The sequence below is a fragment of the Mycolicibacillus trivialis genome, assembly GCF_002102395.1.
GTDB classification, from domain to species: domain Bacteria; phylum Actinomycetota; class Actinomycetes; order Mycobacteriales; family Mycobacteriaceae; genus Mycobacterium; species Mycobacterium triviale.
This window is the reverse complement of the sequence record NZ_LQPZ01000044.1, coordinates 1-113089: the sequence shown is the minus strand read 5'-3', so window position 1 is coordinate 113089 and position 113089 is coordinate 1. Positions and strand designations below refer to the sequence as shown.

At 70.7% G+C, this 113089-nt stretch carries 106 protein-coding genes and 1 pseudogene (1 of these 107 cut by a window edge); 56 read left to right on the top strand and 51 right to left on the bottom strand.

Going from position 1 to position 113089, the window contains the following annotated elements; all coding sequences use genetic code 11:
- The 3 genes from AWC30_RS15705 to AWC30_RS15695 all read left to right on the top strand — a co-directional run.
- Nucleotides 1-2302 carry the 3' portion of an alpha-(1->3)-arabinofuranosyltransferase gene (locus tag AWC30_RS15705; protein WP_085111225.1) on the top strand. The gene continues 1892 nt to the left of window position 1, outside the view, so 2302 of the gene's 4194 nt are visible here — the last part of the coding sequence; its start codon lies off the left edge, out of view; it ends in the stop codon at nucleotides 2300-2302.
- 61 nt (nucleotides 2303-2363) lie between these two features.
- Nucleotides 2364-3794, top strand: a complete 1431-nt coding sequence (locus AWC30_RS15700; RefSeq protein ID WP_085111162.1) for a lipase maturation factor family protein — start codon at nucleotides 2364-2366, stop codon at nucleotides 3792-3794.
- Nucleotides 3795-3818: 24 nt separating this feature from the next.
- Nucleotides 3819-5192: an NADP-dependent succinic semialdehyde dehydrogenase gene (locus AWC30_RS15695; RefSeq protein WP_085111161.1), complete on the top strand. Its 1374-nt coding sequence runs from the start codon at nucleotides 3819-3821 to the stop codon at nucleotides 5190-5192.
- Between the two features lie 8 nt (nucleotides 5193-5200).
- On the opposite strand, the gene AWC30_RS15690 is transcribed toward AWC30_RS15695, so the two are convergent.
- The 5 genes from AWC30_RS15690 to AWC30_RS15670 all read right to left on the bottom strand — a co-directional run bounded on the left by AWC30_RS15690 (nucleotide 5201) and on the right by AWC30_RS15670 (nucleotide 10474).
- Entirely contained in the window at nucleotides 5201-6142 is a 942-nt protein-coding gene (locus AWC30_RS15690) for a R2-like ligand-binding oxidase (RefSeq protein ID WP_085111160.1), read from the bottom strand.
- Nucleotides 6143-6179: 37 nt separating this feature from the next.
- A complete protein-coding gene (locus tag AWC30_RS15685) occupies nucleotides 6180-7169 on the bottom strand; it encodes a pirin family protein (protein WP_085111159.1) in 990 nt (329 codons plus the stop codon).
- Entirely contained in the window at nucleotides 7166-7849 is a 684-nt protein-coding gene (locus AWC30_RS15680) for a TetR/AcrR family transcriptional regulator (protein WP_085111158.1), read from the bottom strand. Before AWC30_RS15680 ends, AWC30_RS15685 begins: the two co-directional genes overlap by 4 nt.
- Nucleotides 7850-7943: 94 nt before the next feature.
- Nucleotides 7944-9230: an acetyl-CoA C-acyltransferase gene (locus AWC30_RS15675; protein ID WP_085111157.1), complete on the bottom strand. Its 1287-nt coding sequence runs from the start codon at nucleotides 9228-9230 to the stop codon at nucleotides 7944-7946.
- Nucleotides 9227-10474 (bottom strand): acyltransferase family protein, encoded by a 1248-nt coding sequence (locus tag AWC30_RS15670; protein WP_085111224.1) that lies wholly within the window; start codon nucleotides 10472-10474, stop codon nucleotides 9227-9229. The genes AWC30_RS15675 and AWC30_RS15670 overlap by 4 nt, the downstream gene beginning before the upstream one ends.
- A 219-nt stretch (nucleotides 10475-10693) precedes the next feature.
- Between AWC30_RS15670 and pgfA the strand changes: the two genes are divergently transcribed.
- The 3 genes from pgfA to AWC30_RS15655 are packed head-to-tail and all read left to right on the top strand — an operon-like array spanning nucleotide 10694 to nucleotide 14016.
- Complete coding sequence (gene pgfA, locus AWC30_RS15665; RefSeq protein WP_165756494.1) at nucleotides 10694-11941, top strand: cell envelope lipid trafficking protein PgfA; 1248 nt, start codon at nucleotides 10694-10696, stop codon at nucleotides 11939-11941.
- Between the two features lie 7 nt (nucleotides 11942-11948).
- Nucleotides 11949-13643: an MmpA family trehalose lipid delivery protein gene (locus AWC30_RS15660; RefSeq protein WP_085111155.1), complete on the top strand. Its 1695-nt coding sequence runs from the start codon at nucleotides 11949-11951 to the stop codon at nucleotides 13641-13643.
- A gap of 4 nt (nucleotides 13644-13647) precedes the next feature.
- The gene (locus AWC30_RS15655; protein WP_133053708.1) at nucleotides 13648-14016 is read left to right on the top strand and encodes a hypothetical protein; all 369 of its coding nucleotides are present in this window, start codon (nucleotides 13648-13650) and stop codon (nucleotides 14014-14016) included.
- A gap of 3 nt (nucleotides 14017-14019) precedes the next feature.
- Here the strand turns inward: AWC30_RS15655 and AWC30_RS15650 are convergent, their stop codons facing one another.
- The gene (locus AWC30_RS15650) at nucleotides 14020-15156 is read right to left on the bottom strand and encodes a glycosyltransferase family 4 protein (RefSeq protein WP_372507272.1); all 1137 of its coding nucleotides are present in this window, start codon (nucleotides 15154-15156) and stop codon (nucleotides 14020-14022) included.
- A gap of 104 nt (nucleotides 15157-15260) precedes the next feature.
- Here AWC30_RS15650 and AWC30_RS15645 point away from each other — a divergent pair, with 104 nt between their 5' ends.
- The 3 genes from AWC30_RS15645 (at nucleotide 15261) to AWC30_RS15635 (ending at nucleotide 18027) form a co-directional block, all read left to right on the top strand.
- Nucleotides 15261-16037 carry a class I SAM-dependent methyltransferase gene (locus tag AWC30_RS15645; protein WP_085111152.1) on the top strand — a complete coding sequence of 259 codons (777 nt, stop codon included), beginning with the start codon at nucleotides 15261-15263 and terminating at the stop codon, nucleotides 16035-16037.
- 98 nt (nucleotides 16038-16135) lie between these two features.
- Complete coding sequence (locus AWC30_RS15640; protein WP_085111151.1) at nucleotides 16136-17605, top strand: aldehyde dehydrogenase; 1470 nt, start codon at nucleotides 16136-16138, stop codon at nucleotides 17603-17605.
- A 41-nt stretch (nucleotides 17606-17646) separates the two neighbouring features.
- Entirely contained in the window at nucleotides 17647-18027 is a 381-nt protein-coding gene (locus AWC30_RS15635) for a ferritin family protein (RefSeq protein ID WP_207568460.1), read from the top strand.
- A 21-nt stretch (nucleotides 18028-18048) separates the two neighbouring features.
- Here AWC30_RS15635 and AWC30_RS15630 read toward each other — a convergent pair whose 3' ends face one another.
- Both AWC30_RS15630 and AWC30_RS15625 read right to left on the bottom strand, forming a co-directional pair.
- A complete protein-coding gene (locus tag AWC30_RS15630) occupies nucleotides 18049-19887 on the bottom strand; it encodes an acyl-CoA dehydrogenase (RefSeq protein WP_085111150.1) in 1839 nt (612 codons plus the stop codon).
- Nucleotides 19888-20338: 451 nt separating this feature from the next.
- Nucleotides 20339-21100: a DUF2249 domain-containing protein gene (locus AWC30_RS15625; protein WP_085111149.1), complete on the bottom strand. Its 762-nt coding sequence runs from the start codon at nucleotides 21098-21100 to the stop codon at nucleotides 20339-20341.
- Nucleotides 21101-21238: 138 nt separating this feature from the next.
- Here AWC30_RS15625 and AWC30_RS15620 point away from each other — a divergent pair, with 138 nt between their 5' ends.
- Complete coding sequence (locus AWC30_RS15620) at nucleotides 21239-21865, top strand: helix-turn-helix transcriptional regulator (RefSeq protein ID WP_234808123.1); 627 nt, start codon at nucleotides 21239-21241, stop codon at nucleotides 21863-21865.
- A 34-nt stretch (nucleotides 21866-21899) separates the two neighbouring features.
- On the top strand, nucleotides 21900-22565 hold the full coding sequence (locus tag AWC30_RS15615) for a class I SAM-dependent methyltransferase (RefSeq protein WP_085111147.1): 666 nt from the start codon (nucleotides 21900-21902) through the stop codon (nucleotides 22563-22565).
- Nucleotides 22566-22678: 113 nt separating this feature from the next.
- Here the strand turns inward: AWC30_RS15615 and AWC30_RS15610 are convergent, their stop codons facing one another.
- Complete coding sequence (locus AWC30_RS15610; RefSeq protein ID WP_085111146.1) at nucleotides 22679-23323, bottom strand: TetR/AcrR family transcriptional regulator; 645 nt, start codon at nucleotides 23321-23323, stop codon at nucleotides 22679-22681.
- A gap of 92 nt (nucleotides 23324-23415) precedes the next feature.
- Here AWC30_RS15610 and AWC30_RS15605 point away from each other — a divergent pair, with 92 nt between their 5' ends.
- A complete protein-coding gene (locus AWC30_RS15605; RefSeq protein ID WP_085111145.1) occupies nucleotides 23416-24864 on the top strand; it encodes an FAD-dependent monooxygenase in 1449 nt (482 codons plus the stop codon).
- Between the two features lie 4 nt (nucleotides 24865-24868).
- On the opposite strand, the gene AWC30_RS15600 is transcribed toward AWC30_RS15605, so the two are convergent.
- Complete coding sequence (locus AWC30_RS15600; RefSeq protein WP_085111223.1) at nucleotides 24869-25726, bottom strand: arylamine N-acetyltransferase family protein; 858 nt, start codon at nucleotides 25724-25726, stop codon at nucleotides 24869-24871.
- Between the two features lie 38 nt (nucleotides 25727-25764).
- Between AWC30_RS15600 and AWC30_RS15595 the strand changes: the two genes are divergently transcribed.
- Nucleotides 25765-26571 (top strand): 1-acyl-sn-glycerol-3-phosphate acyltransferase, encoded by an 807-nt coding sequence (locus tag AWC30_RS15595; RefSeq protein WP_085111144.1) that lies wholly within the window; start codon nucleotides 25765-25767, stop codon nucleotides 26569-26571.
- 13 nt (nucleotides 26572-26584) lie between these two features.
- On the opposite strand, the gene AWC30_RS15590 is transcribed toward AWC30_RS15595, so the two are convergent.
- Nucleotides 26585-28000 (bottom strand): WS/DGAT/MGAT family O-acyltransferase, encoded by a 1416-nt coding sequence (locus AWC30_RS15590; RefSeq protein WP_085111143.1) that lies wholly within the window; start codon nucleotides 27998-28000, stop codon nucleotides 26585-26587.
- Between the two features lie 50 nt (nucleotides 28001-28050).
- The gene (locus AWC30_RS15585; protein WP_085111142.1) at nucleotides 28051-29256 is read right to left on the bottom strand and encodes an alpha/beta hydrolase; all 1206 of its coding nucleotides are present in this window, start codon (nucleotides 29254-29256) and stop codon (nucleotides 28051-28053) included.
- A 158-nt stretch (nucleotides 29257-29414) separates the two neighbouring features.
- Here AWC30_RS15585 and AWC30_RS15580 point away from each other — a divergent pair, with 158 nt between their 5' ends.
- From AWC30_RS15580 to AWC30_RS15560, 6 genes are all read left to right on the top strand, one after another.
- Nucleotides 29415-30353: a hypothetical protein gene (locus AWC30_RS15580; protein WP_165756492.1), complete on the top strand. Its 939-nt coding sequence runs from the start codon at nucleotides 29415-29417 to the stop codon at nucleotides 30351-30353.
- A 272-nt stretch (nucleotides 30354-30625) separates the two neighbouring features.
- The gene (locus AWC30_RS15575) at nucleotides 30626-31558 is read left to right on the top strand and encodes a hypothetical protein (RefSeq protein ID WP_085111140.1); all 933 of its coding nucleotides are present in this window, start codon (nucleotides 30626-30628) and stop codon (nucleotides 31556-31558) included.
- Between the two features lie 54 nt (nucleotides 31559-31612).
- On the top strand, nucleotides 31613-32482 hold the full coding sequence (locus AWC30_RS18135; RefSeq protein WP_234808121.1) for a hypothetical protein: 870 nt from the start codon (nucleotides 31613-31615) through the stop codon (nucleotides 32480-32482).
- Nucleotides 32479-33360, top strand: a complete 882-nt coding sequence (locus tag AWC30_RS15570) for an alpha/beta hydrolase fold domain-containing protein (protein ID WP_234808120.1) — start codon at nucleotides 32479-32481, stop codon at nucleotides 33358-33360. The genes AWC30_RS18135 and AWC30_RS15570 overlap by 4 nt, the downstream gene beginning before the upstream one ends.
- Before the next feature lie 4 nt (nucleotides 33361-33364).
- Entirely contained in the window at nucleotides 33365-34462 is a 1098-nt protein-coding gene (locus tag AWC30_RS15565) for an acyl-CoA dehydrogenase family protein (RefSeq protein ID WP_085111139.1), read from the top strand.
- Nucleotide 34463: 1 nt separating this feature from the next.
- Nucleotides 34464-35624, top strand: coding sequence for an acyl-CoA dehydrogenase family protein (locus AWC30_RS15560; protein WP_085111138.1), 1161 nt, complete (start codon nucleotides 34464-34466; stop codon nucleotides 35622-35624).
- Between the two features lie 3 nt (nucleotides 35625-35627).
- On the opposite strand, the gene AWC30_RS15555 is transcribed toward AWC30_RS15560, so the two are convergent.
- Nucleotides 35628-36608, bottom strand: coding sequence for a MaoC family dehydratase (locus AWC30_RS15555; protein WP_085111137.1), 981 nt, complete (start codon nucleotides 36606-36608; stop codon nucleotides 35628-35630).
- Nucleotides 36609-36667: 59 nt separating this feature from the next.
- On the opposite strand from AWC30_RS15555, the gene AWC30_RS15550 reads away from it, so the two are divergent.
- Nucleotides 36668-37828: an acyl-CoA dehydrogenase family protein gene (locus AWC30_RS15550; protein WP_085111136.1), complete on the top strand. Its 1161-nt coding sequence runs from the start codon at nucleotides 36668-36670 to the stop codon at nucleotides 37826-37828.
- A gap of 23 nt (nucleotides 37829-37851) precedes the next feature.
- Here AWC30_RS15550 and AWC30_RS15545 read toward each other — a convergent pair whose 3' ends face one another.
- Both AWC30_RS15545 and AWC30_RS15540 read right to left on the bottom strand, forming a co-directional pair.
- The gene (locus AWC30_RS15545; protein WP_085111135.1) at nucleotides 37852-39687 is read right to left on the bottom strand and encodes a phosphoenolpyruvate carboxykinase (GTP); all 1836 of its coding nucleotides are present in this window, start codon (nucleotides 39685-39687) and stop codon (nucleotides 37852-37854) included.
- 118 nt (nucleotides 39688-39805) lie between these two features.
- Nucleotides 39806-40375 (bottom strand): hypothetical protein, encoded by a 570-nt coding sequence (locus AWC30_RS15540; RefSeq protein WP_085111134.1) that lies wholly within the window; start codon nucleotides 40373-40375, stop codon nucleotides 39806-39808.
- Nucleotides 40376-40565: 190 nt separating this feature from the next.
- Between AWC30_RS15540 and trmB the strand changes: the two genes are divergently transcribed.
- From trmB to mmpL3, 3 genes are all read left to right on the top strand, one after another.
- Nucleotides 40566-41261: a tRNA (guanosine(46)-N7)-methyltransferase TrmB gene (gene trmB, locus AWC30_RS15535; RefSeq protein WP_372507140.1), complete on the top strand. Its 696-nt coding sequence runs from the start codon at nucleotides 40566-40568 to the stop codon at nucleotides 41259-41261.
- Nucleotides 41240-41896 (top strand): NYN domain-containing protein, encoded by a 657-nt coding sequence (locus AWC30_RS15530; RefSeq protein WP_085111221.1) that lies wholly within the window; start codon nucleotides 41240-41242, stop codon nucleotides 41894-41896. The genes trmB and AWC30_RS15530 overlap by 22 nt, the downstream gene beginning before the upstream one ends.
- Nucleotides 41897-41964: 68 nt before the next feature.
- Complete coding sequence (mmpL3, locus tag AWC30_RS15525) at nucleotides 41965-44883, top strand: trehalose monomycolate exporter MmpL3 (RefSeq protein WP_109562098.1); 2919 nt, start codon at nucleotides 41965-41967, stop codon at nucleotides 44881-44883.
- A gap of 39 nt (nucleotides 44884-44922) precedes the next feature.
- On the opposite strand, the gene AWC30_RS15520 is transcribed toward mmpL3, so the two are convergent.
- Nucleotides 44923-46059 carry an AI-2E family transporter gene (locus tag AWC30_RS15520; RefSeq protein WP_085111132.1) on the bottom strand — a complete coding sequence of 379 codons (1137 nt, stop codon included), beginning with the start codon at nucleotides 46057-46059 and terminating at the stop codon, nucleotides 44923-44925.
- A 110-nt stretch (nucleotides 46060-46169) separates the two neighbouring features.
- On the opposite strand from AWC30_RS15520, the gene AWC30_RS15515 reads away from it, so the two are divergent.
- Complete coding sequence (locus AWC30_RS15515) at nucleotides 46170-46556, top strand: DUF3054 domain-containing protein (protein ID WP_085111131.1); 387 nt, start codon at nucleotides 46170-46172, stop codon at nucleotides 46554-46556.
- On the opposite strand, the gene AWC30_RS15510 is transcribed toward AWC30_RS15515, so the two are convergent.
- A complete protein-coding gene (locus AWC30_RS15510; RefSeq protein WP_085111130.1) occupies nucleotides 46553-47098 on the bottom strand; it encodes a hemophore in 546 nt (181 codons plus the stop codon). The two genes, AWC30_RS15515 and AWC30_RS15510, sit on opposite strands and share 4 nt — an antisense overlap.
- Before the next feature lie 369 nt (nucleotides 47099-47467).
- Between AWC30_RS15510 and AWC30_RS15505 the strand changes: the two genes are divergently transcribed.
- The 3 genes from AWC30_RS15505 to AWC30_RS15495 are packed head-to-tail and all read left to right on the top strand — an operon-like array spanning nucleotide 47468 to nucleotide 51329.
- Nucleotides 47468-50410 carry an MMPL family transporter gene (locus tag AWC30_RS15505; protein WP_085111129.1) on the top strand — a complete coding sequence of 981 codons (2943 nt, stop codon included), beginning with the start codon at nucleotides 47468-47470 and terminating at the stop codon, nucleotides 50408-50410.
- A 2-nt stretch (nucleotides 50411-50412) separates the two neighbouring features.
- Nucleotides 50413-50907, top strand: coding sequence for a transcriptional regulator (locus AWC30_RS15500; RefSeq protein ID WP_085111128.1), 495 nt, complete (start codon nucleotides 50413-50415; stop codon nucleotides 50905-50907).
- Between the two features lie 8 nt (nucleotides 50908-50915).
- Nucleotides 50916-51329 (top strand): CoA-binding protein, encoded by a 414-nt coding sequence (locus AWC30_RS15495; RefSeq protein ID WP_085111127.1) that lies wholly within the window; start codon nucleotides 50916-50918, stop codon nucleotides 51327-51329.
- 27 nt (nucleotides 51330-51356) lie between these two features.
- Here the strand turns inward: AWC30_RS15495 and AWC30_RS15490 are convergent, their stop codons facing one another.
- Nucleotides 51357-52040, bottom strand: a complete 684-nt coding sequence (locus AWC30_RS15490; RefSeq protein WP_085111126.1) for a hypothetical protein — start codon at nucleotides 52038-52040, stop codon at nucleotides 51357-51359.
- 2 nt (nucleotides 52041-52042) lie between these two features.
- Entirely contained in the window at nucleotides 52043-52681 is a 639-nt protein-coding gene (locus AWC30_RS15485) for a hypothetical protein (RefSeq protein WP_085111125.1), read from the bottom strand.
- A gap of 38 nt (nucleotides 52682-52719) precedes the next feature.
- Here AWC30_RS15485 and AWC30_RS15480 point away from each other — a divergent pair, with 38 nt between their 5' ends.
- Nucleotides 52720-54705 carry a M13 family metallopeptidase gene (locus AWC30_RS15480; protein ID WP_085111124.1) on the top strand — a complete coding sequence of 662 codons (1986 nt, stop codon included), beginning with the start codon at nucleotides 52720-52722 and terminating at the stop codon, nucleotides 54703-54705.
- On the opposite strand, the gene AWC30_RS15475 is transcribed toward AWC30_RS15480, so the two are convergent.
- From AWC30_RS15475 to AWC30_RS15460, 4 genes are all read right to left on the bottom strand, one after another.
- Complete coding sequence (locus AWC30_RS15475) at nucleotides 54702-55631, bottom strand: L,D-transpeptidase (RefSeq protein WP_109562095.1); 930 nt, start codon at nucleotides 55629-55631, stop codon at nucleotides 54702-54704. The two genes, AWC30_RS15480 and AWC30_RS15475, sit on opposite strands and share 4 nt — an antisense overlap.
- 137 nt (nucleotides 55632-55768) lie before the next feature.
- Nucleotides 55769-57007 (bottom strand): MFS transporter, encoded by a 1239-nt coding sequence (locus tag AWC30_RS15470; RefSeq protein ID WP_085111122.1) that lies wholly within the window; start codon nucleotides 57005-57007, stop codon nucleotides 55769-55771.
- Nucleotides 57008-57071: 64 nt separating this feature from the next.
- On the bottom strand, nucleotides 57072-57362 hold the full coding sequence (ricR, locus tag AWC30_RS15465; protein WP_085111121.1) for a copper-sensing transcriptional repressor RicR: 291 nt from the start codon (nucleotides 57360-57362) through the stop codon (nucleotides 57072-57074).
- The gene (locus AWC30_RS15460) at nucleotides 57363-57968 is read right to left on the bottom strand and encodes a DUF305 domain-containing protein (RefSeq protein WP_207568459.1); all 606 of its coding nucleotides are present in this window, start codon (nucleotides 57966-57968) and stop codon (nucleotides 57363-57365) included.
- 80 nt (nucleotides 57969-58048) lie between these two features.
- Here AWC30_RS15460 and ilvD point away from each other — a divergent pair, with 80 nt between their 5' ends.
- Both ilvD and AWC30_RS15450 read left to right on the top strand, forming a co-directional pair.
- A complete protein-coding gene (gene ilvD / locus AWC30_RS15455; RefSeq protein ID WP_085111119.1) occupies nucleotides 58049-59755 on the top strand; it encodes a dihydroxy-acid dehydratase in 1707 nt (568 codons plus the stop codon).
- Between the two features lie 29 nt (nucleotides 59756-59784).
- On the top strand, nucleotides 59785-60792 hold the full coding sequence (locus AWC30_RS15450; RefSeq protein WP_085111118.1) for an NAD(P)H-dependent flavin oxidoreductase: 1008 nt from the start codon (nucleotides 59785-59787) through the stop codon (nucleotides 60790-60792).
- Here AWC30_RS15450 and AWC30_RS15445 read toward each other — a convergent pair.
- Nucleotides 60789-61436, bottom strand: coding sequence for an O-methyltransferase (locus AWC30_RS15445; protein ID WP_234808119.1), 648 nt, complete (start codon nucleotides 61434-61436; stop codon nucleotides 60789-60791). The genes AWC30_RS15450 and AWC30_RS15445 overlap by 4 nt on opposite strands.
- 108 nt (nucleotides 61437-61544) lie before the next feature.
- On the opposite strand from AWC30_RS15445, the gene mymT reads away from it, so the two are divergent.
- Entirely contained in the window at nucleotides 61545-61694 is a 150-nt protein-coding gene (mymT, locus tag AWC30_RS15440) for a copper-binding metallothionein MymT (protein ID WP_085111218.1), read from the top strand.
- A 31-nt stretch (nucleotides 61695-61725) separates the two neighbouring features.
- Here mymT and AWC30_RS15435 read toward each other — a convergent pair whose 3' ends face one another.
- The 3 genes from AWC30_RS15435 to AWC30_RS15425 all read right to left on the bottom strand — a co-directional run bounded on the left by AWC30_RS15435 (nucleotide 61726) and on the right by AWC30_RS15425 (nucleotide 63904).
- Entirely contained in the window at nucleotides 61726-62223 is a 498-nt protein-coding gene (locus tag AWC30_RS15435; RefSeq protein WP_085111117.1) for a TIGR04338 family metallohydrolase, read from the bottom strand.
- On the bottom strand, nucleotides 62220-62969 hold the full coding sequence (locus AWC30_RS15430) for a DUF2786 domain-containing protein (RefSeq protein WP_085111116.1): 750 nt from the start codon (nucleotides 62967-62969) through the stop codon (nucleotides 62220-62222). The genes AWC30_RS15435 and AWC30_RS15430 overlap by 4 nt, the downstream gene beginning before the upstream one ends.
- Nucleotides 62970-63052: 83 nt before the next feature.
- Nucleotides 63053-63904 (bottom strand): alpha/beta hydrolase, encoded by an 852-nt coding sequence (locus AWC30_RS15425; protein ID WP_085111115.1) that lies wholly within the window; start codon nucleotides 63902-63904, stop codon nucleotides 63053-63055.
- Between the two features lie 167 nt (nucleotides 63905-64071).
- Here AWC30_RS15425 and AWC30_RS15420 point away from each other — a divergent pair, with 167 nt between their 5' ends.
- The 5 genes from AWC30_RS15420 to AWC30_RS15400 all read left to right on the top strand — a co-directional run bounded on the left by AWC30_RS15420 (nucleotide 64072) and on the right by AWC30_RS15400 (nucleotide 69983).
- Entirely contained in the window at nucleotides 64072-65196 is a 1125-nt protein-coding gene (locus AWC30_RS15420; RefSeq protein WP_085111114.1) for an NDMA-dependent alcohol dehydrogenase, read from the top strand.
- A 43-nt stretch (nucleotides 65197-65239) separates the two neighbouring features.
- The gene (locus tag AWC30_RS15415) at nucleotides 65240-65965 is read left to right on the top strand and encodes a pirin family protein (RefSeq protein WP_085111113.1); all 726 of its coding nucleotides are present in this window, start codon (nucleotides 65240-65242) and stop codon (nucleotides 65963-65965) included.
- A gap of 104 nt (nucleotides 65966-66069) precedes the next feature.
- On the top strand, nucleotides 66070-66726 hold the full coding sequence (locus AWC30_RS15410; protein WP_085111217.1) for an ATP-binding cassette domain-containing protein: 657 nt from the start codon (nucleotides 66070-66072) through the stop codon (nucleotides 66724-66726).
- A gap of 2 nt (nucleotides 66727-66728) precedes the next feature.
- Nucleotides 66729-68735 carry a YhgE/Pip domain-containing protein gene (locus AWC30_RS15405; protein WP_085111112.1) on the top strand — a complete coding sequence of 669 codons (2007 nt, stop codon included), beginning with the start codon at nucleotides 66729-66731 and terminating at the stop codon, nucleotides 68733-68735.
- 138 nt (nucleotides 68736-68873) lie between these two features.
- Entirely contained in the window at nucleotides 68874-69983 is a 1110-nt protein-coding gene (locus AWC30_RS15400) for a phosphodiester glycosidase family protein (RefSeq protein ID WP_109562102.1), read from the top strand.
- Here AWC30_RS15400 and AWC30_RS15395 read toward each other — a convergent pair.
- From AWC30_RS15395 to AWC30_RS15385, 3 genes are all read right to left on the bottom strand, one after another.
- Complete coding sequence (locus tag AWC30_RS15395) at nucleotides 69976-70695, bottom strand: YoaK family protein (RefSeq protein ID WP_085111111.1); 720 nt, start codon at nucleotides 70693-70695, stop codon at nucleotides 69976-69978. The two genes, AWC30_RS15400 and AWC30_RS15395, sit on opposite strands and share 8 nt — an antisense overlap.
- A 24-nt stretch (nucleotides 70696-70719) precedes the next feature.
- On the bottom strand, nucleotides 70720-71457 hold the full coding sequence (locus AWC30_RS15390) for an Rv1363c family protein (protein WP_109562094.1): 738 nt from the start codon (nucleotides 71455-71457) through the stop codon (nucleotides 70720-70722).
- Nucleotides 71458-71611: 154 nt separating this feature from the next.
- The gene (locus AWC30_RS15385) at nucleotides 71612-72208 is read right to left on the bottom strand and encodes a hypothetical protein (RefSeq protein WP_085111110.1); all 597 of its coding nucleotides are present in this window, start codon (nucleotides 72206-72208) and stop codon (nucleotides 71612-71614) included.
- A gap of 341 nt (nucleotides 72209-72549) precedes the next feature.
- On the opposite strand from AWC30_RS15385, the gene AWC30_RS15380 reads away from it, so the two are divergent.
- The 10 genes from AWC30_RS15380 to AWC30_RS15335 all read left to right on the top strand — a co-directional run bounded on the left by AWC30_RS15380 (nucleotide 72550) and on the right by AWC30_RS15335 (nucleotide 83204).
- Nucleotides 72550-73413: an MlaE family ABC transporter permease gene (locus AWC30_RS15380; protein ID WP_085111109.1), complete on the top strand. Its 864-nt coding sequence runs from the start codon at nucleotides 72550-72552 to the stop codon at nucleotides 73411-73413.
- A 98-nt stretch (nucleotides 73414-73511) separates the two neighbouring features.
- The gene (locus tag AWC30_RS15375) at nucleotides 73512-74279 is read left to right on the top strand and encodes an ABC transporter permease (protein WP_085111108.1); all 768 of its coding nucleotides are present in this window, start codon (nucleotides 73512-73514) and stop codon (nucleotides 74277-74279) included.
- 13 nt (nucleotides 74280-74292) lie between these two features.
- The gene (locus AWC30_RS15370) at nucleotides 74293-75936 is read left to right on the top strand and encodes an MlaD family protein (protein ID WP_085111215.1); all 1644 of its coding nucleotides are present in this window, start codon (nucleotides 74293-74295) and stop codon (nucleotides 75934-75936) included.
- Entirely contained in the window at nucleotides 75933-77012 is a 1080-nt protein-coding gene (locus AWC30_RS15365; RefSeq protein WP_085111107.1) for an MlaD family protein, read from the top strand. Before AWC30_RS15370 ends, AWC30_RS15365 begins: the two co-directional genes overlap by 4 nt.
- On the top strand, nucleotides 77005-78090 hold the full coding sequence (locus tag AWC30_RS15360) for an MCE family protein (protein WP_085111106.1): 1086 nt from the start codon (nucleotides 77005-77007) through the stop codon (nucleotides 78088-78090). The genes AWC30_RS15365 and AWC30_RS15360 overlap by 8 nt, the downstream gene beginning before the upstream one ends.
- A complete protein-coding gene (locus AWC30_RS15355) occupies nucleotides 78087-79202 on the top strand; it encodes an MCE family protein (protein ID WP_085111105.1) in 1116 nt (371 codons plus the stop codon). Before AWC30_RS15360 ends, AWC30_RS15355 begins: the two co-directional genes overlap by 4 nt.
- A 23-nt stretch (nucleotides 79203-79225) precedes the next feature.
- Entirely contained in the window at nucleotides 79226-80440 is a 1215-nt protein-coding gene (locus tag AWC30_RS15350; RefSeq protein ID WP_207568463.1) for an MlaD family protein, read from the top strand.
- A gap of 9 nt (nucleotides 80441-80449) precedes the next feature.
- Complete coding sequence (locus AWC30_RS15345) at nucleotides 80450-81703, top strand: MlaD family protein (protein WP_085111104.1); 1254 nt, start codon at nucleotides 80450-80452, stop codon at nucleotides 81701-81703.
- A gap of 23 nt (nucleotides 81704-81726) precedes the next feature.
- On the top strand, nucleotides 81727-82407 hold the full coding sequence (locus AWC30_RS18130) for an Rv1363c family protein (protein ID WP_234808116.1): 681 nt from the start codon (nucleotides 81727-81729) through the stop codon (nucleotides 82405-82407).
- A gap of 11 nt (nucleotides 82408-82418) precedes the next feature.
- A complete protein-coding gene (locus AWC30_RS15335) occupies nucleotides 82419-83204 on the top strand; it encodes a DUF3298 domain-containing protein (RefSeq protein WP_085111102.1) in 786 nt (261 codons plus the stop codon).
- Between the two features lie 14 nt (nucleotides 83205-83218).
- Here AWC30_RS15335 and AWC30_RS15330 read toward each other — a convergent pair whose 3' ends face one another.
- The 15 genes from AWC30_RS15330 to AWC30_RS15260 form a co-directional block, all read right to left on the bottom strand.
- On the bottom strand, nucleotides 83219-83893 hold the full coding sequence (locus tag AWC30_RS15330) for a hypothetical protein (protein ID WP_109562093.1): 675 nt from the start codon (nucleotides 83891-83893) through the stop codon (nucleotides 83219-83221).
- Nucleotides 83890-84465, bottom strand: a complete 576-nt coding sequence (locus AWC30_RS15325; RefSeq protein ID WP_133053707.1) for an Rv1363c family protein — start codon at nucleotides 84463-84465, stop codon at nucleotides 83890-83892. The genes AWC30_RS15330 and AWC30_RS15325 overlap by 4 nt, the downstream gene beginning before the upstream one ends.
- Complete coding sequence (locus AWC30_RS15320) at nucleotides 84462-85394, bottom strand: RDD family protein (protein ID WP_165756493.1); 933 nt, start codon at nucleotides 85392-85394, stop codon at nucleotides 84462-84464. The genes AWC30_RS15325 and AWC30_RS15320 overlap by 4 nt, the downstream gene beginning before the upstream one ends.
- Nucleotides 85391-86041, bottom strand: coding sequence for an Rv1363c family protein (locus tag AWC30_RS15315; protein ID WP_085111098.1), 651 nt, complete (start codon nucleotides 86039-86041; stop codon nucleotides 85391-85393). The genes AWC30_RS15320 and AWC30_RS15315 overlap by 4 nt, the downstream gene beginning before the upstream one ends.
- The gene (locus tag AWC30_RS15310) at nucleotides 86011-87576 is read right to left on the bottom strand and encodes an MCE family protein (protein ID WP_085111213.1); all 1566 of its coding nucleotides are present in this window, start codon (nucleotides 87574-87576) and stop codon (nucleotides 86011-86013) included. Before AWC30_RS15310 ends, AWC30_RS15315 begins: the two co-directional genes overlap by 31 nt.
- A 5-nt stretch (nucleotides 87577-87581) precedes the next feature.
- On the bottom strand, nucleotides 87582-88727 hold the full coding sequence (locus AWC30_RS15305) for an MCE family protein (RefSeq protein ID WP_085111097.1): 1146 nt from the start codon (nucleotides 88725-88727) through the stop codon (nucleotides 87582-87584).
- An 11-nt stretch (nucleotides 88728-88738) separates the two neighbouring features.
- Nucleotides 88739-90322, bottom strand: a complete 1584-nt coding sequence (locus tag AWC30_RS15300; protein ID WP_234808115.1) for a virulence factor Mce family protein — start codon at nucleotides 90320-90322, stop codon at nucleotides 88739-88741.
- Nucleotides 90323-90330: 8 nt separating this feature from the next.
- On the bottom strand, nucleotides 90331-91875 hold the full coding sequence (locus AWC30_RS15295) for a virulence factor Mce family protein (protein ID WP_085111095.1): 1545 nt from the start codon (nucleotides 91873-91875) through the stop codon (nucleotides 90331-90333).
- Entirely contained in the window at nucleotides 91872-92912 is a 1041-nt protein-coding gene (locus AWC30_RS15290) for a virulence factor Mce family protein (protein ID WP_085111094.1), read from the bottom strand. The genes AWC30_RS15295 and AWC30_RS15290 overlap by 4 nt, the downstream gene beginning before the upstream one ends.
- Nucleotides 92909-94138, bottom strand: coding sequence for an MCE family protein (locus tag AWC30_RS15285; protein ID WP_085111093.1), 1230 nt, complete (start codon nucleotides 94136-94138; stop codon nucleotides 92909-92911). The genes AWC30_RS15290 and AWC30_RS15285 overlap by 4 nt, the downstream gene beginning before the upstream one ends.
- A 4-nt stretch (nucleotides 94139-94142) precedes the next feature.
- Nucleotides 94143-95015, bottom strand: a complete 873-nt coding sequence (locus AWC30_RS15280; protein ID WP_085111092.1) for an ABC transporter permease — start codon at nucleotides 95013-95015, stop codon at nucleotides 94143-94145.
- A gap of 1 nt (nucleotide 95016) precedes the next feature.
- A complete protein-coding gene (locus AWC30_RS15275; protein ID WP_085111212.1) occupies nucleotides 95017-95793 on the bottom strand; it encodes an MlaE family ABC transporter permease in 777 nt (258 codons plus the stop codon).
- Nucleotides 95794-96043: 250 nt separating this feature from the next.
- A complete protein-coding gene (gene fadD5, locus AWC30_RS15270) occupies nucleotides 96044-97666 on the bottom strand; it encodes a fatty-acid--CoA ligase FadD5 (protein ID WP_272937754.1) in 1623 nt (540 codons plus the stop codon).
- A gap of 16 nt (nucleotides 97667-97682) precedes the next feature.
- Nucleotides 97683-98123: an SRPBCC family protein gene (locus AWC30_RS15265; RefSeq protein ID WP_085111091.1), complete on the bottom strand. Its 441-nt coding sequence runs from the start codon at nucleotides 98121-98123 to the stop codon at nucleotides 97683-97685.
- 30 nt (nucleotides 98124-98153) lie between these two features.
- On the bottom strand, nucleotides 98154-98624 hold the full coding sequence (locus AWC30_RS15260) for an acyl-CoA thioesterase (RefSeq protein WP_085111090.1): 471 nt from the start codon (nucleotides 98622-98624) through the stop codon (nucleotides 98154-98156).
- Between the two features lie 14 nt (nucleotides 98625-98638).
- Between AWC30_RS15260 and AWC30_RS15255 the strand changes: the two genes are divergently transcribed.
- Genes AWC30_RS15255 through AWC30_RS15245 form a run of 3 tightly spaced genes read left to right on the top strand, consistent with a single transcriptional unit; the run spans nucleotide 98639 to nucleotide 101635 of the window.
- Nucleotides 98639-99751, top strand: a complete 1113-nt coding sequence (locus tag AWC30_RS15255) for an alcohol dehydrogenase catalytic domain-containing protein (RefSeq protein ID WP_085111210.1) — start codon at nucleotides 98639-98641, stop codon at nucleotides 99749-99751.
- A gap of 54 nt (nucleotides 99752-99805) precedes the next feature.
- The gene (locus tag AWC30_RS15250) at nucleotides 99806-100711 is read left to right on the top strand and encodes an alpha/beta hydrolase (protein ID WP_085111089.1); all 906 of its coding nucleotides are present in this window, start codon (nucleotides 99806-99808) and stop codon (nucleotides 100709-100711) included.
- Between the two features lie 36 nt (nucleotides 100712-100747).
- Entirely contained in the window at nucleotides 100748-101635 is an 888-nt protein-coding gene (locus AWC30_RS15245; protein WP_085111088.1) for an alpha/beta hydrolase, read from the top strand.
- Here the strand turns inward: AWC30_RS15245 and AWC30_RS15240 are convergent.
- Both AWC30_RS15240 and AWC30_RS15235 read right to left on the bottom strand, forming a co-directional pair.
- Nucleotides 101632-102405 carry an SDR family oxidoreductase gene (locus AWC30_RS15240; protein ID WP_085111087.1) on the bottom strand — a complete coding sequence of 258 codons (774 nt, stop codon included), beginning with the start codon at nucleotides 102403-102405 and terminating at the stop codon, nucleotides 101632-101634. The two genes, AWC30_RS15245 and AWC30_RS15240, sit on opposite strands and share 4 nt — an antisense overlap.
- Entirely contained in the window at nucleotides 102402-103061 is a 660-nt protein-coding gene (locus AWC30_RS15235) for a TetR/AcrR family transcriptional regulator (RefSeq protein ID WP_085111086.1), read from the bottom strand. Before AWC30_RS15235 ends, AWC30_RS15240 begins: the two co-directional genes overlap by 4 nt.
- A gap of 143 nt (nucleotides 103062-103204) precedes the next feature.
- On the opposite strand from AWC30_RS15235, the gene AWC30_RS18125 reads away from it, so the two are divergent.
- Nucleotides 103205-103333, top strand: coding sequence for a hypothetical protein (locus tag AWC30_RS18125; RefSeq protein WP_109562092.1), 129 nt, complete (start codon nucleotides 103205-103207; stop codon nucleotides 103331-103333).
- Nucleotides 103334-103372: 39 nt separating this feature from the next.
- Here AWC30_RS18125 and AWC30_RS15230 read toward each other — a convergent pair whose 3' ends face one another.
- From AWC30_RS15230 to AWC30_RS15220, 3 genes are read right to left on the bottom strand one after another with little or no spacing between them, the layout of a single operon-like run.
- Nucleotides 103373-104785 carry an NAD(P)(+) transhydrogenase (Re/Si-specific) subunit beta gene (locus AWC30_RS15230; protein ID WP_085111085.1) on the bottom strand — a complete coding sequence of 471 codons (1413 nt, stop codon included), beginning with the start codon at nucleotides 104783-104785 and terminating at the stop codon, nucleotides 103373-103375.
- Nucleotides 104782-105111, bottom strand: a complete 330-nt coding sequence (locus AWC30_RS15225; protein ID WP_085111084.1) for an NAD(P) transhydrogenase subunit alpha part 2 — start codon at nucleotides 105109-105111, stop codon at nucleotides 104782-104784. Before AWC30_RS15225 ends, AWC30_RS15230 begins: the two co-directional genes overlap by 4 nt.
- Entirely contained in the window at nucleotides 105112-106209 is a 1098-nt protein-coding gene (locus AWC30_RS15220) for a Re/Si-specific NAD(P)(+) transhydrogenase subunit alpha (RefSeq protein WP_085111083.1), read from the bottom strand.
- Between the two features lie 124 nt (nucleotides 106210-106333).
- On the opposite strand from AWC30_RS15220, the gene AWC30_RS15215 reads away from it, so the two are divergent.
- The 4 genes from AWC30_RS15215 (at nucleotide 106334) to AWC30_RS15200 (ending at nucleotide 111228) form a co-directional block, all read left to right on the top strand.
- Nucleotides 106334-107476, top strand: coding sequence for an acyl-CoA dehydrogenase family protein (locus AWC30_RS15215; protein WP_085111082.1), 1143 nt, complete (start codon nucleotides 106334-106336; stop codon nucleotides 107474-107476).
- A gap of 39 nt (nucleotides 107477-107515) precedes the next feature.
- Nucleotides 107516-108745: an acyl-CoA dehydrogenase family protein gene (locus tag AWC30_RS15210; RefSeq protein WP_085111081.1), complete on the top strand. Its 1230-nt coding sequence runs from the start codon at nucleotides 107516-107518 to the stop codon at nucleotides 108743-108745.
- A 1-nt stretch (nucleotide 108746) separates the two neighbouring features.
- On the top strand, nucleotides 108747-109562 hold the full coding sequence (locus tag AWC30_RS15205; protein ID WP_085111080.1) for a tyrosine-protein phosphatase: 816 nt from the start codon (nucleotides 108747-108749) through the stop codon (nucleotides 109560-109562).
- 127 nt (nucleotides 109563-109689) lie between these two features.
- Nucleotides 109690-111228, top strand: a complete 1539-nt coding sequence (locus AWC30_RS15200; RefSeq protein ID WP_109562091.1) for a PE-PPE domain-containing protein — start codon at nucleotides 109690-109692, stop codon at nucleotides 111226-111228.
- Between the two features lie 167 nt (nucleotides 111229-111395).
- Here AWC30_RS15200 and AWC30_RS15195 read toward each other — a convergent pair whose 3' ends face one another.
- A complete protein-coding gene (locus AWC30_RS15195) occupies nucleotides 111396-112256 on the bottom strand; it encodes an SDR family oxidoreductase (RefSeq protein ID WP_085111079.1) in 861 nt (286 codons plus the stop codon).
- A 263-nt stretch (nucleotides 112257-112519) separates the two neighbouring features.
- Here AWC30_RS15195 and AWC30_RS18335 point away from each other — a divergent pair, with 263 nt between their 5' ends.
- Nucleotides 112520-112675, top strand: a complete 156-nt coding sequence (locus tag AWC30_RS18335) for a globin domain-containing protein (protein WP_085111078.1) — start codon at nucleotides 112520-112522, stop codon at nucleotides 112673-112675.
- 59 nt (nucleotides 112676-112734) lie between these two features.
- Nucleotides 112735-113089: pseudogene (locus tag AWC30_RS15185) on the top strand (IS1380 family transposase); the annotation flags it as partial.

Genomic DNA, 113089 nt, shown 5'->3' with positions numbered 1-113089 from the left:
GCGCGGTGACCCGCCGTTGGGTCCGGCCCTGCTGACCGCCGACGCCCGCCGCGCCGGGCTGGGCGCGCCGCTGGTGACGGTGACCGACACCCCGGTCGCCCGGGAGACCGACTACGGCCGCGTCGACCACCATTCGTCGGCGGCGCGCGCCCTCGACGACATCCGCCACACCCATAACCGGGTGCCCGACTATCCGGTGCCCGACACTCGCCGGGTGGTCAGCGCCTGGACCGGCGGGCGGATCACCGCGTCAAGTTCGGCCGCCGACGCCACCGCCCTGCCCGACGTGAACCCGTCGACCTCCCCGGCCGCCGCGGTCGACGGCGACTCCGGGACCTCCTGGGTGTCCAACTCGCTGCAGGCGGCGGTCGGGCAGTGGCTGCAGATCGACTTCGACCATCCGCTGACCAGCGGCACCATCACGGTCACCCCCAGCGCGACCGCGGTGGGCGCCCAGGTGCGCCGCATCCGGGTGGAGACCCCCAACGGCACCACGTCGCTGCAGTTCGACGAGGCCGGCCACCCGCTCAGCGCGGCGCTGCCCTACGGCGAGACGCCGTGGGTGCGGCTGACCGCGGTCGGCACCGACGACGGCTCCTCGGGCGTGCAGTTCGCGGTCACCGACCTGGCCGTGACCGCCTACGACGCGTCCGGGTTCGCGCACCCGGTCGAGCTGCGCCACACCCTGCAACTGCCCGGCCCGCCGCCCGGCTCGGCGGTGGCGGCCTGGGATCTGGGGTCGGAGCTGCTGGGCCGGGCGGGCTGCGCGGACAGCCCCCGCGGGCTGCGCTGCGCGGCGCCGATGAGCCTGTCTCCCGAGGAGGAGGAGGTGTTCAGCCGCACGCTCACGGTGCGCAGGCCGGTGTCGGTGACGCCGACGGTGTGGCTGCGGCCGCGGCAGGGCCCGCCGCTGGCCGATCTGATCGCCCAGCCCGGCGCCGCCCGCGCCGTCGGCGACTCCGACCTCATCGACGTGCTCGGGTCGGCCTACGCCGCCGCCGACGGTGACCCGGACACCGCCTGGACCGCCGCGCAGCGGGTGGTGCAGCACAAGAGCCCGCCGACGGTGACGCTGCGGCTGCCCGAGCCGGTTGCGGTGAGCGGGGTGCGGTTGACCCCGGCGCGCTCCGAGGTGCCGACCCGCCCCACGATGGTGGCGGTCAACCTCGGCGACGGGCCGCAGGTGCGGCCGCTGGCCGGCGGCGACCGGCCGCAGACCCTGCGGCTGGCGCCGCACGTCACCGACACCGTCAGCGTCAGCCTGCTGGACTGGGACGACGTCATCGACCGCACCGCGCTCGGCTTCGACCAACTCAAACCGCCGGGGCTGGCCGAGGTGACCGCGCTGGGCCCCGACCACGAGCCGGTGGCCGCCGCCGACCCGACGGTCAACCGGGACCGGACGGTGACGATCGGCTGCGGGCAGGGCCCGGTGGTGGCGGTGGCGGGCCGGTTCGTGCCCACCACGGTCACCACCACCGTCGGTGCGCTGCTCGACGGGCAGCCGATCGCCGCCCGCCCCTGCGACCCCTCCCCGATCGCGTTGCCGCTGGGCCATCAGGAACTGCTGGTCAGCCCCGGCCCGGCGTTCGTGGTCGACGGCGCCCGGCTGACCGGGTCGCAGGACCCCCCGCCCGCCGCGGTCGCCACCGAGACCGCCGAGACCGGCCACTGGGGCGCCGACCGCCGCGAGGTGCGGCTGGACCCGGCGCAGCAGGACCGGGTGCTGGTGGTGCCGGAGAGCGTCAACCCCGGCTGGGTGGCGCACACCGAATCCGGGCAGCCGTTGACCGCGGTGACCGTCAACGGCTGGCAGCAGGGCTGGGTGGTGCCTGCGGGTACCGCGGGCACCGTCACGCTGAGCTTCCCGTCGAACGGCTGGTACCGCGCCGGGCTGGCCGGTGGTCTGGCGCTGCTGCCGCTGCTGGCGCTGCTGGCGTGGTGGCGCCGCGGCCGCCGCGACGACGACGCGGGGCCGCCGGCCCGGCCGTGGGCGCCCGGCCCGGTGGCCGCCGCGCTGGCCGCCGTCGGCGCGGCCGCACTGGTCGCCGGACCGGCCGGGGCGGCGGTGGTCGCGGCGCTGGTGGGGCTGCGCCGGCTGCTGCGGGCCGACCGGTTCGGCACCCTGTTGCTCGGGCTCGGCGCCGGCGGGCTGACCGGCGCCGGGGCGGTGCTGGCCCGCTATCCGTGGCGGTCGGTGGACGGCTACATCGGGCATGCCGCCGGGGTGCAACTGCTGGCGCTGCTGTCGGTGGCGGCGGTGGCCGTGGCGGCGCTGCCGCGCGGCCGGCGCCCGGATTGATGCCGGCGTCGGCGCCCGCCCCTACCCTGGGAGGCGAGACCCGCCCGAGGAGCTGACGGCGATGGACTGGTTCAGCGCACCGCAGTACTGGCTGGGGCGGTTGCTGCTGGAACGCGGCATCGCCGCGATCTATCTGGTGGCCTTCCTGTCCGCGGCCCTGCAGTTCCGGGCGCTGCTCGGCACCCACGGCATGCTGCCGATTCCGCGGTTTCTGGCCCGGCGGTCCTTCCGCCAGGCGCCGAGCATCTTCCACTGGCACTACTCCGACCGGTTCTTCGCCGCGGTCTGTTGGGCGGGGGCGCTGCTGGCCACCGCGATCGTCGCCGGCGGCACCGACCTGGTACCGCTGTGGGCGACGATGCTGGCCTGGCTGGCGATGTGGGTGGGCTACCTGTCGATCGTCAACGTCGGGCAGCAGTGGTACGCGTTCGGCTGGGAGTCGCTGCTGCTGGAGGCCGGTTTCCTGGCGGTCTTCCTCGGCAACGCCGAGACCGCACCGTCGGTGCTGGTGCTGTGGCTGTTCCGCTGGTTGCTGTTCCGGGTGGAGTTCGGCGCCGGGTTGATCAAGCTGCGCGGGGACTCCTGTTGGCGGGACCTGAGCTGCCTGGACTACCACCACGAGACCCAGCCCATGCCGGGTCCGCTGAGCTGGTTCTTCCACCACCTGCCCAAACCCCTGCACCGGGTGGAGGTGGCCGGCAACCATGTCGCGCAACTGGTGGTGCCGTTCGGCTTGTTCGCACCGCAACCGATCGCCGCTGCGGCGGCGGCGATCATCATCGTCACCCAGCTGTGGCTGGTGGCGTCGGGCAACTTCGCCTGGCTGAACTGGCTGACGATCGTGTTGGCCGGCGGCGTGCTGGTGTGGCCGACCGCGGCGCAGGCGCCGCCGGCACCGCCGGTCTGGTTCGTGGTGGTCGTGGTGGCGGTCACCGCGCTGATCGTGGTGCTCAGCTACTGGCCGGTGCGCAACCTCGTCTCGTCGGGCCAGCGGATGAACGCGTCGTTCAACCCGTACCGCCTGGTCAACACCTACGGGGCGTTCGGCAGCGTCGGCCGAAGCCGCTACGAGGTGGTCATCGAGGGCACCGACGCGACCGAGCTCACCGAGACCGCGGTGTGGCGCGAGTACGGGTTCAAGGGCAAGCCCGGCGACCCGCGCCGGCTGCCGCGCCAGTGGGCGCCGTATCACCTGCGGCTGGACTGGTTGATGTGGTTCGCGGCGATCTCCCCGTCCTACGCCGAGGGCTGGCTGGAGCCGTTCCTGCTGCGGCTGCTGCACAACGACCCGCCGACACTGCGGCTGCTGGCCCGCAACCCGTTCCCGCAGCAGCCGCCCCGCTACGTCCGGGCCCAGCTCTACCGGTACCGATACACCACCCCGAGCGAACTGCGTCGCGATCGGGCCTGGTGGCATCGGACCCCGATCGGCCCGTATGTGAGACCGGTTACGCTCCGGGGTGAGGCACATCCGCCCGCCGCGAGCGCCTGACCGCGCGCCTACCAAGGAGGTTCCGTGTCCATCGCCACCACCAACCCCGCCACCGGCGAGGTCGTCAAGACCTTCACCCCGGCGACCGACGAGGAGATCGAGGCGGCGGTGACGCGGGCTTACGCCCGGTTCGGCGACTACCGCCACACCGGGTTCGCCCAGCGCGCGGAGTGGATGCACGCGACCGCCGATCTGCTCGAGGCCGAGGCCGACGAGGTGGCGGCGATGATGACCCTGGAGATGGGCAAGACCCTGGCTTCGGCGAAGGCCGAGGCGCTCAAGTCGGCGAAGGGATTCCGGTTCTACGCCGACAACGCCGAGGCGCTGTTGGCCGACGTGCCCGCCGACGCCGAGGCGGTCGGTGCGGCCCGCGCCTTCACCCGCCACCTGCCGCTGGGAGTGGTGCTCGCGGTGATGCCGTGGAACTTCCCGTTGTGGCAGGCGGTGCGGTTCGCCGCGCCCGCACTGATGGCGGGCAACGTCGGCCTGCTCAAGCACGCCTCCAACGTGCCGCAGACCGCGCTGTATCTGGCCGATGTGCTCAGCCGCGGCGGCTTCCCCGACGGCTGCTTCCAGACCCTGCTGATCGGGTCGGGCAAAGTGGAAGGCGTGCTGCGGGACCCGCGGGTCGCGGCCGCGACGCTGACCGGCAGCGAGCCCGCCGGGCGGGCCGTCGCGGCCGTCGCCGGTGACGAGATCAAGCCGACCGTGCTCGAACTCGGCGGCAGCGACCCGTTCATCGTGATGCCGTCGGCCGACCTGGACGCCGCCGCCCGCACCGCGGTCACCGCGCGGGTGCAGAACAACGGCCAGTCCTGCATCGCGGCGAAGCGGTTCATCGTGCACACCGACGTCTATGACGAGTTCGCCGCGAAGTTCGTCGCCGGCATGGAGGCGCTCACGGTCGGGGATCCCACCGACCCGGACACCGATGTGGGCCCGCTGGCCACCGAGTCCGGCCGCGACGAGGTGGCCCAGCAGGTCGAGGATGCGGTGTCCGCCGGCGCCACGATCGCCTGCGGCGGTACCCGGCCCGACGGTGCCGGGTGGTACTACCCGCCCACCGTGGTCACCGGCATCACCCCGGAGATGGCGCTGTACACCGAGGAGGTGTTCGGGCCGGTGGCCGGGCTCTACCGGGTGGACGGCATCGAGGAGGCCCTGCAGGTCGCCAACGCCACCCCGTTCGGGTTGGGCTCCAACGCCTGGACCGCCGACGAGGACGAGCAACAGCAGTTCATCGACGGGATCGAGGCCGGCCAGGTGTTCATCAACGGGATGACGGTGTCCTACCCGGAGTTGCCGTTCGGCGGCATCAAGCGCTCCGGGTACGGCCGGGAACTGGCCGGCAACGGCATCCTGGCGTTCTGCAACACCAAAACCGTGTGGGTGGGCTGAGCGTCCGGTCAGCCCAGCGCGGCCAGCACCTTGCGGTCCTCGTCGGCGAAGGTGTCCTCCAGTTGCAGCGGCGAGTAGTCCAGGTCGATCTCCTCCAGCGGCCGACCGCGGGCACTGGAGATGGTGCCGAACCGGCGCATGCCCTTGTCGCTGGCGTAGTTGGTGAACTCCTCGACGGTCATGCCGAACGGGATGTCGTCGCCGTAGATGTCGAAGACGCCCTCGGTGACCTGCAGAGCCAGCGGGATCAGCTCGTTCATCCGCGTCTCGAACACCGCCCAGTTCGCGTCGTCGGCGGCAACGTGCCGCCGGCAGGTGAACGTGCCCCAGGCCATGTGGCGGCGCTCGTCGTCGCCGATCCGGCGGACCAGCTCCTGCATGCCCGGCAGGATGTCCCGCTCGGTGCAGATCCGCTGCCAGGCGTGGTAGCCGGTGAGCGCCAGCGTGCCCTCCACGATGTGGTTGTAGGTCACCGACGCTCGGATCTGCGCGGCCGGTGACGGGTCGGTGCTCAGCGCGTTGAGCGCCTCGGGCAGCTCCTCGTTGAACATCCGCCGGTAGGCGGGCAGGTCATCGAGGTAGCCGTTCAGGTCATCGTCGATGCCGACGGCGTCCAGCCAGAGCCGGAACACCTGGACGTGTTTGGCCTCCTCGAAGGCGAACTGGGTCAGATACATCTCGTCGCCCAGCCGGCCTTCGGCCCGCATCGCGGCCATGAACGGCTGGATGTCGGTGGTGACGGCTTCCTCCCCGGCGATGAACTGCGCGCACAGCCGGGTGGCGATGTCGCGTTCGGCGTCGGTGAGGCTCTCCCAGTCCGCTCGGTCCCGGGAGAAGTCGATGTCGGTGGGATCCCAGAACTTCGCGTTGCCGCCGGCGAACAGTTTCAACGGCATGCTCGCCCAGTTCAGGCCGGTCAGCGAACCGTAATGGTTGCGGGTAGTAGACATGTGCGCACCTCCACCCGCCACCCTACTGTGACACCGGTCATGGTGCAGAGGGATTGCCGCGCGGCCGGAGCCGGGCGTTCGGCAGCGGCGGTGCGGGCAGCCGCGCGCCGGGATAGCCGGCCACCCGGCCGAACCGGTCGGCCTCGGCGGCCCAGTCCCGGCGGTAGCCGAGGATCTCCTGGTGGCTGCGGCCGACGAAGTTCCACCACATCACGATCGGCTCGCCGAACGGCGCACCGCCGAGCAGCAGCGCCCGCGACGGGTCCGCGGTCGGGTTGGCCAGGGTCAGCGTCGTCGCGCCGGCCCCGACGTAGCCCAGGTCGCCTCGGTCCAGCGGCGTGTCGCCCAGGTGTAGGGCTGCGGTGTCGACCAGCACGCCGTGCTCGAAGGTCGCGTCGACCGGTACCCGGAGTCGGGCGCCGGGCGCGACGGTGAGTTCGGCGCCCAGCAACGGGGTGAAGGTGGCCACCGGGGAGCGCCGGCCGCCGAGGTCGCCGAGGAACACCTTGGCGGTGCCGCCGTCGAGTTCGGCGGCCGGCGGGGCGTAGTGCTGGAAGTCCCGGTCGGCGTCGCGGGAGCCGTCGGGCAGCGCCACCCACAGCTGCGCGCCGTGCAGGGTGGTGGTGGCCGCGGTGGAGACCTCCGAGTGGCAGATGCCGTGACCGCCGGTCATCAGGTTCAGTTCGCCGGGCCGGACGTGGGCGTGCACGCCGCCGCTGTCGCGGTGCTCGATCTCACCCTCGAACAGCCAGCTGACGGTCTGCAGGCCGGTGTGCGGGTGCGGTGGGACGTCCATGCCGCCGGTGGCGGCGACGTCGTCCGGACCGTAGTGGTCGACGAAGCACCAGGCGCCGATCAGGGAGCGTTGCCGTTGCGGCAGGGTGCGCCGGACCGTCATCGCCCGCGGCCCGCCCAGCGGCACCGCACGCGAGGTGAGCACCTCGACCAGCGGGTGGCCGGCCTCGTCGCGCGGGCAGGGCCCGGCCCGTCCGTGCAGTTCGTCCGGGTCGGTCTCGGTGTTGCTCATGATCGTGACCCTGCCTTTCGCTGCGACGCCGATGGCGCCCAGTCTGCCGCGCCCGGCTCCATGGCACCGGTGATACCGGCGACGACCGCGTCGACGGTGCGGGCCGCCAACCGGTCGAGGTCGGCGCGGGGCGCGGTGCGCAACGGGCCGTGCAACGCCAGTTCGGCGAAGCCGTGCACGGCGGCGAAACACGGCCATTCGGCGCCGTCGCGGCGCTCCGGTGCGAGCGCGCCCGCGGCCACCAACGCGTCGAGGGCCTCCATCAGCCGCAGGTAGGGCGGCGCTACCCGAACAGGGGGGCCCGCATCGGCGCCGTCGGGTTCGCCGAAGAACGCCACGCTGAACCAGCCGGGCTCATCGAGGGCGAACCCGATATAGCCCAGGCCGACCGCCCGCAACCGGGCCACCGCCGCGGCGGCCGGCGACCCGGGCGCCGGCCCGTCGTCGGCCATCCGGTCGGCCATCCGGTCCCGGATGGCGTCGGCGACCGCCGCCACCAACGCCTGCCGGTCGGCGAAGTGCCGGTAGGCGGCGTTGGGGGTCACCCCGACCCGGCGGGTGACCTCCCGGATGCCCAGCCCGGCCGGGCCGGCGGTGCGGGTGGCGGCCAGGCCGGCCTCCACCAGTGCCGCCGCCAGGTTGCCGTGGTGATAGCGGTTGTCCCCGCGTGTTGCCGCCATGGCCTCAAGCCGCCTCCCATCGGTGTGTACAGCGTACACATTAATCGGCCGCCGGGCAGCAGGCCGCGCGTGACGTCGACCGGCCCGGGACCGCTCAGACCCGTTCCAGCACCGCCGACGCGCCGATCCCACCGGCGGCGCAGATCCCCAGCAGCGCGGTCTCGGCGTCGGTGCGGGCCAATTCGTTGACCATCGTGGTGACCATCCGGGCCCCGGTCGCACCGAACGGGTGGCCCAACGCCACCGAGCCGCCGTGCACGTTGAGCCGGTCCGGGTCGACGCTGCCGACCGCCTCGTCGCGGTCGAGGCGCTCGCGGGCCCACTGCCGGCTCGCCAACGCCCGCAGCACCGAGAGGGTCTGCGCGGCGAACGCCTCGTGGATGTCGACCCGGTCGGCGTCGGCCAGTTTCATCCCGGCCTTGGCCAGCGCCCTCGGCATCGAGATCGCCGGCCCGATCAACACCTGGTCGTTGGGGTCGACGCTGACATAACTCCACGACCGGAACGCCGCCAGCGGCAAAAGCCCCAGCGCGCGGGCCTTGGCCTCGCTCATCAGCAGCACCGCCGACGCGCCGTCGGTCAGCGGGCTGGCGTTGCCCGCGGTGACGGTGCCGTCGGCGGCGAAAACCGGTTTGAGGCGAGCCAGTTTGGCCACGCTGGTGTCGCCGCGCACCTGGCCGTCGACGCCGACCGTCACCCCCTTGTCGGTGGTGACCGGGACGACTTCGTCGTCGAAGCGGCCCGCGGCGATCGCGGCGGCGGCGCGGTGGTGGGAGCGGGCGGCGAATTCGTCCTGCTCGGCGCGGGTGACGCCGTGGATGCGGGCCATCTTCTCCGCCGATTCGCCCATCACCTCGCCGGTGGTGCGCTCGGCGATCTTGGGCTGGCGGGGCAGGATGTCGGTGAACGGCGCCAACTCGGCGATCACCTGCAGGTAGTCCCGCCAGCCGGGTTTGCCCAAGGCGACCGGTGCGGCCGCGTGCACCACCTTCTGCGGCATTTTGATCTCGGCGTTGGAGGTGGAGTCGCTGCCGCCGGCGATCATCACGTCGTATTCGCCGCGTTCGATGGCGGCGGCCGCCGAGGTGATCGCCTGCAGTCCGGACGCGCAGGCCCGGGTGACGGTGTAGCCCTCGCAGCCGGGGTCGAAGGCGAGGTCCAGCGCGATCTCCCGCGCCACGTTGGGGGCGCCGGAAGGCAGGATGACCCCGCCCCACACCATCGCCTCGACCTCGCCTTTGGCCAGCCCCACCCGCTGCAGCAGGCCGGTGACCGCGGCCGCGCCCAACGCGATCGTGTCGAGCTTGGTGAAGTCGGTGAAGGCCCGCCGGAACGGCGTGCGCGCCCCGGCGACGATCACGGCGCGGTTGGAGGTGGTCATCTGCGGCTCCCTGGTGTCGATGCGGTGTGGACGGGGGTCGGTTGCGACGGTGTGGCGCCGACGACCGGGTCGGCGGGGAACTCGATGGCCGGCTCGTCGCTGATGGCGCTGGCCAGCGGGGCCACCCGGTGCGTGCGCCGGTACTCCCAGCGTCGCAGCGCCAGCCGGCACGGCTCCTCCACCAGCGCGAAACTCACCGCGGCCATCGCGAAGCCGAACAGCAGGGTCAGGGCCAGCACCACCGGCATGTCCCCGGCGAAGGCGAACTTGCCGATCATCGGGAAGGCCATGGTCAGCGCGGCCAGGTGCCAGATGAACAGTCCGTAGGACCAGCGGCCGAGCGTGACCATCAGTGGGCTGGCCAGGATCCGGTGGCTGGTGTCGGGCCGGTCGAGCACCAGCGGTGCCAGCAGCGCCCCGGCCAGGATCGCGCCCAGCCCGGTGCGCACCACGAATTGCCCGACGGTCGCCGGGGTCATGCCCTCCGGGCCGGCGATCGGCGACGCCGACAGCAGGTAGGTGATCACCACGATGACCGCCATCACGATCCGGCGCCGCGCCAGCCGGTGCACCCAGCCGGGCGGGCTGACGGTGAGTTCGGCAAGCAGCATGCCCGCCCCGAACCAGCTGCCGTAGGCCGGCGGCCAGTTCAGCGGGTTGAGTCCCTCCGCGGCGTGGATCGGCAGGTAGCCCCAGCCCAGGCTGGCCACCGACATGGCCAGGATCGCCGGGATGCGGGCGCGCACCGGCAACTGCCGGGCCGCCAGCGCCAGCAACGGCAACACCAGATAGAAGGTGACCTCCACCGACAGGCTCCACATCTGGGTGAGCCCGGGGGTCAGGGTCAGCGGCACGTACACCTGGGTGAGGGTCAGGTTGGCCAGCCAGACGGTGCGGCTGGCGCCGACCGCGTCGGGCAGCAGGGCCAGGATCACCACCACCGCGACCAGGTAGGCGGGCATGATCCGCACGATGCGGGACCGCAGATAGTGGCCGGTGGCCGGCCGGTGCCGCAGCCCGCGCGCCGCGGCGGCGTGCCCGCGCCACAGCAGGAATCCCGACAGCGCGAAGAACAGCGCCACCGCCAGGTCGAATCGGCCCCACAGCCGCCCGCTGATGCCGCTGGAGTGCCCGGTCTGGAACGCCACGTGGGTGATCACGACACCCATGGCGGCGCAGGCCCGCATGCCCTCCACGGCCGGCAGGAAACTGCGGGTGCCGCCCACCTGCGCGTCAACGGTCATGGCTGACAGTCTGCCGGTGTGCGCGGGCGCGGGGTCGGCGACGGCCGGATTCACCGCCCGGAAACGGCCCCGGGGACCGTTAGGAGGCGCTTAAATTCTGCTGTTAGGGTCGGGAGAGTTTGCCTGGCTGCTCTCCCTGCGCGGGGGGTACCCACAGGTCGGACGCTCTGGGGTCGCGGAGACCCGGGAGGCCTCGGATCAGAAGGAGGGCACGGCAACGTGAGCAGAGCAGTCATGTTGCGGATCACGGTGTACGGCGCGCTGGGGCTCGGTGCCGCGCTGCTGATCGCCGCCCTGCTGCTGCCGACCTACACGGTCAGCCAGATCACCAAGATCCCGCTCGACATCGACACCACCCTGGTCAGCGAGGGCCGCGGCACCGCGCTGGACCCCGCGTCGCTGGCCGGCGAGCACTTCGTCATCGACGAAGACGTGCCGCTGGTGTCGCAGAAGCAGATCAGCGTGGAGTCCCCGGCGAACGCCGATGTGGTCACCCTGCAGGTCGGTTCCACGGTGCGCCGCACCGACAAGCAGAAAGACAGCGGGCTGCTGTTGGCGATGGTCGACACGGTCACCGTGAACCGGGAGACCGCCGAGGCCGTCTCCGACGACAACCACCCCGGCGGCACGGTGCAGCAGCCGCGCAGCATCGAGGACGACAACCCGCCCAAGCCGCTGCCGCTGGCCCATGAGGGGCTGGCCTACCGTTTCCCGTTCCACACCGAGAAGAAGAGCTACCCGTACTTCGACCCGATCGCGCAGGAGGCGTTCGACGCCAACTACGAGGGTGAGGACGACGTCAACGGGCTCACCGCATTCCGGTTCACCCAGAACGTCGGCTACAACTCCGAGGGCAAGTTGGTCAAGCCGATCAAGTACCCGTCGCTCTACAGCGACAACGAGGACGGCGAGGTCACCACGACCGCTGCGCAGTGGGGCGTCGAGGGCGAGCCCGACGAGGAGATCACCATGACCCGCTACTACGCGGCGCAGCGCACGCTGTGGGTGGATCCGGTGTCGGGCACGATCGTCAAGGCCAAGGAGCGCGCCCAGCACTACTACGCCCGCGACCCGCTGAAGCCGGAGGCGACGCTGGCCGACTACACCGTCACCTCCACCGAGCAGACCATCGAGGAGCAGGTCGGTATCGCCCGCGATCAGCGCGACTGGCTGGCGCTGTGGTCACGGATCCTGCCGATCACGCTGGCCGCGTCGGGGCTGATCGCGCTGGTCGGCGGGGTGTTGCTGGCCACCTTCGCGGTGCGCAGCGAGGCCGCGCTGGTCGACCCGGGCCTGGACACCACCGAGCAGGGTTTCTTCGAGGGCCTGTTCGACAGCCTGCTGAACCGGCGCGCCAAGGCCGAGGAACCGATGCCGGCGGCCGAAGCGGCCACCGAGAAGCTGCCCACCCGCCCGCCGGACCCGCCGGCCGCACCGGGCTCAGCGGAACCGCCGCCGCGCGGCTAGCCGCCGGGTGACCCGGGCGCGCCGCTGGGCCGGGCCGGTCTATGCCCTGGCGTTGACCCTGCTGGTGACCGCGCCGCTGCTGCGGCCCGGGTATCTGCTGCTGCGCGACGCGGTGTCGACCCCGCGGGCGTATCTGTCCGATGCGGCGCTGGGGCTGGCCGGGTCCGCCCCGCGCGCGGTTCCCCAGGACGTCGCGGTGGCGCTGGCCTCCCGCCTCCTGGACGGCGGGCTGGTGGTCCGGGCGCTGCTGATCGGCGGGGTGCTGCTGGGCGGGCTGGGCGCCGGGCGCCTGGTGCGGGTGGTGCTGCCGCAGTCGGGTCTGCCCGGGGTGGCGGTGGGCACCACGGTGGCGGTGTGGAACCCGTTCGTGGCCGAGCGGTTGCTGCAGGGGCAGTGGAGTCTGCTGGTCGGGTACGGCTGTCTGCCGTGGCTGGCCGCGGCGGTGCTGCGGCTGCGCGGCCGGCCTCGCACCCGGTGGCGTGACGTCGCGGCACCGGTGTTCTGGCTGGCCGCGGCCGGGCTGACCCCGACCGGGCTGCTGCTGGCGGCGACGGTCGCGCTGGCCGCCGCGGCGGCCGCCGGGCCGGGACTGTCGCGGCGGCGCTGCGCGGCGCTGACCACCGGGGCGGCGCTGGTGGCGGCGGCGCCGTGGCTGGTGGCCGCGGCACTGGGGCCGCCGATGACCGGTGGCACCGGTGTGAGCGCGTTCGCCGCGCGGGCCGAGCCGGGGCTGGGAACCCTGGGCAGTCTGGCCGGTCTGGCCGGGATCTGGAACGCCGAGGCGGTGCCCGGGTCCCGCACCGGGCTGTTCGCGCTGGTGGCGACCGGCGTGCTGCTGGCGGTCGTCGGTGCCGGGTTGCCGGTCACGGCGCGGCGGCCGGCTGCGGTGCCGCTGTTGGCGCTGGCCGGGGTCGCCGTCGTGGTGCCCGCGTTGGCGGCCACCGGCGCGGGGCTTGCGGTGCTGCACGCCGCGGTCGACGCGGTGCCCGGGCTGGGGGTGCTGCGGGAGGGGCAGAAGTGGGTGGCGCTGGCGATGCCCGGCTACACCCTGGCCGCCGCGGGCGCGGTGGTCGCGCTACGCCGCTGGTTGCGGCCCGCGGTCGCGGCGGCGCTGTGCTGTGCGGCGCTGATCGCGGTGCTGCCGGACCTGGCGTGGGGGGTGGGCGGACGGGTGACGTCGGTGTCCTATCCGGCCGGCTGGGCGACGGTGGCCGCGGCGATCAATGCCGATCCGCGGCCGGTGGCCGTGCTGCCCGCCGGGCCGATGCGCCGGTTCGACTGGGCCGGCCCGGTGCTCGATCCGCTGCCGCGCTGGGTACGCGCCGAGGTGCTCTCCTCGGGTGACCTGAGCGTCTCCGGGACCACGGTGCGCGGCGAAGGAGACCACGCCCGGTCGGTACAGGCGATGTTGCTGCGCGGGGCTCCCCCGGCGGACCTGGTCGACGCCGGGGTGGGCTGGGTGGTCGTCGAGGCCGACAGCACAGGCGAATTCGGCGCTGCGGCACAGACATTGGACCGGCTTCCGGTGGCGGTGCGGGAGGGCGGACTGACGCTCTACCGGGTCGGAGGCCACGCCGAGGGCGCGTCGGCGCCGCGGCGGGCGGTGGTGCTCGCCGCGCACGGCCTGTGGCTGGCGCTGCTGGTGGGTGCCGCGGTGCTGGGCCGGCCCCGACGCCCGGACCGGTCCGGCGTGGTTGACTGACCCGATGAGCGACGCGCCCCCCGACCCCGCCGCGCGACGCAGACAACGGCACTGGGTGTGGCTGGTGGCGGTGATCGCAGTGTTGACGCTGGCGGGCAGCGCGGTGGCGCTGGTGCTGATGTTGCCGCTGGCGATGGCCACCGATCCCTGTCACGGCGACGACACCGAGTGGGTCTGCCAACTGTCGGCGCGCGGGCAGAACCTGCTGGTGTTGCTGCCGTGGCTGGCCGTCGGCGGCGGTCTGGCCGGCGCGACGGCGGGCGCGGCGCTGGCCGCGTGGCGGCGCTGGACGCCGCTGATCGGGATTCCGCTGGCGGTGCTGGGCTATCTGGTGGTGGTGCCGATCGGTTACGAGTTGACGCTGCGGGTGTAGTCGCTACACCACGCCGCTGATCGGCCGGCCCGCGGCGACGGCTTCCAGCACGGTGCGCATCGATTCGGCGCTCTGGCGCCAGGAGAACTCCGCGCTGCGCGCCTGGGCCTTGCCGCCGAGTTGGTCGCGCAGCACCGGGTCGTCCAGCAGTTGCCGCAGCTCCGTCACGAGTTGGTCGCGGTCGTCGACCAGCACCCCGGTGACCCCGTCGACGATCGAGTCGCACAGCCCGCCGGAGGAGCGGTAGCCGATGGTCGGCACCGCGTGCTGGGCGGCCTCGATCACCGCCAGCCCCCAGCCTTCCTTGCGGGAGGGCAGTAACTGCACCCAGGACCGTTGCAGCAGAGCATGTTTGGTGTCCTCGTCGACGTGACCGTGGAAGGTGACGGCGTCGCGGATGCCCAGCCGGTCGGCGTGTTCGACCAGCCGGTGGCGCCACCAGCCGTCGCCGATCACGTCCAGGTGCACGTCGGGCACCTGTGGGCGCAGCGCCGCCACGGTGTCCAGCGCGTCCTCGATCTGCTTGTGCGGCACCAGCCGGGACAGCACCACCACGCGCGGCCGCGAGGAGCGGTCGGCGGTCAGCGATTTCGGCGGGGCGCGGTCAAGACCGTTGCGCACCACCGCGATCCGGTCCGGGTGCACCCCGAGTTCCACCAGGTCGCGCACCGAGGGCAGGGAGACGGTCAGGTACTGGTTGCGCCGGTGTACCCGCGGGGAGAGCCGCGATTCGACGTACCAGCCGACCCGTCCCATCAGCTTCCCGGCCATCGGCCACTGAGCGCGGTGGCAGTGGTGCACCAGCACCACCACCCGGCGGCCGTAGAGCAACCGCGCCAGAAACGGCACCCCGTTCTGGGTGTCGACCACCACGTCCGGGCGCACCCCGCGCAGCGGGCCGATCCGCAGCCGGGCGCCGGCCATCGCCGCCAGCGCACGCAGGTAGACCGTGTAGCGCCCGCCGGCCCGTTCGATGCGGACCCCGTCGACCACGTCGCGGCGCGCCACCCCGGGGTAGCGGGCCGTGCGCAGGGTGACGGTCATGCCGGCGGCCGCCAGCTCCGCGCCGATCCGCTGCAGATAGGTCTCGCTGCCCCCGCCCTGCGGGTGGCCGGTGTCGCGCCAGCACAGCAGCAGCACCGAGCCGACTCGGCCGGGGGTCGAGCGCGGCGGCTCGGCTCCCGGCGGCTCAACGGCGGTGGGCATCGCCGTCCAGCCTAATGGTCGTTCTAGGCTGGCCTGCGATGGCCGGTTCCTCGTCGACCGCCCGCTTCGCGGGTCGTGCCACGCTGCGCCGCTCACTGCGGCTGCTCGGCGCGTTCCGCTACGAGCAGACCGCCCCGGACCGCTTCTACGGGCCGCTGGCCGCCGACACCGCCGTCATGGTCGCGGACCTGTGGCGCGGGCTGCACGGCGGCCCGCCGGACGGGCGCACCGTGCTCGACGTGGGCGGCGGGCCCGGCTATTTCGCCGCCGCGTTCGCCGACGCCGGCCTGCGCTACATCGGGGTGGAACCGGACCCGGCGGAGATGCACGCCGGGGGGCCGGCGGGCCCGTCGGCGGCGACGTTCGTCCGGGCGTCGGGCATGGCGTTGCCGTTCGCCGACGACAGCGTGGACATCTGCCTGTCCTCCAATGTCGCCGAGCATGTGCCGCACCCGTGGCGGCTCGGCGCCGAGATGCTGCGGGTCACCCGCCCCGGCGGGCTGGTGGTGCTGTCCTACACGGTGTGGCTGGGGCCGTTCGGCGGGCATGAGATGGGCCTGACCCACTATCTGGGTGGGGCGCGGGCGGCGGCCCGCTACACCCGCAAACACGGCCATCCGCCGAAGAACAACTACGGCTCGTCACTGTTCGCGGTGTCGGCGGCCGCCGGGCTGGACTGGGCCCGCCACAGCGGGGCGCTGGTGGCCGCTTTCCCCCGCTACCACCCGCGATGGGCGTGGTGGCTGACCCGGGTTCCGGTGCTGCGGGAGTTCGCGGTGAGCAACCTGGTGCTGGTGCTGCAACCCCGTGACTGAAACAGGTTCTAATCCTGCCGCGGGCTGAGTTAGGGTGTGATCTACGCCGCCGAGAGCGAGCCCGGTGGCGACCCACACCGACCAAGGAGCAGCACCCCATGCCCGAGAGCACGCCCACCGAGTACGACAAGCTTTTCATCGGCGGAACCTGGGTCGAACCGTCCACCGATGAGGTGATCGAGGTGCACTCCCCGGCCACCGGCGCCTACGTCGGCAAGGTGCCGCTGGCGGCCAAGGCCGACGTCGACACCGCGGTGGCCACCGCCCGCGCCGCCTTCGACAACGGCCGCTGGCCGGCCACCCCGCCCGCCGAGCGGGCCGCGGTGATCGCCAAGGCGGTCACGCTGATGGAAGAGCGCAAGGAACTGTTCACCACACTGCTGGCCGACGAGACCGGGCAGCCGCCGGCGATCATCGAGACGATGCACTGGCTGGGCTCGCTGGGGGCGCTGACCTACTTCGCCGGGGCTGCCGACGACGTCACCTGGCGCGAGACCCGCAACGGCTCCTACGGGCAGACGTTGGTGACCCGCGAACCGCTCGGCGTGGTCGCCGCGATCGTGGCGTGGAACGTGCCACTGTTCCTGGCCGTGAACAAGCTGGGCCCGGCGCTGTTGGCCGGCTGCACGGTGGTGCTCAAGCCCGCCGCGGAGACCCCGCTGACCGCCAACGCCCTGGCGGAGGTGTTCGCCGACGCCGGCCTGCCCGACGGGGTGCTGTCGGTGGTGCCCGGCGGTGTGGAGACCGGGCAGGCACTGACCGCCAACCCCGACGTGGACTGCTTCAGCTTCACCGGCAGTTCCGCGGTGGGCAAGGAGATCGGCAAGCGCGCCGCCGACCTGCTCAAGCCGTGCACGCTGGAGTTGGGCGGCAAGTCCGCGGCGATCGTCCTCGAGGATGTGGACCTGGCCACCGCGGTGCCGATGATGGTGTTCTCCGGGGTGATGAACGCCGGCCAGGGCTGCGTGAACCAGACCCGGATCCTGGCGCCCCGGACCCGCTACGACGAGGTCGTCGACGCGGTCAAGGGCGTCGTCGAGGCGTTGCCGGTCGGGCTGCCCGACAATCCGGCCGCCCAGATCGGGCCGCTGATCAACGAGAAGCAGCGCGCCCGGGTGGAGGGCTACATCGCCAAGGGCATCGAAGAGGGTGCCAGGCTGGTCTGCGGCGGCGGGCGCCCGGAGGGCCTCGACGGCGGGCACTTCGTGCAGCCGACGGTCTTCGCCGACGTGGACAACAAGATGACCATCGCCCAGGAGGAGATCTTCGGGCCGGTGCTCTGCGTCATCCCCTACGACAGCGTCGACGACGCGGTGGCGATCGCCAACGACTCCGACTACGGCCTGGCCGGCAGCGTCTGGACCACCGACGTGCCCCGTGGCATCGAAATCTCCCAGCGGGTGCGCACCGGCACCTACGGCATCAACTGGTACGCCTTCGACCCGGGTTCGCCGTTCGGCGGGTTCAAGAACTCCGGTATCGGCCGGGAGAACGGCCCGGAGGGCGTGGAGCACTTCACTCAACACAAGAGTGTGCTGATGCCGATGGGCTACACGATGGAGGGCTGAGCCCGCCCCGGCACCGCGCCGATCCGTGGTTCACTGGAGCCATGGGCTTCGACCAGTACCACGAACCGGCAGCCGAACTCTCCGCGGAGACCCGCACCTTCGCCCGGATGTGCGCCAACCTCACCGAGGAGGCCGAGGCGATCAGCTGGTACAGCCAGCGCATGTCGATCGAGCCGGACGCCGAGTCGCGGGCGATCATGGCCAACGCGCTGGGCGAGGAGTACAAGCACTTCTGCATGGACCTGGAGTTCCTGCTGCGCAAGACACCGCAGTGGCGGGCGATCGCCCAGGGGATCCTGTTCCGCGACGGCGACATCGTCGAGAACGGAGAGAACGCCGAAGCCGCCGCCGAGGGTGAGGACGCCGGCTCGGGCGCGGGCGGCACCCTGGACGTGGGCAGCCTGAAGGGCCAGCAGCAGTAGCCCGACTCGGCGGGCCGGCGGTTAGAAAGCCTCCTCGGCCAGGTCCATCACGGCCAGATCGACGTTCTCGGCGGTCGCGCGCTCGTCGGTCAGCCGGGGCAGCACGTTCTTGGCGAAGAAGTTGGCCACCGCGACCTTGCCTGCGTAGAAGTCGCGGTCGGCGTCATCGGCCCCGCCCGCGTTCGCGGCCTCCAGCGCCACCTCGGCCTGCCACAGCAGCAGCCAGCCGATCAGCAGGTCGCCGCAGGCCAGCAGGAACGGCACCGACTTCAGTGCCAGCCGGTAGAGCTGGCGGGAGTCCTCCTGAGCGCCCATCAGGTAACCGGTGAGCGAGGCGGTCATCGCCTGCACGTCGTCGACGGCGGTCGCCAGCCGGGTGCGGGCCTCGGCCAGCTCGGGCCGGGCCCCCTCGGCGTCGAGGAACCCGCGGATCTGCTCGACAACGTGGGTCAGCGCGACCCCCCGGTCGCGCGCGATCTTGCGGAAGAAGAAGTCCTGGGCCTGAATCGCGGTGGTGCCCTCGTAGAGCGAGTCGATCTTGGCGTCGCGGATGTACTGCTCGATCGGGTAGTCCTGCAGATAGCCGGAGCCGCCGAACGTCTGCAGCGACTCGGTCAGATACTGGTAGGCGCGTTCGGAGCCGACACCTTTGACGATCGGCAGCAGCAGGTCATTGACGCGCGCCGCCAGCTCGGCGTCCGCGCCGGAGACGATCTCGGCGACCTGCGGGTCGTGGTAGGCGGCGGTGAACAGATACAGCGCCCGCAGGCCCTCCGCGTAGGCCTTCTGCATCATCAGCGCCCGGCGCACGTCAGGGTGGTGGATGATCGTCACCCGCGGCGAGGTCTTGTCGGTCATCTGGGTCAGGTCGGCGCCCTGCACCCGGGTCTTGGCGTACTCCAGCGCGTTGAGGTACCCGGTCGACAGCGCCGAGATCGCTTTGGTGCCCACCATCATCCGCGCGTACTCGATCACCTGGAACATCTGGGCGATGCCGCTGTGGGTGTCGCCGACCAGCCAGCCGGTGGCGGGTACCCCGTGTTGCCCGAAGGTCAGTTCACAGGTGGCCGAGGCCTTCAGCCCCATCTTGTGCTCCAGGCCGGTGACGAACACCCCGTTGCGTTCGCCGGGTTCGCCGGTCTCGGGGTCGGGCAGGAACTTGGGGACCAGGAACAGGCTCAGGCCCTTGGTGCCCGGTCCGGCACCCTCGGGCCGGGCCAGCACCAGGTGCATGATGTTCTCGAACAGGTCGTCGGTGTCGCCGTTGGTGATGAACCTTTTGACCCCGTCGATGTGCCAGGTGCCGTCGGGTTGCTCGACGGCCTTGGTGCGCCCGGCACCGACGTCGGAGCCGGCGTCGGGTTCGGTGAGCACCATGGTGGCGCCCCAGTTGCGTTCGATCGCCAGGGTGGCCCAGTGCTTCTGCTGCTCGTTGCCCAGTGAGTAGAGGATGTCGGCGAACAGCGGACCGGCCAGGTACATGAAGACGGCCGGGTTGGCGCCGAGCGCGAACTCGCTGATCGCCCAGCCGACCATGGCCGGCGCGGGCACGCCGCCGACGTTCTCCGACAGCCCGATGCGGAACCACTCGCCGGCCTGCCAGGCCCGCAGCGATTCCTTGAACGACTCGGGCAGGTGGACGGTGTGCTCGTCGGGGTCGAAGGTGGGCGGGTTGTGGTCGGCGTCGGCGTAGGACTCCGCGGTGGGTCCTTCGGCGAGCCGGGCCGCCTCGGCGAGCATCTCGCGGACGGTGTCGGCGTCCAACTCCTCGAACTCACCGGAGCCCAGCACCTTCTCCAGGGTGAACAGTTCGAAGAGGTTGAACTCCAGATCGCGCACGTTGCTCTTGTAGTGGCCCATGACGACACCTTTCGGGTTCGACTGATGCCGAGCGTAGCCGTTTCGGAGGGCCCCGGCCCGGGCGTTGCGGGGAAAGCCGAGCCGGACCGACCCGCCGTCGAGACGTGTGGGCGGCCGGCGCGTCGGTGAGGCAACACACAGCGCGCCGAGTGGCCCCGAACTTAAGAGAACTCTATGATTAGGCGTGCTAGTTGGGTCGGCGACGGCCCGGATAGGAGGCGCGACGATGTGGACGATTGAGCTCAACGTCGCAGGTCACCGGTTCACCAACCGGGCCGCCGAATGCACCCCCCGCCGCCCGGGACCGTCCCGGCGCAAGCGTCGGGTTGCCCAGCGCCGCGGGATGCGGCAGCGCCTGACCCGGAGCTGACCCGCACCGGGTGACCGGCTGAATCATCGAAACGGCCCCCGCGAACCACCGGTTCGCGGGGGCCGTTTCAGCCGTCTCGGGTCAGCGGCGGCCCAGCATCAGCCGCCACACCTCCGGCCCGCGCTCGATGTAGCTGACCACCAGCCCGCCACCGGATCGCTGCTCCAGCTGGTGCAGCAGCGGGATCGGGTCGTGGTGGGCGATGAGCTCCATCGCCGCGCCCGGCGGGACCGCGTCGAAGGCGCCGAAGACGGTGGCGTGCCGGATGGCGTGCGGGATCTGCCGCACGTCGAGCACCGGGACCTCCGACTCGTTCTCCGCGCAGGTGCAGTTGTGCCCGCCGTGGTCGTCGCCGCCGTGGCCGACCAGCTCGGTCATTCCGGCGGTGAGGTCGGCGACCGAGACCTCGCGGTCGGCGGCCAGGGCCGGCAGCACGCGCTCGGCCTCGTCGCCCAGTTGCGTCTCGAGCAGCACCCGCAACGCGTGGGCGTCGGCGGCGGCCCGCGCCGGCGAGCGCTCGGTGCGGACCCGCTCGACCAGGATGCCGATCCCGCGCTTACGGGCGATCAGCGACTCGAGCAGCGGCCGGACCCGGTCGGTGCGCGCCGCGGCCGGGTACAGCCGCTCCTCGGCGGCCGCCAGCTGCGGCAGTAGTTCGTTGGTGGCGAAGCCGAGCAGGGCGGTGCGGGCGCCCTCGACGTCGCCGCCGCGCTCGACGGCGGACAGGATCGTGTCGGTGAGCATCGCCATCCGTCCGACGGTCTCCGCGTGGTGGTTCTTCACCGCCTCGACCGCTTCGGCGTCGGCCGCCGTGGACGCGACAATCACCTCGTTGGCAGACATGATGTCGGCCTCCTCTCGCTGTGGGGATCTAGCTCGGTGGGTGCGGCTCACCCAGTGTGGCCGAACACTCCCGAATTTACTACAGTTATTTCCGTGGAAAACCCCGGGTTGTTGGGGCCGGCCCCGACGCCGGCCCCGGTGACACAGACCCCGCTGTCCGCGCAGCGGTGGGCGGTGCTGGAGCAGGTCCGCACCCGAGCGCCGGTGCGGGTGGCCGAGATCGCCACCGAATTGGGTTTGCACGCCAACACCATCCGCGAGCACCTCGATGCGCTGGTCGACCTGGAACTGGTGGAGCGCACCACGACGCCGACCGGCGGACGGGGGCGCCCGGCGGCCCGGTATCGGCCCACGACCGCCGACCCCGCCGTTCAAAGCGAGGCGTTCGCCGCCCTGGCCACCGTGCTCGCCGGCCAGTTGGCCCGGGTCAGCCAGCAACCGGAACAAGACGCCGAGTCCGCCGGGGCGGACTGGGGCCGCACCCTGGTCGAGGCACGCGACGGCGCCGAACCCCGGCGCGTCGTGCTGGATGCGTTGGCCCGCCTGGGATTCGGCCCCGACGAATCGGCCGGTGACTCGCGTGGTGTGGCATTGCGCCGCTGCCCGCTGCTCAGCGCGGCGCGCCGCCACCCCGAGATCGTCTGCCGGGTCCATCAGGGCATCGCGGTGGGGATGCTGGAGGAGTTGGGCGCACCGGCCGACGCCGACCTGGTCGCCTTCGCCGAGCCGGGCGCCTGCCGGTTGATGCTGCCGGCCGCGCTCTGAGCGGCCGCACTCCGATCGGCCGTAGAGTGACCGTATGAGTTCCCAGCGCACCCGGTGGGGGCAACAAACCCTGTTCGACCGGGCCAACGTGGCCGCCTACAGCTTCGGTGTGGAGAACGCCTGGATCGCCCGGCCGTTCGGCCGGCTGGTCTGGGGCACCGACGTCACCGTGTTCTATGACGCCATCTCCGCCCTCGGCGATTTGCCCGACGACACCGCGGTGCTCGACATCCCCTGCGGCAGCGGGGTGGCGCTGCGCGGTCTGCGTTCCACGCAGCGGCTGCGCTATGTGGCGGCCGACATCTCGCCGGACATGCTGACCCGCACCCGTCGGCGTGCGGCCGAACTCGGCCGCACCGACGTCGAACTCGCGACCGCCGACATCGCCGCGCTGCCGTTCGGCGACGGCGAGTTCGACGTGGTGGTGTCCTTCAACGGTCTGCACTGCCTACCGGACCCGGCGACCGCGATCGCCGAACTCGCCCGCTGCCTCAAGCCGGGCGGCCGGCTGGTCGCCCTGTCCGTGGTGCGCGGCGCGGGGTGGCGCCACGACCTGGCGATCGAGGCGCTACGCCGATCCGGGGTGTTCGGTCCCGGCGGCACCACCGCGGAGCTTCGGGGATGGTTCACCGACGCCGGACTTTCCGTCGAGTCGCTGCAGCGCTCCGGGGCGCTGGCGCACGTGACCGCCCGGCGCTGAGCGCCGGGCCGCCGCTCACCGCTCGCCGCGCCGCCAACGGGCGTACCCGGGCTCCCTCGTTGACGTGCCCGCGCCGACGAACTGGGCTGCTACCACTGCCCCGCCGACGGTCGTCAGCCCGATTGCCGAGGTGGCCGTACCAGCCCGGTGAGAATCATGTCGAGGCCGGAGTCGAATCGTTGGTCGCGGTCCCCAGTCAGGATGGCGATGAGATCCTCGTTATCGGTTGGCCGGCGTTGCCCTGCCTCGGCGATCTGCGCCACTAGACCGTCCCACTCGCCATTCGCGCTCAGCTCCAGATAGGCCTGCTCATCGATGACGAATCCTATTGTGTAGGAACGTAGTAGCACCGCGAGTTGACCAGCGCTTCGCCCTGGAACTGTGACCGATTCCAGGAGCGTGTACAGCGTCGTCGACAAGGCTAGTGTTGCAGCCAGAGGAGCATAGGAGCCGGCGATGATGCGTCCACCATCGCGAAACGTCAGCATCGCCCGGCGCATTCGTCGGCAGCAGTCTTTGACGTTCTCAACCGACGGTCGTGCGCCGTCGAAGTCGGCGAGGTCGATCGTCGCGTAGATCGCGTCGGCCATCGCGCGCTGCAGGTCGTCGCGATCCCGAAAATGTTTGTAGAGCGCTCCGGGTGTGACGCCGGCGGCACCGGCTAGGCGGCGCATGGTGAGCGCATCAAGACCGTTGTCGGCGACGCACCGGTGGGCGAGTGCGACCAGGGTTTCCCGAGTCAAGCCACGTTTGACCATCGCCGACCAGCGTAGAGACACCCGTGTTGACACCACCGTCGCATCACCTTTACCGTCCTTTTGGTGAACATTGTTTACCAAAAGGAGGCGAGATGCCCGAACATCCGGTGCTCATCGTCGGCGGCGGCCCGACCGGGCTGATGCTGGCCGGTGAACTCGCCTTGGCCGGGGTCGACGTGGCCGTGTTGGAGCGACGGGTTGATCGCGCTCTGGTGGGTTCGCGCGCTGCCGGAATGAACTCCCGAACTCTTGAGGTACTCGACCAACGCGGCATCGCCGATCGTTTCCTGTCCCAAGGCGAAATCGGCCAAAACGGCCACTACTCGGGGCTCTTCTTCGACGCGTCCGACCTACCCACCCGACACAACTACAGCCTGACCCTGCTGCAGTATCGGATCGAAAAGATCTTGGCCCAATGGGTCACCGAAAACGGTGGCGCGATCCATTACGGCTGCGAGGTCTCTGATTTCAACCAGGACACCACCGGCGTCACCGTCACGTCGGTGGACGGCACCCGCTGGCGGGGCGCTTACCTCGTCGGCTGTGACGGCGGCCGGAGCCTGATCCGCAAAGCATCCGGTATCGCCTTCCCCGGATGGGCCGCCTCGACCAGCTGCTTGGTGGCCGACGCCGAACTGACCACCGAGCCGCCCTGGGGTATGCACCGCGAGGGACGCTTTCACGCGTTCTTCCGGTTCCCCGGTGAAGACACCGCCCGGGTGATGGCGACCGAGGCCCACGTCACGAACACTGCCGAACCGACCGTGGCCGACCTGCGTGCAGCCCTCATCGACTGCCGCGGAACCGATTACGGACTACGTGATGCCGCATGGGTTTCCCGCTTCAACGACACGACCAGGCAGGCAGCGTGTTACCGCGATCGTCGTGTTCTTCTCGCAGGGGACGCCGCCCACGTGCACTTCCCGATCGGCGGGCAGGGCCTCAACACCGGAATCCAAGATGCGGTGAACCTCGGCTGGAAGCTCGGTCAGGTCGTCAACCGAACATCGAGCGCTACCCTCTTGGACACCTACCACGCCGAACGTCATCCGGTGGCCGCTCGGGTGTTGCACAACACGATGGCGCAGACCGCACTCAACGGCGTCGGGGAACGCACCGCCGCGCTCCGCGACACCATGGCTGAGCTGCTGTCCATGCGTGAACCTCACGAGCGGATCGCAGCGATGATGTGCGGGTTGGACATCCACTACGACTTCGGCGCCGGGCATCCGATGCTCGGCCTGCGCATGCCCGACCTCGCCCTGGACACCGCCGACGGCCCCACCCGACTGTTCACGCTGCTGCACAACGCCCGCGGCGTGGTCGTGACCTTCGGTCGGCATCTGGCTCAGGACCTGTCCCGCTGGGCGCAGCGCGTCTCGGTGGTCGACGCGCACCCGCCCTCGGCCTGGCGCCTACCCGTGCTCGGCGAGGTGCCGGCCCCCGGCGCCGTGCTGATCCGGCCCGACGGCTACGTCGCTTGGGCGGGCGACCACGGCGCCGGCGGCCTGGCCGTCGCTCTCGACGAGTGGTTCGCCTGACCCCTCAGCTGTCCAGCATCTCCGCGACCCGCGCCGCCAACCCGGCGATCCCCGACACCGGCAAACCGAACCGCTCGGCGAGCACCTCGAGCACCTGCTCGGCGGAGTCCAGCCGGGTCCGCTCGGTGCGGCCGTCGCGGTGGTGCATGACCAGGTGCCTACCGCGCAGGTTCCAGCGGGCGTCGGCGGTGGTGATCGCGGCGCTGAGCCCGGTGACGAACTTCGACTCCGGATACGTCGAGACGTACCAGCTGCCCACCTGCAGGTCGATCAGCGGGCGCGGCTCGGTGGTGAAGGTGTACAGCGGCGTCCACCCGTTCGGCAACCGGGTCTCCAGCAGGTGGGCGCGGCCGTGCTCGCGGATCCGGTAGTCCTCGTGGCGGGTCTGCTGGACCACGTCGGGACGCAACCGGATCGGCGAGGTCAGGGTCTGCCCGCCGAACCCGACGTCGACCAGCAGCGGATCGTCACCGGCGTCGTCGCCGGGCAGCCGCACCGCCAGCGCCTGATGGGTCTCGGCGTGCGGGGGGCCGTCCAGTCCCTCCGGGTTTCCCCACACCACCCGGGCACCCAGCGCATCGACGCCGAATCCCAACTGCTCCAACACATATCGCAGCAAGGTGTTGTGTTCGTAGCAGTAGCCGCCGCGGCGGTCGGTGACCAGCTTCGCGGACAGCGCGGCCGGGCCGAGGTCGATCACCGGGACACCGCACAGCGGATCGAGGTTTTCGAACGGGATGTGCGAGGTGTGTCCGATCACCAGCGCGGCCAGGGTGTCGGCGGTGGGTTCGGTGGCCCCGTCGTAGCCGATACGGTCCAGGTAGGCCGCCAGGTCGACGCCGCTCTCACTCACCTCGCCGATGGTATCGGCAGTCGCGGCTGGGTAGGATTGGCGCCCTGATGAGTGCACGTGAGAGCGATCGTTCCGAAACCGCCAAGTGGGACCCCGGCTTCACCGAACGGGTGATGGGCTGGCTGCGTCCGGTGGTGAAGGGCTATCACCGCGCCGAGACCCGCGGGTTGGAGTCCTTCCCGCCCGGCGGCGCCCTGGTGGTCGCCAACCACTCCGGCGGACTGTTCGCCATGGACGTGCCAGTGTTCGCGACCGGATTCTACGAGAAGTTCGGCTACGACCGGCCGGTCTACACGCTCAGCCACGACATGCTGCTCACCGGCGCCACCGCCGATTTCTTCATCCGGATCGGCTTCATCCACGCCAACCACGAAAACGCCGAGGCCGCACTGCGCTCGGGTGGGGTGGTGGTGGTCTTCCCCGGCGGTGACTACGACGTCTACCGGCCGACACTGTCGGAGAACACGATCGACTTCGGTGGCCGCACCGGGTACGTGCGCGCGGCGCTGAACGCCGGTGTGCCGATTGTCCCGTCGGTATCGATCGGCGGTCAGCAGAGCCAACTTTTCCTGTCCCGCGGTGAGTGGCTGGCCAAAGCGCTGCGACTGGACAAGCTGTTCCGGGCGAAGATCCTGCCGGTGTCGTTCGGTTTCCCGTTCGGGCTGTCGGCGGTGGTGCCGCCGAACCTTCCGCTGCCGACCAAGATCGTCACCCAGGTGCTGGACCCGATCGACATCGTCGCGGAGTTCGGCGAGGACCCGGACATCGAAGCCGTTGACGCGCACGTTCGTTCAGTGATGCAGGATGCGCTCGACGAACTGGCCGCCGAGCGCCGTTTCCCGGTGATCGGCTGAGCCGAACCGTATCTCAGGCCGGCGCCATCGCGGCCTGGATGACCGTCAACTCCTCGGGCAGTCCGGCGGCCCGGCGGATGGCGCTGAACTCGGTGACCATCGCCGCGGTGATCTCGTGCGGATCCTCAATGGTCACCGCGTCGGTCAGCACCGAGATGTTGAGTTGGTCGACGTAGCTCCAGACGGTGATGTTGACCCCGGCGCCCGCTGTCAGCGGACCCACCGAGTAGATCTCGGTGACCAGCGCTCCGCCGACCCGGCCGTGCTCGCGCGGTCCGGGCACGTTCGAGACGTTGAGGTTGAGGGTCTTGTTCTGCCCCTCCGACAGCGACATCCGACGGAACAGGGCCTCCATCGCCGCCGGTGGGAAGTAGGCCGCCCACTGGGTGATCAGTTCGGGGCCGATCAGCTGGTTGGTCTCCTTGGCCTCGGTGGCTGCCTCGTTCACCCGCCGCACCCGTTCCAGCGCGTCGTCGGCGTCCACCGGTAGCGGGACCAGCACACCGCTGAACCGGTTACCGGAGATCCGTTCCGGGGAGAAGTCGTAGCCCATCGGCACCGACGCCAGCAGCGGGTGGTCGGCGTGGCCGTCGTAGCGCACCAGCAGCGTGCGCAGGGCGCCGGCCGCGACCGACAGCACCATGTCGTTGATCGTGACACCCAGTGCCTTGCCGGTCTCCTTGACGTCCGCCAGAGCCAGGGTGGCGGTGGCGAACCGCCGGCCCGGGGTGAGCACGTGGTTCATGAAACTCGGCGGCGGGGTGAACGGCCGGGTCAGTTCCGGGGAGAGTCGCCGGCCGCTGCGGCGTACCCGTCCCAGCCCGGCCCCGGTGTAGCGCACGGTGGCCGGGATCCGGCCGACCTGGCGCAGATGGTCGCGGAAAGCCGACCGGACCAGTTCGCCGCGGGTCGGCGGCGGATCGGTGGGGTAGTCGCGCGCCACGTCCCGTCCGCGCTGCAGGTCCATGCCCTGTGCCATGAGGTTGGCCGAGGCGACCCCGTCGGCGAGCGCGTGGTGGATCTTGCCGACCACCGCGATCCGGTTGTCGGCCAGGCCCTCGATGAAGTACATCTCCCACAGCGGCCTGCTGCGGTCCAGTGCGGTGCTGGCGATCTCGCCGATGGCCTCATCGAGTTCACGGCGACCGCCCGGGGCGGGCAACCGCCATGGGCGCACGTGGTAGTCGAGGTCGACTTCGCAGTTCTCCCGCCACATCGGGTGGTGGAACTTGAACGGGATGTCGACCAGTTGGTAGCGAAACGGCTCCAGCTTGTACAGCCGGCCACGCAGCACCGCCCGGAACTGCTCGACGTTGAAGCCGCGATGCTCGGCGTCCAACTCGATCACCGCCACCTTGAGCGTGTGCATGTGGACGTTGGGTGTCTCGCTGTACAGCAAGACCGCATCCCAGCCACTCAACCGTTTCACGCGGTACCTCCCTGAGGAGGGACAATACCGTCGGGCGGCACTCCGCCGGGCTACATCGCCGCTTTAACGCCGACTTTCGCGCTGCTGCGGTGAATCTGGTTGAGGAACAGTCCGATTGCGGTGACCGCGGTCCCGGTTCGGGCCCCGTCCGTCATGTCGAAACCGTGCCCGGCGCCGGGCAACTCCAGGTAGCCGACCTCGGCGCTCGACACCCGGCGCAACCGATCGACGAACGCGCGCGCCTGCTCCACCGGGATGACGGTGTCGCGGCTGCCGTGCACCGCCAGCAGCGGCGGCGCCTGCGGGTGGACCCGTTCGATCGGGGAGGCGTCGCGGAACACCTCGGGCGACCGGCGGATCGAGTTCTGCACCACGATCCGCTGTAGGAAGTCGACGAACTGCTCCCGCTCCGGGGTGGAGCGGTCCTGCCAGTCGTAGCGGCCGTAGATCGGCACGACCGCGTCGACGGAGGTGTCCGCCCCCTCGGGCAGGTCGGCGGCCAGGGCCGGGTCGCCCGCGGTGAGCCCGGCCAGCGCGGCCAGATGCCCGCCGGCCGAGCAGCCTGCGACGGCCACGAAGTTGCGGTCCCCGCCGAACTTGTCGACGTTGGCGCGGGCCCAGGCGATCGCGGTCTTGACGTCGATCAAATGGTTGGGCCACGGGTTGTGCGGCGCCACCCGGTACTCGACCGACAGGCAGACCCAGCCCTGCTGGGCCAGGTGCGACATCAGGGCGTAGCCCTGCAGGGTGCGGCTGCCGTGCACCCAGGCGCCGCCGGGGAGGAAGACCAGCACCGGCGCCTTTCCGGCGGGCAGGTCGCGGCGGCGCCACACGTCCAGGAGTTGGGTCGGCTCGCTGCCGTAGCGCACCGCGGCGCGGTGCAGGTAGCGGCGGTGCTGCAGCGCGCGCAGGGCCGGCGGGGTCCGGTCCGGCTCGGGCCAGTCGGCGGCAAGCAGGTCGGCAGGCACCAGGTCGCGCAGCGCATCGCGGGCGGCCGGACGGGTCTGGTCCCGCTCCCGGCGCCGCACTTCACCGCTGCCCGGCGCCAGCCAGGTGCGCGCCGTGGTGGACAGGAAATCCGGCAGGTGGCGGGTGCCCCACACACTCATCGCGGTCATTCCGCCGAGCGGTTCGAGGTGTCTGCCGATCACCGGGAGCGACGCGGAGGCCTGGCTCAGCGCCAGCATGTAGTCGCTCGGGCGGGCCCGCAGCAGCCGTTGCGCACGGTCCACCAAACTGGTTTCCGGCTTAGCCATGTGCCGCAGCCTACCCCCGGAGGGCTCTCGGATCGGCGGGTTGGGGGTTTGCCGCGGCCCGGCGGGGCGTTCGCCCCGGCCCGACGCGGCCGCTCCGGGACTTGTTTAGGCTGGCTGACGACCTGGCCGCACACGACGGACGAGCGGGAGCCTTGCCGATGCGTTTCAACCCACCCCCGAACTGGCCGCCCACCCCGCCGGGGTGGGCTCCGGATCCGCAGTGGCAGCCGGACCCGGCGTGGGGCCCGGCCCCACCGGGCTGGCAGTTCTGGGTCGACGACGCCGCCCCGCTGGGCGCGCCGCCGTATCCGCCCGGCTACCCGGCCCCGTACCCGCCCGGGGGTCCGCAAAAGTCGCGAGCCAAGCTGTGGCTCGGGCTGGCCGCGCTGGTCGCCGTCGTGGTCCTGGCGGCCGGTGCCCTGGTGATCGTCGCCGCCCGCAGCGGCGGCGGCCAGAAGCCGTCGGCGAAATCCGACCTGACCACGCTGAGCAAGGACCTCCTGGTCGACCGGTCGGTGTTCCCCGACGTCGCCGACGGCGAGTGGCGCGACTACCTCAACGACGGCGACGACGACGAGGACGAGACGATGCCCGGCGACATCACGGTCAGCCCGCAGGAGTGCGCCGACCTGCTCGGCGGCCCGGCGACCGCCACCCAGCGCGCGGCGGCGCGACTGTCCAGTCGCGGTTCGCAGGGAATGCGCTCGGTGGGGGTGAACCTGGTCCTCGGCGGCGGGCAGCGTGACGTGCACGACTACCTGGACAAGTGCCACAGCTTCACGATCAGCACCAGCCTGCCCGGGCTGGACAAGTCGATGGACATGGACGGCGAGGTCACCCCACTCGACGTGTCGGGTATCCCGTCGTGGGCGGTGGGCTACCGCACCACCACCAGTTCGTCGGTGCCGGGGATCCCGTTCTCCACCGCGATGGACGCCTCGGCGATCAGCGGCTACTACCGCGGCGTGCTGGTCGAGGCGTCGTCGGAGCAGATCGTGTCCGGTAAGTCGGATTCGACCACCGCCGAACCCGCCCAGCTCGACGATCTGGTGCGGCTGTTCAACGCCCAGGTCGACAAGCTCGAGGCCGCGCCCTGACCCGGCCGTCCCTATGCCGGCCCGCACCGCGCTGTGCCCGCGCCCAACGTGCGCCCTACCCCCGCCGAACGTGCGCCCTACCCCCGCCGAACGTGCGCCCTGCCCCCGCCGAACGTGCGCCCAGGTTCACGCTCGAGCCCGAACGTGAGCAGGTGTTCACGCTCGGCCGGCGGCGGGTCCGACGCGGGGCCGGGAGCTAGGCTTCGGGTCACCAGGCACACGGAACACCAGGCACACGGTCACCAGGACTTCTGAGAGCAGGAACCCAGCTCATGCGTTTCAACCCGCCGCCGAACTGGCCACCCGCGCCGCCCGGCTGGGTGCCCGACGCCGGCTGGCAACCCGATCCCGCCTGGGGCCCGCCACCGCCGGGCTGGCAGCTCTGGGTTCCCGACGACCGGCCCGGCGACCTCGCGGCCGCGGTGGACTATCCGTCGGGGCCGTTCTACCCGTCGGGGCCGTTCCCCCCGCCGCAGGCGCCGCGCTCCCGCACGCCGCTGTGGCTGGGGCTCGGTGCGCTGGTGGTGGCGGTGATCGTCGCCGCGGGCGCGCTCATCGCGGTGACGTCGCGGGACTCGGCGCCGTCCTCGGCGTCGGCCAAACCCGACATCACCGCGCTCAACACCGACCTGCTCATCGACAAGTCCCGGTTCCCCACCATCGGTGACGACGACGTCTTCACCGACTGGCACGAGGACGACCCGGACTCGTTCGGCCCGCCGGAGGACCTCACCGTCGAGCCCGCCGACTGCGCCGACCTACCCGATGCGCCGCGGTCGGCCACCGACTCGGTGGGCGCGAAGGTCAGCGCATTCAGCCTCGATCACCGGCTCGCCTACGCGGTGCAGCTGAGCATCGGCGACGAGCAGGTGCCGCTGGCCCGCCTCGTCGACGCCTGCCGGACCTTCACGATCGCCGACGCCGGCGACGAAAAGCTGTCCGCGACCGTGCAACCCGAGGCCATCGACGGCCTGCCGCGCTGGGCGGTCGCCTACACCATCGGGTTCGGCGGCCCGGACTCCGACGGCGGATCCGGCATGGCCATGCAGATCCTGTCCGGTTACTACCGAGGCCTGCTGGTCCAGGCGATCGGTGCCGACGACGTCGACGACCCGACGGACCTGGACTCGTTCCGCAGCACCACCTCCGAGCCGCTGTTGACCCTGTTCACCGCGCAGATCGACGAATTGGAGGCCGCGCCCTAACCCGTCTCCCACCACCCCCGTCGTCGCCGACGATCCGAAAGCAGGCCCCGCCGAATGCGTTTCAACCCGCCACCGAATTGGCCTCCCGCGCCGCCGGGTTGGGTGCCCGACCCGTCGTGGCAGCCGGACCCGGCATGGGGGCCGGTGCCGCCCGGCTGGCCGCTATGGGTGGCCGACGAGCCGGTCCACAGCCCACAGCGGTCACGGAAGGCGTTGTGGCTGAGCCTGGCCGGGCTTGCGGCGGTGGTCGTCATCGCCGCCGGGGTGATCGTGGCCGTGGGGCGTGGCGGCGATTCGGCAACGAAGCCCTCGGCCAAGCCCGACATCACCGCCCTGGCCGAGGAGATGCTCGTCGACCGCGCGGTCTTCCCCGACCTCGGTGACGACGCCACCTGGATCACCTCGCTGGACACCTCCGAGACCAAGACGTTCGGCCCGCCGCACGACATGAGCTTCAGCCCCACCGAATGCTCGGATCTGCTCGGCGAACCGGCCGGCTCCGAGCAGGTCGCCGACGCGGTGTTGTCGCACTACACCGCCGACACCATGCAGGCCTTCGAGGTGATGCTCAGCGTGGCGGCCCAACCGATTCCGCTGGCCGACTACCTCGAACGCTGCCGGGAGTTCACCATCGTCAACCAGCCCACCGGCCAACGGCAGGAGGGCCGCGCGACCGTGCAGCCGCTGCACATCGACGGCGCACCGGGCTGGGCCCTGGGCTACACCGTGCAGGTGATCGCACCGTCGGCCTCCACCGGCGGCACCAACCACTTGACCGCGCGGGTCCTCGCCGGTTACTACCGCGGGGTACTCGTCGAGGCGATGGATCGCAGCCAGAGCGGCACCGACAGCGAGACCGAGGCCGACGACCGGGTGCTCGACCTGTTCACCGCGCAGATCGACAAGCTGGAGGCGGCACCGTGAACGTTGTCCACAGCGATCTGGTCGGCCTCGCCCGCCTGATCCCGCGCGCCTCGCTGGGACCGCGGAACCTGCGTGTCCTGCGCGCCGCGGCGCGGCTGGCCCCGCCGGCCCGCGGCGTCGAGGTGCTGACCCTGTCCAGCGGCGCGCGGTTGCGGCTGCATCATCCGCCCGGCACATCGGGCGCCACACCCGCGCTGCTGTGGCTGCACGGCGGCTACGTGCTGGGCACCGCGCGTCAGGACGACCGGCTGTGCCGGCGGATCGCCGCGATGCTCGGCGCCACCGTCGCCGCCCTCGACTACCGGTTGGCGCCCCGACACCCCTACCCCGCCGCCCTCGACGACGGCGCCGCCGCCCTGTCCCGGCTCGCGTCGATGCCCACCGTGAACGCGGCGCGGATCGCGGTCGGCGGGGCCAGCGCCGGCGGCGGGTTGGCGGCCGCCTTGGCGTTGCGGGCCCGCGACGAGGCGGGGTTGCCCGACCCGGTGTTGCAGGTGTTGTCGTATCCGATGCTCGACGACCGCAGCGGGTCGCTGCCGCCGGACCGCCGCTACCGGTTGTGGTCTCCGGCCGCCAACCGGTTCGGCTGGGCATGTTATCTCGGCGACGCCGACCCCGCCGTCGCGGTGCCGGGCCGCCGCGAGGATCTGGGCGGGCTGGCGCCGGCCTGGATCGGCGTGGGCACCCACGATCTGTTCCACGGCGAGTGCCTGGCCTACGCCGGCCGGCTGATCAGCGCGGGGGTGGCGTGCCACCTCGAGGTGGTCCCGGGCGCCTTCCACGGCTTCGACCTACTGGCACCGTGGAAAACGGTGTCGCAGAATTATTTCGCCAGCCAATGCCGTGCCATGCACGCCGCCTTTTCCACCGGGAGCTGATCGAATGCCCGAGCACAGCGAGTTGCGCAGCGCAGTCGCGGACCTGATGGCCAAACACAGCACCGAGGCCGCCGTCCGGGAACTGATGGCCGGCGAAGCCGGGTTCGACCCGCAGGTGTGGTCGCAGCTGGCGGCGATGGGTCTACTCGGCCTGACCATCCCGGAAGCGCACGGCGGGTCCGGTGCCGGCCCGGTCGAACTGGCCGTGGTCGCCGAGGAGATGGGCCGGGCCCTTCTGGTCGCCCCCTTCCTGTCCACCGCGGTGCTGGCGCCCGCACTGCTCGCCGCGACCGGAGACGAAACCGAGCAGGCGGTGGTGCTGCCGCGCATCGCCGCCGGCGAAGCGGTGGTCAGCGTGGCCTTCGCCGAGGACGGCTCGGCGCGCCCGCCGGAACGGATCGCGACCTCCGCCGGCGCGATCGGCGACGCCTGGCACCTGACCGGTTACAAGCACTACGTGCTCGACGCCGGCCGCGCGGATCTGCTGTACGTGCTGGCCGCCACCGATGCCGGGCCTGCGGTCTTCGCCGTCGACGCCGGCGCCGCCGGCCTGACCGTCACCGCGGTGACCACGGTCGACCACACCCGCAAGCAGTACCGGGTGCAGTTCGTCGACACCCCGGCGCGGCTGGTCGGAACCGTAGGCTCCGGCGCGACGGCCGTGGCGGAGGCGCTGGACCACACCGCGGTCGCCCTGGTCGCCGGGCAGGCCGGCGGCGCACACCGGGCGATGCGGATGGCGGTGGACTACGCCCGCAACCGGTTCCAGTTCGGCCGGGCGATCGGCAGTTTCCAGGCCGTGAAGCATCTGTGCGCGGACATGCTGCTGGAGGCCGAGTCGGCGGTGTCGGCCGCGCGCCAGGTCGCCGCCGCCTTCGCCGAGGACTCGACCTCCGCGATCGCCGATCTGGCGCTGGCACAGGCCTACTGCTCGGAGGCGTTCGTCTTCGTCGCCGCGACCGGGATCCAGGTGCACGGCGGAATCGGTTTCACCTGGGAACATCCGGCCCATCTGTATCTGCGCCGGGCCCGCGGTGACGCGCAACTGCTGGGCGGGCCGGCCTGGCACCGGGAACGCTACCTACAGCAGATCGGAGCATGACGTGGCGACCGATGCGGAACTGCGCGACGAGGTGCAGAGTTGGCTGGCGGCCAACTGGTCACCCGACGCCGACCGAGCGCTCTACGCCCAGGCGGTGGTCGACGCCGGCTGGGCGGTGCCCAGCTGGGAACCGGAATGGTACGGCCGCGGCCTCTCCGACGGCCAATCCCGTTTGGTCGCCGAGGAATTCCGGGCTGTCGGCGCACCGGGCTCCGGCCACGACCGGGCGAACCTGTTCGCCTGCACCCTGCACGACCGCGGCAGCGACGAACAGAAGCGCCGGCTGATCCCGTCGTCGATCCGCGGCGAGAGCAAGTGGTGCCTGCTCTACAGCGAGCCGGGCGCCGGCAGTGACCTGGCCGGCCTGCGCACCCGCGCCGAACGCGACGGTGACGAGTGGGTGATCACCGGCCAGAAGGTGTGGACGTCGTTCGCCACCACCGCCGACTACGGCATGTTGGTGGCCCGCACCGACGTGGATGCGCCCAAACACCAGGGGATCACGTTCTTCATGCTGCCGATGCGCCAACCCGGCGTGCAGGTTCGCCCGATCCACCAGATCACCGGCGAATCGGAGTTCAACGAGGTCTTCATCGACGGCGCCCGGGTCGCCGACGCCGACCGGGTCGGCGCTCCCGGCGAGGGGTGGGCGGTGCTGCAGGTCGCACTGGGTTACGAGCGCCGGCTGATGGGCGATTTGGCCCGCACCACGCAGCGCGGCCAGCGTGCCGGTGGCGAGCACCGGCTGGTCGAGCTGGCGCGTCAGTCGGGCTGCCTGGACGATTCCCACATCCGCCAGCAGATCGCCCGGGTGGAGGCGCTGACCACCGTGAACCGCTGGAACACCCGACGCGCCAAGGCGACCGACGACCGGGCCGAGGCCGCCACCCTGTCCGCGCTGGGCAAGATCGCGATGTCGCGGATCCTGCACGAGACGGCGCGGGTGGAGACCGAGATCGTCGGACCGGAGTCGATGCTCGCCGGCCCGGAGAACCCGGCCGGTGACGGCGTGACGTTCCGGGCGCTCAACGCCTATTTCACCTCGATCGGCGGCGGCACCGACCAGATCCAGCGCAACATCATCGGTGAGCGGGTGCTGGGCCTGCCCAAGGAGCCGGACCCGTACCGGGACAGCCCGTTTCGCGATCTTCCGTTCGGCTGACGCTCAGAACTGCAGGACTGAGAACCGCCAGTCCAGCACCGGCCGGTCGGCTTGCTCTGCGGCGTCGGCCACCGCGTACACCACCGAACGCAACCGCAGGATCCCGCCCCGGCGGGTCGGCTCCGCGGCTTCCACATGCAGTTCGCTGTAGAGGGTGTCGCCCTCGTAGACCGGCGCGGTGTGATCGCAGGACTGCCACGACAACACCGTCGCCAGGTTCGGCAGCAGTCGCCCGGCCTGCGCGAGCGCCAGTCCGATGGTGTGCCCGCCGTAGACCAACCGTCGTCCACCCCGTCGCGAGTCATGGTGGGCGGCAGCGATGTTCAACGTCAATCGGGCGAGTTCCGGCGCGCTGCTGACGACGTCGGCGCTGCTGACCAGCCGCGTACCGGCCAGTCCGGGCTCGAAATGCGGCCCCGGAACCCGGGCGCGGAACGCCTCGCCGTTCCAGTGCCCGGTCGGATCGGCCGCGGGTGCGGGAGCGTCCGCGCCGACCCGGCCCAGATCGTCGGCCGGTTCGGTCACCGGTTCGCGGGCCGGCAGCATCGCGCACCGGTAGAAGTCCAGCACCGTCCGGTCCCGCTGGTCGACGGTGGTCATCCGCAGCGCCGCCAGGCCGGTCGGCGCCCGGCCAGGCCGGACCGAGTTGGCCCGTAACCCCACCACCTCGGTCCGGGTCCGCAGCGTGTCGCCGAGGACCGGGAAACGGTGGAAGACCAGGCCGCGGTAGAACAGGTTGGCCTTGACCTGCCGGGTGACCAGCGTGGACTGCCCGATCGCGACGTCGGTGACCAGGGCGGGATGCGCCAGCGGGGCCGGCGCACCGGTGACCGCCGCGGCGAGTTCGCCGTCCAGCGCCAACCGCAGCCGGTGGCCGAGGATGGACTGGTGCACCGCCGCCACGCCGTCGGTCAGCGTCATCGGCGGCGCCTGGTCGAACACCAGCCCGACCGACAGGTCGTCGAAGTAGGGGCCGTCGTTCATGCCACCTCCGCGTGGGTCACCATGGCGGTACCGATACTGGCACAACCGAAGGAGCACCGGTGCCCACCGAGTTGACCGCGGAGGAATCCCTGCTGGTGGCCACCGTGCGGTCGTTCATCGACCGGGATGTGAAACCCACGGTTCGCCAGTTGGAGCACGCCGACACCTACCCGGAGACGTGGATCGACCGGATGAAACACCTCGGCGTCTACGGGCTGGCGGTCCCGGAGGAGTACGGCGGCACCCCGGTGTCGACGTGGTGTTACGCGCTGGTCACCCAGGAGTTGGCGCGTGGCTGGATGAGCCTGGCCGGCGCGATGGGCGGGCACACCGTGGTGACCCGGCTGCTGGACCTGTTCGGCACCGCCGAGCAGAAGCGGAGCTACCTGCCGCGGCTGGCCACCGGCGAACTGCGCGCCACGATGGCGCTGACCGAGCCCGGCGGCGGCAGCGATCTGCAGAACATGACCACCACCGCTGTCGACCGCGGCGACGGCACGCTGCGCATCACCGGGGCCAAGACCTGGATCTCCAACGCCCGCCGCTCCGGGCTGATCGCGCTGCTGGCCAAGACCGACCCGGCGGCCCGGCCGGCCCACACCGGGATCTCGGTGGTGCTGGTGGAGAACCCCACCGCGGGACTGACGGTGTCGCGGGACCTGCCCAAACTCGGCTACAAGGGGGTCGAGACCTGCGAGCTGGTGTTCGACGACTGCGTGGTCGCGGCCGCAGCGGTGCTCGGCGGGGTGCCCGGGCGCGGTTTCGCCCAGATGATGAAGGGGCTGGAGACCGGCCGCATCCAGGTGGCCGCCCGGGCGCTGGGGGTGGCGACCGCGGCGCTGGAGGACGCGTTGGCCTACGCCCAGCAGCGGGAGAGCTTCGGCAAGCCGATCTGGAAGCACCAGAGCATCGGCAACTACCTGGCCGACATGGCGACCCAGCTCACCGCAGCCCGGCAGCTCACCCGGCACGCCGCCGAACGCTACGACAGCGGTGAGCGCGCCGACCTCGAGGCCGGGATGGCCAAGCTGTTCGCCTCGGAGACGGCGATGCAGGTGGCGCTCAACGCCGTCCGCATCCACGGTGGCTACGGCTACTCCACCGAGTTCGACGTGGAACGCTACTTCCGCGACGCACCGCTGATGATCGTCGGCGAGGGCACCAACGAGATCCAGCGCAACGTGATCGCCGCGCAACTGGTGGCCCGCGGCGGCCTGTGACGAGCGGGCCGTGCCCGCGCCGGTCAGCCCCGGTCGGCGGCGTCGAGCCGCTGCTTGAGCGCCTCGAACTCGTCGCGGACACCCGAGGGCAGCCGGTCACCGACGAAGGAGAACCACTCCTCGATCAGCGGCAGCTCCTCGCGCCACTCGTCGACGTGGACGGCCAGCGCCGCGTCGACGTCGGCCGGGTCGACGTCGAGGCCCTCGAGGTCCAGGGCGTCGGCGCCGGGCACGGTGCCGATCGCGGTACTGACGCCCTCACCGCCACCTTCGACCCGCTCGATGATCCACTTGAGCACCCGGGAGTTCTCCCCGAAGCCCGGCCACAGGAACCGGCCGTCGTCGCCGCGGCGGAACCAGTTGACGAAGAACACCTTCGGCATCTTCGACTCATCGGCGTTCTTGCCCACGTCGATCCAGTGCTGCATGTAGTCCCCGGCGTTGTAGCCGATGAACGGCAGCATGGCCATCGGGTCGCGGCGCACGGTGCCGACCTTGCCCTCGGCGGCCGCGGTCTGCTCGCTGCCCAGGGTGGCGCCGATGAACACGCCGTGTTGCCAATCGCGGGCCTCGGTCACCAGCGGCACCGTGGTCTTGCGCCGACCGCCGAACAGGATCGCCGAGATCGGCACCCCCTGCGGGTCGTCCCACTCGGGGGCGAGGATCGGGCACTGCGACATCGGGGTGCAGTACCGGGAGTTGGGGTGCGCGGCCTTGGCCTCGCGCTCCCGCAGGATCCAGTCCTGCCCCCGCCAGTCGATCAGGTGTTCCGGCTCGTTCTCCAGGCCCTCCCACCACACGTCGTTGTCGTCGGTGAGCGCGACGTTGGTGAAGATGGTGTTGCCGCCCTCGATGGTGTGCATCGCGTTGGGGTTCGACGACCAGTTGGTGCCCGGCGCCACCCCGAAGAAGCCGAACTCGGGGTTGACCGCGTACAGCCGGCCGTCCTTGCCGAACCGCATCCAGGCGATGTCGTCACCGAGGGTCTCGGCGCGCCAGCCCGGGATGGTGGGCTGGATCATCGCCAGGTTGGTCTTGCCGCACGCCGACGGGAACGCTGCCGCGATGTAGTAGGCCTTGTCCTCCGGGGAGATCAGTTTGAGGATCAGCATGTGCTCGGCCAGCCAGCCCTCGTCGTGGGCCATCGCCGAGGCGATGCGCAGCGAGTAGCACTTCTTGCCCAGCAGGGCGTTGCCGCCGTAGCCGGAGCCGTAGCTCCAGATCTCCCGGGTCTCCGGGAAGTGGGTGATGTACTTGGTGTCGTTGCAGGGCCACGGCACGTCGGTCTGGCCGGGCTCCAGCGGGGCGCCCACCGAGTGCAGCGCCTTGACGAAGAAACCGTCGTCGCCGAGCTTGTCCAGGGCGGCCTTGCCCATCCTGGTCATGATCTTCATCGAGACGACGACGTACTCGGAGTCGGTGATCTCCACCCCCAGCTTGGGGTCGTCGGCGCCGAGCGGCCCCATACAGAACGGCACCACCCACATCGTGCGTCCGCGCATGCAGCCGCGGTAGAGCTCGGTCATCGTCGACCGCATCTCAGCGGGGTCCATCCAGTTGTTGGTGGGCCCGGCGTCGATCTCCCGCTCGGAGCAGATGAAGGTGCGCGACTCCACCCGCGCCACGTCCGCCGGGTCGGACAGCGCCAGGTAGGAGTTGGGTTTGAGCTCGTCGTTGAGCCGGCGGAAGGTGCCCGCCTCGACCAGCTGGTCACAAAGCCGGCGCCACTCCTCGTCGGACCCGTCCGCGAAGGCCACCCGGTCCGGCTGGGTGAGCTCGGCGATCTCCCGCACCCACTCGAGCAGCCCCTGGTGGGTGGTCGGCGCGTTCTGCAACCCGGGGACGGTCGCTGAGGTCATGGAACTCTCCTGTGTCGGTTGCGCGGTCCTTATAAACCCTTTAATAGAGGTTATCGTGACCGGCGCCGCCGGGGTGCGGCGGGCGCACACGCTCGGCGGACGGCGCCACCAGCACTGTTCAGCCGGCCGGCAGCCGGATCGCCACCCGCTGGGCGGCGGTCGTCCGCAACACCGCCGCGACCGCCCCGACCCAGCGCTCCAGCAGGGCGCGCCGCTGCAGCAGCCCCCGCGCCCCCACCATCCACACCGCGACCGCCAACCCGCCCGCCGCCCCGGCCACCAGCACGGCCGGGCCGGCGGCGGCCTCGCCGAGCAGCCGGGTCAGCGACGCCCCCACTCCGGTGCCGAAACCGACCCCCACCAGCCCGGTCAGCCGCTGCTCCAGCGGCCGGGCCGCGGGGGGATCCGGCAGCACCGGCCGCGGGCACGGTGCCCCCACCGCGCTCGCGGGCCCGGCCGCGAGGGCGGCCAGCCCGGCCAGCGCCGCGGTGATGTCGCCGTCGATCTCCGCGACGGTGCCGGCCGCACGCCGGCGCACCCGCGCCGGGAACCCGGCCAGGTCGCGCCGCGACAGCGCCGCGGCCTCCCGCTGCAACTCGGTGCACAACACCTCGCACCGGTGCCGGGCCAGCTGCCCCACCCGCAGTCGCGCGCGGATCCGGAGCCCGGCGGCACCCTCGGCCGACATCCGCTCCCCCTCCCTCGCCCCGCCATCGTGGGCGCCCAGCGGACCGATCGCGAGTCACCCAGGCAACTGTTGGGTATCAATCCGGGCCTCCGGGCTGAGCGGGACCGCGGCCATGGGCCACCATGGACGGGTGCATGCGCAAGACGAGGCGGCCCCGCCGCAGTCCGCGGCCCCGCAGCGCGGCGGCGGCATGTTTCCGCGCACCACCAGCTTCCGGTCGCGACGCTCGGCGCTCTCCGACGCCCAGCGCCGGCTCTGGGAGCGGCGCTGGCCCGAACTGGGCACCGAGGTGCGCTCCCCCGACGACACCGGGCCGCCGGCGCCGCTGGACACCGCGGCCTGGTTCGGGCGGCCCGCCCCGCTGGTGCTCGACATCGGCTGCGGCACCGGCAGCGCCACCCTGGCGATGGCGCAGGCCGAACCGGAGCTCGACGTCCTGGCGGTGGAGGTCTACCGGCGCGGGCTGGCGCAGCTGCTCAGCGGCATCGACCGGGCGGGCGTCACCAACATCCGGCTGATCCGCGGCGACGCCGTCGACGTGCTGCACGATCTGCTCACCCCGGGCTGCCTGACCGGCGCACGGGTGTTCTTCCCCGATCCGTGGCCCAAGGCGCGTCACCACAAGCGCCGGCTGCTGCAGCCGGCCACCGTCGCGCTCATCGCCGACCGGCTGCGTCCCGGCGGGGTGCTGCACGCCGCGACCGACCACGCCGACTACGCCGCGCAAATCGCCGAGATCGGCGACGCCGAGCCGCGGCTGCGCCGGGTCGCGCCGGACGCCGCCCTGCCGATCTCGGTGGCCCGGCCGGTCACCAAATACGAGAGCAAGGCCCGCGAGGCGGGCCGGGCGATCACCGAGCTGATCTGGGAGAGGCGACCGGCGTGAGCGACGAACACGAGCCGCAGCGGGTGCTGCTGGTCTGGGATGCGCCCAACCTCGACATGGGCCTGGGCTCCATCCTGGGCCGCCGGCCCACCGGGGCGGAGCGGCCGCGCTTCGATGCGCTGGGCCGCTGGCTGCTGGCCCGCACCGGGGACGTCGCCGCGCAGCGGCCCGGGGACGTCGTCGAACCCGAGGCGACGGTGTTCACCAACATCGCCCCGGGCACCGCCGACGTGGTGCGGCCCTGGGTGGAGGCGCTGCGCAATGTCGGGTTCGCGGTGTTCGCCAAACCCAAACTCGACGAGGACAGCGACGTCGACACCGACATGCTCGAGCACGTCGCGCTGCGCAACGGGCAGGGACTGGCCGCGCTCGTGGTCGCCTCCGCCGACGGCCAGGCCTTCCGGGAACCGCTGGAGGAGATCGCCGCGACCGGCGTCCCGGTCCAGGTGCTGGGATTTCGCGAACATGCCAGTTGGGCGCTAGCCTCGGATACCTTGGAGTTTGTAGACCTGGAGGACATCGCAGGTGTGTTCCGGGAGCCGCTGCCGCGGATCAGCCTCGATTCGCTACCAGAGCAGGGGGCGTGGTTGCAGCCGTTCCGGCCGCTGACTTCACTCCTGTCCTCGCGGGTGTGACAACTGGAGAACCCGGAGGATTGATGAATCCATTGCGCGAATCGGCGCAGAATCAGCAAGGAGTTTAGGTGTTCGCCTGGTGGGGTCGGATCGTCTATCGATACCGGTTCATCGTGATCGGCGTGATGGTCGCGGTGTGCCTCGGCGGCGGTGTGTTCGGGATGAGCCTGGGCGACCACGTCACCCAGAGCGGTTTCTACGACGACGGCAGCGAATCGGTGAAGGCCTCCGTCGTCGGCGACGACACCTACGGCCGGGACCGCACCAGCCACATCGTGGCCGTGTTCGCGCCGCCGGACGGCAAGACCGTCGACGACGCCGCGTGGCGGGACAAGGTCGTCGACGAACTCGACACCTTCGTCAAAGACCACCCCGACCAGGTGCTCGGCTGGGCCGGCTGGCTCAAGGCCCCCGACACCGACAACGAGGTCGTCAAGGGCATGGCCACCGACGACCGCAAGCACACCTTCGTCTCCATCCAGCTCAAGGGCGATGACGACGACGAGATCTTGAACAACTACCGCGCCGAGACCGGCGGCGTCGGGCCGGGCCTGCAGGAACTCAACGGCGGGCGGGTCGAGTTGGCCGGTCTTCAGCCGATCGCCGATGCCCTGACCGGCACCATCGCCACCGACCAGCGCCGCATGGAGGTGCTGGCGCTGCCGCTGGTGGCCGTCGTGCTGTTCTTCGTCTTCGGCGGGGTGGTCGCGGCCGTGCTGCCGGTGCTGGTCGGCGGGTTGTCCATCGCCGGCGCGATGGGCATCCTGCGCGGGGTCGCCATGCTCGGCCCGGTGCATTTCTTCGCCCAACCGGTCGTCTCCCTGATCGGGTTGGGTATCGCGGTGGACTACGGGCTGTTCGTGGTCAGCCGATTCCGGGAGGAGATCGCCGAGGGCTACGACACCGAGGCCGCGGTGCGTCGCACGGTGATCACCGCCGGGCGCACGGTGGTGTTCTCCGCGGTGCTGATCATCGCCTCCGGCGCCAGCCTGCTGCTGCTGCCGCAGGGCTTCGTCAAATCGCTGACCTACGCGCTGATCGCCGCGGTGTCGCTTGCCGCGCTGCTCTCGATCACGTTGTTACCCGCCGTCCTCGGCGTGCTGGGCAGCCACGTCGACGCGCTCGGGGTGCGCACCCTGCTGCGGGTCCCGCTGCTGCGCGACACCCCGTTCCTGCGCCGCATCGTCGACTGGTTCGCCGAGAAGACCCAGAAGACCAAGACCCGCGAGGAGGTCGAGGCCGGGTTCTGGGGCCGGCTGACCAACTTCGTGATGAAGCGCCCGCTGGTGTTCGCGATCCCGATCGTGATCGGGATGATCCTGCTGATCATCCCGCTGGGCAAGCTGACGCTGGGCGGGATGAGCGAGAAGTACCTGCCGCCGGACAACGCGGCCCGGGTGGCCCAAGAGGACTTCGACCACCTGTTCCCGGGCTACCGCACCGAGCAGTTGACCGTGGTCATCCGCAGCACCGACGGCAGCAAGGTCACCGACGCGCAGGTCAACGACATCCGCAGCAAGGTCGGCGCGATCTCCGGGTTCACCGACGAGCACTGGCCGGAGCGGCCCTGTCCCAGCATCGCCGACAACCCGTGCACCGACGGACACCCCGACGATCCGAGCGTGCGGGTGATCCAGAGCGGGCTGGAGAACCGCAACGAGGCCGCGCACAAGATCAAGGAGCTGCGCGCGATCACCCCGCCGAAGGGGCTGACCGTGTGGGTCGGCGGCACCCCCGCGCTCGAGCAGGACAGCATCCACAGCCTGATCGCCAAGGCGCCGCTGATGCTGGTGGTGCTGATCACCACCACGATGCTGCTGATGTTCCTGGCGTTCGGGTCGCTGGTGTTGCCGATCAAGGCGGCCGTGATGAGCGTGCTGACCCTGGGGTCGACGATGGGGATCTTGACCTGGATCTTCGTCGAGGGCCATTTCTCCGGCGTGCTGAACTTCACGCCGACACCGTTGATGGTGGTGATCATCGCCCTTGTCGTGGCGGTCGGCTACGGGCTGGCCACCGACTACGAGGTGTTCCTGGTCTCCCGGATGGTGGAGGCCCGCGAGTCGGGCATGTCGACCACAGAATCGATCCGGATCGGCACCGCGACCACCGGTCGGCTGATCACCGCGGCGGCCCTGGTGCTGGCCGTGGTCGCCGGGTCGTTCGTCTTCTCCGACCTGGTGATGATGAAGTACCTGGCGTTCGGGTTGATGGCGGCGCTGCTGCTCGACGCCACCGTGGTGCGGATGTTCCTGGTGCCGTCGATCATGAAGCTGCTCGGCGACGACTGCTGGTGGGCGCCGCGCTGGATGAAACGCCTGCAGAACCGGATCGGCCTCGGCGAGATCCATCTGCCCGACGAGCGCAAGCGCCCGGTGGTGCGCAGCACGGTCGCCGCCCAGACGGCACTGCCCGCCGCGGTGCCGCCCCGCGCCCCGCACGATCCCACCCGGCCGACGCCGGGCGGTGCGCCGACCCCACGCGCCGGAGGCGCCCCGCCGGCCACCCGGACCGGCCCGGAGGCCCCGGCGACCACCCGGATCCCCGGCTCGGACGCCCCGCCGACCAATCGGATCCCGCGGCGTGCCTCGAGCACCGCGGAGACCGGCAAGCTGCCCACCGAGCCGAAGACCACGAAGCTGCCGGCCAGTCCCCCGCCGGGCGAGCCGCGCCGCCCCGAGGGGGGCGAGCGGGAGATCGAATCCTGGCTCGGTGAGTTGCGCGGTGGGCCGAACGAGCCGCCGCCGTCGGGGGCGCAGACCGAGAAGTTCGCCGCCCCCACCCCACCGCCCGGCGCGGGCAAGACGTCGCCCCCGCCGCCCGGCGCCGACGAGTCCGCGGACGCCACCACCGCGATCCCGACCCAGCCGGAGAGCGACGACCCCAAGACCGAGAAGCTCAATACCCGGTCGGAGAAGGGGCGGGGCCGCCGCGGCCGCGAGGGTCTCAGCGCCCAGGAGCTGCTGCGTCGCGAGGGCCGCTACTGAACCGACGGCGCGGACCGGGGCGTCCGGCCCGCGTCGGGGTCAGACCCGGTCGGGTTCGGCGGTGATCGCCACCGGGGTGTCCTCGTCGGCCAGGTCGTCGCCGTCGGCCACCGCGTCGGCCTCCTCCGCCGGGGCGATCAGCACCCGGATCGCCCGGTCGAAGAACGCGATCACCGGCACCGCCAGCAACGCGCCGACGATGCCGGCCAGCAGCGCTCCGGCGGAGATGCCCAGCACCACCGCCAGCGGGTGGATCGCGACGGCGCGGCCCATCACCAGCGGCTGCAGCACGTGCGACTCCAGCTGGTTGACCCCGATGACCACGCCGAACGCGATCAGCCCGACGATCCAGCCCTTGGCGATCAGCGCGACGATCACGGCGAGGAAGCCGGTGACCACCGCACCGATCAACGGGATGAACGCCCCCAGGAACACCAGCGAGGCCAGCGGCAGCGCCAGCGGCACCCCGAGGATCGCCAGGCCGGTGCCGATGCCGATCGCATCCACCAGCGCCACCAGGAACGTCGCCCGGGTGTAGCCGATCAGCGACCGGAAGCCGGCGATCCCGGCGGTGTGGACCTTCTCCCGCACCGCGGTCGGGAAGATCTTGACCACGAACTGCCAGATGTTCCGGCCGCCGTAGAGGAAGAAGATCATGGTGAACAGCACCACGAACGCGCCGGTGACGATCTCGGTGATGGTGCCCGCGGTGGACAGTGCCCCACTGGTCAGCGCGGACTGGTTGGTCTGCAGCGCCTGGGTGACGGTGTCGCGCAGCTTGTCCATCTGCTCCGCGCTCAGGTGCAGCGGACCGTTGACCAGCCAGGCCCGGCTGGAGTCCACCACCTGGGTCACCTGCACCACCAGGCCGGGAACACCCTCGATGAACTGGCTGATCACGAACGCCAGGATGCCGCTGATCGCGGCCAGGCCGCTGGCCAGCAGCAGGAACACCGCGAGCCCGCGGTGCACCCCGTGCCGGTCCAGCCAATCCACCCCGGGCAGCAGCAACGCCGACAGCAGCAACGCCACCGCCGTCGACACGAAGATCACCTCGAAGATCTTCATCACCCACAGCAGCGCCACGACCGCGCCCAGCAGGATCAGCAGTCGCCAGGCCCAGGCGGCCGCCTGGCGTACCACCGGGTGGACGGAGTCCTCAGCAGCGTTCGACACACCGGTAGCGTAGCCGCCGCCCGGCCACCCGACCGCGGTCGATTCGGCCCGGTTGCCGGTGCGTCCGGGCGGTGTGATGACCTAGACCCGTGACCGGACCCCGATTCCCGATGCGCACCGTCGTGGCGGCCGCCCTGGCCGACGCCGTCGCGGTGGTGGTGTTCTGCACCGCGGGCCGGCGCAGTCATGCCGAGGGGCTGACCGTCGCCGGCATCGCGGGCACGTCGTGGCCGTTTCTGGTCGGCGCCCTGGTGGGCTGGCTGGCGGTGCGGGGGTGGCGGCGTCCACGGGCGATCGTCCCCACCGGGCTGGTGGTCTGGGTGGCCACGGTGGTGGTGGGCATGCTGCTGCGCGCGGTGACCGGACAGGGCGTGGCCGCCGCCTTCTGGGTGGTGGCGACGCTGAGCACCGCTGCCCTCCTGCTGGGCTGGCGGCTCGCCGCAGCGCTGACCAGCCGCAGGCGCGGCGACGGGCGCGCCGAACCGGTCGTGCTCTAGTCGACCGCGGTGGTCGCTGCCGGCGCCGGCGGGGTGACCGCGGCGGCCGGGCCGGGCAGCCGCCCGGTCTTGCCCAGGATGTCGGCGGCGGCCGGCGGCAACTGGCTCGGCAGCTGGCCGGGCAGCTGCCCCGGCAGCTGCTGGTTCTGAGCGGCCTGCATCAGCCCGAGCACCTGCGGCAGGGAGATCGGCAGCCGGCAGCTGGCGGTGATCTCGCTGAGCGGTTCGCTGATCTCGGCCAGGTCGTCGGCGACGGTCGGGTTGGCGTCGAAGTAGTTCTTCAGCGTCATGACCGAGCGCGGTCCGGGGTCCTGCTGCAGCGCCGTGGTGATCACCCGGTCGGTTTCGGGGTTCTTCTCCAGGTACTTGCTGGTGTCGTCGGAGACCTTGCTGACCGTCTTGGCGACCGCGCTGGCCGCGCAGGGGTCCTCGGGTTTCGCCGCCGCCGACGGCGACATCGACACCGCCAGCGCGCCCCCCAGCGCCGCTGCGGCCATCGTCCCGAGCAGCCGCTGCCGCCGGTTCCCCCTGGTCACGGTCATGGAAAGCTCCTTACCTCGCCGACTCCGCCATCCTGCCATCGCGCCGGTGGACCCCGCCAATCGAGCGACGGGCACGCGCATCGCGCCGCCGGGGCGACCTGCCCCGGTGAACGCCGACCGTCGCCCGCCGGCGGGCGGTCGGGGCGCCGACCGGCAGAATGGGCCGAGACCACCGTTCGCATCGATCCGGCGCGGGCGGGCCCGGCCTTCGGGCGGCGACGGTGGATGACTGTGGACGACGACGTTGTCGTGGATTCGGGGCGCCCGTTCGGGGCCACCCGAATAAGGGCGTGAGCCTACCACACGCTGCGGTAGGGTGACGCGACGGAAACGCGGGTCGATGCGGGGGAGACTGAGATTCAGCAGTTGATGATTCACCTCAGCCGCCACCTGCGCCGGTTCCGCTGGGCGGTGTTCATCGGGTGGCTGCTGGCGGTGATCCCCGCGGTGTATCTGGCGTTGACCCAGTCCGGTCAGCTCACCGGAGGCGGTTTCGAGGTGGCCGGCTCGCAGTCGCTGCACGTGCAATATCAGGTCGAGGACCACTACCCCGATCAGGGCGCCTCCCCACTGGCCCTGGTGGCCGCCCCCCGCGCCGCCGCAACCCAGGACGACATGGCCGACGCGGTCGCCGAGTTGGAGCGCGCCGCGGCGACGGTGCCCGCCGTGTCCGTGCAGCGCGACCCGACCCAGCCGCCCCCGCAACCGGACCGGCCCTATGTGCTGATGCTGGAACTGGACTTCGACAACACCGGTGCGGTGGACACCGCCAAGAGATTGCGCCACGAGATCGGGGTGCACGGTGTGGAACCGGGCGAGACCGCCAACGGCCACGTCCGGCTGTACGTGATCGGGCAGGGCGCGCTCGGTGCGGCCGCGGCGGACAAGACCAAGCAGGACATCGCGCAGGCCGAACGCTGGAACCTGCCGGTGGTCCTGATCGTGCTGCTGGCCGTCTTCGGGTCGTTGACCGCGGCGGCGATCCCGCTGGCGCTGGGGATCTGCACCGTGGTCGTCACGATGGGGCTGGTCTACCTGCTGTCGCTGTTCACCACGATGTCGGTGTTCGTCACCTCGACGGTGTCGATGTTCGGTATCGCCCTGGCCATCGACTACTCACTGTTCATCCTGATGCGGTACCGGGAGGAGTTGCGCGCCGGCCGGCAGCCGCAGGAGGCGGTCGACGCCGCGATGGCCACCTCCGGGCTGGCGGTGGTGCTCTCCGGGCTCACCGTCATCGCCTCGGTCTGCGGGATCTACCTGATCAACACCCCGGTGCTGGTGTCGATGGCCACCGGCGCGATCCTCGCGGTCGCGGTGGCGGTGCTCACCGCGGTCACCCTCACCCCGGCGGTGCTGAGCACGTTCGGCCGGGCGGCGGCGCGTCGGGCGGCGCTGCTGCACTGGTCGCGGCGGCCCGAGGTGACCCAGTCGCCGTTCTGGACCCGTTGGGTCGGCTCGGTGATGCGCCGGCCGTGGCTGGCCACCGCGGGTGCGGCCGGCCTGTTGATCATCATGACCGCGCCCGCGTTCACGATGGTGTTGGGCAACAGCATGGTGCGCCAGTTCGACTCCGGCCACGAGATCCGCGGCGGCATGGCCGCCGCGGCCCAGGCGCTCGGGCCCGGGGCGCTCGGCCCGGTGCGGGTGCTGGTCAGCTTCCCCGACGGGTCCGCGTCGTCGCCGGAGCACACCGCCGCCCTCGACGCGGTCACCCAGCGGATCGCGCAGGCGCCGCACATCGCGACGGTGGCGCCGCCGGTCTTCGCCGATGACGGCAACAGCGCCCTGCTCTCGGCGGTGCTCTCGGTGGATCCGGAGAACCTCGGGGCCCGCCGGACGGTGGACTGGCTGCGCGATGAGCTGCCGAGGACTGCGGGCATCGACTCCGCGCAGATCGCGGTGGGAGGGCCGACCGCGCTGATCAAGGACTTCGACGATCGGGTGGCCTGGGCCGAGCCGCTGGTGTTGCTGTTCGTCGCCGCGATCGCGTTCGTGATGCTGCTGCTGGCGATCCAGTCGGTGGTGCTGGCGGCCAAGGGCGTGTTGATGACGATGCTGTCGGTGGGCGCGGCCTACGGCAGCCTGGTGGTGGTGTTCCAGTGGGGGTGGCTGGAACAACTCGGCTTCCCGCGCCTGTCGTCGATCGACAGCACGATCCCACCGCTGGTGCTGGCGATGACGTTCGGGCTGTCGATGGACTACGAGATCTTCCTGCTCACCCGCATCCGGGAGCGGTACCTGGAGTCCGGGCACACCCGCGACGCCGTCGCATACGGGGTGAGCACCAGCGCCCGCACCATCACCAGCGCGGCGCTGATCATGATCGCGGTGTTCGTCGGGTTCGCGTTCGCCGGGATGCCGCTGGTCGCCCAGCTCGGGGTCGCGTGCGCGGTGGCGATCGCCATCGACGCGACCGTGGTGCGGCTGGTGCTGGTCCCGGCGCTGATGGCGGTGTTCGCCCAGTGGAACTGGTGGCTGCCGGGCTGGCTGGCGCGGCTGTTGCCGTCGGTGGACTTCGAGAAACCGCTGCCTGCCGTCGATCTCGGCGATGTGGTGCTGATCCCCGACGACATCTCCGCGCTGGTGGCTCCCGCCGCCGACCTGCGGATGGTGGTGAAGTCCTCGGCCCGGCTGAAGGATCTGGCCCCCGAGGCGATCAGCGTGACCGACCCGCTGGCGTTCAGCGGCTGCCAGCGCGGCGCTGCCGGCGGCCACCGCTCCCCCGCCCTGGCCTCGGTGACCGCCGACACCCGGCTGGCCCGGCGGGTGATCGGCCGCTCCGCCCCGCGCGCGGTGCGTCCGGTGCACCCGGTCACCGTGTGGCGGCACCGGCTGGCGGTCGCCCTGGACGCCCTGGCCACCGAGACCGGGGACGGCGACTTCCGGCGCTGCAGCCCGGTGGAGATCACCAACGTGCAGTTGACCACCGGCGACCGGCTGCAGATCCCGACCGCCGCGGAGACGGTGCGGCTCAAGGGCTACCTGATCATGTCGCGCAACACCCGGCGGGACTTCACCGAGTTCGCCGCGCTGGTCGACACCGTCGACGCCGAAGCGGCGGCGGTGGCACTGGCCGGTTTCGACAGCTATTACCGCTGCCCGTCGGTGCAGCCGAACTGGATCGCCACCCAGTTGGTGCGCCGGTTGGCCGACCCGCAGCCGGCGCCCGATCCGGCGAGCAGCCCGGACCCCGACCCCGGCCCCGACGACGACGGCGGGCCGGGCGCCGCCGCCGACGAGCCGGACTGGGATGATGTGAGGCAGCGCTGTCTGGCGGTGGCGGTGGCGATGCTCGAGGAGGCGAGGTGACGGTGAGCGCGGACCCGCACAGCAAACCTGCCTCCCGTCGGGCCGGCGCACGCGGGTCCTACAACGACCGGCCGGTCGAGTTCTGGCCCACCGCCGCGATCCGCTCCGCGCTGGAGAACGGCGACATCAGCGTCTGGAAGCGCATCGTGGTGGCCCTCAAACGCGACCCGTACGGCCGGACCGCCCGGCAGGTGGAGGAGGTGCTGGCCGGCAGCCGCCCGTACGGGATCTCCAAGGCCCTGTCGGAGGTGCTGGAGCGCACCCGCGCCCATCTGGAGGCCAACGAGCGTGCCGAGGTGGCCCGGCATGTGCAGCTGCTGATCGACCGGTCCGGGCTCGGGCACCCGGAGTTCGCCTCCCGGATCGGGGTGCCCACCGAGGAACTGACCGCCTACCTGGACGCCACCGTCAGCCCGTCGGCATCGCTGATGATCCGGATGCGGCGGCTCTCCGACCGGTTCGTCAAAATGAAAGCGCAACGCCCGACCCAGAATTGAGAGCAGCGATGGCACCCGACGACGCGGCCCTGCGCCGCATCCTGGACCAGACCCGCACGGTCGCGGTGGTCGGCATCTCGGCCAACCCGGCCCGGCCGAGCCACGAGGTGTACACCTACCTGGCCGCCGCGTCCCCGTACCGGTTCTTCCTGGTCAATCCGACGTTCAGCGAGCTGGACGGCGTCCCGGTCTACCCCAGCCTGGCGGCGTTGCCGGCCACCCCCGACCTGGTGGACGTGTTCCGCCGACGCGACCAGCTGCCCGGCGTGCTCACCGAAGCGCTGGCGTTGACGCCGCGGCCCGCGACGCTGTGGCTGCAATCCGGTCTGCGCGACGAGCAGGTGGCCCGCGACGGCGAGGCCGCCGGTCTGCAAGTGGTCATGGACCGCTGCCTGAAGGTCGAGTACGCGCGGCTGGGCTGAGCCCAGCGGAGCTCAGCGGATCGGAGCTCAGCGGATCGGAACGATGTCGAGCACCAGCCAGCGGTCCTGCGGTTTGGTCAGCGCGACCCGCAGCGCCAGCACCCGGCGCTCCGACTGCCGGTCCGCCTCGGTGCGGCTGCTGCGCACCAGCACCACCACGCTGGCCGCGTCCGGGCCGAGCGCCTCGAGCCCCGCGGACACGGTGGCGGCCCGGGTGCTGACCTTGTCCCGCAGCATCTGCTCGGTGACCGCGGCCAGTTCCTTCTTCAGGGCGGCCACCCGCTCGGGGACCATGACGTCCTCGGCCGCGGCGACCGCGGCATCGGGGTCGCTCGGCGAGAACGAGGCGGTGACCTCGGCGATGTCGGTGGCGATGCGCACCACCTGCGTGGAGTCGGCGGCGAACGCGCGGTCGGGCACCGTCCAGCGCTGGTAACCGACCGCGACCGCCGCCACGATCGCCAGCGTCGCCACCCCGGCCACGGCCAGCCGCAGCCCGGGCCGGTCGTCGTCGGTGCCGACGGTGACCGCGTCGCGGCGCCAGAACACCACGTTGATCAGCACGGCCTGTACGATCAGCAGCACCAGTACCGCCGCGGCCGCCACCCACCAACGCGGCCAGCCCAGTTCCGCCCCGATCAGCAACACCGCCCCGATCGCCACCGCGGGCGCGGCCACGTCGAAGGTCGCCACCCGCCAGGCGTTGCGCACGCTCATCGCAGGAACTCCAGCCCGGAGATCATCGGGGTGCCGTCGACGTCGGAGACGTCCAGCCGCAGCATCCAGCGCACCGTCTGCGGCTTGCCCGCGCTGGTGTCGGCGACCGAGGCCGCGACCACCAGCACGGTGTCGGTGCGTCCGACCAGTTCATCGGGCAGCGGCGCACGATCGCGCGGCCTGCCGTCCTCGTCGCGGTGCACCGATTCGATGGCGACCGCCTCGACCTGCCCGACGCTGCGCGCCGCCAGCCGGCGCACCACGTCGCGGTAGGGCTGGATGGCGGAGTCGAACTCGGCGTTGAGGCCGCCAGCGGTCCCGTCCCGCAGCCGTGCCAGGGTCGGCTCGACATTGTCGGTGTCGATGTTGGCCAGCAGGCCGACCCAGTCGGCTGCGGTCTGCAGCACCCGCTCCTGATAGACGCGTTCGGCATGGTCGCCGCGGTGCCCCGACCAGATCAGCGCCGCCAGCACCACCGCTGCCACGGCGAGCACGCCCAGTGCCGCCGAGGCCACGCCGTAGGGCGAGAAGACCCGGTCATCAGCCGGTTCGGCGGCGCCGGCGCCGACCTCGGCGTCGCGGGCGGGTTCGGCGCCGGCGGTGCCGGCCTGCTCGGCCTGCTCGGCGTCGGACATGGCCGTGAGGCTACCGTGCGCCGTGGCAGGATGGCCCGATGACCACTGCCGCCACCCGTTCGGGCATCGACCTGAGCCACGTCGACGACAGCATCCGCCCGCAGGACGACCTGTTCGGCCACGTCAACGGCGGTTGGCTGACCGGGTACACCATGCCCGCCGACCGGGCCACCGACGGCGCGTTCCGGGCCCTGTTCGACCGCGCCGAAGTCCAGGTGCGGGAGCTGATCGAGGCGGCCGCCGCGGCGGGCGCCGCTCCGGGCAGCGACACCCAGCGCATCGGGGACCTCTACGCCGGCTTCCTGGCCGAGGAGGCGATCGAGGCGCGTGGCGTGGCCCCGCTGCTCGACGAGCTGGCCACCGTCGAGGCGGCCGCCGACCGCGACGCACTGGCCGGGGTGCTCGGTGCGCTGCAACGCAGCGGCGTCGGCGGCGGCGCCGGGCTCTACGTCAACACCGACGCCAAGGACTCCAGCCGCTACCTGGTGTATCTGACCCAATCCGGCCTCGGGTTGCCCGACGAGTCCTACTACCGGGAGCCGGCGCACGCCGCGGTGCTCGCCGCCTATCCACGGCACATCGCGGCGATGTTCGCGCTGGTCTACGGCGGCGACCCGGCCGATCACGCCCACGACGCCGCGGCGGTCGTGGCGCTGGAGACCGCCCTGGCGGCCGCCCACTGGGATGTGGTCAAGCGCCGCGACGCCGAGGCGAGCTACAACCTGCGCCGCTTCGCCGACCTGGCCGAGCAGGCGCCGGGCTTCGCCTGGTCGGCCTGGCTGGCCGGGCTGGGGATCCCGGCGACCGCCGTCGACGAGCTCGTCGTGCGCCAGCCGGACTACCTGACCGCGTTCGCGGCCACATGGGCGGAGCGCCCGCTCGCCGACTGGCAGCGGTGGGCGCGCTGGCAGATCATCACCACCCGGGCCCGGGTGTCGACCGCGGCGCTGGTCGCCGAGGATTTCGAGTTCTACGGGCGCACCCTGACCGGCGCCGAGCAGCTGCCGGAACGCTGGAAACGCGGTGTCGGCCTGGTGCAGAGCCTGCTGGGCGACGCGGTCGGCAAGCTCTACGTCGAACGGCACTTCCCGCCGGAGGCCAAGGAGCGGATGGACGTGCTGGTGGCCAACCTGCGGGAGGCCTACCGGGTGAGCATCACCGAACTGGAGTGGATGACCCCGGCCACCCGCGAGCGGGCTCTGGCCAAACTGGACAAGTTCACCGCGAAGATCGGCTATCCGGCGCGCTGGCGGGACTATTCCGCCCTGGTGATCGACCGCGACGACCTGTACGGCAACTGCGTGCGCGGCTACGCCGCCGCCTTCGACCGCGAGGCGGCCAAACTGGGTGGGCCGGTGGACCGCGATGAGTGGTTCATGACCCCGCAGACCGTCAACGCCTACTACAACCCGGGCATGAACGAGATCGTGTTCCCGGCGGCGATCCTGCAGCCGCCGTTCTTCGACGCCGACGCCGACGACGCCGCCAACTACGGCGGGATCGGCGCGGTGATCGGCCACGAGATCGGGCACGGTTTCGACGACCAGGGCGCCAAATACGACGGTGACGGAAACCTGGTGGACTGGTGGACCGATGCCGACCGCGACGAGTTCGCCGCCCGCACCGGCGCCCTCATCGCCCAGTACGACACCTTCACCCCGCGTGGACTCGACGCGGAGCACCGCGTCAACGGCGCGTTCACGGTCGGGGAGAACATCGGCGACCTTGGCGGCCTGTCGATCGCGCTGCTGGCCTACCAGCTGTCCCTGGACGGCGCGACACCGCCGGTGATCGACGGGCTGACCGGGGTGCAGCGGGTGTTCTTCGGCTGGGCGCAGGTGTGGCGCACCAAGTCACGCACCGCCGAGGCGATCCGCCGGCTGGCCACCGACCCGCACTCGCCGCCGGAGTTCCGCTGCAACGGCGTCATCCGCAACATCGACGCGTTCTACGACGCCTTCACCGTCGGCGCCGACGACGCGCTGTACCTCGAACCGGCGGAGCGGGTGCGGATCTGGAGTTAGATCTGCCAGTCCTGTGAACCGTCGTTCTTGGTGTACAGGCCCACCGAGTTCTTCACCACGACCGGATCCCCGCTGCCGAAGTTGTCGAAGAACCACTTGGCGTTCTCCGGGCTGAGGTTGATACAGCCGTGGCTGACGTTGCGTTTGCCCTGATCTGCGACCGACCACGGGGCGCTGTGCACGAAGCCACCGCTGTTGTCGATCCGGACGGCGTCCTTGACCTTCAGCTTGTAACCCCACTCGGAGTCGACCGGGACCCCGTAGGTGGAGGAGTCCATCACCACCTCGGGCATCTTCTCCAGCACGTAGTAGGTGCCGTTCTCGGTCTCGTGGCCACCCGCGGTCATCCCCATCGACATCGGGAAGACCTTCTCCACCTCGCCGTTGCGGGTGATCGTCATCTCGTGGGTGGCGTCATCGGCGGTGGCCACCAGCGAGTCCCCGGTGCGGAAACTCGATTTGGTGCCGGCCGCGTCGATGCTGACCCGGGTGTTCGCCGGCCAGAAGTCCAGCGGGCGCCAGCGCACCTGGGTGGGGGTCATCCAGTAGAACTTGCCGGGGACCGGCGGGTCCGAGGAGATGTGGATGGCGTCCTCGGCCATCGCCTGGTTCCCGATCGGGCGCTGGAAGTTGATGATGATCGGCTTGGCGACCCCGACCAGCGACCCGTTCAGCGGGTTGAACGAGGGCGGCAGGAACGGTGGGTCACCGGTGAACGGTTTCGGGTTCTGCCCGGCGGGCACCGCTCCCGGTGTCACGGTCGGGGCGGTGGTGGGGGCGGCGGCCGGCGGTGCGAATGGGTCCACCGGTGGTGGCGGTGGCGGCGGCGGATCGGCCAGCGCCGTGCCCGCGCCCAGGCTCACAGTGACGGCCAAGCCCACCGCGCTGACAACGGCTCGCAGAGAACCCCGTCGCGACATTGACATCCTCCAGTTCACACAGGTGGCTACAGTCTCGCACAAGAACCAGGTCAGCTAATTGTCGAAAGAACCCCGAAGTCCGTCTTCGATACCGTCGACACGAGGCTGACCTGGCCTGTTCATCGCTGAAAGAGTGGCCAATGTTACGTCGACCTGACGATCGAGTAAACACTGAAGATGCGCCGGGCCGCCGTGATGCCGACCAGCGCCGCCGCGATGAGCACGGTGGATCCGGCCAGCATGAGCGGCACTCCCTCCCGGGTGAACAGCAGCCCGCCCAGCAGCGATCCGCCCGCGATGCCGAGCTGGGCGGCCACCACGTAGAGCCCCGAGGCGCCGTCGGGGTCGACCGGCGCGGTGCGCATCGCCGTGGACTGCAGCATCGGCGAGACGGTGGCCGCCATCGCCCCCCACAGCAGGATCCCGCCCGCCCCGAGCACCATCGTGGCGGGGTTGTGCCGGTCGAGGAACGCCATCGCGGTGAGCCCGGCGAAGGTCATGACCAGGACGCTCATGCAGGTCAGCATCGCCACGACCGGGCGCCGGTCCAGCGGGCGGGCGATCAGCGTCATCGCCACCACGCCGACCGCCCCGTAGCCGACCAGCAGCCAGGACACCCGGTGCGGGTCGTGCACCCCGACCACGCCGCCGATGATGGTCAGGATGTAGGTGTAGGAGATGAAGTGTGCGACGACCACGATGAGGGTCAGCGCGCAGATCGTCATCAACCTCGGGTTGCGGTGATGCGGCACCCCGGCCGCGACCACCGCCTGCTGGTCCGGGCTCAGGGGTAGCGACGGCAGCACCCGACGGGCGGCGACCCACACCAGCGCAGCGGCCACCGCCACCGAACCCATCGCCATCCGCCAGCCCGCGGTCAGGCTCAGCCCCGCCATCAGCGGCACGCCGAGTACCAGGCCCAGGCTGGACCCGACGTAGACCGCCGTGGTGGCCCGCCCGATGTGGCTGGCCGGTACCAGCCGGATCGCGATCGGGGCGATCACCGCCCACAGCAGCCCGTGGGTCAGCGCGCACAACGCCCGCCCGGCGACCAGCACCGCGAAGTTGGGGGCGAGCGCCGAGATGGTCTGCGAGGCGGTCAGCGACGCCAACGCAAGCAGCAGGGCGCGCCGGCGCGGCCAACGCGCGGTCCACCGCACCAGCGGCACCGTGGCCAGCGCGGCGACCAGCGCATACCAGGCCAGCAGGCTGCCGATCACCGCTTCGCTGACCCCCAGGTCCTCCGACATCGCGGTGAGCGCGCCGACCGGCAGGATCTCGGCGGTGACGTAGGCGAAGGCCGCCGCCGCCAGCACCGCCAGCTGGATGACGAGCCGCGGCGTCCACGGGCTGGCGCGGGTGGCGGTGTCGTCGGCTGTCATGGTGTCGGCGGCGCGCGGCTCTACGGTGCCGTTCGCGCTCGCCCCACGGTAGCCCCTGGGGGGCTCAGGAGCGGACCAGCCGGGCGATGGCCGCCGACGCTTCGGCCAGTTTGGCCTCGGCCTCCCGGCCGCCCTCGGCGACCGCCCCGGTGACGCAGTGGCCGAGGTGTTCGTCGAGCAGGTTCAGCGCCACCGAGCGCAGCGCGCTGTTGGCGGCACTGATCTGGGTGAGGATGTCGATGCAGTACTTGTCTTCCTCGATCATCCGCGCGATCCCGCGCACCTGCCCCTCGATGCGGCGCAGCCGCTTGGCGTAGGCGTCTTTCTCGGCCGTGTAGCCGTGCGGTGCGCTCATCTACTGCCCCAACATCGCTGTCATCTGGTCGATCTCGGCCTGCTGGGTGTCGATGATCGCGGTGGCCAGTTCTTTCGCGCCCGGGTTGACGCCCTCGTCGATCTCGGTCTGGGCCATGTCGATCGCGCCGCGGTGGTGGTCGATCATCGACTGCAGCCACAGGTCGTCGAAGTCCTTGCCGGTCAACGTCGCCAACTTCGCCATGGTGGCGTCGTCGACCATGCCGGCCATGTCGGAGTGGTCGGTGTCGGTGGGCTCCGGCGCCCCCCAGTCGCGCAGGTACTGCTGCAGGGTGTCGATCTCGGGCTGCTGCGCGGCTTTGATGTCGGCGGCCAGCGCGGCCAGTCGCGGGTTGTCGCTACGCTCGGGCACCAGGTCCGACAGGGTCAGCGCCTGTTCGTGGTGCGGGATCATGTCGGTCGCGAACGCGATGTCGGCGGCGTTGTGGTCGGCGGCCTGCTCGACGCTGGAACTGGTGGTGGTCGCGCTGCTGTCCGCGGTGGACGTCGGCGCGGTGTCGCTGCTGCCGGAGCAGCCGGACAAGCCGATGGCGAGCGCGGTCAGAAGCACGGGAAGCGGCGCCCAGGGCGCGTCGGTGACGAACATGAAAATCATGATACCCGATACCCCATCGGGGTATCTAAACGATTTGGGCGCCGTTGTTTGCCGCGGGCATACTGAATCCCATGTCCACAACCCGCAAGGTCACCGACATCAAGCCCCGCAGCCGCGACGTCACCGACGGGCTGGAGCGCACCGCCGCCCGCGGCATGCTGCGCGCGGTGGGTATGGACGACGACGACTTCGCCAAGCCCCAGATCGGGGTGGCCTCCTCGTGGAACGAGATCACGCCGTGCAACCTGTCGCTGGACCGGTTGGCCAAGGCGGTCAAGGAGGGCGTCTTCGAGGGCGGCGGCTACCCGCTGGAGTTCGGCACCATCTCGGTCTCCGACGGAATCTCGATGGGGCATGAGGGCATGCACTTCTCCCTGGTGAGCCGGGAGGTGATCGCCGACAGCGTCGAGACCGTCATGAGCGCCGAGCGCCTCGACGGGTCGGTGCTACTGGCCGGCTGCGACAAGTCCCTGCCCGGGATGCTGATGGCCGCCGCCCGCCTGGACCTGGCGGCGGTGTTCCTCTACGCCGGGTCGACCATGCCCGGCTATGCGCAGCTCTCCGACGGCACCGAGCGTGAAGTGACGATCATCGACGCCTTCGAGGCCGTCGGCGCGTGTTCGCGCGGGTTGATGTCCCGCGAGGACGTCGAGGTGATCGAGCGCTCCATCTGCCCCGGCGAGGGCGCCTGCGGCGGGATGTACACCGCCAACACGATGGCCAGCGCGGCCGAGGCGCTGGGGATGTCGTTGCCCGGCAGTGCCTCACCGCCGTCGGCGGACCGCCGCCGGGACGGCTACGCCCGGGCCAGCGGCCGTGCCGTGGTCGGCCTGCTGCGCCGCGGCATCACCGCCCGCGACATCTTGACCAAGGAGGCGTTCGAGAACGCGATCGCGGTGGTGATGGCCTTCGGCGGGTCGACCAACGCGGTGCTGCACCTGCTGGCGATCGCCCACGAGGCCGACGTAGACCTCACCCTGGCCGATTTCTCCCGGATCGGTGCCCGGGTGCCGCATCTGGCCGACGTGAAGCCGTTCGGGGCGCACGTGATGTACGACATCGACAAGATCGGCGGGGTGCCGGTCATGCTCAAGACCCTGCTGGAGGCCGGACTGTTGCACGGTGACTGCCTGACCGTGACCGGTAAGACCATGGCGGAGAACATCGCCGAGCTGAATCCCCCGGTCGTCGACGGCAAGGTGCTGCACGCGCTGACCAACCCGATCCACCCCAGCGGCGGGATCACCATCCTGCACGGGTCGCTGGCCCCGGAGGGCGCGGTGGTCAAGTCGGCCGGTTTCGACACCGACGTCATCGAGGGCACCGCGCGGGTCTTCGACGGCGAGCGCGCGGCGCTGGACGCCCTCGAGGACGGCACGATCGCCGCAGGCGACGCCGTGGTGATCCGCTACGAGGGCCCCAAGGGCGGACCCGGGATGCGCGAGATGCTGGCGATCACCGGTGCGATCAAGGGCGCCGGGCTGGGCAAGGACGTCCTGTTGCTCACCGATGGGCGGTTCTCCGGGGGCACCACCGGCCTGTGCGTCGGGCACGTCGCCCCCGAGGCGGTGGACGGCGGTCCGATCGCGTTCGTGCGCAACGGGGACCGCATCCGGTTGGACGTGGCCAAGGGCACCCTGGACGTGCTGGCCGACCCCGACGAGTTCGCCGCCCGCGCCGAGGGGTACATCCCGCCGGAGTCGCGGTACACCACCGGCGTGCTGGCCAAGTACCGCAAGCTGGTGCAGTCGGCGGCCACCGGCGCGATCTGCGGCTGACCGCCGCCCGGCCGACTACCCTCGGCGCCATGGCTAGCGGTGGCGCTCTCACCGAGCGGCTCAAGATCGACGTCCCGATCCTGCAGGCCGGGATGGGCGGGGGCATCGCGGGCCCGCGGTTGGCCGGCGCGGTGGCGCGCGCCGGTGCGCTGGGAACCCTCGGCATCGCCCCACCCGCGGCGCTGCGGGCCGCGATCGGCGCGGTCCGCGACATCGCGCCCGACCGGGCGGTGGCGGTCAACCTGCTCCTGCCGTTCGTGCGCCGGGCCCACGTGAACGCGTGCATCCGCGGCGGCGTCGACGTGGTGGTGCTGGCCTTCGGGACCGCGTCGGCGGAGTTGGTGGACCGGTTGCGCGCCGCGGGAATCGTGGTGCTGCGCATGGTCGGCACCGAGGCCGAGGCACGCGAGGCGCTCGGCTGGGGCGTCGACGGGCTGATCGCCCAGGGCCGCGAGGCGGGCGGTCACCTGGTGGGCACCCGGGCCGCCCTGGATTTCCTGCCCGCCGCGCTGAACGTCGCCGGCGAACGCCCGGTGTTCCTGGCCGGCGGCATCGCCACCGCCGCCGACACCCGCGCGGCTCTCGACGCCGGGGCGGCGGGCGTGGTGGCCGGGACCCGGTTCCTGCTGACCGAGGAGTCCGGCGCGCACCCCGGTTACCGCAGCCGGGTGCTGGCCGCCGATCACACCGTGGAGACCACGGTGTTCGGCCTGACCTGGCCGGTGCGCCACCGGGTGGTGCCCAACGCGGTCACCCGGCGCTGGTGCCACCCGGACGGCTCGGCGCGCGGTCTGCCCGCGGCGCTCAACGCCCGCAGCGCCGTGCTGGCCCGCTTCGCCGACCGCGGTGCAGGCGCGGTCGCCCGGCTGCAACGGCCCGCGGTTCCGCTGTTCAGCCCGGTCCCGCCGGTGGCGGGCGCACCGGAGTCGGTGCTGGAACGCACCGCGCTGTACGCCGGCCAGACCGCCCTGCGCATCGATCGGGTGGTCAGCGCGGCGCAGGCGGTGGCCGAACTCGATCCGGCCTCGTCCGGCTAGCGGACCACCGCGAGGGCGAAGCCGTCCCAGCCCTTGGACCCGACGGTCTGCAGCGCCGCGGCGTCCAGCCGCGGGTCGGTGCCGAGGAGGCGCAGCGCCTCGAGGGTGCCCGCGGCGGCGGCGTCGCGGTCCTCCCGCAGGATCTGTCCGTCGCGGATCACGTTGTCGATGACGACGACGGTGCCCGGCCGGCCCAGTTCCACCGCCCAGCGCAGGTAGGTGCCGTTGTTCTCCTTGTCGGCGTCGATGAACACCAGATCGAACGGCCCGGTCAGGGTCGGCAGGGTCTCGGCGGCCGCGCCGACGAGCACCTCAACCCGGTCCCCGACCCCGGCGCGGTCGAGGTTGGCGCGCGCCACCTCGGCGTGTTTCGGCTCGTACTCGAGGCTGACGACCTCCCCGTCGTCGCCCAGTCCGCGGGCCAGCCAGATCGTGCTGTAGCCGCCCAGCGTGCCCACCTCGAGGACCCGGCGGGCGCCGACGGCGCGGGCCAGCAACGTCAGGAACTTGCCCTGCTGCGCGGAGACCGCGATCGGCGGCAGCCCGGCGGCTTCGCTGTCCCGCAGGACGGCGGCCATCGTCGGATCCTCCTCGAGAAGCAGGCGGTCCAGGAGTGCGTCGGCGGCGGCGGGGTCATAGGTCACGCTCCCCAGCGTAAGCCCGCCGTCCCGACCGGATCGACGTCACCCCTTTACCCAATACCCGTATGGGGTATACAGTGGGCGCGGAAACACCCGTTGGAAGGAGAGATGATGACGAACAACGAGGCGGGCACCGTACTGACGTGTACCCACGACGGCTGCGGATGTCGCGTGCGGATCGAGGCCCCGTGCAACTGCTCCGGCGCCGGCCAGGCCTACCGGTGCACCTGCGGTGCGGAGCTGGTGCCGGTCCAGGGCTGACGCCCCGGGGCGTGTCCCGGGATTCGGCCGGTCAGGACACGCCCTCGTGCGTGTAGACCACCCGCAGCACGTGCCCGGCTTCCGGACCCATGACCACGGTCGCGAGCGTGCACAACGTCGCCACGAAGTGCGGGCCGTGCGGCGGGTCGGTCGAACAGAGGTGGTGGGCCAGCTCGTGGAGCACCACGAGTTCGCGCATCGCCCACGGCGCGCCGCCCCGGGCGGGAACCGCGATCACCGCGGCTCCCGCCCGGTTCTCGTAGTGCGCCGCGGCGGCACCGCGCCGCTCCCGGACCGTCAGGGCGGCGGCGTCGGGCCACCGGTCCCGCACCGCAGGCAGGCCCAGCACCTCGTCGACGTAGTTCTGCACCGCGGCGACCGAACCGAACCGTGCCTCCGGCGGCAGGGTGAGGTTTGCGCCGAAGAACTCCACCGCGCGGGAGCCGCGTTCGGCGGCCCGGTCGAACAGGGTGCGGACGAATTCCTCGGCCGCGTACACCTTGGCGCGCTGCGAATCCCGCGCGGTCACCGGTCCAGCGCGGCGCGCGCCGACGACAGCTCCGGGCTGGGGCCCAGCCGGGCCCGCCGGCCCGCCCGGTCCCCGGCCCGCCGGGCCGACGAGGAGTAGCCGGCCGACGCACGGCTGGCCCGCCACACCCCGCGCGCCTCGGAGGCGCGCCGGTAGAAGTCGCCGAGCGCCACGTCCTTGTTCCGCAACGCCACCGCGGTCCCGGGAGCGCGACCGCGGTCCTGCTCCGCCTCACGGCGGACCTGCTCGCGCGCCTCGCTCAAACGCAGCCCGACCCGGGCGCCGAACGCCAGTTGGAAGTTCAGCCGGGCGGTGATGGTGGCGGTCGGGCGGTGCGCCCCGGAGGCGATATAGGCGTCGGAGGCCCGCACCATCTGCACCACCAGGCTCGCGTAGAGGGCGTGGGTGGCGTCGATGTCCTCGGCGAAACCGTAAGCGTGCACGAAGGTGGAGTTGGCCGCCACGTCGCAGCGCACGTCGTTGGCCGCGGCGATCACCACGAACAGCTGCACGTAGGTGCGTAACCCCTTGGTTCCGGCCGGCCCGATCGTGATCGTGCGCTGCACCGGCCCCTGGGCCGGGGTGCGGCGGTCGGCGTGCGAGCGGGCCACCGCCAGGTCGATGGAGGTGGCGGTGGCCAGCCGCTGAGCGGCGGTCATGAACGCCTCGGCCTCGTGCGGATTGTCGGTGCCCTCGGCCTGTCGCAGCAGCGCCGCGATCCGCGCCAGCATCTTGTCCTCGCTCACGGCCTCACCTCACTCCCCGGTCCGGCTGCCTCCCGGCCGGACGCTCCGCTGACGGCCAACGTAGGCGCGCCCACCGACACCGGTCACAGCCGCGTGCCGATCCAGGCCGTCACGTCGTCGAGCACCCCGTCGCCCTCGGGCTCGTTGAACACCTCGTGGAACAGGCCCGGATAGACCTCCAGGCACACGTCGGCGGAGCCGACGGCGGAAACCAGTTCGCGGCTGCCCGCCACCGGGACCAGCCCGTCCTCGCCGCCGTGCACCACCAACAGCGGACAGGACAGCGCCGATGCGCGCTGCGGCATGCTCTCCCCGATCAGCAGCAGCGCCCGCGCGATACCCGCGGGCACCTTGCCGTGGTGCACCAGCGGGTCGGCGTCGTAGGCCGCCACCACCGCCGGGTCGCGGGAGACCAGCGCCGAGTCGAGGGCCTGCACCGGAAGCGCGGGCGCCACCCGGCCCACCAGTTTTCCCACGAACGCCACCGCCGCCGGGGCCATGGTCTGGGCGGCGACCGCCGGCCCGGACAGCACCATCAGCGCGTAGTCGTCGGGGTGGTCGGTGCCGTAACCGAACACGATCGCGCCGCCCATGCTGTGCCCGAGCACCACCCGGGGCAGCCCGGGGTGCTCGGTCGCGGCGATCCCGACCAGGGTGGCGAAGTCACCGGTGTACTCGCCGATGTCGCGCAGGTAGACCCGGCGCCCCCCGGAGCGGCCGTGGCCCCGGTGGTCCAGCGCGTAGGTGACGAAACCGGCGTCGGCGAAGCGGGCCGCCACGTGGTCGTAGCGGCGGGCGTGCTCACCGAATCCGTGGGACAGGATCACCGCGGCGCGCGGCCGGCCCGGCGGGGTCCAGGTGTCGTAGACGATCCGGATACCGCCGACACCGTCGAAGGCCCGCTCCGCGTGGCCGGGGGTACCGGGTTTGGTCATCACCGGCAGCGTAGTCGCAGGCCGCGACGGGACCGGCACGCCGTCGCGGGCACCGTCGGCGCGAAAACCGCCGCGTGAGACCCCGTAACCGGCTGTTGACGCAGGTCACAATGGATCTCATACCCACAGTTGAAACGTGTTCCGCCCAGGTGGCATGATCGCGGGTCATGAAAACCAAGGGCGCGCTGCTGTGGGAGCTGAACTCCGGATTCCGGGTCGACGAGATCGACCTGGGCGACCCGGTCGCCGACGAGGTCCAGATCCGGATGCACGCCGCGGGCATGTGTCACTCGGACTACCACCTGACCACCGGCGCCACCCCGATCGGCCTGCCCGCACTCGGCGGCCACGAGGGCGCCGGTGTGGTGACCAAGGTCGGTCGCAACGTCAGCGGGATCGAGGAGGGCGACCACGTCATCCTGGCGTTCATCCCGGCCTGCGGTGCCTGTCCGCCGTGCTTGAAGGGGTTCCGGTCGCTGTGTGACCGCGGCGCGGTGCTGCTGGGCGGCAAGGCCATCGCCGACGACACCCACCGCATCCACGCCGGTTCGCAGGGCGTCTCGCCGATGAACCTGCTGGGCACCTTCGCGCCGTACATGACCGTGCACAAGGACTCGGTGGTCAAGATCGACCCCGACGTGCCGTTCGAGTCGGCCGCGATCATGGGCTGCGCGGTGCCCACCGGGTTCGGCTCGGCCACCAACGTCGCGGAGGTCCAGCCCGGCGAATCGGTGATCATCGTCGGTGTCGGCGGGATCGGGATGAGCGCCCTGCAGGGCGCGGTGCTCGCCGGCGCCCGGCACGTGATCGCGATCGACCCGGCGGAGTACAAGCGCGAGCAGGCGATCAAGTTCGGCGCCACCCACGTCTACCCGTCGATGGCCGAGGCGATCGCCCCGGTGATGGAGCTGACCTGGGGCATCATGGCGCAGAAGACGATCATCGCGGTCGGTGAGATGCACGGCGACATGCTCGAGGAGGCGATGATCCTGACCGCCAAGACCGGCACCTGCGTGGTGACCGGCATGGGCGCGATGACCGACGTCGACGTCAAGCTGAACCTGTTCCTGTTCACCATGCTGCAGAAGACGCTGAAGGGGAACATCTTCGGCGGCGGCAACTCGCACGTCGAGACCCCCCGACTGGTCGGGCTGTACAAGTCCGGGCTGCTCAAGGTCGACGAGATGGTGACCAAGACCTACAAGCTCGAGGACATCAACGACGGCTATCAGGACATGCTCGACGGCAAGACCATCCGCGGCGTGATCACCTTCGACGAGTCCGACTGGTAGCAGCACCGCCGCCGGGGCCGGCTCCCCCGGATACCCTGGGGCGATGACCGCCACCGTCGAGGTCCGGCGCGCCGCGGACCGCACCGCCACCCGTACGCCCTGGCTGACCTCGACGCACTCGTTCTCGTTCGGCGACTACTACGACCCGGCCAACACCCATCACGGGGTGCTGATGGTGCACAACGAGGACGTCGTCGCGCCGGACTCCGGCTACGACACCCACCCGCACCGCAACATGGAGATCCTCACCTGGGTGCTGGCCGGGGAGTTGTCGCACCGCGATTCGCTGGGTAATTCCGGGGTGATCTACCCGGGACTGGCCCAGCGGATGTCGGCAGGCGCCGGTGTCGAACACTCCGAGCGCAACGAGTCGCCCCGGGTGCCGGTGCGGTTCGTGCAGATGTGGGTGCTGCCCGACCGCGCCGGCGGCGCCCCCGGCTACGCCCAGGCCGAGGTCGGCGACGCGCTGCGCGGTGGCGACCTGGTGCCGATCGCGTCCGGGCTGCCCGACCGGCCCGGCGCGATCACGATCGGCAACCGCAACGTGGCCCTGCACGCCGCCCGCCTGCGGCCGGGCCGGTCGGTCACCGCACCCGAAGCCCGTTACCTGCACCTCTACGTCGCCCGCGGATGTGTCAAGGTAGCCGGTGTCGGCACGCTCGACGCCGGCGACGCGCTGCGGGCCACCGCGACCGCCGTCGGCCCGATCGGCGCCGACGACGACGCCGAGATCCTGGTGTGGGAGATGCGCGCCGGTCTGGGCGAGTAGCCCGAGCCGGGGCGGGACAAGGCGAGGCGACAGCCCGAGATGACGAGGAGCGTGCGGTGAGCGACGACCAGCAGCCACCGGCCGTGGTGGCCCGGGGCATCACGATGAGCGGCCCGTGGGGTCCGGTGTACGGGCCCATCGACCTCGACATCGAGCGCGGCGGCGTCACCGCGCTGATCGGCACCGCCGGAACCGGGCGCACCGCACTGCTGATGACCCTGGCCGGCCGGATGCGGCCGGCGTCGGGGACGCTGACCGTGCTCGACCGCACCGCCGCCACCGACATCTTCGCGCTGTGCGCGCTCGCCGGCGTCGAACAGCTCGACACCGTCGCCGAGTCGGTGCGGGTGGGCGACCTGATCACCGAGCAGTTGCGCTGGAACGCGCCGTGGTACCGGCTGATCCGCCGCGCCGACCAGGCCGACCTGGAAACGGTGTGCCGGCCGGTGTTCGGCCCGCTGCCGCTGCCAGACATCGACGAGTACGTCGAGCAGCTCACCGAGCTCGACGGGCTGCTGCTGCGGATCGCGCTGGCCAACACCCACCGGCTGCCGGTGCTGGTCGTCGGCAGCCTCGACCAGGTGACCAGCCTGCGCAACCACGACGAGCTGGTGCGCCGGCTGGTGGCCCTCGGCGAGGAGCAGACCGTGATCACCTCCTCGGCCAACGCCATCCCCGAAGAGCTGGGTGTGCGCGCCCAGCTCCACGTCGACAACCTCTCCCACGCCGAGCTCGCCGCCGCGCAGAAAGGTCGTGACTGATCATGCTTGCCGGGATGTCCTTGGGCACCGACATCAAGCGCTATGCGCGCGGGGTGATGCCGCGCGTCGCGCTGATCACCATCATCGCGCTGCCGCTGCTCTACGGGGCGATGTACCTGTGGGCGTTCTGGAACCCGTTCGCCGCGGTCGACAAGGTGCCGGTGGCGCTGGTGAACGAGGATCAGGGCGCCACCATCCAGGACCGCACCCTGCGCGCCGGCGACGACGTCGCCCGGCAGCTCGTCGACTCCGGCGAACTCGACCTGCACCAGGTGTCGGCTTCGGAGGCGGCCGCCGGGGTGGCCCGCGGCGACTACTACTTCTCGATCACCTTGCCGCGCGACTTCAGCGCCGCGATCGCCTCGCCCACCACCGACCGACCGCACAAGGCGCAGATCGAGTTCCAGTTCAACGACGCCAACAGCTACCTGGCCTCGATCATGGGCCAGAACGCGGCGCGGGAGGTGCTCAACCAGGTCAGCGCCGGGGTGGGAACCCAGGTGATCGGCGCCGCGCTCGGTGAGCTGACCGACTCCGGCGCAGGCATCAAGAAGGCCGCCGACGGCGCCGGGCAGTTGCACGACGGGCTGGTCGCCGCCAACTCGGGGGCGACGGAGTTGGCCGACGGCGCCCACACGCTGGCGGCCAACCTGGCGACCGCCCGGGACGGCTCGGCCACCCTGGCCGCCGGGGTCAACCAGCTGACCACCGGCATCGACGCGGCCATCGACCCGCTGATCGGCATCCTCGACAGCGTCGAGGGGCTCGGCCTGGACCCGGTCGAGGTGGGTGAGACGGCCGCGCATCTGGGTCGCTCGATCCGCACCGCCGCCGACCGGGTGGCCGGCCTGGGCATCGACTACGTGCAGGCCTCGGCGATCGTCGATCAGGTCGCCGGCGCCCTGATCGGCAACCCCGACCCCACCGTGCACCAACTGGGCGAGACCCTCTCCGGTGCCCAGCGGCTGATGGCGCAACGCGGTGTCGACCCGGCCACCGACGAGGGCCTCAATCGGCTGCGCGCCGATGCCGAACGCCTGGAGAACGAACTGATCGACCCGAACAGCGATTTCCGGCAGTTCCTCACCAAGGCGCTCAACGGCGGGCTCAAGGCCGATGTGCTCCGGTTACGCAGCGGCGCAACCCAACTCAACGACGGAGCGCAGCAACTCAGTGACGGGCTGGTGCAGCTCACCGACGGCAGCTACCGGCTGGCCGACGGCGCAGACCAACTCGCCGACGGCACGGCGCAGTTGCGCGACGGCGCCGCCGAACTCGCCGACGGACTGAAGGCCGGCGCCGACCAGTTGCCGACCTGGACCGACAAGCAGCGTGACCAGGTGGCCCAGACCGTGGCCAGCCCGGTCGGCGTCGATCTGGACTTCACCAACCACGCCGCCACCTTCGGCACCGGCTTCGCACCGTTCTTCCTGCCGCTGGCGCTGTTCATCGGGGCCCTGATCGTGTGGATGCTGCTCACCCCGCTGCAGGCCCGCGCCATCGTCAGCGGCCTGGGACCGCTGCGCGTGGTGCTGGCCTCCTACTGGCCGGCGCTGCTGCTGGTGGTCTGCCAGGTCACCCTGATGTATGCGGTGGTGCACTTCGGCGTCGGGCTCGACGCGAAATACCCGCTGGGGACGGTAGCGTTCCTGCTCCTGGTCGGCGCGTCGTTCCTGGCGCTGATCCAGGCGTTCAACGCGGTCTTCGGGGTGGCGGTCGGCCGGGTGGTCACGCTGGCGTTCCTGATGTTCCAGCTGGTGTCCTCCGGCGGGGTGTATCCGGTGGAGACCACCGCCAGACCGTTCCAGATCCTGCACCCGTTCGACCCGATGACCTACGCCGTCGACGGGCTGCGCGAGCTGACCGTCGGCGGGATCGACGCGCGGCTGTGGCTGTCGGTCGGGGTGCTCGCCGGCATCCTGGTGGTCTCGCTGGCGGCCAGCTCGGTCGCGGCGCGCCGGGCCCGGCAGTACACGATGGAACGCTTGCACCCGCCGATCGAGGTCTGACGCCCCGCCCGGTTGTGAAATCTTAAGCGCCTCACCGTGATTGCGGCGTGATGGAAACGGTATCCGCCCGTTATTTATGTTGACAGTGTTGTCAACGTGACTATCGTGGTTTCTGCGATTTCAGTTTCTGTTGTTTCGATCAGCGTTCCGTGGAGAGGGCGATCCGTGCCGACATCAGCACTTTCCCGGCGCGCGCTGGCCAGCTTGGCCGCGCTGCTGTGCGTGGCGCTCACCGGAACCCTGGGGGTCCCGGTGGCCCGCGCCGACGGCCGCGACCTGCTGGAGGCGGCCATCGCCAACACCCGGGGCGCCTACCTGGTCTACAACTTCGGCAGCGGCCACCCGGCCCCGATGCTCGACGCGTCCGGACGCTGGTACGAGATGAACAACGGCGGCCACCTGATGACGATCAAGTCCGCGGCGCAACGACTCTCACCGCATCTGCTGGTCGACTCCCACCAGGGCGCGCAGGCCCGCTGCGAACGCGACCCGCGGGCGCGCACCGGCGAGGGATTGTGGCAGGCCTCGGAGATCTACTCACCGTTGCAAGCGTGGCAGGCGCTGGGCAAGCCGACGATCGCCATCAACGCCAACTTCTTCGACGTGCGCGGCCAGAAGGGCGGCTCGTGGCGCTCGACCGGGTGCAGTTCGCCGCTGGGCGTCTGGGTGGACAACACCCGCGGCCAGGGCCGGACCAACATGGCGGTGACCGGCACCATCCCCTACGCGGGAAAGCAGGGCCTGTCCGGCGGCGGCGAGCACTGGTCGACGTTGGCCACGATGATCCTGCCCGCAGGCGGCGCGCCGTATGTGGTGTGGCCCAAGGGCGGTCGCGACGGCGGCGACTACGACGCGGCAGGCCCGCTGGTCACCGACCTAGTCAACAAGGGTGCCCGGTTCGTGGCGGTCAGCGGGCTGGGGCTGCTGGCGCCCGGACAGACCGGCCAGCTCAACGACGGCGGGCCGAGCGCGGCGCGTACCGCGCTGGCCTATTCCCGGGCCAAGGATGAGATGTACGTCTTCCAGGGCGGCAGCTACACCCCGGACAACATCCAGGACCTGTTCCGCGCGTTGGGAAGTGACCATGCCGTCCTGTTGGACGGCGGTGGCTCCTCGGCGATCGTGCTGCGTCGCGACACCGGCGGGATGTGGGCGGGTGCGGGCGTCCCCAAGGGTTCCTGCGACACCCGCGAGGTGCTCTGCGATTCGAAGGAACGCGCGCTGCCCAGTTGGCTGGCGTTCAACTGACATCGGCTGTCGGGGCCGCCGGGGGGTCCGAATCCCCTGGGGCCGCGGGGCCGCGCCGGAAGAGCAGCATGCTGACCGCGACCACCCCGGCGGTCAACCCGATCACCGGGGCGACCACCCAGCGCGACAACGTCGCCCCCACGACGGCGCCTCCGCACATGGACGCCACCACGCTGTAGCGCAGTTTCTCCCGCCGGCCGGTGCCGCCGGCCAGCCGGGAGTCCAGTCCGATGCCGACGATCGTCGAGGTCAGCACCGTGGTGTAGAGCTCGGAGATCCCGAATTGCCTCGCGGTGCAGTTCTGGAGGCCGAAGGCGGCGGCCAGCCCGGCGATCAGGATCAACGTCGTGCGGTCGTGGTAGCGCAGCACACCCGCACCGGCCAGCACGGCCAGCGCGGCCAGCAGCGCGATCTCGGTGGTGAGCGCGACGGTGAGCCAGGTGCGGGCCCGCTCGCCGAAGCGCCGGACCAGCCGGCCGCCGAGGATCGCGCCGAGCAGGAACCCGGCGACCGCCACCACCGCGCCGCTGAGCGAGATCGAGGAGTTCGGCACGAACAGGAAACCCAGGAAGATCGCGTTGCCGGTCATGTTGGCGACGAACACGTGGCCCAGGACCAGGACGCTGATCGCGTCGATCAGCCCGGTGGCGAAGGTCAGCAGGAGCAGCGCCGCCACGGTGTGGCGCCGGGGAACCGGTGAGCTGATCGCCATCGGCCGCGGTACCTCAGGTGACGGTCACGGGTGCTCGACGTCGCTGGCCAGCCAGCGCCCGTCCACTTTCTCCATGGTCAGGACGATGCGGCTGCGGTCCAGTTGGACCTGCGGCAGCTTGTTGTTGCGCACCGACTGGTCGACGAACAACATCACCTCGACCCGGTCCTTGCTCGCCGATTTCACCGCGGCGTCGATGACGGTGCCGTGGGCGGCCGCCTCGTTGGCGATCAGCGCCTCGCGCAGCTGCTCACTGGACTGGCTGTAGAGGTCGTGGAAGGTGCCGGTGGAGCCGTCGAGCACGTCGGTGAAGGTCTGGTCGATGCGCTCGGGGTCGACGTTGGCCAGCGTGACGGTGAACTCCTTGGCCGCGTCGAGGGCCTCGGCGGCGGCGGTGTCCACCACGTGCCGCTGGTAGACGAACCAGCCCTCCACGCCGATCACCGCGAGCAGCGCCACGATCACCCCGACGCCGATCCCGAGGCGCAGCCGGCTGCGGCCGCCCGGCGCGGTGGTCCAGTTCTTGGGGTCGAGGTCGGGGTAGTCGGCCGCCTCGGTGTCGGCTGCCTCGATCTCGGCTGCCTCGATCTCGGCTCCCTCCCCGCCCTCGCCGGCCTCACCGGCCTCACCGGCCTCCACCGGCTCGGCGACCTCGGCGCCGGTGGCCTCGGTGGCCTCGGTGGCCGCCGCGGCGTCCTCGCCGGTCGCCCCGTCGGCGTCCGACGTGTTTGCCTTGCCGGTGTTTGCCTTTGCGGTGCTCACCTTAGAAAAACCCTTCATGAACCCCTTCATGGCCGCCGGCCCTCGTCACCACTCGGCACACCCGCGGTGTGACCGGACGCTCGGGCAAACGGCTCGTCCCGCCGATCGGATCCGGCCGGGATCTGAGTAGGCCACCCTACCCGGCGCAGCTGGGCTAGTTGCACGCTCCGGAGGACTTGAGCGCGTCGCCCCAGCCGGTCGCGTGCACGATGTTGGCGTGCGCCACCCCCGACGGTTTGCGTTGCTTGATGTTCTCACTGACCCGGGTCAACTGGAACATCGTCTTGGTGATGTACTCCCCACCGTAGATCGGCGAGTACGGCCCGAAGTTGTCCGGGGTGTTGCGGATCGTCAGCGGCTGCAGACGCGGCGCCAGGAACCCGGTGGACTGGTCGATGTTGGCGGCCACGGCGTCGGCCTGCGCCCCGACCGCCCCGTAGTCGTCGCCGTGGTCGCGGAGATTGTTGTTGAGATCGTTGATCTGGCCCATCAATTGGTCGTACTGGGCGTTGAACCACTGGCAGGAGTCGGACATCCCGCCGATCATCTCCGGGGTCACCTGATAGGTGAAGGTGCTGTAGGGCCAGATGTCGAAGTTGGGTTTCCAGTCGGTGGGTCCTGGGGTGAACACCGGCAGCGGCGGCGGCACCTGATCGGGGTCGGCGGCAGCCGGGCCGGCCAGCACGAGCGCCCCGGCGAGGATCGCCGCGATCGGGGCCGCCACCCGGCGCCGCACTGCGTTCGGGGCCATCTGCATCCTCCTGAACCGCCCTGCCTGACCCGAGCAGTATCCCCGATAGACGTCGCGCACTGGCCGGAATCGCCATCCCAGCTGATCTTTCCCTGAATTCGGGTCCTGTCCGTCCGTCGATGCACCATCATGGCCGCCATGAGCAAAGCGGGTGGCCGTGCCGCGGCGTCGTGCGAGCGCGGCCGCCGCACCGGCCCGCCACGCCGATTAACCGGACTCGACTGCGTTATACGCCGAAACCTACCCAAGAGTCAGTTTGCTGGCTACCATACCGGCGGTGAATCGCCTCACCATCGCGCCAAACACGGTGTCGTCGATCCGCTACCCGGGGGGAAGTCAACATGAGCGTTCCTGTTGACGAGACCGCCCAAACCCGCCCGGAGGGCACCGCGGCGATCGAGGACTGGGCCTCCGGCTATGTCCGGCGGCACCCGCTGGCCTCCCTCACCACCGTCGGCCAGCAGTGCGTGCTGGCGGTGCGGACCGTCCAGTACTTCTTCATCGACCTGTTCACCAACCGGTTCCAGTGGGGCGAGTTCGTCCGGCAGGGCGCCTTCATGGCCGGCACCGCGGTCCTGCCCACGATCCTGGTCGCCCTGCCCATCGGGGTGACCCTGTCGATCCAGTTCGCGCTGCTGGCCAACCAGGTCGGTGCCACGTCGCTGGCCGGTGCGGCCAGCGGTCTGGCCGTGATCCGGCAGGCCGCCTCACTGGTGGCGGCGGTGTTGATGGCCTCTGCGGTCGGGTCGGCGATCACCGCCGATCTCGGCTCGCGCACCATGCGTGAGGAGACCGACGCCATGGAGGTCATGGGCGTCTCGGTGATCCGGCGGCTGGTGGTGCCCCGCTTCGCCGCCTCGATCATGATCGGTGTCGCCCTGACCGGGATCACCTGCTTCGTCGGCTTTTTGGCCAGCTATCTGTTCAACGTCTACTTCCAGCACGGCGCGCCGGGCAGCTTCGTGGCCACCTTCTCCTCGTTCGCCACCCCCGAGGACATGCTGCTCGCGCTGCTCAAGGCCGTCATCTACGGCGCGATCGTCGCCGTGGTCGCCTGCCAGAAGGGGCTGTCCACCAAGGGCGGGCCGACCGGGGTCGCCGACTCGGTGAACGCCGCCGTGGTCGAGGCGATCCTGATCCTGATGCTGGTCAACGTCGGCATCAGCCAGCTCTACGAGATGCTCTTCCCGCGGACGGGGCTGTAACCGTGGCAGCGACACCAGCAACGTACTTCCCGGGTTTCACCCGGCCGCTCGTCCAGGCCTATCGGCGGTTCGCCCTGTCGATCATCCGGCTGGGCCACATGCTCATGTTCTTCGTGCGGGCGGTAGCCGCGGTCCCGACCGTGCTGCGCCAGTACCGCAAGGAGTTCCTCCGGCTGCTCTCCGACATCGCCTGGGGCAACGGCTCCATCGTCGTCGGCGGCGGTACCGCGGGCGTGGCGATCGTGCTCGGTTTCACCGCGGGCGCGCTGGTCGCCATCGAGGGCTACAACTTCCTCAACCTGCTCGGGCTGGGCCCGGCCACCGGGATCATCTCATCGCTGGTCAACACCCGCGAGCTGGCGCCGATCATGGCGTCGCTGGCGTTCGCGATGCAGGCCGGCTGCCGGTTCACCGCCCAGCTGGGCTCGATGCGCATCGCCGAAGAGATCGACGCGCTGGACTCGATCGCGATCAAGCCGATCCCCTACCTGGTCACCACCCGGCTGATGGCCTCGATCATCGCGGTCATCCCGCTCTACGTGGCCTGCCTGGCGGTCACCTACCTGACCGCGCAGATCATGTCCGGCGCCATCAGCGGCGGTTCGATCGGGCCGTATCTGCACTACTTCACGATGATGCTCTCCGGCAAGGACATCATCTATTCGGTGATCAAGTGCGTGGTGTTCGTCTGGATCGCCTCGACCATGCAGTGCTACTACGGCTTCTTCGCCAGCGGCGGGCCCGAGGGGGTCGGCGTGGCCGCCGGGCGGGCCATGCGGGCCAGCATCACCGTGGTGATCATGGCCAACATGCTGCTGACCATGGCGCTGTGGAGCATCGACGCCGGCGCAAGGTTCGGTGGGTAGAGCGATGGCGACGATGGGCAACTCCCTGGATCCGGACGGCCGCGGGCTGTCCGACTCCCAACTGCTCGGGGTCGGTGTCGGCGTGCTGGCGATGATCGTGCTCATCACCAGCACCCTGCTGTTCAAGGCCACCGGCCGGCTGGACTCCTACGTGCGGGTGGTGGCCGAGCTGGTCAACGTCGGCGACGGGCTGCCCAGCCAGTCCGACGTCAAGTACCACGGCCTGCTGGTCGGCACCGTCGACAACGTCGTCCCGGCCTCCTACGGCAACCCCAACTACGTCCACATCAACCTCAAACCGCACTACGCCAAGGACATCCCGAACACGGTCACCGCCCGGGTGGTGCCGTCCAACGTGTTCGCGGTGTCCTCGGTGCAGCTGGTCGACCAGGGCGAGGGCGGGCCGGCCATCGCGTCCGACGACCACATCCTGGAGGACACCGAGCTGTCGACGGTGATCTTCCAGACCACGATCAGCAAGCTGCGCGACGTGCTGGCCGCCACCGGCCGCGGCCGCGACGACCACACGCTGGGGATCCTGGCCGCGGTGGCCGCCGCCACCGACCACCGCCGGGTCAAGCTGCTGCACGCCGGGGCGCACCTGGACCGGATGCTCGACGAGCTCAACGCGGTGGTCGCCACCGAACCCGGCCCGTCGACGGTGACCGCGCTGCTCAACGCCACCGAAGGGCTGCAGGCCACCGCACCGGACCTGGTCGACGCGCTGCACGAGGCGGTCCGCCCGATGCAGACGTTCGCCGAGAAGCGCGCCGAGTTCACCTCGTTCATCTCCTCCTCGCAGTACACCTTCGGCACCGTGCGGGAGGCCTTCGACAACCACACCGACCAGCTGATCGGCATCACCCAGGGCCTGACCCCGGCCATCGGGGTGTTCGCGATGAACGCCGACAAGTTCGTGCCGATCTTCCGGCGGGTGAAGACCTTGTCGGACAAGTTCTTCGACGAGGTCTGGATCCCGGAAGCCGACGTGGGCAACTTGCGCGCGAACCTGTCGATGACGCCGTTCTACACCTACACCCGCGCGGACTGCCCCCGCTACGGCGACTTCAAGGGCCCCAGCTGCTACACCGCGCCGGAGACCCGGGTGCGCGCCGACCTGCCCGAAACGCTGCTGCCGCAGAACTACCGGTTCCCGCAGGGTCTGGAACCGCCGCCGGGCACCGAGATCGGCCCCAACGGCAACCTGATCGCGGTGGGCCCGCCCTACACCGACCCCACCCCGAAGAACCTTGACGACCCGATGTGGAACCCGCCGCTGCAGTGGTGGGAGCCCCCGGCCCCGCGGGTGCCCGGCACCGCCAACCCGGATGCCGTCGAGCCGCCGCCCCCGGGCACGCCGCCGATCCCCACCGCTCCGGTCGGCCCGCCGCTGCCGGGCTCACCGGCGCTTCCCGGCGTGCCCCCGCCGGGTGCCGCACCGCCACCGGGCCCCGCGCCCGCGGCGCCGGCCGCCTGGGGCGGCAACGTCGGCCCGGTCGGTAGCCAGCACGAACGTGACCAGCTCGGCGTCATCACCGGCGCCTCCGAGCCCGCCACGGTGGCCACCCAGCTGCTGCTGGGCCCGGTCGCCCGCGGCACCGTGGTGACGGCGGACTACTCGGGCGAGTCGGCAGAATCCCAGGAGGCGCCCCGATGAGGTTCCGTGGCCCGATGATCGGGCTGACGCTGTTCATGATCGTCTCGATGGGCCTGACCTGGCTGGTCTACGCCACCCTGCGCCGGGACGTCTCCGGCGCCACCACGCCGTATGCGGCGGTGTTCACCGACGTCTACGGGCTCCGCGAGGGCGACGACGTGCGGATGGCCGGGGTGCGGGTGGGCCGGGTCGAGAAGATCGAACTGGACGGCAAGCAGGCCAAGGTGTCCTTCATCGTCCAGAGCGACCAGCCGCTCTACGGCAACACGATCGCCGGGGTGACCTACCAGAACATCATCGGTCAGCGGTATCTCGGGCTGTCGCTGGGCAGCGTCGGCGACACCGCCCGGCTGGAGCCCAACAGTGTGATCCCGGTGGAGCGCACCGACCCGTCCTTCGACGTGGGCCGGCTGCTCAACGGGTTCGAGCCGATGATGTCGCTGCTCGATCCGAAGAAGGCCGACGACCTGACCAAGGGCGTGATCCAGTCTCTGCAGGGCGACCAGGCTTCGATCAGCGAGTTCGTCAACGAGACCTCGCAGATCACCGAGTCGCTGGCCGGCCGCGACGAGGCCCTCGGCGATCTGATCACCAGCCTGAGCCGGGTCACCGACAACATCGCCGGCCAGAACGAGAACCTCGACCACACCCTGACCCAGGCCCAGACGGTGATCGGGGACTTCGACGCCCGCCGCCCCGAACTGCAGTCCTCGGTGGGTTCGATCGCCCAGGTCACCACCCGCCTGTCGGCGATCATGGACGAGGTCTACCCGTCGCTGAACGAGCTGGTCGTGCGCGAGCCCGGGTTCAGCAAGCACATGGTGGGCATCGAGCCGCAGTTGGCGTTCGCCGGCGCCAACCTGCCGCTGCTGCTCAAGGGCTTGGCCCGGATCGTCGCCGAGGGTGCCTACGCCAACGCCTACGGCTGCGACCTCAACATCACCGGGTTCTTCCCGGGCCTCAACGACATGACGACCTACATCGTCAACGCCGCGACGCCCGGCAACGCGACCCCGCTGACCCGCGAGAACCTGGGTTGGCACACCCCCAAGTGCAGGAACATGGCCAATGGCTGACCCGGAAGTGCCCGAGCTGCCCGACACGGAAGCCACCGCGCCCGCTGCGGCCCCGCAGCAGCGTAAGAAGCCGCTGGAGGAGTACAACGCCACGATCCTGGGGGTCATCGCCCTCGGTGTGGTGGCGGTGCTGGTCGCCGCCCTGCTGTTCGTCAAGCTCCTCGGGTTCGGCTACACCCATTACACCGCCGAATTCGCCCAGGCCGCCTCGCTCAAGCCCGGCAACCCGATCACCGTCGCCGGCATCGAGGTAGGCCACGTCACCAGCATGAAACTGGTCGGCGCCCACGTCGAAGCCGGGCTGACGGTGCGCAACAACGTGCCGCTGGGCCGCGACTCCAAGGCGATCATCAAGGTGATGACGATCCTGGGGTCGCGTTACCTGGAGTTGCAGCCCAACGGCGATGGCGAGCTGCCGGACAAGACCTTCGACCTCGACCACACCGAGGTGCCCTACGACCTGCAGGCGCTGCTCGAGGACGCCACCACCACCTTCGAGAAGGTCGACTCCGACCAGTTCGCCGAGTCGCTGGCCGCCCTGGGCCACCAGCTCGACGGGTTGCCGGAGGTGCTGCCGCAGGCGATGAAGAACCTGAACACCCTGTCCGGGATCGCCGCGGACCGCCGTGACCAGATCGGCACCCTGCTCAAAAGCACCCAGCGGGTGGCCAACACCCTGCGCGCCCAGCAGCACGCGATGGGCAACCTGCTCGACCAGGGCCAGGACCTGTTGGGGCAGTTCGTCTCCCGTCAGGCCACCTTCCACTCGATGATGAACGCGCTGACCAACCTGGTGGCCACCCTCGACGACCTGGTGGTCGACAACCGGCCGATGCTCAGCGAGACCGTGGCCAACCTGCGCGAGCTCTCCGACATGCTGGCCCAGCACGACGACTTGTTCCGCAACATCCTGCAGATCGCCCCGGTGCCGATCCGAGGCCTGGCCAACGCCACCGGTGACGGGCCGTTCCTGGACTTCTTCGTGCCCAACGGTCTGCTTATCGACTCCTGGATGTGCGCGATCAGTGGGCGCGCCAAGCAATTCGGCATGATCGAGTACTACAAGGACTGCAAATGAACGCCGGTAAGCGCCGCACCGTGGCCCTGCTGCTCGGGGTCGCGCTGGTCGCCGTGCTCGCGCTGGCGGCCGTCGGTGTCTACATCCGCAACCAGCTGCACACGATCAAGCTGACCGCCTACTTCGAGAGCGCCGCCGGGCTCTACGAGGACAACATCGTCGCGGTGGCCGGCATGCAGGTCGGCAAGGTCACCAAGATCACCGCGCTGGGCGACACGGTCGCCGTCGACTTCACCGTCGACAAGGATGTCAAGATCCCCGCGGACGTGCACGCGGTCACCATCACCACCTCGATCCTCACCGATCGCCAGATCGAGCTGACCCCGCCGTACACCGGTGGTCCGACGATGGCCAACCACGACAGCATCCCGCAGTTCCGCACCCACGTTCCGGTCGCCTTCGACCGGGTGCTCGACATGCTGGACAAGATCTCCACCTCACTGGAGGGGGACGGCAAGGGCGGCGGCCCGCTGGCCGATTTGATCGACGCCGCGTCCAGCAGCGTCGACGGCAACGGCGAGAGCGTCAAGGCCGCGCTCGGTGAGCTCTCCGACGCGCTGCGGCTCAGTTCCGAGGGCGGGATTCAGACCCGCGACCAGCTCACCACGATCATCACCGACCTCAGTTCACTGATGGAGGCGACCTCCCGCAACGACGGCAAGCTGCGCGAGTTCGGGTCGACGGTCAACCAACTCACCCAGATCCTCAACGACGAGGCGCTGGGCACCGGGGCGACCGGCCGCAAGATCAACCAGATCATCGAGCAGGCCACCATCCTCATCGACGAGAACCGCGATCACATCAAGCAGGCGGTGCTCAACGGGGACACCGCCGTGCGTTCGCTGGTCGACCACAAGCGGGAGGTCGAGGAACTGGTCGACGTGCTGCCGCTGCTGATGGACAACATGTACAACGTCATCGACCAGGACAACGGGGCGGTGCGGATCCACGCGCTGGTCGACAAGATCCTCACCGATTCCCAGTCGGCCAAGGAACTGTGCAACCTGATGCACCTGCGGCAGTTGGGCTGCAGCACCGGAACCCTGCAGGACTACGGGCCGGACTTCGGCCTGACCTACATTCTCGACGGACTCTCGGCGATGGGGCAGTGATCATGGTGGCCAGGACGACAGGGATCCGGCGCGGTAAGCGCACCGTGGTTGCCGTCGCGGCAGCCGCGCTACTGACCTCCGGCTGCGGCGTCGGGCTCGGTGACCTCCCGCTGCCCGCGCCCGGCATGGGGGCCGGCGGCTACACCCTCAAGGCGGTGTTCGACAACGCGCTGAACCTGCCCTCACACGCCAAGGTGAAACTCGGCGGTGCCGACGTCGGCCAGTTGGAGTCGATGGTCGCGCGCAACTACAAGGCCGAAACAACCCTGCGCATCATGGACGGCACCCGCATCCCGGTGGGCAGCATCGCCGAACTGCGGTCGGCGACCCCGCTGGGCGACGTGTTCGTGGCGATCAAGCAACCCACACCCGCCGACCCGAACGCCCCGCTGCTCACCGACGGCGACACCATCACCGAGACCGCCGCGGCGGCCACCGTCGAGTCCGTGTTGGCCTCGGCGGCGCTGCTGGTCAACGGCGGAACCGTGCGCAACTTTACCAACCTGGTCAACGGGGCCGGCGCGGCCACCGGCGACCAGGGCGAGGCGCTCGGCGATCTGATCAGCAAGTCCAACCTGCTGCTGGGCAAGCTCAACGCCCGCTCCGGGGAGATCAACTCCGCGTTGACCGCCACCGCCCGGCTCGCCGACCGACTCGATGAGAAGAACCAGGCGCTCACCGAGATCCTGGAGGCGGCCGGGCCGGCGACCGACGTGCTGGCCGACAACACCGCACAGCTCACCGACGTCATCATGACCATCGGCGACACCACCCGGCTGTTGCAAAAGTTCCCGTCGATCGCCGGCACCGACGAGACCGGCCGCAGCATCATCAAGGACGCCAACACCGTCGCCGCGGCCTGGAACGACGTGTCGCTGGATCCCGACACCAGCCTGTACGCGCTGAACCGGCTGATGCCACCGCTCGTCAAGAGCACCCCGGGATCGTCGATCTCGGTGCGGGTCAGCGTCGACCGGCTGGTGATCGGGTCGATGCCCGACGCCGGCTTCAAGGGTGACCTGGCGCTGCACGGCCCGAAGCGCTACGACTGGGCCAAGCTGGTCGGCTCGATCAAGTACGCGCTGTGGCGCCTGCAGGAGCGCGTCGTCGGCAAAGGCCCGGACACCTCGATGGGTCAGCAGCCGTGGGCTCCGGTGGGCGCGCCCATCCCACCGAGCCCGCTGGTGCAGGACGCGCCGCAGGGGCCGCCGCCCGGACCGCCGGAACCGGAAGGATAGGGGGTCGACATGCTGGACACCATCAGTCGCCGGATCGTCGGCGCCGTCCGGGCCGGCCACCGGCAGAAGACCTGGGTCTCCGGGATCGCCCTCGGGCTGACGCTGGTCGTCGCCGTCGGCTACCTGCTGATCGGGGCGCTGCGGGTCAACCCGTTCGTCTCCACCTACAAGCTACGGGTGCAGCTGGCCGACTCCGGGGGCCTGCTGGCCAACCAGGACGTCGCGGTGCGCGGGGTTCCGGTCGGCTCCATCCAGGACCTGGTGCTCACGCCGCAGGGCGTCGACGCGCTGGTCGAAGTCAAATCGAAGGTCAAGATCCCGGTCGGCACCCCGGTGCGGGTCTCGGGGCTGTCCCCCGCCGGTGAGCAGTACATCGACTTCGAGCCGAAGACCACCGACGGGCCGTACCTGGCCAACGGGGACGTCATCGCCCGGGAGGACACCCAGACCCCGGTGCCGTTGTCGGACATGCTCGCCCACACCGACGGGGCGCTCGCCCAGGTCGACATCGACAAGCTTGAGATCATCAAACACGAACTGAGCCTGAGCAAGGACGGTCCGCAGAAACTCACCGACATCATCGACGGCGGAACGTTCCTGCTCTCCACCCTCAACGGGGTGCTGCCGGAGACGGTGAGCGTGCTGAAGTCCAGTCGGGTCACCCTGGAGTTGCTCGCCGACAAGAACGCCGGCCTGCAGGTCGCCGCCGACAACCTGCACAACGTGCTGACCGGGGTCAACAAGATGGACGGCGGCTACCGCACGTTCGTCGACCAGGGCCCCGGCATGCTGTCGCGGGTCGACGGCATCTTCGACGACAACTCCGACACCATGGTCGGCCTGCTGGAGAACCTGGCCACCACCGCCCAGATCCTCTACCTACGGGTCCCGGCGCTCAACGCGCTGTTCCCCGACTACCGGGGCTCGACGCTGGAGGCACTCGGCAGCATGATGCACGACCAGGGCCTCTGGACCACCGTCGACCTCTACCCGACGTACGCCTGCGAGTACGGCACGCCGCGGCGGCCCGGGTCGGCGGCGGACTACCCCGAACCGTTCCTGTACGCCGGCTACTGCCCGGACACCGACCCCGAGGTGCTGATCCGCGGCGCGAAGAACGCTCCCCGGCCGGCCGGCGACGACACCGCGGGCGCCCCGCACGGCGCCGACCTCAGCGCCACCTCCGACCCGACGCCCCAGGGCCGCTACAGCATCCCGACCCCCTATGGTGGGCCGACGCTGCCGATCGAGCCGCCCCGCTGACCCCCGCAAGGAGACGACCACCCGTGGCCGACGACCCCACCGACCCGGACACCACCGCCGAGGCCGAAACCCCGGACGAGGTTACCGAGCAGGCCCCGACCGAGGCCGCATCCCCGACCGACGAGGCCACGGCCGAGGACGGGGAAACCGAAGTCGCGGATACCGAGGCGACGGCCGCGACCGGCACCGCCGCCCCGCCCATCGCACCGAGCGCCCCGAACCCGGTGTGGCAGAGCGCTGCCCGGATCCTCGGCGCTGCGGCGGTCTACCTGCTGCTCGCGGCGATCGCCGGCGGGCTGGGCTGGAAACTGTGGTCCGATCACCGGGTCGATCGGGCCGGCGAGACCGCCCGCGACACCGCCGTCGACTACGCGCAGGTGCTGACCAGCATCAGCTCCGATGAGGTCGACGAGAACTTCGCGGCGGTGCTCAACGGGGCCACCGGCGACTTCAAGGACATGTACACCGAGTCGAGCATGCGGCTGCGCCAGCTGCTGATCGACAACAAGTCCGATGCCGACGGCAAGGTGGTGGACTCCGCGATCCAGTCGAAGTCCACCGACAAGGTCGTGGTGTTGCTGATGGTCGACCAGAAGGTCGAGAACACCGAACTCCCCGATCCCCGGGTCGACAGCCTCCGGATGAAAATGACGATGGAGAATGTCGACGGCCGGTGGCTGGCGAGCAAAGTCGAACTGCCCTAGGAGCTGCGGAGATGTGGATGATCCGGCTGGCGGCCAGCGTCGCGATGGCTGCGGGCGCGCTGATGGCCGCACCCACCACGGGCGCCTCGGCGCCGTCGTTCTGTGAAGGCCTCGGCGGTGCGTGGGATGGGCACTTCTGCAATGCGACGGTCCCGTCGCCGCGCAACGCCAACCGCTACATCAAGATGGCGGTCCCCGGCGACCTCGTCGACCATCCCGTCGCCGGACCGCCGATCCAGGACTACCTGTCGAAGCTGTTCAACAACTGGCGGCAGAAGGGCCAGTCGATGGTCCAGGACAGCTGGGGCAACGAGAACTACGAGATCTTCCAGCACGGCGACGCGCTGAGCATCGTTTTCCACGAGGATTACCACGCCGACGGGCCGTGGATCAACAACGCCTACCGCACCTTCACCTTCAATATGGCCCAGGGCCGCGAGCTGCAGCTGGCCGACATCGCCAAGGACGGTGTCGACCCGTATGCGGAGATCCCCAAGCTGGGCAACCAGTACATCGTGGAAGCCCTCGACCGGGCGTTCTGGGAGCACTCGCCGGGCAGCTACCCGTTCACCCCGGACCGCTGGACGCCGGACAAGCCGTTCTCCGGCGGGTACCGCTCCTGGGCGTTGACCCCCGACGAACTGATCCTCTACATGCCCGACTATCCGGTCGGCCACGACTCCCCGGTGCAGTACGACCAGTTGCAGCAGTGGTCGATGGACGGCGGCAACGTCAAGGCGCACATCCCGCTGGCGGCACTGGCCCCGATCCTGCGCCCCGAGTACGGCGGTAACTGACCGCCGCGCCCGGGTCAGAACTGCGGGGTGAGGGTGAAGTTGGTGATCGGCTCGAGGGCGGTGACCCGCCAGCGGGCACCGTCACGCACCAGCGCGACCTGGTAGGAGTTGTACTGCAGGCCCGGGATGTCCTTGGTCTTCGGGCTCGACCAACTGGTGTTGGTGTAGACCAGCGCACTGGCTTCGCCGTCCTCGACCGCGGCGACCGCCACCCCCACCACTTCGCTGTCCAGGCTGACCTGGGCTTGGACGTACCGCGGCTCGATCGCTTCGATGTACTTGCGGTAGTTGGCGGCCAGGTCGCCGGTGAGGTACTCGGCGGCCCGGTCGGGCAGGGTGCCGATCGTCTCCGGAGTGTAGGTCCACAGAGTTCGGATGGCCCCGGAGGCGGACCGCGCGATGGTCAGCTTGGTGTCGACCAGGGCCCGGTCGGCCAGATACGGCTGGACGGCGGCCCCGGCCGCGGCGGCCGCGGCGACGAACACCGTTGCGGCCACCCCGATCCCGAGCGCCGGCAGTTTTCGGCGGAGCCGATGCGCGCGAGCCGGCGCCTCCTCCGCGGCCGGGGCGTCGGACGTCTCGTCGGCCTCCGCGTCCGCCTCGGCGTCGTCGGTTTCGGATTCGGCTGCGTCGCCGCCGGTTTCGGGATCGACCTGCGGCTCCTCGGCGTTCGGTTCGCCGTCGTTCACAGCACCGGGCCCATGTTGCTGATCTTCCACTGGCCCCCCTCCTGTCGTACCGTTTCGAGCAACTGCGCGATCGGCTCGGCGATCGTCTTGTCGTCGTCGTCCTTGATGCTCTGCTTGGCGATCACCAGCACGTCGGCGCTTCCGTCGTCGTTCCAGCGTTCCAGTCCCGCGTACAGGATTGTCGCCTCCGACTTCGGCCCCTTGGCGACCTGGATCAGAATCTGGTCGCGGGATTCGCGCCAGTAGGTCTCCAGTTCCCCGGTCACCTGCTCGGTCATCCGGTCCACGTAGCGGTTGGCGCCGTAGTCGCCGGTCGGGTCCGGCGACATCACCTGGATCGTGAACGAACGGGCCACCTCGAGCACCGTGTCCTCGCGCATCGCGGTCTCGTACCGGCTCTCGTGCCCGACGAGCAGCACGGTGGCGATCGCGAGCGCGGCGATGACGGCCACGGTCGCGGCGATCCCGGTCCAGACCACCCGCAGCGGGGGCCGCGGGGTGGCCGGGGCCGCCGGCGCGGGGTCGGGCCGCGCCGGCGTCGCGTCCGCGTCCACCCGGCGGCGGGGGCTCACGGCCCCTCCTCCGGGATCGGGGACCGCCGCAGGATGGTCAGTTCGTCGATCAGCCAGTCCCGGTCGGTCTTGACGAAGTCGACCACCGCGGTGGCCGTGCTGTTCCAGACCTCGGGCGGGTCGCCGAGTTCGCCGCGCAGCATCACCAGCAGCCGGGCGCGGTCCACACCGGATTCCAGTACGGCGCTGTGCGGGACGAAGTAGCTGTGCCGCAGCGGGGCCTCCCGCGCCGCCCGCTGCCCCAGTTCCAGTTCGGGGTGGTAGCGCTCGGTGGTCAGCGTCGACGCTCGCTCGAAGTCGGCGTCGATGGTGTCCGGCGCGTAGCTGAGCATCTCCACCACCAGCTCGGGGCCGGTGCGCGCGATGTCGTCACGGGCCTGCTCGACCACCCGATCCGGCTGGTAGACGGTGAGATAACTGGCGCCGGTCACCGCGGCACACACCAGCGCCGCCCCGATGAGTACCCGCACGACGCGGCGAACCGCTCCCCCCGAGGGTGCGGGGACGCACCGAGACTCGGTGCGGGCCAGCAGATCGGCTCCGGTGCGGCGCCGCCGGTCCCACAGCGGCATCAGCCAGCCGGCGAGCAACGGCAGCGTGTCGAGCAGGTGCGCGGCCTCCCGCACCAGCAGCCGGCCCGGCCCGACGGCGCCGCCATCGGCGCGGGCCACCTCGATGCCGACGACGGCGCGCCCCAGGCTCCACCCGGTGACCGCGGGAGCGATCACCCGGTTGACCGCGGTCAGCAGGATCGCCGCCCCGCACAACAGCAGCCACAGCCACCACCAGGGGCTGAACCGGGGTGCCATGACCGCGGCGATCCCGGCCGCCGCCGCGACCGCCGCACCCGGCAGCACGTCGATGGCGGCCGCGAGCGCCCGCGCCGGCCATCGCGCCGGTCCGCCGCGCCGGTCGACCACATCGGTCACTGGGCGACCTGCTGGATGTCGGCGACCTTGTACACACCGTCGTCGGGCGCCATCGTCACCCGCAACCGGTAGGCCACCTGCTGGTTCGTGCTGGAGACGAAGACCCGGAATGCGGCGAGCACGTTGATCGACCCGTCCGGGTTGTGGCGTTCCACGGCGGTGCGCATGTCGAGCATTTCCACCCGGACGTCGGCCTGGGCGTAGGCTTCGGCGAGCACGCTGACCATCAGGGGCGCCTGGGCGACGAAATCGCCGGTGGCGCACTCCAAGATCTTGCGCTGGTTGGCGTCCATCGCGGCCGGGTCCGGGGCGTGCAACGCCAGCAGGCAGTCCCTGGCCGCCGCCAGCGCCGCGGCGTCGTCGTCCTGCGCGGCGACGCTGCCCTGATGGGCCCGGACCGCCAGATAGCCCCCCGCGCCGATCGCGGCGGCGGCCACCAGCATGGCGACCGCGATGCCGATCAGCCAGCCACGGCCCAGCCGCGACCCCCGGCGCGCAGCCGGGTCGCCGGGCGCCGCGGTCGCGGCGGCGTCGTCCCGGTCGCCGTCGCCGGCGGTGTCCGGGCTGCTGTCCTGCGGGTGGTCGTCCGACGGGGAGACGTCGGACTCGGTGGGGTTCAACTGACCGGAGCCAGCATCTCCTTCCATCCGTCGTCTCCTGTGGGGGTCTCGTTGTCGATCACGTATTTGACGCCGTCGGGGCCGACCAATTCGCCGCTGGACGGATGATAGACCGCAGCCGGTGCCGCGCTGGGAATGTAGACACACGGGTTGGGCTGCTGGCCGTTGCACTGCACGGTACCCGATCCGGGCCGGGTCAACGGGTCGCTGATCGGGCCCTGCTGCCGCATCGGCGGCGGCAGCTTGTCCGCCGGTGCCGGGTTCATGCCGTTGTTGACCGACGGGGCGGGGATCACCCGGCCCGGGTCCACCGGCTGGTCGCAGCGCGCGCCGGGCGCCGGGCAGTTCCGGAACTGCTCGGGGTCGCCGTACCAGGGGTTGGTGCCCAACGGCTCGTAGGGCGCCTCGTCACGGCACTCCTTCGGGGTCGCGCCCCGCTTGCCGGGCACGTCGGCGCACGGGATGTTGCGGGCGCCGCGCACCACGTTCGCCGGGGTGTCCTTGGGGATCTTGCAGTACAGCCCCGACGGCGCGGGCTCGGGGTTGAGGTCGGCCGGTGAGCGCCACTCCGAGGCGGGCAGGAACCCGGTCATGCACGGCGGCGGCTGGTTGATGGTCAAGCCCAGGTCGAGCAGTGCGCGGGCCTCGTTCTCATACGGCGCGGTCACCGCCTGCCCGGACGCCGCCTCCTGCGGGAACGCCACCAGCATCGACTCGACGTAGGGGCGGTAGCGCTTGAGGATGTCCAGCACGATCGCCAAGTTGGCGAACGTTTGCGGCAGGGAGTCCTGCAGGCCTGCCATCACGTTGCTGAGCTGGTCGGCCGAACTGGCCGCCTGCGGCAGGACGCGGCGCAGGGCGGCGTCCTCACCGGCACTCTGCGCAGCCAGCGTGTTCAGGTTGGCCGCCCACCGTTCGATGGCGTCGCCGGAGTCCACCTGGCTGTCCAGGATCGGCCCGGAGTTGGCGATGATGTCGTTGACGTCGCCGATGTTGGTCTTGAAATCGCCGGCGATCGCCTGGGTGGCGTCCACCAGCCGCTGCAGCGCCGGGCCGAGCCCGCCGACCGCCATCGCGGTCTCGTCGAGCAACTGGCTGATCTTCTGCTGGGGCAGCGCGGCCAGGGTGCGGTTGGCGGCGTCCAGGGTCGGCCCGATCGGTGCCGGCACCGACGTGTCGGTGATGACCGCGTTGGCCGGTAAAACCTGGTCGGTGGTGTTGTGCGACACCAGGTCCAGGTACTGCTCACCGACCGCGGAGACCGAGTGCACGTTCGCCGAGGCGTCGGCGGGGATCTTGTACTTCGAGTCGATCCGCATGGTGGCCACCGCCCCGGTCGCGGTCGGTTCCACGGCGGTGACCCGCCCGATCGTGGTGCCCCGGTAGGTGACGTTGGCGGTGGCGTACAGCCCGCCCGACGACGGCAGCTCCGCGCTGAGGGTGTACTGCCCGATACCGAACAGCGCGGGTAGCCGCAGGTAGTACCAGCCCAGTCCGATCACCGCGATCATGGTCACCGCGGTGAACAGCACCAGCTGGCGTTTGGCGAATCTGCTCAGCAACATCGTCAGTCCTCCGCCCGTTCGATGAGCGGTCCGTTCTCGGCGCTGAGCGGGTTCGGGGTGAACCGCACGTCCGGGCGCATGGTGGCCGGGTCACGGCCCCAGGACTGCTCCAGCGCCCGCAGCATGCCCGAGAGCCCGGTCCCGGACAGGATCGCGTTGTCCACCGTGCTCAACGTCATGTCGACCATCAGCGAGACGTTGATGTAGTCGCCGCGGATCGCGATCGGCACCCCGTTGATCTCGAACGGCAGGGTCACCATCAGGTCCAGGGCGCCGCTGAGGTAGGGCGCACCACGACCGAGCTGCTTCAGCGGCCGCTTCAGCGCCTCCAGGTCCTCACCGAGCGGGCCTCGGGCGGCGCTGAGCGTCTCGTCGGCGACCCCGGCGAAGCGGCCCACCGCCTCGACGGCGTCGGTGAACAGTTCCCGTTTCTCGGCGTAGTGCTTGATCAGCGGCGGCACCTCCACCAGCAGCCGGTCCAGGGTGGCGTCCCGGGCGGCGACGTAGCCGAGCAGCCGGTCGGTGGCGTCGATGGCGTGGGTGATGTCCTCACGCTGGTCGTTGAGCTCGCCGGTGAAGGTGGCCAGCTTGCCGAGGAAGTCGTGGATCGCGTCGGCGCGCCCGTCCAGCAGGTAGGTCAGCTCGTCGGAGAGCGCCTCCAGGTTCGGCACCCCGCCGCCGCGCAGGATCATCGCCAGGCTCGCCAGCGTGCGTTCCATGTTCGGGTACGCCGAGGAGTTCGCCAGCTTGATGACGTCGCCGTCACCGAGCCGGTCCGCCGACGGTTCGGCCGGCGCCGCGAGCTCGACGTGCTGGGACCCCAGCAGGCTGGTCTGCCCGATCTTGGCGGTGGCGTTCTTCGGCAGGACGACGTCCTTGTCCAGCCCGAGGGTCAACGTCGCGACCCAGTCCTTCAACTCGATCTTGCGCACGGTGCCGACGTGGACGTCGGCGACCAGCACCCGGCTGTTGCCGTTGAGCGCCAGGGTGTCGGGTACCTGCACGTACACCGTGTAGGTACCCGGACCGGTGCCCGGCCCGCCGGGCAGCTGCACGTTGGCGATGCCGCGCCAGCCGCAGGAACTGAGCATCAGCATCGCGGCCAGCAGCGCCACCGCCTGCCACACCCGGTGCCGCAGCATCCGCATCACCCGTCTCGTCATGGCGTCTCCCCGGGTAGCGGGCCGCGCTGCACCCCGTCGCCGGGGTCGATGCCGGTCATCGGCGAGGGCACCTGCACCTGGGCCGGTGGCATCCCCGGGGTGACCTCCGGTCCGGGGGCCGGCAGCGGGCCGGGCTGCGGGTACCACGGCGGCGGCAGCGGGTTGTGCTGGTCGTAGGCGTTCGGCGGGCCGGTCATGGTCTGCCCGCCGGTGGGCGGCTCGATGTTGGGTCCGCCCATCAGCTCGGCCAGTGACTCGGGGGTCAGCAGGTTAGCGGTGTAGCCCTGCACCTCGACGCCCTGCATGCCGGGCGCGACGATCCACCCTGGCTCGCTGTTGCGGTGCGACCAGATGGTGTCCGGCGAGAAGATTCCGGGCACGGTGGTGTCCTTGTAGCCGGGCGGGGGCCGCAGCCGCTCCTCGGAGTAGGCGACCATCTTCGGCAGCGTCGCCGCCGAGGAGAACAGGTTCATCCCGAACGGCGGGAAGTTGAACTTCATCGCGTCCAGGATCGGGCCCAGGTACTGAGCGCACAGTTCGGCCGACTCCTGGTAACCCAGCCGGCTGCCGGCCTGGATGGCGCTGCAGATGAACGCCATCGGGTTGGCGAAGTTGGTGACCACCGGGACCTGCACGATCGCGCCGTTGACCGGGTGGTAGATGCCGTTGAGGTTGCCCTGCAGCGACGGGTAGACGTGCAGGCTGGTCTCGAACCCGTCCAGCGGTTCCGGCTGCACCAGGGTGGTGGTCACGTTGTAGAGGTTCTGTACGTCGTGGGTGAGCACCTCGGTGTTCTCGTCGAGGAAGCCGCGCAGGGTCGGCAGCAGCCGGTCGACCTGCTCGATGGCGTCGGCCAGCTCCCGGTCGGAGTTGCTCAGGTTGGTGGTGAACTGCGCCAGGTTGTTGTTGAGCGCGACGAACTGCTGGTCGCTCTGGTGCAGCGCGTTGACGAACAGCGCCAGGCTGCGCACCACCGCGAAGAAGTCGCCGCGGCCCTCGTTGAGCGCGGTCAACGCCGTCGACAGGTTGGTCAGGGTCTTGTTGATCTGCTGGCCCTTGCCGGCCAGGCCGTCGGCCAGCGAGTCGATGACGTCGCCGACCGGACCCATGTCGTCGGGCTTGCCCTCCTGCGGGCCCAGCTCCTCGACCAGGTTGGTGACCTCTTTACGCAGGTCGTCCCATTCGACCGGGACCTGGGTGCGTTCGACGGGGATCACCGCGCCGTCGCCCAGGGTCGGCCCGCCGGTGTAGGCCGGGGCGAGCTGGATGACGCGGGAGGCCACCAGCGTCGGGTTGAGGATGACCGCCGAGGCGTCCTCGGGCACCTTGTACTTGTTGGCGTAGTGGAAGGTGACCTTCATCTGGTCGCCGGCCGGTTCGATCTTGTCGATCGAGCCCACCGGCACACCCATGATCTGGACGATGTCGCCGGCGTAGAGCGCGTTGGTGGCGGTGAAGTAGGCGACGACGGTGTTCGAGGTCAGCTTGCGGTACAGCTGCAGGCCGACGAAGCCGGCGACGAGCGCGAGGACCGTGATGGTGACGGCCAGCACCCGCGGCCAGCGCCGCTGCGTGCTCACGGTGTGGCTCACTGGCTGCTACCCCCCGTCCCGTCCGGTGTGATGAACGGTGCGGGCAACTGCGGCCCGGGCCCCGGCGGGGCGGGCGGCGCCTGCACCGGCGCGGGCGGGACCGCCGGCGGCGGGTACGGCCCGGCGACCGGACCGACCGGCTCGGTGCGCGCCCCCGGCGGCGCGTCGGGCAGCGGCACCGGCGTGCCGGGCACGTTCGGCGGCGGCTGGCCCGGCACCCCGGCGATCGGCATGCCCGGCCCCGGCGGCGGGCCCTTCGGGTTGGCCGGCAGGTTCAGCACGTCCGGCGGCCCGAATCCGCCCGGCACCGGGCCGTAGGGGCCCTGGGCCAGGTTGGCGCACGGCAGCGGGTTGCCGGGGCGCGGCAACGCGTCCGCGGTCGGGGTGTAGGAGCACGGCGATCCGGGCGGGACGGCCGGCCCCGGGTGGTCCGGGGTGCCCTCGAGCACTTCCGGCGCCGGCGGCGGCGCCCCGTTGGGGAACCGGGTGCCGTTGGGGTCGGGCCAGCGGAACTCGGGCAGGCCTGCGCCGCGCCAGAAGTTCTCCGGGTCGATGCCGCGCTTCTTGAATGCGGCGTCGACGAACGGCTGCAGGATCTGGTACGGCAGCAGGTTGACGATCATCACCTTGAAGTACGGGCCGGAGGCGATGGCCTCGTTGAGCGCACCGATGAACTTCGCGGCGTTGATGAAGGACTGCGCGATGTCGTCGCGGCGCTCGTTGAGCAGGTCGGTGAGCACCCGCAGCTGCTCCAGCAGGTGGTTGAGGTTGGGGTTGTCGTCGATGAACCCCTGCACCTGCGCGGAGACGGCCGAGACGTTGGACAGCAGGTTGTCGATGGCCCGGCCGCGCTGGTTGAACGCGGCCAGCAGCGTCTGGGCGTGCACCAGCAGGTCGTTGATCTGCTCACTGCGGTCGCCGAGCACGGCGGCGACCTTGTTGGCCTGCGCCAGCAGGTGGGTGATCTGATCGTCGCGCTTGCCGATGGTGTCGGAGAAGTCGGCCACCCCGTCCAGCGCGGCGCTCAAATGCGGGTAGGTCTCGTCGACGGTGTCGGCAAGCACCCGCAGCGAGTCCTTCACCGTGCTGATGTCCCAGCCGGCGGCGTCCTTGGTGAGGTCCTCGAACGCGCTGTAGATCTGGTACGGCGTGGTGCTCTGGGACAGCGGCAGCGACTGGTTGGGCCGCAGTTTGGCGGCGCCGTGCGGTTCCACCTCCAGTACCTTCTTGCCCAGGATGGTGTCGGTGCGGATCCGCAGCCGGCTCTCGGTGCCGATGGCGTTGCGGCCCACCGAGAACTTCATCACCACGTGGTCGCCGTCGATGTCGATGCCCTGCACCTTGCCGACGTCGAACCCGGCGATGCGCACCTTGTCCCCGGTGTTGAGCCCACCGGTGTCCTTGAACTGCCCGTAGTAGGTGGGCTGGGCCAGCAGCATCGGCACCGTGGTGATGCTCTGGCCGACGCCGACGACCAGGATCGTGACGATGATCCCGATCAGGCCCAGCCGGGACCGGTTGGGGGGTTCGAGGGTTCTCATTGCGGCGTGCACCTACCCGACGGTTGCTGGGTGAGCCGGACGGTGCGGACCGGCCCGCCGGGCTGCAGCCCGTTGAGCTTCAGCGAGATGTCGCACAGGTAGAAGTTGAAGAAGTCCCCGTAGATACCGCCGGACCGGCCGATCAGGTTCAGGTTCTCCGGGAAGTCGCGGATCTGCTTGTCGAACCGGTCCCGCTGGTCGACCAGCGGGCTGACGACGGTGTCCAGGTAGCCCAGGTCGGTCTGCAGCGCCGGCCGGTTGTCGGCCAGCAGGCCGGCCAGGGTGCCGGCGGCGTTGCTGATGTGCGCGGTGCCCTCGGCCAGCGGATCGGCCTGGCTCTCCAGCCCGGTGATCAGCACCTCGAAGTCGTTGATGGTCTGGTCGAACTCCTTCTGGTGGCGCACCGTGGTGTCCAGCACCGTGTTGAGGTTCTTGATGACCTCACCGATCGCCTGGTCCCGCTCGGCGAGATGCTCGGTGAGCTGCGCGGTCTGGTCGAGGATCTGGTTGATGGTGCCGCCCTGACCCTGGAACACCGTGACGATCGAGCTCGCGATGGTGTTGACCTTGTCCTTGTCCAGCGCCTTCAGCAGCGGTTTGAACCCGCCGATGAGCGCGTCGAGGTCCAGTGCGGGCTTGGTGCGCGACGCCGGGATCACCCCGCCGGGCGGCAGCGTGCGCTCGGCGCCCTCGCCGTCGCCGCGCTGGAGCTCCAGGTAGCGGTTGCCGATCAGGTCGTCGTAGCGGATCACCGCGGTCGACGACTCGTACAGCGGCACCGAGCGTTCGATGTCGAAGTCGACCACCACGCGTTTGCCGCCGTCGGTGAGGTGGATCTTTTTGACCTTGCCGATCTCCACCCCGTTCGCGCGGACGAACTGCCCGTTGCGCAGCCCGCTGACGCTGGTGAACTCCGCGGAGTAGCGCTGGGTGCGGTCGAAGCGCACCTGCCCGAACACGACGATGATCATCGCGGTGAACACCAGCAGCACGATGCCCACGGCGGCGAGACGAACAGCGGTACCGGTGATTTTCATGGGTTGATCGTGTTCTCCCCGTACTGGCGGCCCCACACGTACTCGGTGAACATCGGCTGGCCGAGTTCGAAGTGGTTGTAGGGGGCGATGCTGGCACCGGAGTCGACCACCAGGGTCGGGGCCGGCCACAGGTCTTTGGTGATCGGCTGCCAGCAGCCCGGTGCCCCGCCCGGGCCGCCGCGCGCGTTGAGCCGGGGCAGGTTGTCGGGGTAGATGTAGGGGTTGGGCGCGCCGATGATCGTGGTGGAGGTGCGCAGCGAGTAGCCGTTGTGCCCGCCGAAGGTGGCGTTGACCTTGGGTGCCACGTCGTGGAAGTTACGCAGCGTGCAGAAGAACTCCGGGCTGTAGGTGTCCAGCAGTTTCGCCGTGACCACCAGGTCCTCCAGGCCGCGCACCAGGTAGGGGCCGCCCCGGTTGACGATGTCCTCGCCGGTGTTGCCGAACCCGACCGCCGAGAGCAGCGCCTCGTCCACGTCGCTTTCGTACTCGCGCAGGGTGCCGACCGTGGTCAGGGCGTTGTCCAGCGCGTCCCACAGGTCCGGGGAGGCGTCGGCGTACACGTCGGCGGTGGCGGCCAGCGCCTGCATGTCGTGGCGGAACTGCGGCATCCGCGGGTTCAGGTCGTCGAGGATGTCGTTGGCGTTGACCAGCGACGCCCCGAACTTGTCGCCGAGCCCGGCGAGCGCCTCGGCGGCCGCGCTCAGCGTCAGGTTCAGCTTCACCGGGTCGATCTGCTCGGAGATGTCCATGATCGTCTCGAACACGGTGTTGATCTCGGTGGTCACCGACACCGCGTCGATCACATGGTCCGACGTGATCGGCCGGGCGCTGGGCTTCTCGTCCTTCGGCGCGGTCAGCGACACGTACTTGTTGCCGAACACGGTGGTCGCCATGATGTCCGCGCGGACGTTCTCCGGGATCAGCTTGACGTATTTGGGGTGCACCTCGAGCAGGAACTTCGCCCCGGGCTGCCCGTCGGCCTGCTGGGTCTCGGAGATGTCGGCGACCTTGCCGATCTGCACCCCGTTGTAGGTCACCGGTGCACCCGGATCCATCACCAGCCCGGCTCGCGCGGCCAGCATGGTCAGCTGGGTCTTGGGGGTGAACGACCCGCGGAACTGCAGGTACACCAGCCCGACGATCAGCGCCAGGATCGCCAGGAAGATCACCGCCGACCACTTGTAGGGCGGGACGCGGGGCTTGTTCAACGGTGCGTGGGTGGTCATGGCGTCACATCGTCAGGTTGAAGTTGGGGTTGGTGCCGTAGAGCGCCAACGCGAACAACAGGACGACGACCTGCACCGAGACCAGCGAGAACCGCATGGAGCGGCCGACCGCCTCGCCCACCCCGACCGGGCCGCCGCTGGCGGTGTACCCGTAGTAGCAGTGGGTGACCATGACCACGGCGGCCACGATGATGATCTGGGCGAAGGACCAGAACACGTCGTCGGGCCGCAGGAAGGTCCGGAAGTAGTGCTCGTAGGTGCCCGACGCCTGCCCGTAGAGCGCCGTGGTGACCAGCTGCGGGGAGACGAACGACATCAGCATCGCCATCGTGTACAGCGGCACGATCACCACCAGCCCGGCCAGCACCCGGGTGGAGGTCAGATAGGCGATGGACTTGATGCCCATCACCTCCAGGGCGTCGATCTCCTCGGAGATCCGCATGGCCCCGAGCTCAGCGGTGGCGCCGGCGCCGACGGTGGCGGCCAGCGCGATGCCGGTGACCACCGGGGCGGCCAGGCGCACGTTGATCAGCGCGGCGAAAAAGCCGGTGAACACGTCGATGCCGATGTAGCCCAGCGAGGCGAAGCCCTGGATGGCCACCAGCGAGCTGCCGGCCAGGGTCACGAACGCGACGATCGCGACGGTGCCGCCGACGACCGCCATCGCGCCGGCCCCCATCCCGATCTCGGCGATCAGCCGCAGCGTCTCCCGCCGGTAGCGGCGCAACGCCCAGCCGATCCCGCCGAAGCTGACCACCATGAACCAGGCCAGCGCGCCGATGCGGTCCACCGCCCGGCCGATCGCCCCCGGGTAGCGGCGGATGTTCTCCGCGGCCCGCGGGAAGCGGGTGCGCAGTACGGCGAGGTTGGTGGCCATCTCAGGTCCCCGTCCCGAACCGGACGCCGATGGTGGTCAGCACGACGTTGACCGCGTACAGCGCCACCACGCAGAGCACCACGGTCTCGTTGACCGCGGTGCCCAGGCCCTTGGAGCCGCCGCTGACGGTCAGTCCCCGGTAGCAGCCGACCAGTCCGGCGATCAGCCCGAACACCGCCGCCTTGAGCGTCGCGATGACGACCTCCGGCAACCCGGTGATCAGCGTCAGCGACGCCAGATAGCCGCCGCCGGAGACGTTCTGCATGTAGACACCGAAGATGTAGCCACCGACCAGGCCGACCACGATCACCAGGCCGTTGAGCAGGGTGGCGATCAGGGTGGCGGCCAGCACGCGGGGCACGACCAGGCGGTGGATCGGGTCGATGCCCAGCACCTCCATCGCGTCGATCTCCTCGCGGATGGTGCGGGCGCCGAGGTCGGCACAGATCGCGGTGGAGGCCGCACCGGCGACCACCAGCACGGTGGTCAGCGGACCGAGCTGGGTGACCGCACCGATCGCCGCGCCCGCCCCGGAGATGTCGGAGGCGCCGACCTGGCCCAGCAGGATGTTGAGGGTGAAAATCAGCAGCACGGTCAGCGGGATCGACACCGCGATGGTCGGCAGGATCGCCACCCGCATCACGAACCAGCACATCAGGATGAACTCGCGCCACTGGAACGGCGGGACGAACAGCGCTTTGGCGGTGAGAACACACATCCGGAAGAAGCCGCCCACCAGGGTGAGCGGGCCGTCCAACCGGTCGCGGACCGCGGTCATCAGGCCGTCGGGCCGCCCCGTCGTGGCGGTCACGAGCGCGATCCCGGCGGATCTGGGAGGAAGACCGTGGTGGACACCGCGTCCTCCTTCCCTCGTGTTGTGACCGCTAACCACACGGTCACCAGCGGTAACCAAGCTCACAGGACTGTACCCGATCGGCACCCCCGCGGATATTGGATCGGGGCGACAACATTGTTTGGCTCAGCGCGACAACCGCGGGGTGCGTTTCGCGTCGTGGTGACGCGAAACCTCAGGTGGCCGCGGGCGACGTCGGGCCCTTGCCGAAGCGCTCCCGCAACTCGGTCTTGAGCACCTTGCCCGACGGGTTGCGGGGCAGCGCTTCGATGACCTCCAGCGCCTTCGGATGCTTGTAGCGGGCCAGCCGGTCGGCGAGGAACTCCTCGAGTTCCGCCAGCGCGAGTTCGCCGCCGGTGAGCGCGGCGACCGCGACCGGGATCTCGCCCCACTTGTCGTGGGCACGGCCGATGACCGCGACCTCGGCGATCGCCGGGTGAGCCGCCAGCGCATTCTCCACCTCGGCGCAGTAGATGTTCTCCCCGCCGGAGATGATCATGTCCTTCTTGCGGTCCACCACCCAGACGTAGCCCTCGTCGTCGAGGCGCACCAGGTCGCCGGAGTGGAACCAGCCGCCGGCGAACGCCTCGGCGGTGGCCTCCGGGTTGTTCCAGTAGCCGCTCATCAGGGTCGGCGCCCGGTAGACGATCTCCCCGACCTCTCCGACGGGGACGTCGTTCATGTTCTCGTCGACCACCCGGGCGGCGACGGTCGGGATGACCTTGCCTACCGAGCCGAGTTTCCGCAGCGCGTCCTCGCCGAGCAGCATGCAGGTCACCGGCGACATCTCGGTCTGACCGAAGGCGGCGAGGATCTGCGCGTCGGGGAAGGTCTCGGCCATCTGCCGCAGCAGGGTGTCCGAGGCCGGGGAGGCGCCCCAGGACAGCGCCCGCAGTCGCAGTGCGCGCGGGTTGGCCTGCTGTTCGGCGCAGACCGCCTGCCACTGGGCGGGCACCAGAAAGATGCCGGTGACACCCTCGGCGGCCAGGACGTCGAGCAGGTCGCCCGGGTTGAACGCGCCGAGCGGGTGGATGACCGTGGGGGTGCCCAGCACCATGCCGGGCAGCAGGTTGCCGACCCCGGCGATGTGGAAGAACGGCACCCCGATGAAGCCGACGTCGTCGACGCCCGCGCCGTTGGTGTAGATGCCGGTCATCGCCTGGCCGTAGAGGTTGGTGTGGGTCAGCACCGCACCCTTGGGCCGGCCGGTGGTGCCGGAGGTGTACATGATCAGCGCGGGCGCGTCGCTGGAGACGTCCACCTGCGGGTGCGGTTCACCGGCCTCGCCGATCAGGTCGTCGTAGCCGATCAGGCCGTCCGCGCTTGGCGCATCCGCGACCACGATGGTCTCCAGCACCGGGGCGATATCCCGGGCGGCGACGGCGACCGGCGCCAACGCGGGCTCGGTCAACAGCACCCGGGCGGCACAGTCGTCCAGCAGGAAGGCCAGCTCCGGCGGGGCGAGCCGGAAGTTGACCGGCACCGCGATCGCGCCGAGCTTGTTGGCGGCCAGCAACGCCTCGACGAATTCGGTGCGGTTGAGCATCAGCACCACCACCCGGTCGCCGTACCGCACGCCGCGCCGGTGCAGCGCGTCGGCCAGGGCGCTGACCCGGTCGTGTAGCTGCCCCCAGGTGGTGGTCTCACCCTGGAACCGCAGCGCCGGCGCGCCCGGCTGCATCAGCGCGTGCCGCTCCAGCTGGGTGATCCAGTGCTGGCGCCGCGCCAGGTAGGGCTGTTCGCCGAGGTCGGTGTGCGGCGCGCCCGGGATGTGCTGTTCGGTGCCGATTGCGGTCAACGTGGAGGTTCCCTTCTCACGGTTGCGCCAACTGCTCGGCGCGCTGTTTGAGGCTGTCGGCCAGATGGTCCAGGGCGTTGTTGACCAGTTTCTTGACCATCATCTGCGGCACGGTCATCTCGGTCTCGACGTCGAGGTCCACAGTCAGCAGGCTGGCCGGGCCCATCTCCACCACCGAGAACAGCTGCTCCTGTTTGGTGAACAGGTCGCCCTGCTGCATGACGGTCTGGATCTGGTTGTGGCCCGGGTAGTACACCGCCTGGATGTAGGTTCCATCGAACCCGGAGACCGAGGTGTCCAGCCGCAGCTGACTGGGCCGGCCGTCGTCGTAGCGGGCCAGGATCCAGACGCCTTTGACCTCCTCGTTCCACTGCGGGTAGGCCTCGAAGTCGGCGACGATCCCCATGATCAGAGCGGCGTCGGCGGCGACCTCCACGGTCTTGCTCACGAGCGGCATGGGCAGAGCATATCGGCGCCGTAACCGCGGTCACACGACAGCCGTTGCCAGCAGCGCCCGGATGGATTCGGGGATCGGCACCGCGCGCCGGGTTGACCGGTCGACGTAGACGTGCACCCAGTGGCCCAGCGCGGCCACCGGGACATCGCCCGCTCCGGCGCGGAACACCGCGAGCCGGTAGGTGACGCTGGATCGGCCCAGCCGGGTCACGGCCACACCGACCACCAGCGGATCCGGGAACGCCAGTTCGGCGAAGTAGCGACACCCCGACTCGGCGACCACCCCGAGCTCCGGGATCGCCAGCGAGTCGACGCCCGCGGTGGTGTTGATCCAGGCGTTGATAGCGGTGTCGAACAGCTGGTAGTAGGCCGCGTTGTTGAGGTGGCCGAACATGTCGTTGTCGGCCCATCGGGTGCCCACCGGCCAGTGCACCGGGAAATCGGCGCTGGACAGGCCCTCGGGGGCGGCCGGCACGGACGGCGGGGCGCCACGGTCGGTCATGGTTGTATTCCACCATGGTTGCCATCCGCGGCGCGGTGCTCGACGGGATCGGTCTGCCCCGCCCCTACGCCGAGTCCCGCCCGCTGCGAATCCGCGAGTTGCAGTTGGCGCCGCCCGGCCCCGGTGAGCTGCTGGTGCGGATCGAGGCCGCCGGCGTGTGCCATTCGGACCTGTCGGTGGTCGACGGCAACCGGGTGCGCCCGGTGCCGATGCTGCTGGGTCACGAGGCGGCCGGCATCGTCGAGGCGGTCGGGTCCGGGGTGGATCTGCCGCTCGGCCGGCGGGTGGTGATGACGTTCCTGCCGCGCTGCGGGCACTGCGCCGGTTGCGGCTCCGACGGGCTGGTCCCCTGCGAGCCGGGCAGTGCCGCCAACGCCGCGGGGACACTGCTGTCCGGTGCGATCCGGCTCGCCGACGAGCGCGGCCCGGTCCGCCACCACCTGGGGGTCTCCGGGTTCGCCGACCACGCCGTCGTCGCCGCAGCCAGCGTGGTGCAGGTCGATGACGACGTGCCCGCGCCGGTCGCCGCGCTGTTGGGGTGCGCGGTGCTCACCGGCGGCGGAGCGGTGCTCAACGTGGGCCGGCCCGGCCCCGGCGACACCGTGGCGGTGGTCGGACTCGGCGGGGTTGGGCTGGCGGCGGTGCTCACCGCCTTGGCCCACGACGGGGTGCAGGTGATCGCGGTCGACCCGGCCGCCGAGAAGCGGGCAACGGCCACCCGGCTCGGCGCATCCGGGGCCTACTCCCCCGAACAGGCCGCCGATGCCGGAGTCACGGCACCGATCGTGATCGAGGCCGCCGGACACCCGGCCGCACTGGAGACCGCGATCGGGCTCACCGGCCCGGGCGGGCGCACCATCACCGTCGGCCTGCCCGCCCCGGACGCCCGGATCAGCGTGGCGCCGTTGGGATTCGTCGCCGAAGGCCGATCGTTGATCGGCAGCTACCTGGGTTCGGCGATACCGGCCCGCGACATCCCCCGGTTCGTCGAGATGTGGCGGTCGGGCCGGCTGCCCGTGGAGCAGCTGGTCTCCGACACGATCCAGTTGGCCGACATCAACATCGCTATGGACCGGCTCGTCGACGGCACTGCGCTGCGCCAGCTGATCACCTTCCCCGGACCTTGAGCCCGGAACAGGGTCCGTAGACTCCGGGGCCACCACACGTTAGGAGCCCGCCCGATGGCCGTCCGTGAGGATGTGCAGTTCCGTTCCGGCAACGACACGATCGAAGCCTGGCTGTACCGGCCGGAAACCAGCGGGGACACGCCGCTGCTGATATTGGCCCACGGGCTCGGCGGGGTGAAGGCGATGCGCCTGGACGTCTATGCCGAGCGGTTCGCCGCGGCCGGCTACGCCTGCCTGGTCTTCGACTACCGCAACCTCGGCGACAGCGGCGGGCAGCCCCGCCAGCTGCTCGACATCAACATGCAGCTGGCGGACTGGGCGGCGGCCGTCGCCTACGCCCACACCCTGCCGGGCATCGACCACGACCGGATCGCACTGTGGGGCACCTCGTTCAGCGGTGGGCACGTGATCGCCACCGCGGCACGGGTTCCCGGTGTCGCCGCGGTGATCTCGCAGTGTCCCTTCACCGACGGGATCGCGTCGGCGCGCACCGTCAGCTGGCGCACCATCGCGCCGGTGTCGGTGCTGGCCATCCGCGATGTGGTCAACGCGCTGCTGCGCAAACCGCCGATCCTGGTGGCCACCGCGGGCTATCCCGACCAGGTGGCGATGATCAACGCCCCGGACGCCTACGACGCCTACCTGAAGGTGATCCCCGACGGCCTCGACGTGCGCAACGAGGTCGCCGCGCGGCTGGCAATCCAGATCCTCACCTACCGTCCCGGACGGCTGGCGTCAAAGGTGCAGTGCCCCATCCTGTTCTGCATCTGCGAAGCAGATTCGGTGGCGCCGGCTTCCGTCACCGCCAAGTACGCCGCCCAGGCGCCCAACGCCACGATCAAGAACTACCCGGAAGGGCATTTCGACATCTACGTCGACGAGGGATTCGAGCGGGCCGTCACCGACCAGATCGCGTTCCTCGACCAGCATCTCAAAGCCGGGGCCACGGCCGCCCCGTAGACTCAGGCGCCACCCGGTCTATCGAGGAGTGTCGCCATGGCCCAACGCGACGACGTGCGGTTCCCCTCCGGCGCGGAACTGATCAGCGCCTGGCTGTATCGACCGGACGCGGCGGGCGACGCGCCGCTGGTGATCATGGCTCACGGCCTCGGGGCGGTGCGCACGATGCGGCTGGACGCCTACGCCGAGCGGTTCGCCGCGGCCGGGTACGCCTGCCTGGTCTTCGACTACCGCAACTTCGGTGACAGCGAAGGCGAACCCCGCCAGCTGCTCGACATCGGGAGGCAGCTGGCCGACTGGAGCGCAGCGATCGGCTACGTCCGCACCCTGGCCGGCGTCGACCATCAGCGGATCGCGCTGTGGGGCACCTCGTTCGGCGGTGGACACGTCATCGCCACCGCCGCACGGACCGCCGGGATCGCCGCGGTGGTCGCGCAGTGCCCGTTCACCGACGGAATCGCCTCCTCGAGGGTGATCTCCCCGCGCAACCTGGCCCGCATCTCCGCGCTGGCCACCCGCGACCTGCTGGCCGCGGCCCGGGGCCGCCCCCCGGTGACGGTGCCGGCCGCCGGGCACCCCGGCGAGGTCGCGTTGATGACGACCCCGGACTCCTACCCCGGCTATTCAGCGTTGATGCCCGACGGCGCGGCGATCCCCAACGCGGTGGCCGCCCGGTTCGCCCTGCAACTGCCGCTGTACCGGCCGGGTCGGCTGGCCGCGAAGGTGCCCTGCCCCATCCTGTTCTGCGTGTGCACCACCGATTCGGTGGCTCCGGCCGGTCCGACCTGCCGCTACGCGGCGCGGGCGCCGCGCGGGGAGGTCAAGCTGTACCGCGAGGGCCACTTCGACATCTACGTCGGGGAGGCCTTCGAGCGGGCCGTCGTCGACCAGATCGCGTTTTTGGACAAGCACCTGCGGCGCTAGTCGGCGGTGCTCACGCCGCCGTCGACCGGGATCACCGCGCCGGTGATGTAGCTGCTGGCGCGGCTGGCCAGGAACACCGTCACCCCGGCCATGTCGTCGGGGCTGCCGATGCGGCCCAGCGGCACGCCGGCGGCCACCCGGTCCGGCCCGTCGGTCAGCAGGTGTTTGGTCATCTTCGACGGAAAGAATCCCGGCGCGATCGCGTTGACCAGGATCTCCGGGGCCAGTTCGCCGGCCAGATGCCGGGTCAGCATGTGGACGGCGGCCTTGCTGGCGCTGTAGGAGAAGTTGTTCATACCCTTGGCCGGGGCGCGCAGCCCGTTGATGCTGCCGGTGTTGATCACCCGGGCCGGGTCCGCGGCGGTGGCCTCGGCGCGCAGCAACGGCAGCAGCGCCTGGGTGAGCAGCAATACGCCTTTGACGTTGACGTCGAGTACCTTGTCGATGCCTGCCTCGGGGAACTCGCCCAGCGGCGCCCCCCAGGTGGCGCCGGCGTTGTTGACCAGTACGTGCAGCGCCGCCTCGCGGCGGCCCAGTTCGTCGGTCAGCGTCGCCACCCCGGCCGCCGTGCCCAGGTCCGCGGCGATCGCGTCGACCGGCCCGTACGCCGACAGCTCAGCGACCGCGACATCCAAGTCGGCCTGTTTGCGGCTGGCCAGATACACCCGGGCCCCGGCCTGCAGCAGGCCGCGGGCGATCATCAGGCCGATCCCGCGTCCACCGCCGGTGACCAGGGCGACCTTGCCGTCGAGGCGGAACAGATCGGTCATGACACCCTTTCGGATTCGGTCGGCACACCCAGCGGCGATTCGTCGCGGATTGTGGCGTCCCGGATCAGCCCGCGCAGCAGCGCGGTGCTGAACTCCGCGGCGATCTCCTGGGCGCTGCGCCGGCCGCTGGGCCGCATCCAGCGGTAGGCGCTCAGGGTCATGCCGATGTAGCCCAGCGCCAGCACGTGGGAGTCGCACGGGTAGAACTCGCCGCTGGCGATCCCGCGGTCGAGCAGGCCGTGCACGTGCTCGTAAACCCGGACCTCCTGCTCCCGGACCTCGGCGACCTGTTCCTCGGTGAACCACTCGGTGATGTAGGGCTGCTCCTGGAAGTACACCGCCGCACCCTCCGGGTTGGCGGCGATCTGGGTGAGCAGTCGCACCGTGTACTGGTAGAGCGCCTCGCGGGCGGTCCAACTCGGATCGTCGTGCACGGCGGCCAGGGTGCGCTCGGCCGCCTGCTGATAGATGTCGTAGAGGATCAGCGATTTGCTGGCGTAGTAGTGGTAGACGGTGGCCTTGTTCAGCCCGATCGCGTCGGCGACGTCATCCATCCGGGTGCCGTGATAGCCGCGGGCCGCGAACAATTTGGTGGCCACCGCGAGCAGTTCGTCGCGGCGGGTCGGCCCGTTGCTGGTGCGGCTGTCGGCGGGCATGGTCCTCGCTATCGGCGGTCCGGGCCTGCGGCCCGGGAGTCAATCAACTGGTTGGACAGTTTAGGTCACGCCGGGGGTTTGCCGTACGGGTCTGGTGCACCCCGTTAGACTGGGTGAGAACAGCCGCACAGGAGGTGGGACCCATGGACCCCGATCCCGACTACGACGCATCCGACGAAGTCGAGTACTTCATGGGCTGGTTCGCCTGGGGGCTGCGCGGCATCAGCGGCCCAGGCGGCGGCTACCCGCCGCCCGCCTACCCGCCGGTGTGAGCCCCGCCGGCCGTGTCGCCGGCGGGACCCTACCGCGCTTTAGAGCTCCTTGAGCTCCTCGATCACTTCCGACACCGACTTCTTGGCGTCGCCGAACAGCAGGCTGGTGCCCTCGCCGTAGAACAATGGGTTGTCGATCCCGGCGAACCCGGAGTTCATTGACCGCTTCAGCACGATGACGCTCTTGGCCTGGTCGACGTTGAGCACCGGCATCCCGTAGATCGGGCTGGAGGCGTCGTCCCGGGCGGCCGGGTTGGTGACGTCGTTGGCGCCGATGACGATGGCCACATCGGTGCGAGCGAACTCGTCGTTGATGTCGTCCATGTCCTTCATCGAGTCGTAGTCCACCTCGGCCTCGGCGAGCAGCACGTTCATGTGCCCGGGCATCCGGCCGGCCACCGGGTGGATGGCGAACTTGACCGCCACCCCCTTGGCCTCCAGCAGGCTGGCCATGTCCTTGACCGCGTGCTGCGCCTGCGCGACCGCCAGCCCGTAGCCGGGCACGACGATCACCTGGTTGGCGTAGGCCATCTGGATCGCCGCGTCGGCGGCCGAGGTGGAGGTGACGTGCTTGTCACCGTCGTCGCCGCCACCGGCGGCGGTCCCGCCGCCACCGAAGCCGCCGGCCACGATCGCCGGGATGGAGCGGTTCATCGCCTTGGCCATCAGGTTGGTCAGGATCGATCCGGAGGCACCGACGATCATGCCGGCCGCGATCATCGCGGTGTTGTTCAGCGCCAGCCCGGCGGCGGCGGCCGACAGCCCGGTCAGGGCGTTGAGCAGCGCGATGACCACCGGCATGTCGGCGCCACCGATCGGCAGCACCACCATCAGGCCCAGCACCGCCGAGACGGCCAGCAGCCCGACCATCCACCACACGCTGAGTCCGTCGCCGGCGGCGCCGATCCCGATGTAGGCGGCGATCGCGATCGAGCCGAGCAGCAGCAGCATGTTCAGCGGCTGCTGGGCCTTACCGACCCCGATCGGTTTGCCGTCGATGAGTTCCTGCAACTTGGCGAAGGCGATCACCGAGCCCCAGAACGAGATCGACCCGATAATGGCGGCCAGCAGCGACGCCACCATGATGTGCACTGTCGGCCCGCTGTCGTGGCCGAACACGGTGAAGCCCTCGGTTTCGATGAACTCGCTGAGGGCGATGAGTGCGACGGTGCCACCGCCGACGCCGTTGAAGAACGCCACCAGCTGCGGCATCGCGGTCATCTTGGTGAACCTCGCCGGCGGCACACCCAGCGCGACACCGACGATCAGCCCGGCGATGATCAGCAGCCAGTTGTGCTGGACCAGCAGCAGCGTCGTACCGACCGCCAGCGCCATACCGACGGCGGCGATCTGGTTGCCGCGCACCGCGGTCTTGGGCCCGGTCAGGCCCATCAGACCGTAGATGAACAGCGAGAACGAGATGATGTAGAGGATCGTGACCAGATAGCTCATCGGGTGACCCCCGCATCCCCAGCGTCGGTGCCGGCCGGTTTCTTGGATTTGAACATCCCCAGCATCCGGTCGGTGACGATGAACCCGCCGATGACGTTCAGCGTGCCGAACACCACCGCGACGAACAGGATGATCTGCTGGGCGAGGTTGGGGTTCTCCACCCGGCCGAGCACCACCAGCGCGCCGAGCACCACGATGCCGTGGATGGCGTTGGTGCCCGACATCAGCGGGGTGTGCAAGGTGTTGGGCACCTTGGAGATGACCGCGAAGCCGACGAACCCGGACAGCACCAGGATCGCGATGTTCGCGAGTAGTTCGTCGTACATCTAGGAGTCCTCTCGGGTGACGCAGGAGTCCGCGAGCACCTGGTCGTCGAAGTCGGGGGCCAATGCGCCGTCCACGACCATCAGGTCCAGCAGCGCGGTGATGTTCTTGCTGTACAGCTCGCTGGCGTGCTCGGGCATGGTGGCCGGCAAGTTCAGCGGGGAGGCGATGGTGACGTCGTGTTTGACGACGGTCTCGCCGGGCTCGGTGAGCTCGCAGTTGCCGCCGGTCTCACCGGCCAGGTCGACGACCACGCTGCCGGGGCGCATGCCCTCCACCGCGGCGGCGGTGACCAGCTTCGGGGCCGGCCGGCCGGGCACCAGCGCGGTGGTGATCACCACGTCGAAGCCGGTGATGGCCTCCTCGAGCTTCTGCTGCTGGGCGGCGCGCTCCTCGTCGGTGAGTTCGCGGGCGTAGCCGCCCTCACCGGCGGCGTCGATGCCCAGGTCCAGCCACTGGGCGCCGACCGAGCGGACCTGATCGGCCACTTCGGGCCGCACGTCGTAGCCGGTGGTGCGCCCGCCGAGGCGTTTGGCGGTGGCCAGCGCCTGCAGGCCGGCGACGCCGACGCCCAGGACCAGCACGGTGGCGGGTTTCACCGTGCCCGCCGCGGTGGTCAGCATCGGGAAGAAGCGGGTGGATTCCATCGCGGCGACCAGCACCGCCTTGTAGCCGGAGACGTTGCCCTGGCTGGACAGCGCGTCCATCACCTGGGCGCGGGAGATGCGCGGGATCGCCTCCAGCGCGAACGCCTGCACTCCGGCGGATTGGAGGGCCGCGATCTGGTTGTTCTCGCTGCGCGGGGCCAGGAAGCCGATCAGGGTCTGGCCCTTGTGCAGCTTGGCGACCTCCTCGGTGGTCGGCGGGGCGACCTTGACCACGACGTCGGCCGCCCAGGCGTCGCCGATGGTGGCGCCGACCTCGGTGTACAGCTCGTCGGGCAGGAGTGCCCGCTCACCGGCCCCGGACTCGACCACGACGCCCAGCCCGGATTTGACCAGCGACGACACCGCCTTGGGTACCAGCGCGACCCGACGTTCGTCGGCCCCGGACTCGGCGACCACCCCGACCGTGAGGGTCGCAGTCTGCGTATCTGTCATGGCGCGTGTGTCTACTTTCCGTTGCTTCCAGGCCGCCACGGGACGACCGCGTGCCCGAACACCCTAACTGGTGCTGGGACGATGCTGGGAATCCGTACTGCCCGCGCGACTACAGTCGGAACACATGACGGTCGATCGGTTGCTGCCTACCCCGGAGGCCGAAGAGCTGCTCGCGCTGACCCGCGAAATCGCCGACAAGCTGCTCGATCCGATCGTGGACGACCATGAGAAGGCCGAGACCTACCCGGAGGGCCTTTTCGCCCAGTTGGCGGCCGCCGGGTTGCTCAGCGTGCCGCTGCCCGAGGAGTGGGGCGGCGGTGGCCAGCCCTACGAGGTCTACCTGCAGGTGCTCGAAGAACTGGCGGCCCGGTGGGCGGCGGTGGCGGTCGCGGTGAGCGTGCAGAGCCTGTCGTGTCACCCGCTGATCGAGTTCGGCACCGACGAGCAGCGCCGGCGGTGGCTGCCTGCGATGGTCTCCGGGGAACGGATCGGCGCCTACAGCCTGTCCGAGGCCGGGGCCGGCTCCGACGCCGCCGCGCTGCGCTGCCGCGCGACCCGCACCGGCGACGGCTACCTGCTCAACGGCGAGAAGGCCTGGATCACCCACGGCGGGGTCGCCGACCACTACACCCTGTTCGCCCGCACCGGGGAGGGATCGCGGGGCATCTCGTGCTTCCTGGTGCCCGGCGATCTGCCCGGGCTGAGCTTCGGCGCGCCGGAGGACAAGATGGGGCTGGCCGGGGTGCCGACCACTGCCGCCTTCTACGACGACGCCCGCCTCGACGCCGACCGACTGATCGGCGCGGAGGGCCAAGGCCTGTCGATCGCGTTCTCCGCGCTGGACTCCGGCCGGCTGGGGATTGCGGCGGTGGCGGTCGGGATCGCCCAGGCTGCGCTGGACGTCGCGGTGGACTACGCCCACACCCGCACCGCGTTCGGCCGCACGATCATCGACCATCAGGGCCTGGGGTTCCTGCTGGCCGACATGGCCGCCGCGGTGGCCGGAGCGCGCGCCACCTACCTCGACGCCGCGCGGCGCCGCGACGCCGGCCGGCCGTACTCGCAGCACGCCAGCGTCGCCAAGCTGACCGCCACCGACGCGGCGATGCGGGTGACCACCGACGCGGTGCAGGTGCTCGGCGGGGTGGGCTACACCCGCGACTATCGGGCTGAGCGGTTCATGCGGGAGGCCAAGGTCACCCAGATCTTCGAGGGCACCAACCAGATCCAGCGCCTGGTCATCGCCCGCGGACTGACCAACCGGTAGGTGGGCGGCTGTCCCGGGCGGTGGCCTATCGTTTCGGTCATGGACTTCACGATGTCGGCCCGAGGTGCCGAATATCACCAGCGGCTCTCCGACTTCATGGTCGAACACGTCTTCCCCGCCGAGGGCGCCTACACCGAATACCGGGCGCAGGCTGGGCCGGGCGACCACACCGTGCCACCGGTCGTCGAGGAGCTGAAGCAGAAGGCCAAGGCCGCCGGGTTGTGGAACCTTTTCCTGCCGGCGGTGTCCGGGCTGACCAACCTGGAGTACGCGCCGCTGGCCGAACTGTCCGGCTGGAGCCTGGATCTGGCGCCGGAGGCGCTCAACTGCGCCGCCCCGGACACCGGCAACATGGAGACCCTGCACCTGTTCGCCACCGAGGACCAGCGGGCGCAGTGGCTGCAGCCGCTGCTGGACGGGGAGATCCGCAGCGCGTTCTCGATGACCGAGCCGGCGGTGGCCTCCAGCGACGCTCGCAACATCGAGACGACGATGCTGCGCGACGGGGACCACTACGTGATCAACGGCCGTAAGTGGTGGACCACCGGCGCGGCGGATCCGCGCTGCACCATCCTGATCGTGATGGGCCGCACCGACCCCGACGCCGCCCCACACCAGCAGCAGTCGATGATCCTGGTTCCGGTGGACACCCCCGGGGTCAACATCGTGCGGTCCACCCCGGTGTTCGGCTGGCAGGACCAACACGGCCACTGCGAGATCGAGTACAACGACGTCCGGGTGCCGGTCGCCAACCTGCTCGGCGAGGAGGGCTCCGGCTTCGCGATCGCGCAGGCCCGGCTGGGCCCGGGCCGTATCCACCACTGCATGCGGGCCATCGGCGCCGCCGAGCGGGCGTTGGCGCTGATGGCCGAACGGGCCCGCACCCGGGTGGCGTTCGGCAAGCCGCTGGCCGAACAGGGCGTCGTCCAACAGCAGATCGCCACCTCCCGCAACGAGATCGACCAGGCCCGACTGCTGTGCGAGAAGGCGGCCTGGACCATCGACCAGCACGGCAACAAGGAGGCCCGCCACCTGGTCGCCCAGATCAAGGCGGTGGCACCGCAGATGGCCTGCAACGTGCTCGACCGCGCGATCCAGATCCACGGCGCGGCCGGCGTCAGCGACGACTTCCCGCTCGCCCGGCTGTACGGCTGGCATCGCGCGATGCGGATCTTCGACGGCCCCGACGAGGTGCACATGCGGTCGATCGCACGCGCCGAGATCGGCCGGGAGCCCGACCCGCTGGCCGCGGCGGCGGTGCGGGCCTGACATGCCCGAGGCGCTGCGCCGGGTGGACGGGACCTGGAACTTCCGCGATGTCGCCGACACCGTGGCCGGGCTGCGGCCCGGGCGGCTGCTGCGGTCCGGGGAGCTGAGCCAGCTGGCCGACAGCGGGCGCGCCGAACTGAGCCGGCTGGCGGTCACCGACGTCGCCGACCTGCGCTCACCTCGGGAGGTGGAGCGCCGCGGCCCCGGCCGGGTCCCGGACGGCGTCGACGTCCACCTGCTGCCGTTCCCCGACCTGGGCGCCACCGACGGCGAGGCGCCGCACGAGCAGGCGTGGCAGGAGATGATGGCCCGCAAGCCCGACGACGAGCCGGTCGAGGCCGCCGCCCGCCGCTACATGATCGAGGAGTACCGACGCTTCCCGCTGCTGGGCGGGGCGCAGCGGGCGGTACGTACCGTGATCACCCTGCTCGGGTCCGGGCAGACGGTGCTGGCGCACTGCTTCGCAGGCAAGGACCGCACCGGTTTCACCGTGGCGGTGACGCTGGCGGCGATCGGGGTGGACCGGGACGCCATCGTCGGCGATTACCTGCAGAGCAATGCCGCCGTGCCGGCGCTGCGCGACGAGATCCTTGCGGCGGTGCGGCAGCGCGCCGAGGAGACCGGCGAGGTGACCCCGGAGGTGCAGACCTTCACCGAGGCCCGCCTCACCGACGAGGTGCTCGGTGTGCGCGACGAGTACCTGGGCGCGGCGTATCACACCATCGACGCCGAGTTCGGCTCGGTCGCGGGGTTTTTGCGAGCCGCGCGGGTCGATCCGGCCGACGTGGACCGGCTGCGAGCTGCCTTGCTCGGGTAGGCTCACCTGAGAATTTTCTAGTTTCACCTCAGAACTAACGAGCATTTCCTCATCTTCGGCGTACATTTCCGGGCAGGAGTGGTCGCCTGCTCCCAGCTAGCAATCCACCCGCCGTCGGGAGGTCGCGATGTTGGTCAACCGGATCCGTTCGCTGGGAGCGCTGCTGCTGGCGTTGTTCGGGGCATTAGCCCTGGTCGTGGTCTCGGCGGTGACATCGGGGCCGGCGGTGGCCGCGCTGCCGGTGGTCAGCGCCGAGGTGTTGTTGGCGGCGGACGGGGATGTCGCCATCCCGAATCCCGCCGTCAGTTACGCGGAGGTGATGGCCGGCAGCGGGACGCCGATCCCGTGGCTGGGCAAAGACGGCCAGTACATGCAGCTGGTCTTCGACCATTACCTCGCCGGCAAGTTCCCCAGCCTCCAGACCCCGATCACCCCGTGTGACGATGGCTGCAACGTCGATGGCCTGGTCACTCCCGAAGGGCTGTACCCGATGACCGGGATCAAGGACCTGCCGCTGACCACGTCCGTGGATCGCGGCGTCACGATCCTGGACAACCAGATCGTCACCGATCTCGCGGACAACGGACCCGTCGGCTCCAACGGCGCGCTTGGGGTGCTGGGCTATTCGCAGAGTTCGGTGATCGCCTCCCTCGAGATGGAGAAGCTGGCCGCCATGTCCAGCGGCGCGCCGACCTCCGATCAGCTCAACTTCGTGCTGCTCGGCAATCCGATGAACCCCAACGGCGGGCTACTGAGCCGCTTCGCCGGGCTGAACATCCCGAGCATGGGCTTGAACTTCTACGGTGCCACCCCGGCGGACACCATCTACCCCACCGACATCTACACGATCCAGTACGACGGTTTCGCCGACTTCCCCAAGTACCCGCTGAACGTGCTGGCCGATCTCAACGCCTTCGCCGGGATCTACTACGTGCACGGCGGTTACCCGGAGGCGGTTGGGGCGGACTTCGTCCAATTGCCAGTGTCGCCGGGCTATTACGCCGATGGCGGCGTCACCAATTATTTCATGCTCCCCACCGAAGACCTGCCGCTACTGACCCCGGTCCGCTCGATCCCGCTGGTGGGCAACCCGATCGCCGAGTTGCTGCAACCCGATCTGAAGGTTCTCATCGACCTCGGCTACGACAACCCCTTCGCCGACACCACCTACGCCGACGTCGCCACCCCGTTCGGGCTCTTCCCGCAGTGGAGCGCCTTCGAGCAGCTGCCCGGTCAGCTGTTCAACGGAACCAAGGAGGGGCTGGAGAACTTCGTCGGCAGCCTGGGCAACCTGTCGCTCGCCGATCTGAACCCGCTGGCCCTCCTCGGAAACGGAACCGCCGGCGCGGCCGCCGCCTCACCGCTGGACAGCCTCACCGACTTCATCCCCAATGTGGTCAACGGTCTTTCCGGTGCCGCATCGTCGGCCTACGCCGCCCTGCTGCCGACCGCGGACATCGCCAACGCGGTGGTGACCTCCATGCCCGCCTATCTGTTCCAGCTGTCGCTCGATCACCTGCTCGACGGTGACCTGCTCAACGCCGTCGGCTTGCCCCTCGCCGGCGCGGCCGGCCTGGCCACCATGGCCGGCGGCTTCGAGTTCCTGGTGATCGCGGATGCCGCGCAGGCCATCATCGGCGACCTGAGCGGCCTGATCCCCTTCTGATCCCGCGAGATAGAAATCATGCAGGCGACACGCCGACGCCGGCCTGCACAGTTTCCATCTCGCCGCCAAGGAGCCGCGAGCGGGCGCGAACCCGGCACGCCAGCCCGCGAACGAAGGAGCGGCGCCGGAAACCCCGGCGCCGCTCCCCCAGCCCTACCGCAAATCCGCTACAGCGAGAACGCCGCCCGCTGCGGCTCCGAGAGGTCGGTGATGGTGGCCCACGCGCCGGCCACGTCGTCGACCGTGGGCGGGTCGGTGAACGTGGTGCCCTCGTTCTGGAACAGCGCGACCCGCTGCACCTTGCCGCCGCCGACGATGAACACCGAGGCGGTGTCGGGCACCTCCTCGGTGCACAGGTAGGCCACCACCGGAGCCACGAACTCCGGGGTCAGCTTCTCGAAGACCTCCGGCGGCAGGATGTCCTGGGTCATCCGGGTGGCCGCGATCGGCGCGATCGCGTTGGTCTTGATGTTGTACTTGGCGCCCTCCTGGGCCAGCGTGTTGATCATGCCGACCAGGCCCAGCTTCGCGGCGCCGTAGTTGGCCTGCCCGAAGTTGCCGAACAGCCCGGAGGTGGAGGTGGCGACGACGACCCGGCCGAAGCCCTGCTCGCGGAAGTGCGGCCAGGCGGCCCGCACCACGTTATAGCCGCCGTAGAGGTGCACCTTGAGCACGGCGTCCCAGTTCTCGAAGGTCATCTTGTGGAAGGTGCCGTCGCGCAGGATGCCCGCATTGGACACCACCCCGTCGACCTTGCCGAACTCGTCGACGGCGGTCTTGATGATGTTGGCGGCACCGTCGGCATCGGCGACGCTGTCGTAGTTGGCCACGGCGCGCCCGCCGGCCGCCTTGATCTCGGCCACCACCTCGTCGGCCATGTTGTGCCCCGCGCCCGTGCCGTCGCGTGCCCCGCCGAGGTCGTTGACCACGACGCTGGCACCCTCCTTGGCCAGGGTCAGGGCGTAGTCGCGGCCCAACCCGCCACCGGCGCCGGTGACAACGATGACTCGATCCTGAACTCCGGGCATGGGCTTCCTTTCCCGCATGGTCACACCGGCCTCGCGCCGGTCCGCCGAGATGGCTGCTTCCTTGTATACGGTGGGCCGATCCGCTCGGCGCCGTCGGGGTGGCAGTTTAGGCGGCACCGGCCGCCTTGGGGGCCGAACAGACCGACCGGGCGCGTTATCGGCCGCAGTGGTGGCACCCGCGCCGTTAATCGGGGCGGTCGAGCGAAACCGCGACGTAACTTCGCCCTAATCCGACGGAATCATCCCCGGTGTCCAATGGCCAGATGAGCACACTGTATGACCGCGTCGGCGGCCACGAGACGCTCGAAACCGTGGTCCCGAACTTCTATGACCGGGTACTCGCTGACGACGCCCTCAGCCTGAATCCATCGATGGAATGGTTGCCGAGTGTGTGTTGTAACAACAGAAGTGCCCTTTGACCTGGGAAAATCGGAGTTGCTGACACTTCGATCGTCCTGGTAGAAAGGGCACCTCTCAAGTGCAATTGTTGCATGCCGCGGGCAAGACTCACGCACGTTTTGATGACCCGAATCTCATGTCGCACGCGGGACTGGTGCCGGCGATGCGGTTGGCCGAGCTGGTCGGTCTGGAAAGGCTTGCTGCCCGCCATGTTCGGGTGAACGCCGAGGTGGGCGCGAACGCGGGGCTCAAGATCGGGTCGTTGATCGCGGGGATGGTCGCCGGCGCCGATGACATCGAGGGGATGGACCTGCTGCGCCACGGTGCGATCCCGGCCACCTTCGGCGGGATCCGCGCTCCCTCGACGTTGGGGTCGTTCCTGCGCGCGTTCGACCACGGCAACGTGCGTCAGCTGGCCGCGGTGGGCCGCCGGG

What these genes read in the sequence shown, in the direction of transcription:
- AWC30_RS15365 (WP_085111107.1), top strand. Translation starts at nt 75,933, where the DNA reads ATGAGGTTCCGTGGCCCGATGATCGGGCTGACGCTGTTCATGATCGTC.
- AWC30_RS15645 (WP_085111152.1), top strand. Translation starts at nt 15,261, where the DNA reads ATGGCCGGTTCCTCGTCGACCGCCCGCTTCGCGGGTCGTGCCACGCTG.
- AWC30_RS15275 (WP_085111212.1), bottom strand. Translation starts at nt 95,793, where the DNA reads ATGACCGCGGTCCGCGACCGGTTGGACGGCCCGCTCACCCTGGTGGGC.
- AWC30_RS15360 (WP_085111106.1), top strand. Translation starts at nt 77,005, where the DNA reads ATGGCTGACCCGGAAGTGCCCGAGCTGCCCGACACGGAAGCCACCGCG.
- AWC30_RS15475 (WP_109562095.1), bottom strand. Translation starts at nt 55,631, where the DNA reads ATGTCAATGTCGCGACGGGGTTCTCTGCGAGCCGTTGTCAGCGCGGTG.
- AWC30_RS15405 (WP_085111112.1), top strand. Translation starts at nt 66,729, where the DNA reads ATGCTTGCCGGGATGTCCTTGGGCACCGACATCAAGCGCTATGCGCGC.
- AWC30_RS18125 (WP_109562092.1), top strand. Translation starts at nt 103,205, where the DNA reads ATGGACCCCGATCCCGACTACGACGCATCCGACGAAGTCGAGTACTTC.
- AWC30_RS15415 (WP_085111113.1), top strand. Translation starts at nt 65,240, where the DNA reads ATGACCGCCACCGTCGAGGTCCGGCGCGCCGCGGACCGCACCGCCACC.
- AWC30_RS15480 (WP_085111124.1), top strand. Translation starts at nt 52,720, where the DNA reads ATGACCACTGCCGCCACCCGTTCGGGCATCGACCTGAGCCACGTCGAC.
- AWC30_RS15495 (WP_085111127.1), top strand. Translation starts at nt 50,916, where the DNA reads ATGGCACCCGACGACGCGGCCCTGCGCCGCATCCTGGACCAGACCCGC.
- AWC30_RS15380 (WP_085111109.1), top strand. Translation starts at nt 72,550, where the DNA reads ATGAGCGTTCCTGTTGACGAGACCGCCCAAACCCGCCCGGAGGGCACC.
- AWC30_RS15235 (WP_085111086.1), bottom strand. Translation starts at nt 103,061, where the DNA reads ATGCCCGCCGACAGCCGCACCAGCAACGGGCCGACCCGCCGCGACGAA.
- AWC30_RS15370 (WP_085111215.1), top strand. Translation starts at nt 74,293, where the DNA reads ATGGGCAACTCCCTGGATCCGGACGGCCGCGGGCTGTCCGACTCCCAA.
- AWC30_RS15420 (WP_085111114.1), top strand. Translation starts at nt 64,072, where the DNA reads ATGAAAACCAAGGGCGCGCTGCTGTGGGAGCTGAACTCCGGATTCCGG.
- AWC30_RS15610 (WP_085111146.1), bottom strand. Translation starts at nt 23,323, where the DNA reads ATGGTCAAACGTGGCTTGACTCGGGAAACCCTGGTCGCACTCGCCCAC.
- AWC30_RS15460 (WP_207568459.1), bottom strand. Translation starts at nt 57,968, where the DNA reads ATGTTCGTCACCGACGCGCCCTGGGCGCCGCTTCCCGTGCTTCTGACC.
- AWC30_RS15245 (WP_085111088.1), top strand. Translation starts at nt 100,748, where the DNA reads ATGGCCCAACGCGACGACGTGCGGTTCCCCTCCGGCGCGGAACTGATC.
- AWC30_RS15700 (WP_085111162.1), top strand. Translation starts at nt 2,364, where the DNA reads ATGGACTGGTTCAGCGCACCGCAGTACTGGCTGGGGCGGTTGCTGCTG.
- AWC30_RS15265 (WP_085111091.1), bottom strand. Translation starts at nt 98,123, where the DNA reads ATGCCGCTCGTGAGCAAGACCGTGGAGGTCGCCGCCGACGCCGCTCTG.
- AWC30_RS15295 (WP_085111095.1), bottom strand. Translation starts at nt 91,875, where the DNA reads ATGAGAACCCTCGAACCCCCCAACCGGTCCCGGCTGGGCCTGATCGGG.
- AWC30_RS15395 (WP_085111111.1), bottom strand. Translation starts at nt 70,695, where the DNA reads ATGGCGATCAGCTCACCGGTTCCCCGGCGCCACACCGTGGCGGCGCTG.
- AWC30_RS15200 (WP_109562091.1), top strand. Translation starts at nt 109,690, where the DNA reads ATGTTGGTCAACCGGATCCGTTCGCTGGGAGCGCTGCTGCTGGCGTTG.
- AWC30_RS15240 (WP_085111087.1), bottom strand. Translation starts at nt 102,405, where the DNA reads ATGACCGATCTGTTCCGCCTCGACGGCAAGGTCGCCCTGGTCACCGGC.
- AWC30_RS15515 (WP_085111131.1), top strand. Translation starts at nt 46,170, where the DNA reads ATGCGCACCGTCGTGGCGGCCGCCCTGGCCGACGCCGTCGCGGTGGTG.
- AWC30_RS15680 (WP_085111158.1), bottom strand. Translation starts at nt 7,849, where the DNA reads ATGGCGGCAACACGCGGGGACAACCGCTATCACCACGGCAACCTGGCG.
- AWC30_RS15345 (WP_085111104.1), top strand. Translation starts at nt 80,450, where the DNA reads ATGCTGGACACCATCAGTCGCCGGATCGTCGGCGCCGTCCGGGCCGGC.
- AWC30_RS15615 (WP_085111147.1), top strand. Translation starts at nt 21,900, where the DNA reads ATGAGTTCCCAGCGCACCCGGTGGGGGCAACAAACCCTGTTCGACCGG.
- AWC30_RS15485 (WP_085111125.1), bottom strand. Translation starts at nt 52,681, where the DNA reads ATGTCCGACGCCGAGCAGGCCGAGCAGGCCGGCACCGCCGGCGCCGAA.
- AWC30_RS15565 (WP_085111139.1), top strand. Translation starts at nt 33,365, where the DNA reads ATGCCCGAGCACAGCGAGTTGCGCAGCGCAGTCGCGGACCTGATGGCC.
- AWC30_RS15575 (WP_085111140.1), top strand. Translation starts at nt 30,626, where the DNA reads ATGCGTTTCAACCCGCCGCCGAACTGGCCACCCGCGCCGCCCGGCTGG.
- AWC30_RS15290 (WP_085111094.1), bottom strand. Translation starts at nt 92,912, where the DNA reads ATGAAAATCACCGGTACCGCTGTTCGTCTCGCCGCCGTGGGCATCGTG.
- AWC30_RS15230 (WP_085111085.1), bottom strand. Translation starts at nt 104,785, where the DNA reads ATGAGCTATCTGGTCACGATCCTCTACATCATCTCGTTCTCGCTGTTC.
- AWC30_RS15690 (WP_085111160.1), bottom strand. Translation starts at nt 6,142, where the DNA reads ATGTCTACTACCCGCAACCATTACGGTTCGCTGACCGGCCTGAACTGG.
- AWC30_RS18135 (WP_234808121.1), top strand. Translation starts at nt 31,613, where the DNA reads ATGCGTTTCAACCCGCCACCGAATTGGCCTCCCGCGCCGCCGGGTTGG.
- AWC30_RS15335 (WP_085111102.1), top strand. Translation starts at nt 82,419, where the DNA reads ATGTGGATGATCCGGCTGGCGGCCAGCGTCGCGATGGCTGCGGGCGCG.
- AWC30_RS15215 (WP_085111082.1), top strand. Translation starts at nt 106,334, where the DNA reads ATGACGGTCGATCGGTTGCTGCCTACCCCGGAGGCCGAAGAGCTGCTC.
- AWC30_RS15605 (WP_085111145.1), top strand. Translation starts at nt 23,416, where the DNA reads ATGCCCGAACATCCGGTGCTCATCGTCGGCGGCGGCCCGACCGGGCTG.
- trmB (WP_372507140.1), top strand. Translation starts at nt 40,566, where the DNA reads ATGTTTCCGCGCACCACCAGCTTCCGGTCGCGACGCTCGGCGCTCTCC.
- AWC30_RS15540 (WP_085111134.1), bottom strand. Translation starts at nt 40,375, where the DNA reads ATGTCGGCCGAGGGTGCCGCCGGGCTCCGGATCCGCGCGCGACTGCGG.
- AWC30_RS15315 (WP_085111098.1), bottom strand. Translation starts at nt 86,041, where the DNA reads ATGGAAGGAGATGCTGGCTCCGGTCAGTTGAACCCCACCGAGTCCGAC.
- AWC30_RS15670 (WP_085111224.1), bottom strand. Translation starts at nt 10,474, where the DNA reads ATGACCGTTGACGCGCAGGTGGGCGGCACCCGCAGTTTCCTGCCGGCC.
- AWC30_RS15225 (WP_085111084.1), bottom strand. Translation starts at nt 105,111, where the DNA reads ATGTACGACGAACTACTCGCGAACATCGCGATCCTGGTGCTGTCCGGG.
- AWC30_RS15260 (WP_085111090.1), bottom strand. Translation starts at nt 98,624, where the DNA reads ATGACCGACCGTGGCGCCCCGCCGTCCGTGCCGGCCGCCCCCGAGGGC.
- AWC30_RS15675 (WP_085111157.1), bottom strand. Translation starts at nt 9,230, where the DNA reads ATGACCACCTCCAACCGCGCCGTGATCGTCGCCGGGGCGCGCACGCCG.
- AWC30_RS15425 (WP_085111115.1), bottom strand. Translation starts at nt 63,904, where the DNA reads ATGACCAAACCCGGTACCCCCGGCCACGCGGAGCGGGCCTTCGACGGT.
- ilvD (WP_085111119.1), top strand. Translation starts at nt 58,049, where the DNA reads ATGTCCACAACCCGCAAGGTCACCGACATCAAGCCCCGCAGCCGCGAC.
- AWC30_RS15630 (WP_085111150.1), bottom strand. Translation starts at nt 19,887, where the DNA reads ATGGGCCACTACAAGAGCAACGTGCGCGATCTGGAGTTCAACCTCTTC.
- mymT (WP_085111218.1), top strand. Translation starts at nt 61,545, where the DNA reads ATGACGAACAACGAGGCGGGCACCGTACTGACGTGTACCCACGACGGC.
- AWC30_RS15410 (WP_085111217.1), top strand. Translation starts at nt 66,070, where the DNA reads ATGAGCGGCCCGTGGGGTCCGGTGTACGGGCCCATCGACCTCGACATC.
- AWC30_RS15385 (WP_085111110.1), bottom strand. Translation starts at nt 72,208, where the DNA reads ATGGCCCCGAACGCAGTGCGGCGCCGGGTGGCGGCCCCGATCGCGGCG.
- AWC30_RS15255 (WP_085111210.1), top strand. Translation starts at nt 98,639, where the DNA reads ATGGTTGCCATCCGCGGCGCGGTGCTCGACGGGATCGGTCTGCCCCGC.
- AWC30_RS15585 (WP_085111142.1), bottom strand. Translation starts at nt 29,256, where the DNA reads ATGGCTAAGCCGGAAACCAGTTTGGTGGACCGTGCGCAACGGCTGCTG.
- AWC30_RS15375 (WP_085111108.1), top strand. Translation starts at nt 73,512, where the DNA reads ATGCTCATGTTCTTCGTGCGGGCGGTAGCCGCGGTCCCGACCGTGCTG.
- AWC30_RS15210 (WP_085111081.1), top strand. Translation starts at nt 107,516, where the DNA reads ATGGACTTCACGATGTCGGCCCGAGGTGCCGAATATCACCAGCGGCTC.
- AWC30_RS15555 (WP_085111137.1), bottom strand. Translation starts at nt 36,608, where the DNA reads ATGAACGACGGCCCCTACTTCGACGACCTGTCGGTCGGGCTGGTGTTC.
- AWC30_RS15220 (WP_085111083.1), bottom strand. Translation starts at nt 106,209, where the DNA reads ATGACAGATACGCAGACTGCGACCCTCACGGTCGGGGTGGTCGCCGAG.
- AWC30_RS15355 (WP_085111105.1), top strand. Translation starts at nt 78,087, where the DNA reads ATGAACGCCGGTAAGCGCCGCACCGTGGCCCTGCTGCTCGGGGTCGCG.
- AWC30_RS15285 (WP_085111093.1), bottom strand. Translation starts at nt 94,138, where the DNA reads ATGACCACCCACGCACCGTTGAACAAGCCCCGCGTCCCGCCCTACAAG.
- AWC30_RS15685 (WP_085111159.1), bottom strand. Translation starts at nt 7,169, where the DNA reads ATGAGCAACACCGAGACCGACCCGGACGAACTGCACGGACGGGCCGGG.
- AWC30_RS15625 (WP_085111149.1), bottom strand. Translation starts at nt 21,100, where the DNA reads ATGTCTGCCAACGAGGTGATTGTCGCGTCCACGGCGGCCGACGCCGAA.
- AWC30_RS15205 (WP_085111080.1), top strand. Translation starts at nt 108,747, where the DNA reads ATGCCCGAGGCGCTGCGCCGGGTGGACGGGACCTGGAACTTCCGCGAT.
- AWC30_RS15510 (WP_085111130.1), bottom strand. Translation starts at nt 47,098, where the DNA reads ATGACCGTGACCAGGGGGAACCGGCGGCAGCGGCTGCTCGGGACGATG.
- AWC30_RS15470 (WP_085111122.1), bottom strand. Translation starts at nt 57,007, where the DNA reads ATGACAGCCGACGACACCGCCACCCGCGCCAGCCCGTGGACGCCGCGG.
- AWC30_RS15250 (WP_085111089.1), top strand. Translation starts at nt 99,806, where the DNA reads ATGGCCGTCCGTGAGGATGTGCAGTTCCGTTCCGGCAACGACACGATC.
- AWC30_RS18335 (WP_085111078.1), top strand. Translation starts at nt 112,520, where the DNA reads ATGAGCACACTGTATGACCGCGTCGGCGGCCACGAGACGCTCGAAACC.
- AWC30_RS15195 (WP_085111079.1), bottom strand. Translation starts at nt 112,256, where the DNA reads ATGCCCGGAGTTCAGGATCGAGTCATCGTTGTCACCGGCGCCGGTGGC.
- AWC30_RS15305 (WP_085111097.1), bottom strand. Translation starts at nt 88,727, where the DNA reads ATGCGGATGCTGCGGCACCGGGTGTGGCAGGCGGTGGCGCTGCTGGCC.
- AWC30_RS15655 (WP_133053708.1), top strand. Translation starts at nt 13,648, where the DNA reads ATGAGCGACGCGCCCCCCGACCCCGCCGCGCGACGCAGACAACGGCAC.
- AWC30_RS15450 (WP_085111118.1), top strand. Translation starts at nt 59,785, where the DNA reads ATGGCTAGCGGTGGCGCTCTCACCGAGCGGCTCAAGATCGACGTCCCG.
- AWC30_RS15595 (WP_085111144.1), top strand. Translation starts at nt 25,765, where the DNA reads ATGAGTGCACGTGAGAGCGATCGTTCCGAAACCGCCAAGTGGGACCCC.
- AWC30_RS15505 (WP_085111129.1), top strand. Translation starts at nt 47,468, where the DNA reads ATGATTCACCTCAGCCGCCACCTGCGCCGGTTCCGCTGGGCGGTGTTC.
- AWC30_RS15640 (WP_085111151.1), top strand. Translation starts at nt 16,136, where the DNA reads ATGCCCGAGAGCACGCCCACCGAGTACGACAAGCTTTTCATCGGCGGA.
- AWC30_RS15635 (WP_207568460.1), top strand. Translation starts at nt 17,647, where the DNA reads ATGGGCTTCGACCAGTACCACGAACCGGCAGCCGAACTCTCCGCGGAG.
- AWC30_RS15580 (WP_165756492.1), top strand. Translation starts at nt 29,415, where the DNA reads ATGCGTTTCAACCCACCCCCGAACTGGCCGCCCACCCCGCCGGGGTGG.
- ricR (WP_085111121.1), bottom strand. Translation starts at nt 57,362, where the DNA reads ATGAGCGCACCGCACGGCTACACGGCCGAGAAAGACGCCTACGCCAAG.
- AWC30_RS15545 (WP_085111135.1), bottom strand. Translation starts at nt 39,687, where the DNA reads ATGACCTCAGCGACCGTCCCCGGGTTGCAGAACGCGCCGACCACCCAC.
- AWC30_RS15280 (WP_085111092.1), bottom strand. Translation starts at nt 95,015, where the DNA reads ATGGCCACCAACCTCGCCGTACTGCGCACCCGCTTCCCGCGGGCCGCG.